The organism is Candidatus Babeliales bacterium (assembly GCA_035944115.1).
Lineage (GTDB): Bacteria > Babelota > Babeliae > Babelales > Vermiphilaceae > DASZBJ01.
On record DASZBJ010000045.1, the window covers coordinates 1 to 115,343 of the forward strand.

Here is a 115,343-nt window from a genome sequence, read left to right on the forward strand (position 1 = left end):
GGCAGTGAATTGGTGGAAAAAAACACCTGCTCACGATAAGATGCATCAAGTTGTTGAAGTTCCTGTTGGTTTTTTGACCAACGCGATTCTTTTTGGTTGCTGTGCATCGTTTGCAAGCAAATTAGCAACGGCTGCTTGTGCAGAGGCGCTTGCAATTACTAGAAAATCAAATCCTGCAATAACTTCTGCTGGAGCTGCAACATCCGAAGCTGTTGCTACAGCGGTGCAAAGAACGAAAGCAGAGGCTGTAAAATTACTTGAAAAGCTATCTGAAGCGGAACAAATTGCTCAGGCGCCGGCAAGTGTGTTGAAGGAGGAAGTTGAAAGAATACGACCAGTTCGTAAAACATGTCCAACAAATATACAAGAATTTTGGCATGCAACGACTGAGGCAATTGAAAAAGCGATTGAAAGAATAATGCCAAAGGAGCTTAAAAATGAGCATATTTTTAGAAAAGAACATAAGTTTGATGATTTAATAAAACTGTGCGGTGGCACTAAAGAGTCTACAGTTCGTGCAATGTTGGAAGCCGCATCGGGCCATATTCCTGCAGATGGTGTTTTTCAGTGGATTCCAATTAAAATTGGTAATATTAATCTTTATATTTGCGGCAGAATTATGGATGGAGTTCCTTTAATTGGTACATGCTTTAAAAGGATGGTTTAATGATGTATTGGAAAACAGATTTATTAGAGCTTGAGCATAGTAAGCAGTGGGATACGGCAATTGCATATATGCAAAATGTGATTGCGGAAAATCCAGATAATATGGATGCAGCTATTTGTATGAATTACTTGCTCATGAATCTTATTGTTGAAGAAATTTGTGATATGGAAAAGTTTGAATACTATCAGCTTTTAACAAAAAAATATTTTCAGGAATCATATGCAAAATTTTCTGAAAATGCAGAATATCTCTTTTTTACAGGAATAACAGCCTATATGTCTCCATGGTTTTTTGATTTAGAGTATGAAGAACCTGATAAATTATTGGAAAAGGCAAGAGTATTGGATGAGAGCAATCTGCTTTATCATTGGGGCTACCGTTCTGATATAGAAAGACAAAATGATCCTGAAAAGAAAATACTTGCAATATCTATTCTTAAAAATAATGAGGCAAGGACATTATTAGAATCAAAAAGTGCCGTAGGAAGATACCTATTAGATCATATAATTGATGCAGGTGAAAGCAATAAAGAAAAATTATGTTGGTTGTTGGATCTCTATTTTTCTAATCAAATTGATGTGAGCACATTGTGTTATTCTTGCGATGATGATTATGCAAAAGGATTGGAAGGAGATGTCTTTAATCCACAAGAAGAAAGATTATTTTTAAAATTAATGAGTCTTTCTAGAATCTTTGTAGAATCTTCAAAACGGAATGATTACCGTCAAAATTTTTATTTTCCAGAGAAAAATGAATTGCATCAAGTAGCCTCACAATTACGGGAAGAATTAAAAAATAATTTGGAAAAAATATGCAATTTTACGAGCGATATACATTTCTAGAATTTTTTGATCGAGAAGAAGTCATTGAGCTGGAAGCAAGCATCCTAAGATATATTATGTTTTTAGAGGATGGATCGATATTTTCTTTGTATTTTTCTCTTCATGAAGGGTATGCAGCAATCAAATTGGGCTTTAATAATACAGATAAGTCTATTTTTGAAATAAGTATAAATGGCTTAAATAGGATATCATGTACAGATGATTCGCTATGTTTTTTTAAGCGAAGTAAAGATATCCCTTTTCCATATCAAGATTTACAATTAAAAGAACCTTTTTTAATTGTGCGTGTAAAGCCAACGGTTTCTTTTCAATGTGATATATAAAACAATAAGAAGTTCAGGATGGCTTGGCAAAAAAATCTATTATCCAATGTTGATCCAAAGTGAAAAGCTCCGGCAATAGCACGGAATTTTTCACTTTACTTGTTTTAAATACACGCGCATCAAAACTATGCAAACTGATTCTGATATAGCTGCTTTATCTCTTGATCTGTTGTAATTTCATGCACGCTTTTATCCAGCCTATATCCCATAAAACGAGGGAACCGCAAAGCATAACCCAGATTTTCTGCTGTTTTACCAGCAGCATGCAATGGAGAAATAGTAATTTCATCTGCACGGATCATTACAACTATTACCGGATCAACCCAGACATCTGGATACAATTCTTTGGCACAAACAACGTTTTTTGGCTTCTCTGCGATCTCATTAGCATCACATTTTTGTTTTAGCTCCACCCAATCATGATCTTTAAGCCCGGTACCAATCTTTGCAACCGTTTCAAACCGATCTTCTTGCGCATTATATATACCCACTAAAAACGCGCCGATCCCAAACTGTGCGCGTTTACCTTCACCCGCATAATAACCAAGGATCACACAATCAATCGTATCTTCTAAATGCCCTTCTTCTTGACGTTTTAACTTAATCCAACTGAAATTACGTTTACCCGGCCTATACACGGAATCTATTTTTTTTACTACAAGCCCTTCCAAACCTGCTGCTATATTTGCAGTAAAATATTCCTCTAGCTCTTGCGCTGTTTCCACTTTTTTTTCTTCAATTACTTTAATCACATCGCTCTGAAAATCTTTAAACAGATTCAGTAACGCAGCTCGTCGCTCTTCATGCGTTTTAGTAAGCAATTCCTGTCCATTGATATACAGCAAATCGAACAAGAACAATTGCAAAGGGAAATCTGCCATAACCGCTTCAATATCATGTTTACGCTTGCGCTTTACGGTTTCCTGAAATGGTAAAAATTGGCCAGTATGCGGATCATATACAATTGCTTCCCCTTCTGCGATCATATCAGTCACCGGAAGCTTTTTTAAATCCGCAACAAGATCGGGAAACATAAAAGACATATCGGTTAAATTACGTGAATAAAAATGAATATCTGGCGCGTCTGCATTAGCATTATTAATATGAATCTGCAAACGAAATCCATCTAATTTCGGCTGCGCTATAGATACTCCAATTTTTTCTATAATTGCCCGTGCAGTTGGTAACCGTTCTGCTGCTGCAGGACGAATTGGTATACCAACATGCGCATGCATATCTTCAACTGCCGCCATGCCTTCTTGCTTGAGTATACGAGCAATATACCCAATATCTGCACATACATTGTACGCGTTTTCTATGGCGTCACGCGCAGACTTATCTCCAACCGTCATCCAAGAAAGTGCATCAATCAAAGTCATATCAGAAAAACCTAATCGCAATTTTCCAATAATAATCCGTACTATAAATTTGGCCGATATCGGATCTACTTTTTTTAATAATGAATATATAGCATTTATTTTTTGCTCTTGTGAACCATGACCGGAAAACGTTGCAATAACCCGTAGTGCTGCATCAACTTCCACAACAGTCAATCCAGCATCCCCGTGCCAACGCTCTTGCGCTACAACAAGTCCCAAATCTCCTTCTTGCTTTGCTCGTTCTTGTACAGCAGCTTCTGGCACCTCTAACAATAACGCAATAGCTTTCATCATCTGGGCAGTTGCAATATTAAACTGTAGTGTGCGATGAGCTGGATTTAATTGCCCTAATGCTAAATTACAAATAATTTCCGCTTCGCGCTCTGAACTTTTATTTAAAAGATCTGCTAAAATTTCTGTCATACGTAACCGTGACTGTATTTTTTCTATCTCATCAAAAAAACTAGTCACCATACTAAATTTCATAATTCTTAATCCTATTTCAAATCTTACATTGAAAACTTTTTTTACGAACCTTGACGCCACCGCAATAAACCTGTTATCTATACCTGCAATCCCCCGGATGACATTTTAAAGGAGTAGTCATGTCAAAAATAAAAATATCATTGATAATAATACTTATTTTTAATTCATACAAAATCCTTCACGCAACTGATAACACATCTTCGCATTCCAATCAGGATCCATACGATTATGATAGCATTTCTACGTTCACCGTTATCCCTTGTGTGCATGATTTCAGTCCAATACCAACGATTGACAACGCACTTGCCACACATCCGATTTATATGTGCCACAAAAAAGCAATTATTATTGGAGCATCTTCAGATATAACCCGCAACTTGATCTCTCTGCTGACTGCTGATGGATATCTTATTGGCGTGATTGATGGAGAAGAACGCACCTTACAACAGATACAGTATGACACGCCAAGCATGCTCTTTACCAAAAAAATAACCCATTCGAATGTCACCCAAATAACATCACTCTTTAATGAATTAGTATATGAAATGAATGGATTAGATTTAATGATAATTACCAATAATATCTGGCCCGAACTCAAAGCACACACACAAAATGGACTACTGCTACCAAATAATACCATAAACCTTGAATATGAACGAAATACGATTACAGTAAATATTACCAATTTTGTTACCATCGCCAACGCCGCTCTTAATTATTTTATAAAAAAAGGATCTGGGCACCTTGTGGGCATTACATCGCTTGACGTATTTTCGGGAAATGCCGCATGCCCTACCTATAGCGCAAGCAAAGCTTTCTCTTCGATTTATTTACAAGGAATGCGTAAACGGCTTAATCAACTTAATATCCCGATTACCATTACTGAAATTCGCAGAGAGTGGAGCACCATAAAAAATTACATAACAAATCAATACTGGACTATTCCTGCAGACCAAGCAGCAAAAACTATTCGCAACGCGATTGCTCACAAGCAAAACACTGCATACATCACACAACAATGGTGGCCTATTGCTGTATTACGCAAATTGATTCCCAACTGGTTTAGTTTTTAAAAAACGAAACCATCAAACAATTTTTACCAACATCAGGCAAAAGGATAATTTCATATAAAGCTTTTTTATTGTACAAATAAAAAAAGGTTGCGTTGAGATTGATAAATAAAGTTATTTCAACAATTATCTCATGCGTCATAGTGTATAGCTACTCTGGATTTCTTTATTCCTGTGATGTCAGTGATACTGTTTTTTTTGATAGCTCTGTTATAAAAAAAGTCATTAATGATATTCACAAAATAAAAAGAGGTGGATCAATTGAATTACACCAACTCGTTTTTAGCGATCGACACGTTACCGATGCATTAATTGCAGCTCATGCAAAAAAAGTTAACGTTACTATACAAATCTCACCACGCCTACTTTTTTATAGTGCCAAAGAATTACAGCGGCTAAAAGAGATTGGTATTAATTTGGTATATAAACATACACACGAAAAAACAATATTATTACAACAAAAAGGTGGGGTTAATCGCATTATGTATTCAGGGTCATGGAACCTTTCCAATAACGCATATCGTCAGCCAGAAATACTCCAACGATTTACCGATAAAAACGGCGATGAGCGGGTAATTGATGAAGTAATAAAGATTTGGCACAACCGAAAACAACGGAAAAAACCATTACAAATTCTTTCCCCGGTGAAACGAATCAAACAGGCACCTAAACGTGGTTTTAACACTCCCCCAACATCACGTGCCTTTGCGTCAGAAGTACGATCCCCCAGACAAGTCATGAAAGATTCCTTACGCGCTATACGCAATACACCCAGTAAAAAAGAGGTTATTATTGCAATTCCAAACAGCAATGACAAAGATCCTAAAGATCAAACACGTAAAAACCTTATTGCAGAATTAATTGAAGCGGCACAGGAACATCCAAATAGCTCTTTTGAATTAATCATTGATGAAGCAGCTACAAGGAAAGCAGATCTTAGACAGAATCTACAAGAACTCAACGGCCTACCAAATGGGAACGTTCAAGTCTTTAACCAATATGGAGAAGAAAACACATTCCAAACAAAACGAGGATTACGACATGCACATATCAAAGCGCTTGTCGTCAGTGCTACAAAAAAATCTTCAACCCCCTCTCTTTTTACTAATTCAACGGGCAATCCTACAGGACCAGGAGGAGAAGAGCCCAATCTGACAACAGTCACGCACGTCGCAAGACAATCTGCGCAATTCCTTATCAAACGGCTTCGTGAAATCCGAACAACACCATATTCTCCTAAGCACAACGCAAAAAGGCAAAAAAAGACAGAATCCCATAAAAAATAAACCCCATCCTTCAACCTTATTTGACGCCTATAAACCCTATTGTTTGACGATTTTGCCCAATATGGTATAATTATATTTGTAATAATGATATTATAGTCATATTATTAATATAGCTAAAAATAGGTGGGTTATGTTTCCCAAAAAGACAATTTTTGCCCCGTTTTTAGGAATAATGACTCTGTTTTTTGTACCACCTGTTTCAAAACGCAATCGAGAACAAACAACCGAAACGACAGAGAATCGTACTCCGAGTATATTGTTTGATCTTAATGATGTCCTCTTTCATATCAATAAAAAGAAGATGATTACTCATCTCGGTTTTTTTGATACCGCAAAATATCTTCTTTCTGGGCATAGTATACAAACCCTGCAAGACAAAGTTCTTACTATTCTCCATCATATAGACCCGTTAAGCATTGTTGAACCCGAGAACAACAACATCCCAATGCACAATAATAAACCAGTACCCAAAATCCTGTGCGATTGGATGCAAGGCAAAATCAGCACTTGCGAAGTAACTGATAAAGCGTTAGCCACTATCAATGCACGCGCACAAGAAGGATTTTTTACCAATGATCGCGAACAACGCCTGATTACCAATGTAATCAAAATCATGCTCGATCCTACCATTAGAACTGCGGCATATAAACCTCTCAAAAAGGGCATTAAGCTTGCGCGACTATGTAAAAAATTAGGGTACAACGTCTTTTTGCTTTCCAATATGGATAGCGAAATAATACCGTTGCTTGAAAAAAAATATCCCGACATTTTTGAAATCTTTGATGGAAAAATAATATCTGCTGACGTTAATATGCTTAAACCACATAAAAATATTTATCAGCACACGCTAACCACCTATAATCTTAATCCATTGCATTGTTATTTTATTGATGACCAACCGGAAAACATACAAGGTGCACGCTCTCTAGGAATCAAAAGCGTCTTGTGCGACTACAAAAGATATTATAAGGTATATGATCAATTCTATACCTGGAATCTGCTACCGAAAAAACGGTATAAAAAGCCAATTCTATTCAATAAAAAAAACGCTGAATAAGTCCGTGTTTCTCGGCATTCTCAGCAACCCCCTCCAAACCTATCTTCAGAATCATTAAAGCTGGGTATCAATAACGTGCAAACCGCACTCACTGCAACTAAAGATGCAATACAAGATGGAAACCCATCAGCACTCGCACAAGATGCAGCAGCATTAGAACAAGCTGGAGAGGCAATCAGTATGGCAGCAGTACAGGCTGCAATGGAATCTTATGGATGGGCTGGAGCATTAACACCATTCTTGGAACAATTGGCAACAACAATCGGGGAAGTAGCAGCAGAAGCCGCAGCACAAGCAGCTGAAGTAGGATTTGAATTCGTGCCATTGGGAGAAGTTGCATTTTAATCCAAGCACAGCCAATAGAACATTGAAAACAAAAAAAGCGCTGAATAAACCAGCGCTTTTTTATCTAAAAGTCTTTAATCTAAGTCTGGTAGCGACGCAGGGAATCGAACCCCGGACCTACGGATTATGATTCCGCCGCTCTAACCAGCTGAGCTACGTCGCCACTACCAATAACGCAAATAAGTATACTAAATTCTTAACTTTTGAATAGAAAAATTATCTAAAACAAAGTTAAATAACGATTTTAAGAAGAACAAGCCACTAATTAATGTTGAAACAATACCCAACATCAACGTTACTGCAAATCCCTGAATCGGCCCTGTTCCAAATTGGAATAGCACGGCACCAACAATAAACGTCGTGATATTTGAATCAAGAATCACGCTCATTGCATCAGAAAAACCATTATCAACAGCTTTTCTAATCGGTGTGCCCATTGCCAGTTCTTCTTTGATTCGCTCATAAATCAAAATTGATGCATCGATTGCCATACCTACCGTCAGAACCATACCACCAATACCTGGCAACGTAAGGACTGCACCAAATAGCGCAAGTCCAATCATAATCAAAACTAAGTTGTAGAGTAATGCGATGAAAGCGAACAATCCTGACATGCTATAATAATAAACGCTGAAAACAAACAATAATACAAGGCCTAATAAGCATGATAACAATCCTTGTCTAATTGATTCGGCTCCCAATGTCGGCCCGATTAAACGTTCCTCTTCAAACGTAACTGGGGCCACAAATGAACCGGATTTTAGTAATAATGCTAATTCCTTTGCATAGACTACATCGAATCCACCGCGACGAGAAATTGAACCTTTGTTGCTAATTGCGCTCTCAATTGTCGCAGCAGTAATCACAGAACCATCCAAAATTGCACCTAATGTACGTTTTAAATTCTTACTAGTAAGCTCATAAAACTTCTGGCCACCTTCACTGGTAAACTCAAATGATACTGCCCATTCAGATTTACGCTCATCTAACTCTGTTGATGCATTCTTTAAATATCTTCCGGTAATTGCTGCTCGTTTGGGAACAAGGTAATACATAGTACCTTCTTCTGTCCCCGCTCCTGGTATAATTTCCATACCCGATGGCATTTCACCATCATGTTCCAGCAAGATCTCTTCTGGCGATTTACCCGCTTTCTCAATTAATTTAAATTCTAACATTGCAGGCGTTCCAATCATCGCCTTCGCTTGTTGCGGATCTGCAACTCCTGGAAGTTCAATAACAATATTACGCTCGCCATGCGCTGCGATTAAGATTTCGCTCAACCCCAATCTGCTCAGCCGCCCACTCAATACTTCAATATTTTTTGTTACTGCTGCCGATTTAACACGTTCTGCTTCACGTTCTGTTAACGCCACACGCATCGTATCATTTTCGCTACTGTATTTAATAGTTCGATCGAAACCACCAAGCTGTGTTGCCGCTGCTTGCGCTGCCGCCGTAGAGCTAAAAGTAAAAACTAATTCATTATTAACAATATCAGATTTAACGGGACGCTCTTTACCCGCTACTTTTAATTTTTCTAAAATAGCGTCCATTTTATCGCCAAGCAAATCTTGTACTGCTTTATCTGTCTGTACACTTAAGGTTATATATGTACCACCAGCCAAATCGATACCACGCTTCAACGATTTACTCAATGGCATCATAGCAAATAATCCGATAGCTGCCACAGCAATCCAGATCATAAAGGGGGAAGATACTATGCGTTGGACTGATTGATTCATTACAACTCCTTATGAATAATTTTCATTCATTTTATTGCTACTACTATATGCATACTATATACATATATTTTTCTGGTGCCGAGGAGGGGACTCGAACCCCTACAGGATTTCTCCCACAGACACCTCAAGCCTGCGTGTATACCAGTTTCACCACCTCGGCAATTTTCACAAATACTCCGAAAAATGTATCACATTTAGAAAATCTTATCAAACATTACTACGAATAAAAAAAGAACCGGCTACTTGCATTGTTATACAAGTAACCGGATATATCTTAACAATCAAAAATCAACGCACTTATTCCGATACATGCTCAGATGATTCTGGAGCAGCAATCACCTCTTTATGTTCCACAGCGCTCATAGGCGGTTCTGTTTTTTCCGCTGACGGTGTAATAACATTCTGATCCGTTACTTCACGAACGCCTTCCAGCTTTACCTCTTGCGGTTGCACCTCTTCCACTATACGTACAACATCTTCTACCACCGGTACTTCTGGCACCGCCTCAACTGCTGCCGATTCTTGATGATGCTCTACTGACTCTGTTGCGACTTTAGTAAACAAACCAGTCACTGCATTATAAGCTGAACTAAACCAACCAGAAATTGTGCTGTATATGTCTATACCAAATTGCTTGATTCGTTCCCAAACGCCGACCGTTGCCTCTTCCTGTTTAACTTCTGGCTCTGACTCTGTTTTAATACGTTGCTCAGCCTGATCTTTAAGTACCTGCGCACGCTGTTTAAAGTCTAAACCTTTTTCTTTCAACTTATGCATTGCGTCTTTTATTTGATTTGTATGATCTTTAATTGAAGTCACCAGTTTTTGAAAATAATCAGAAAACGGTTGCTGTACATAATCGATCATGTCAGAAATGTTTTTATAATGCGTATTCATTGACCAATAGAGCTCACCCGCTTTTTTATCGCTTAAAACACGCTCTATTTCTGTCAAATTATCCCATGCATTTTTTTCATATGTACGACACAGATTATATTGATCTGATAACACCGATAATGCATCTTCAACTGCATTATCAACCTCATTAACTGCTTTTATATTTTTCTGCAACTGTTCAAGCGTGGCTTTTCCTTCAGTACCAATCATTTCTAAAAATTCTCGCTCCTGCTGATTCAAACTTCCTGCTCTATCACGCAACTGGCTAATCTCAGCGACAATATAATCCAAAATAACCATTAACTCGCCTTGCTCAATACCGATGTCAAGATAAAAGGGATCAGTCACTTCACGCTCGAGCTCAGACTTCTTTTTAAAAAAACTTGTTCGCAATCGCAATAAATCATCCATGCGTGCTCTAATTTTTGTATAACGTTCATTACCTTTTTCACGCCAAACACGCTTTAAAAACCAATTGCCTGCAGCACCGCTCAGATCGACATTATCAATATTTGGAATCCCAGCCTGATCATCTGCCTCAATCGATGCCGGCTTTTGCACAGCTCCTTCTGCCTGTTGTTGCGTAGGCGTAACTTGCATCGGTACTGGTGGAGTTGGAACAACTGAAATAACTGGTTGTGTCTGTACAGGAGCACTAATCGCTGTTGATTGTGGCGTTCCTGCAACTGGTTGCTGCACAACAGGCTGAGCAACAGGTACAACAGTTGCTACTGGTTGCTGCGATACAACAACCGGAGCTTGTACGTGTGGCACCACTGGTTGTACCGTAATTGGTGCTATTGGGATTACCGCTGGTTGCATTGTTACCGGTGGGGGGATTACTACATTTTGTTGTGGCACCGATGTGATTGGCTGTACGGATCCTACTGATGGCTGTGGTTGGGTAACCACAGATTGAGCTTGTTGAGGCGCCACGGCTTGCACATTATTTGATGGAGCTGGCGCTGTTTGAACGGCAGTAGGCACCGCAATACCATTTTGTGCTACATTACTTGCTGGTTGAGAAGCAGTGACGGCCTGAGGCAAATTTGCACCATGTATAACACCTGCTACAAAAAATGCACTTAAACCGTACCAACTTATAATACTCATTCGCATTACCATGCTCCTTTTTATAAAGCTATATAATCCATGTCTTATAATACTTGTGCTAACTCTTTTAACTCGTTATTTAAGGCGTTAAGCAATTCTTCTGCTTCCCATGAGGTATAACTCCAACGAATACCCTGGTCAACTTTTGTCAGTACAGATCTATCACTTTTAATGTCAATAATATCAATACGCACTACGTTCATCAATGGATGCACTAATGATGGCGCACGCACCACTCCTGCACGTCCTAAAACACTATATGCAACATTCCCTTCATCCATAAAACAAAGCATCACTTTTTTTTGCCATACCATATTATGATATCCAGCATGCTCTTTGTGTATTGAAATCAAGATACTTTCAAATCCTTTAGGATAGACACTTTGAATAGGAGTTGTATGCGGCAATCCTTTTTCTGAAAACGTTGCCAAAACTCCTACAGTTTGTCCTTTTTTTAATATTTCAATAAGATCTTCTGGAAGTTTAATGCCAACATGTTTTGCCATAAATATACCACCTATATTATGATACCATTAATATTATTTTACACTTTTTACAACAACAAAATTCTATTAAAATTGTCCCTTACAGGGATAACCTTTGAGCTATTGTATTTTCAATCGACATGCCACGCGGCGTCATAAAAATACGATCATCTCGCTCAACAATAAATCCATTTTCTTGCAAGAAAGCAATCTGCGAAGTGATTGATTCCTTTTGAGCCACAGACAGCCCATCAAACATATCTGCCAACAACAATCCTCTTGTTTGTCTTAAACCCAACATCACTTTTTCAAGATGCACTTGTTGGTCCGTTAATTGATCGCAAACTCGTATCACTTCATTGCCAGCTTCGGCTGCTTGCATATACAACATCAGATTCTTTTCATTTTGAAAGCGACTCTGCCCATCAAATGACCACGCACCAACGCCAACTCCTTTAAATGGTTTACGACTCCAATACATACGATTATGTCGAGATTCATGTCCTTTTTTTGCGAAACTAGACAACTCATACTGTTCAAATCCGTATGCATTTAACTGGTTGCAGGTCCATTGATATAAATCAACCACCATATCATCACAGGGCAACTCCACCCTTTTTTGTTGTACTCGAAAATACAATGGCGTATCTTCATGTACGGTTAAATAATAAACAGATATATGATTTATCGGCCACGTGACCACTGTTTCTATCATTTCACGCCACTCATCCTGCGATACACCGGGTAAACCCACAATAAGATCTATAGAGACCGATTTAAACAATCCTTTAGCCATCTGCAATACTGCCTGCACGTCTGCCGCTGATTGATGCCTATTCAGTTCCTGTAAAACTGAATCTTTTAAACTCTGTACCCCTATACTCAGCCGTGTAACCCCTATTTTACTCCATAAGGCCAACTTATCCTGAGTAACTGTGCCTGGGTTAACCTCAATAGTAATTTCTATATCGTCTGCAAATATGTTCTCTCTTTTAAGTATAGCAAACGTGTCAAGTAGCAGATGTTCTGGATACGTGCTTGGCGTGCCGCCTCCGAAGTAAATAGTATTAAGTAAAAGTTTCTGATCATACTTCTGCCTGAACATGAGTAATTCATTCATAAGGGCAGCGTGATAACGCTCCATAAGATGGTCTTGTTTTGCAAAAGCAACAAAGGGACAAAAATGACACTTATAAGGGCAGAAGGGCCAATGAATATATAACGAATGACTATCCATGGTATAATTATACACCGATGCCTCCGGGTGTTTTTAGGATCATATCTTACAATGTATAACTATTAATCGTTTCTACTGCTATATTTTATCATCACAGAATATCATTATACGCAGCAACCTGCAACAAGAAACAGCGCATTAGAAGCCTGTTTCAGCAATACAAGCGTCAACAAACTGCCTTCCCCTAAAAACCTCACTTTTGCGTTTGCACTGGAATCGTATCACGAACAATGGCCACCACACGCTGGAAGTCATCATCAAGCCTGCTACTCACTACTGTATCATGAGCAAATTTAATCGAAACAGACCCTTGCACCAACTCATCCATCGTACTCAACAACGCAGCGGGAATAATCTGATGCTGCTGTAAATAAGCAATAAATTCTTCATCCGTGGCTGCCAACACCTTAACATCATAACGACGCTGTACGTATAACTTGAGAATATCAGTCAATGCACAATAAAACTCTTTGCTATGATGCACTGAATAATGCGGGCCCTTCTTGAGCGCATTTAAATTTGCCAGCGCAACATCCCATGCAGATTGCGGCTTTTTTTTTGGTCGTAACAAACGAGAAATTAGAAAAATAGTTCCGATACATAATAGAAACCCTATAAATCCCACTGTTCCCGCAAACCATTCCTTCTGCCAAAACGGCACATGGAACATACTATAAATATCGTACAGTTCTGCTTCCATTGACAACCTCATACATTATAAAATAATTATTTCATCATACGTTTACGAAAAAACTTAATTACATCATTCACAAATGGACGATCTACCATAATATCCAACAACGCTACCCCATTTCTTTTAAATAGTTGCTCTTGTTGCTGCAATCTATTTTTTAAAAACAAAGATGCGGCACCTGATTGTTTTCGCAAATCAACCAAAACCGTTTGCCCCGTTTCACTATCAGTAACGGTAATAAATCCAGCTAAGGGCAATGCATGCTCATTAGTATCTAAACAACGCACCGCAACAAAATCATACTTGCGTGCAACAAGAGAAAGAATTTTTTTATTATTCTGTAATGTTGTATCAATAAAATCAGAAATAAGAAAGAGGATACCATCCGGTTTACCCAATCCCATCAGGCGATCCAATGCGCAAGCGATACGCGTTTTTTTACTTTTACTCTGATATGCAAATAACTTTTCCATAATCAATCGTGTATGCTGTCGACCAGATCCTGCTGGAATATACAGCTCAATTTCGTCAGAAAATAACAAAACACTCACCGCATCTTTTGCATATTCAGCTGCAAGCGTAAACACTGCTGCAACTTGAGCCATTACATCTGATTTTAGCTGATCGCCCGAACAAAATAGCGATGATGCTGATACATCTATCGCTATTATAATTGTTCTATTGCGCTCTTGTTGATACTGCTTTACCAATAAACTGTTAGCACGGGATGAACTATTCCAATCAATATAGCGAACATCATCCCCTATCTGATATTCTCTAATCTGATCAAATTCAAATCCAGGACCTCTTACTATCGATCGGCTATCGCCAATAGCTGAACCAGTAAGTATCCGCCGCGTAGCAATTTCAATCCGACGAATTTTTTTTATAACATCATTACTCAACATATATAGTCACTCACTATACAAACATCATCTCTTTTTTTAAAACATCAGGAAACTCAATCGTGCCATCAGCCTTTTGATAGGTTTCAATCAATGCCACCATCAAACGAGGCAGTGCTAATGAAGAAGCATTTAATGTATGCACAAATTGCGCCTTCTGGTCTCCAACATCTCTATATCGAATCATACCGCGTCGCGCCTGAAAATCAGTACAATTACTACATGAAGAAACTTCATAAAACGCTTTTTGTCCCGGCATCCAAACTTCTATATCATATGTTTTTGCTGACTGGAATGAACAATCCTGCGCAGCTAATAAGCTAATGCGATAATGCAAACCCAGCATTTGCAAAATAGATTCTGCACATGCAATCATACGATCTAATTCATCAAATGATTTTTCTGGTTCACAAATAGTATACAACTCAAGCTTTTCAAACTGATGAATACGAATTAAACCTCGTTCAGCTGCACCATATCCACCCGCTTCGCGTCGAAAACAACTCGTCCATGAAGTCATACGTAATGGTAATTCTTGAGCCATAAAAATATGATCACGATACATATTGGTAAGCGGTACTTCCGCTGTTGGCGTAAGATACAATCCATCTTCCGGAATTGCATACGCCTGATCTTTAAATTTTGGAAAATTTCCTGATATTTCTAACGATCGCTCATTAATTAAATACGGAGGCAAAATCGGTTCGTATCCATGTTTTAAATTATTCTTAAACATTAGCATCGTTAACGCGTACATCAATTTGACCGCCTCACCACGATACAATGCAAAATTTGCACCCGTCATTACTGCTGCGCGTTCAAAATCAATCCATCCTAATGCAGTCATCAAATCAAGATGATTTTTTACCTCAAAGTCATATTCTAATTTTTTACCAACTTCTTTGACCACACGATTGGCTTCCTTGCCGCCAAGCGGTAAATCTGCTGCAGGAACGTTGGGACATGATAATACTAACACCTTAAATTCTTGTTCTAATTCAATAAGCAACTGTTCTTTTTGTTTTAACTGCTTACCGATTTCAATGGAGCTTGCACGAATCGCATCAGTGACGCCGCCCTTTGCAGCTTCTGCTAGCTCATTTTTTTTACCACGCAACGACTCAACTTCTTGCTTAAGCAAACGCACTTTTTCATCAAGGTTAATTAATGTATGTATGTCAAATGATGGATCTTTTTTTTGTAGTAATGAAATAACGCGATCTGTGTCAGTACGTAATTCATGCAAATTTATCATTGATTTTTATCCCACGTATAATTTCGTAATGTATTGCAAACCTCAACACATTACACATCCTTTATTATAAAGTACGGAAATTATCATACGTGAAAAGAACGGAGTTGAAAAGACGTAAAAAAAAGGCCGCTACTAGCGACCTTCTAACAAGCAAAAGCTATTTATAAGTTAAGAGTCTTATCAACCAACCTTAACTAATCTTACAACTTCTCTTAAGTTTTTTCCCGCTTTGAAACGAGGAACATTCACTGAAGGAAGATTAATGCGCTCTTTTGTTGCTGGATTAATACCCTTGCGAGCTGGACGACGAGAAATCCAGAAAGCTCCAAATCCTGTAAGAGATACTTTCTCACCCTTTTTCAACGTACGTTCGATAATACGGGTAAGAGAATCTAGTACACGGGAAATGTCCTTCTTACTAAAGGTCGTTTCCTCACTCAGCGAATTTATTAATTCACTTTTATTCATGCGTTCTCCTCAACTTAATAAAGGTTAAAAACACTGCTACTTCATCAAAACTATTCCAATTTAATCTGTACCCTGTAAGATATAGTAATTCTATTTAATGGTTTGTCAAATTGAGATTTAATACTGAATTATCACACTATAAAAAATTTAACAATGTTACAATCCTTTATAGGAAATTATATGCTTATCGACACACACTGTCATATCAATATACTAATCAAAAAAAACTTTGATGTGCCATTACTTTGCGAAGAAATTAATGCAGCATCTGCTGTCATTGAGCAAGCACGCGCACATGACGTTTCTCACATCATCAACGTTGGAACAAATTTTGTAGAAAGTAAAAATTGCGTTGCACTTGCACAAAAATACAATAACTGTTTTGCTGCTGTTGGTATTCATCCTAATGATTGCACTGCAGAGTGGCGCACAGAACTAAAAGAGATTGAGCAACTTCTTAAAAATGCTGAAAAAAATAAAATTGTTGCGATCGGTGAATGCGGACTGGATCGTCATTATCCTGATTACAATATTGCACGACAAAAAGATGCTTTCAAAGCACAGATAGAACTTGCACTTACTCACGATCTTGCACTCATTGTACATACCCGTGATGCTCATGATGAGACACTCAGATCGCTTGAAGAATTTGCAGGACAAATCACTCGCGGCGTCATTCATTGCTTCTCAGAAGATCAATCATTTGCTGATCAAGTTATTGCATGGAATTTTTTTCTTGGCATTGGCGGCATTATCACCTATCCTAAAAACAATGATTTACGCGCTATCGTTAAACAGGTAACTGTTAAAAACATTGTATTGGAAACCGATGCTCCCTTTTTACCCCCTCAGCATATGCGGGGAAAAACTAACCATCCACTCCATATAAAAACAGTTGCAGAATATATAGCACAATTATCCGATATTTCGCTTGAATCAGTTGCACAAGAAACGAGCAATAATACGCAACGATTATTTAGAATTTTAATATAAAGATTACTATAAAGAGAAAAAATAATGGCAATACAGATTCTGTTCATATGTATATCCTATTTTTATCTCTTAATCACTATCTCTGTTTTGCCCCCCGCAACGCGGGAAATAATAAATCTTCTGTTCCGTAAAAAAGAATGGCAAAGCATATAGCGCAATCATCCGATACTTCACTTACAACAGTTATCTATGAAGCTACCTAACATTGGTAGCCATTGTTTAATTTTTTAATATAAAGAGAAAGAATCATGGAAATACAAATTCTGCTCGCATTTATACTCTACTTTTGCGTACTCACCTTAATTGGTTTATACGTATATTCAAAAAACCAATCCGCATCTGCATATCTCGTAGGAGATCGATCCGTTAACTATTGGGTTACCGCGATCGCCACACAAGCAACCGACATGGGCATTTGGCTCTTTTTAGGATTCCCTGCGCAAGTATATCTCAATGGCGTTCCAGAGCTATGGACTGCTATTGGGCTCGTAACCGGCATGCTCGTTAATTGGCATTTCATCGCCCCTAGATTACGCCGAGAAACTGAAAAACATAATGCGCACACTGTAGCTTCATACTTAGAAAAACATTATAACGATCGCTCGGGTATCATACGACTATTAACTGGCATTATTATGCTTGTTTTTTTTACCATCTATATTTCAGCTGCCCTTATGGGCATGGGAGAGCTATTTGCATCAGCATTTGGCATTACCTACCATGTCGGGATATTTCTTGGTCTTGCTGCTGCAATCATATACACACTGCTTGGTGGATTTGTTGCAATCGCTTGGTGTGATTTTTTCCAAGGAATATTCTTACTTATCATGATTGTGCTCGTACCAGCATATGCATTTTTCCACATTGGTGGCGCGCACGCAATTGTAACTGCGGCACAAGAAAAAAACATTTCATTATCACTTTTTTCTTCTTGGTATGATCTTGGAAAAGGATTACTGCTTGCCGCTGGTTGGGGACTGGCATATCCAGGCCTTCCACACATTTTGCTTAATTTTATGGGCATTGATAAACCTGAAAATCTTCGCCGCGCTACCTACATTGGTATCACCTGGCAAATCATTGTACTCCTTGCTGCTACCAGTGCAGGACTGATCGCAATTCCTTACTTTGGAGCAACGCTCGCAGCTCCTGAAACGTTATTTATCCTCATGGCAAAACAATTATTCTTTCCTTTCCTCGTTGGGCTTGTTTTATGTGGCGTCTTTGCGGCTACACTCTCTACTCTTGATAGCCATATTCTTATCTCCGGTTCCGTGATCGCGCAAGATATTTATAAATACAGTATCAATCCACAAGCGCATTCAAAGGCGATTCTAAAACTATCCCGTATTAGTTCAATTATTGTATCATTACTAGCAATCCTGCTTGTGTACCACAAAAATAGCTCAATTTATTCTTTGGTTAATTACGCTTGGTCTGGACTTGGCAGTGCGTTTGCTCCACTGATGATCATGACGTTGTACTACAAAAATACAACTCGTGCCGGGGCTATTGCAGGAATTATAACTGGCGCAACTGTTTCAGCAGTTTGGCCATCAATAAATAGTTATATATTGCCATCAATCACTATCTTACCGTTAGTCACTGGGTTTTTCTCAAGCTTGTTTATCATCTTTGCCGTTTCAGCAATCACAAAAAAACAATAACTCTCCTACTCAATAAAATCATAAGGATCCACATGAATACTTCTAAAAACATAATTACCTATGAAGAATTCGAACGTGTTGATTTGCGTTCAGGCATCATAACCAAAGTAGAAGACTTTCCTCGTGCAAAAAAACCTGCATTTAAAGTATGGGCAGATTTTGGCCCTGAAATTGGCGTTTTACAAACATCTGCTCAAGTCACCGCACATTACACACCTGAAACATTAATGGGTAGACCGATTGTTGGATGCGTAAATTTAGGTGAAAAAAATATCGCAGGATTTTTATCACAATTTCTTTTGGTTGGATTTCCAGATGAGCAGGGTAAGATATGCTTAGTTACCGTTGATCCAAAAGCTCCAAATGGACAAAAACTGTGCTAATACAACGCACTCAGTAATCAGATAATTTTAAAAACGGAGCATGCGTCGCAATCCTAAGTCTAACCATAGATGGGAGATTGCACCCACAATAAAAAATAGAGCATCAAAAAGCATGCTCCGTGTTAATGCCGGCGCCCACAGCGACCCCAGCCATACAATAAAAAGTGGTAATCCTATCACAAACCAAATACGATGAAACAATCCTCGATGATGCACCAGTAATGGTAAGATGCCAAGAATCGCAAGCCCAGAAATAATCTTGAACTTCCCTTCTATCGCAAGCCCTATACAGGTGATACCAAAAACAGAGTAAAATAGTTTTTGCCCTTTACTTTTTGTATCCACATCGGGAAATAATGAACCGATTAATGCAAATCCCAACCATTCAATTAATGTGATAGCCGAAGGATGCAATGATTGCAACAAATACACCGTGATACCATATGCAATTGCTCCTCCTGCTAAATGACCTCTATATCCAGGCATCTTTTTACCTCTTGAGTATATTAGTTTTCTAAATCATTTTCTAAAACTTTTCGCAGTTGTGATGCAACTTGCTTGAATTCGTTTTCAGGAAAGTAAAACTTTGGATAATCTCCAATTGCTTTTTCATTTTTTACAAAGCTTTTGACACAGTTCATAAATTTAACAAATAATCGTTCTTCCTCTTGACTGAGTACGTCATCTTGTAATCCATGAGCATAACGTCTATAACACGAATAACATAAATCTGACATAGTTTTTGTTATTGTTGTAGGATTTAAATACATATCAAGAATCCAACACAACTGTCGTTTATTACTCTGACCACATGACATTATCATCTGGTAGATATATTCTCCGAGCGCTCCTTTTGATCGTAGCTGTATCATTGCACGATAATCATTAAGAATCGATTGCGCAAGCTGTCTTCCCATAGGACTCTCAGTTTTCACCCCTGGATGATACCCCCAATGATATAAAATATTATCCTTATTTAATTCCACTGCCTCCTGTAATAATTTTTCTGGCTCCTCAGATTCCATATCAAAAAACCATGGAGACATACTGGCAGTTATTCCTGTGAAAAAAAGATATTCAGGATTATCAGAAAAATTTTCATATGATTTTTTAAAATATTTTTTTGTTAAAAACTGATAATACTCAAATTTTTCCATATCAAAAGCTTCTTCAACAATAAGATTCATTAATAAATAATTCATATAAATAGCTGCATCCATATCATAGGGATTTTCAGCAATAATATTTTGCATATATTCAATCGCATCATCCCATTGTTGATCCCGTTCAAATTTTAATAGATTTGTTTTCCAATTCATCATTAAATTAACCTCGAAAAGCATGTACTAATAAGAGGAATACCATCCATTACTCTACCACAAATAAAAAGAGGCCAATCTCCAATTTGAATTGGTATGTTTTGAAAAACACCATCTGCAGGTATCTTGCCTGATACAGCCTCCAGCATTGCACGAACTGTAGATTCTTTGGTTCCCCCACAATGTTCTATTAACTTGTCAAATTTATGTTTGCTAGCAAAAATATGTTCACGATCTAACTCTTTAGGCATAATCTTTGCGATTGCTTTTTCAATTGATTCTGCAGTTTTATGCCAAAATTCTTTTATATCTGTTGGACAAGTTTTACGAACCGATTGTACTTTTCCTATATCCTCTATCAATTTAGTAGCCGGAGTCTGAGTCACCTTCTCTGCTTCATTCAATACCGTTGTGGCACCTTGCATCCCCGTCATAGCTTCACCAGCCGCAGCTACCTGAGGCTTAGCTCTTTTACACAAAGCCAATGCTTCTACGCCTGCGATTTCAATAGCTTGACCAAGTAAACCAAAACAGACATTCCCCACGTAAACACTGGTGATAAACTGCGTTGATCCACGCGTCATTTGATGTAATTTGTCAGGACCTGGAGTTTTTTTCCACCATTTCTGCAACGCAACGTGCGCATTCTGAAAACTTTTATGTGCATTTGCCCAATTTTTTGCAACTCGTTCATATTCTTGTGAATCATCACACCGCCCAGTAAATGAATAGTCCAGCGCCAAAAAATCATCTGCTGGACCAAATGGTACAAAATCACCTATCAATTCTGCAACTGCGCATACGACGTGACCAAATGCAGCTGCCGTATCAAGCGGATGTCGCACGACGTGGTACGTACCCTGGATGCCGTCAACTATACCGCGAGCAAGCCCCGTTCCTAAACCTGAAGCGACCGCAACGCTATACTCTAAAAAAACACCACAAAGATCGATCAGTTTTGAGGCTCCGACGCAATCACCCATGCCATTTGCTTGTCGTGCGTGTTCAAACGCATCCAACGTTGTATTGCGGATTATAACATCAAAAGGAATTTCATCTTCTAATTCTGGTAATTGTGCAAAATCTTCTATGCCATTAATCAATTCTTGGAACAGTTCTTGTTGCAATGCATTGCCCGTACAATTTTTATAATCGCCAACGATCAATCCTTTATCAGCTAAACAGTCTGATACTTTTTGAGATATGGCATACTGCCGCCGTATAGCTGTATCAGGATCATGAATCGCTTGCTCATATGCTTGCGCTCGTTCTGGATTACTTTCCTGCCATTGTAAGACCAAAACATCAAGATTGAGTGCTTGACCATTAAAAACATCCTGCATACAACGATTACGCTGCAAATTATTATACGCGCGCACCGCTTGTGCCTTTTTCTCTGCTTCGCGTTTTGCCGCAGCATCCAATTTTTTCTGTATACGAACTGCTTCATGAGCTATTGTATGATATGCCTTAGGTGCACAATCATGTACACCTTTACAACATTTTGTACATTTTTTTAAATGTTTATTCAGTTCAAAAACATACTGATCATACAATGCAAACGATTGTATAAATGCCAGAAATCCCGAATAACAATACTGTGACCATTGATGCATTTGCGCATATTGCTGCTGTATCAATTGCTCACGAGTAACATTCTCACCACATGCATCCAACAGTGTTTTGTAAAAAGCATCTTGATAGGTCGACTTTGCAACATAATCCGTAAACGCCCATTCAAACAATCCACGCTTTTTAAATAATCGCGTAAAACCATCGGGCAGCTGAGATTTCATCTGACTAAAATCTATCTGAGCATTGTCTTTTTCAAGCCATTGTACTCGACTACCCACATACTCAAGACGCTCAAGATACCGCTGATACGCCCGGCACCTTTTCAACACCTCAGTTTTTGAATGTGCCCCCTCTCGTATGACTCTTTGACACGCAAGTTCAGCCATCATCTGGTCCTCCTGACACGGGTACAGGTGATGATCCTGTATCACTGAGGGCAGTGGATCACTATGAACTGATAATGGCGCCTGATACGCCAAAGACGGTAACGCTGGTGACACAGACTGATTATTTATTTTTTGAACATCGACAGGAAATCGTGAACGAGATGATTGAAACTGATGAGTCAAATCTGCAGCCATATGCACCTGCATCTCATTATGTATACGTTGATGCATCATATCTGCGCAATATTCTGATACTGCAGCTTTGTACTCTGGAGAATGTAACAACTCATAATTTCTGGCAAACTGCCATAACAAATGCAAATCATCAAAAGCTTGTTGCATACACTCAAGGTCTTGATCAGAAAGTGGTGCTACATTACTTCCATAACTATCTGCATACAAAAAAACATGTTTAAAAATAATAGAACAGAAACAATGAATTTCTTACTTACTACCCTCATGACAGACTTCCTTTTTTGTCTTGATATATTTTTTTACTGTATCAAGACAAAAAAAACAAGAGCAAGCAAAAAATCTACATTGATAGTATTAATACCACCTAGCGCAGCCTCATAAACGTGGTACCCGGATAATAAAACATTAAAATATCTTTATATCCCTTACCCCGACGCACCATTTCACGCGCCCCCCACTGGCACACTCCAATATGATGCCCATAACCACGTCCTGTTAATACAAAATAATCAGATTTTTTTGAAATAGAAAAGCTGTAACTCTTTATCTGTTTTAATAACGAATACAATTTTTTCCCCGTACAAAACGCAGAAGCTTTTGTACCACGAATACGAACTTGTAATACCAACCCTGCATCATCTCTTTTGGTTACTTTAATTTGTTTTATTTTTCCAAATGATTTATGCAACGGGCTTAAACATTCATTCATCTGTTGCGATGAATACTGCGCTTCCCATTGATACAGCGAACAACCACTACAATACAAACAAGCATATTTGCGTGCCAAATAAGGCGCTTTTAAAAAATTAAAATCATGTATTTGTGCTGGAATCACCCCACCACAACAACAATCATACATAGCAAGAATCGGTTTATTTTCATACGCAAGAAATACCCCTTTTGTTTGATCAACCGCTACCTGCAACACCGCATTAGTATGCACTCCTCTATATGTTTGATGCGCATTGGTATTTTTAACATGATAGGGCTGCTTACTCACTCGAGCTCGTTCGATCATTGCCATAACATAACTGCGCGACATAATTGCAAACGCTTTATTAACTTCCAAGGGCCATCCCGGCCAACTCTCTGTACTGAGCACAGAAAAGAGATATTGCTCCAAATCTAATGCATTCACAAACAACCATTTATTATTATGCTTTATCACTAAAAACGTACCATCATAGGCGCGTCCTGCATGTTCTATATAGCCTTTACGCGGAACAATAAGGAGTTGATCTCCATCATACTTTTTCCCCTCAACAAACAAATCAATCCCATTATTTTTAAAAGAAATGATCGTTCCACGCTGCAACAACTTTTTTTCACCATTACTAATGCAGTACAATAACAATCCATCCTTCGCTGACAAAACTGACTCTGTTGGCGTTAGATCATCCATTTGGTGCAGCAATACCCGTACCGTATATATTGGCAAGAAATCAGAAAGTTGTTCATTTTTATCTTCAATTTTTTTCGTAACGTGCTTATCTCGTGTAGCAACTTTTTTTTCACCTATAACCGCCAACTCTCCATCACGATATTGTACTCTTACCGCCCCTTTATATGGCCCCTCTTTATCCGTTATCATTCCTTTTAATGGCATAATATGTAAAGATTCAACACCGGTTTTTTTTCCATTCACTACCAATTTGCCATTATCTTGTTCGATCAAGAGAGCTGTAGATGGTACAGTGACCCGTTTTTGATGGACACCAATATCCTCTACACGAAAACCAGCTTTACTAAACAGTTCTATTTTTAATAATGAATGGACACTTTCTTGCGGTATCACCGAAATGATTTCAGCGGCAGCCAATCCGCTTGCAATGGATAATAAAAAATAAAACTTAATCAATCGAGACATTATGATCACGTAAGAAGGCAAGCTGATCTTCTGTGAGCAAGATTTTTTCATGTATTCCCTTGTTTGCTAGTGCATCAGCGTTACTATTTTCTTCTCGCATTATATGCGCAATATCATATTTCATTGATGACAATATTTTTTTTGCGACTGCATATAATGGTTTTAGCAACTCATTCTTAATTTTATATATTCCTTGAATCTGACGTACAAGCAGCTGTGAATCGGAAAAAATCATTACAAAGTCTGTAACTGCGACATTATTTTTTAAATAAAAAAGCCCAAGCACAAGAGCCAAATACTCCGCTTGGTTATTTGTTTTAATTCCTAAATAATAGCCAAATTTACCAACAACTTTATCATTTTTTACGATATAAACGCCTGCACCAGACTTTCCTGGATTATCACGCGAAGCACCATCAATAAACATTTTCCAATACGATCGCTCACCACTACTTACCGTATTATTTTCTGAATCAAATAACAATAGCTGTTTCATATCTTTTATGTACTTGAACCTTGCAATGCATCATTCTGTGCATCAGAATCTTTAAGGTATAAAAATCTATAACAATCTTTACATTGCAACAACTTATTTCGCCGCAACTGCTGTAAATCATGGTTTATAATATTATAAAAACAGGCGCTGCAACTACCATTCACCACAGGCACAACAGGATCTGGCACATTCGAACGCATCACCGCATATTTTTCCAACCATTCTGCAGGTACGTTTTGTATCTTTGAAGGACGTGCAACTAACTTTTCGTCTATCGCATCTGCTAATGAAGTAATTTGGCTCGATAGTTGATCAATCGACACATTAAGAGCGTTAATTTTTTGCTCCATCGTCTCTTTTGTTTCTTTATATATTGCTTTTACTGTATCAAGATGCCTCCATGCCGCAAGCAAATCTTGCTCAAGAGAATTCTCTCGCAATTGATATCGGTCTATTTCCAACTTCAACGATTGATATTCTTTAGTTGATGCTGCAGACTCTAATTGCTGCTTTTTTTTCTGCATTGCTTGATCAAGATCGAGCATATCAAGCTCTTTAAGGTCAACCGCCTTTTGAGCGTCATAAACCGCATTAGCCACAATATCTTGGCTCTTGCGTAACTCTTGCTCTTGGTCTTGTAATGAAAATAGTTCTCGTTGAGACTGCTTTAATCGATCTTCCAAACCAGAAATCGTTTGATCAAAGTCGATCAGCGCTATAAATGTTTGAAATGGTGTTCCGTCCATCATAAAATCCTCCTACAAAAGTTAAACGTTTGCGGCTTCTTTTCATGACATATATGATGGTGGGCCCACCAGGACTTGAACCTGGGACCTTTCGGTTATGAGCCGACTGCTCTAACCAACTGAGCTATGGGCCCGCGAACATCACAAAATACAGACACAAAATCTGTACTGCTCTAGATTAGAGGAATTTACGACCGTTGTGAAGTAGAAATATCATCTTTTTCTAATATACAAAGTTCCCGTAATAATTCGCGGGAAAAAGCTCCGGTTTTACAAAAAAGTATAGTATACTTTTTGTGATAGGGACATAGTTACAGGGATCATGTATATGGACAAATCTTTTAAAAAAGCACTCGACGGATACCAACTCTTTAGAACAAAATACGTTCTTGGAGATAAAACTGTTATGCAAGACCTTTCTCGCGAAGGTCAAAAACCTCAAATCATGTTTATTGCCTGTTGCGATTCTCGAGTGGATCCCGCGCTCATCTTACAATGCGACCCAGGAGATCTTTTTGTGGTACGTAACGTAGCCAATATCGTGCCTCCGTATGAAAAAGACGGCCAACATCATGGCACTAGCGCAGCATTAGAATTCGGCATTTGTTATCTCAATATCAAAGATCTTATTATACTTGGCCATAGTCAATGCGGCGGCATTCAAACCCTAATACATAATGATAACCTCAAGCAAAATGATTTTATAACCAGCTGGGTCTCACTCATTAAAACAGATATGCGTCATGCCCATACTCCCGATGATTGCGCAAAATTGGCCCTGCAAAGCTCATATGAAAACTGTATGGAGTTCCCTTGGATTGCAGAAAGAGTTACTCAAAAGCAGCTCGCTGTGCATGTTTGGTTCTTTGATATAGAGCAAGGACAAATTTTTACCTATTCTGATGAAACTGGTCAATACACACCGCTTGATTAAATCTTACACAACTATCATTGCAAAGAATCCATAACCTCCTTAGCGTTGTATACAATTGCAATGATCTTTTTTCACTAAACAATAATTCTTGAATTCTCATTTTTGAATCTGGTATTGTAATTGCGCACATAGATACAATTGTATAAAAAAAGGCTCTCCTATGAAAATTTCAATACCAGGGTTGCTACTAAGTCTTATACTAACCCCTTCCCTAATACAATCAGCAACCCCTTTACAAAAAACAAGGTACACCCAAATTAAAGATGCTACTTTTACACCTCTGCCGGCAAATCCTACTGCTATTGGAGACGAATATTTTCAAAAGGCTCTTAACGGGTATCAAACATTTAGAAAAAAATATGCTCTTGGCGACAAAACTGTTATGCAAGATCTGTCACGAGAAGGACAAAAACCTCACCTCATGATTATTGCTTGCAGCGATTCACGGGTCGATCCTGCAGTAATTTTACAATGTGATCCAGGAGAACTATTTGTTGTGCGAAATGTTGCAAATATTGTCCCTCCTTATGAAAAAGATGGCACCTATCACGGAACCAGCGCCGCGTTGGAATTCGGCATCAACTATTTACACATTCCCCATCTTATTATTCTTGGCCATAGCCAATGTGCTGGCATGCAAACACTATTTGAATCTGACAATAGAACAAAGAATGATGATTTTATAACCAACTGGGTATCAGTGGTCAAACTGGATACAAAGCATATACATAGCACTGATGAGTACACAAAAAAAGCACTACAACAATCATACAAAAATTGCATGACGTTTCCTTGGATTGCAGAAAGAGTAAAACAAAACTTACTCCATATTCATATCTGGTTCTTTGATATCAAAACGGGGCAAATTTTTACCTATTCCGATAAAACAAAGCAATATGAGCCGCTTGGTTAGGGTCTCATAGAATGAAACTCTTGATACAACAACTAATATTTACACTAATGATCTCATCATGCCCAACTCAATCGCAAATTTCTCAACATACAAAAGAAATATATACTCCTGAAAACAAAATTATCGACCAAAATACTTCAGAAGAAAATCAAAAACCAACAATAATATTCATTGTTTGCGACGACTTACAAAAATTACAAGAACAATTATTATTGTTAATGCAAAGAAACACAGAACTTGCAACACAGAATGATAAAACTACACACTCTGCATTACCCATAGAGCTCTACTTAACCATGCTGAACTCATAGACATCGTTCACTTCTCCAATACGAGACTCTAAATCAAGACTATTACTCTTCAAACCCAGCTGGAACAATAACTGGTTTAGCAAAAAAGAATATCTACGCTTTCACAAAAACATCTCCACAGCCACTGCAAGCCGAGATCTCATAACCGGAGTTCAAGCAGGTATTTTAATGAAAAAAGGAGAAAAGAATCAAACAATGTATCAGTTTATTGAATAGAGACCTCCCTACCCATTCTTTACTAAAAAATCCTTCATCCGACAGCTATATCCCCATTCATTATCATACCAACCAAACGCTTTGCCCATTGTATCTCCACAGGTGATTGTCAGCAAACTATCGATAATAACTGATCGAGCATCACCACTGAAATCACTAGAAACCAATGGCTCTTGCGTAACACCCATAATGCCTTTCATAGGACCTTCACTTGCTCGCTGAAATACATCATTAATTGCGTCAACTGTCATCGATTTTTTAGTAATAAAAACCAAGTCAATTAACGAAACTTTTGCCACTGGCACTCGCAATGAAACTGCTTCCGTAAGACCTGCTAGCTCTGGTAACACCTTGCTAATCATCTGTGAAGCGCCTGTTGATGTTGGAATAATGTTGCATGCTGCCGCACGCGAACGTCGCAAATCATCTGATTCAACATCAAGAAGTACTTGCGTATTAGTGTACGCATGCACTGTTGTCATAAAACTGCGTTCAATGGTGAATGCATCATGAATAACTTTTAACATCGGCAGCCACGCATTTGTGGTACAACTGCCCAAAGAAACAATTGCATGGGATGCAGCGTTGTACTGCGCATCATTCACACCGGGAATAATCGCAATATCTTCTCCATGCGCGGGTGCAGAAATAAGCACTTTTTTTGCACCTGCTTGTATATGCTTAATCGCACCTTCCCGTTTGGTAAAATGACCGGAACATTCAGCAACCCAATCAATATTCATTTTTCCCCAGGCAATCTGTTCAGGATCGCGCTCAGCCACCAAAGCAATACGATATCCATCAACTTCTAACAGATCTCCTTGCACGGCCACAGTGCCTGGATAGATCCCCATCAATGTGTCATATTTAAACATATGCGCAACGGCATCTTTTTGTGCAGAACCAATATTAATAGCAACTACAACCATCCGTTGCATTGCATCTGCATCTTGCAAGCAACTACGTAAAAAATTTCTTCCAATTCTTCCAAACCCATTAATCGCTACTCGTATCATTGCTCGTCCTTTTTTTATATCTACCAACTACGCACTATCTCCACCGTCGCTAACTCTTGCTCTGATGACACCACCGGCAATTCCAGCAAAATAGGAATCTGTGCTAACCGCTCATCCAATACAAACTCTTTCAATGCTTGCATGCCGAGAACTCCTTCACCTAATACCTCATGCCGATCAATTTTTGAACCCAATTTTTCTGCTGTATCATTCAAATGAATCAAGCCAATTGCATCTATACCAATGGTTTTTTCTAAAACATCTATAAATTGCTGCCGATTTTCTTGCCCTATCAAATTATATCCATATGAATGCGCATGCGCCGTATCGACACAAAATGACACCCGTTCTGGCTTATCTACCAATTCAAGCATTGCCTTAAAATCATTAAAATCGCCTCCTACCGCCATGCCACCATGTGCCGTATTTTCAAGCACCAATGAAAGCGATGATTCATAAGTAAGAAACTCATTCACCGCACGCGCAAGGGCGTCAATACCATCAGATTTGTGTGCTGCGCCTTTTGCCGATCCGGAATGTGCCACAATATGCGTAAATTCTAATGAGCGGGCTAAGCGTAGTTCACGATATAATGCACGATGGCCCGTGTATTGCACACCGGCCAAATTAATCCAATACGAAGCATGTAAATAAATATTACCTGCCCATGCCCGCCGCATAACTAAAAAATCTTTTTTTTCTTGTTCTGTTACATGAATCATATCGTTTGATTTATGTGACACAAGAAAGCATTGAAAAAATGGCATTCCGGCTATTACTATCCGTTCTAATGCAGATAATAAAGATCCATTAAGACGTACATGTATTCCAACATCCTTCACCAACATCCCTTTTTTTAACTCATCTTTACAAAATTACAACAGATCTTTTTCAAGCACAGTGCGATCAAAATAACCACTGAGTGCCTGTATAAAACGCTGTCTAATATCATGCAACTCTTGTTGCGAATTTGCTTCAAAACGTACTGATAATTTTGGCTCTGTATTGGAAGCCCGCACCAATCCCCAACCACCTTGCCATAAAACACGTATACCATCTAAACAATTGATTGTCACATCCGGATCTGCTTGAAAATACTGCTTTAATGCGGAGACAACAAACTCCTTGCTTTCATCAGGACAGGCAATACGAATATTGCCAGATCCATATTTAACGGGAAATTCTACAAGCTTTGCCGTTAATGAAGGAGACTCGATAACAATTTCAAATAACCGCATCATCGCGTAAATGCCATCGTCATAGCCAAAATACCGATCCGCAAAGAAAAAGTGACAACTCACCTCTCCGCCAAATAATGCGCCTGATTTTTTCATGTACTGTTTGATATATGATGAACCAGTTGGTGACATAATCGGACGCGCTCCCCATTGCGCAAGTAACTCTGCAAGTGCACCGGAACAGGTGCTATCAAAAACAATAGCAGTCCCTTTATGATGATCAACAATCGGCTTACTCAAAATACCTAATAGCTTATCCCCCGGAATAAGATATCCCTCTTTGGTCATAGCCGCCATACGATCTGCATCACCGTCAAGACCAACCCCTAGCTTAATGTCTGTCGTAGCCAATATCTGTTTTACATCGGCCATATTTTTTTCTTCTATCGGGTTTGCATCATGATGCGGATAGGTGCCATCAACCTCTGGATACAAAAGCTGCACATTTGGCCAATCCATACGTTGCACTAATTGTGGCAGCACAGTCCCTGCTGCACCATTACCGCAATCAACAACAACTGATAATTGCATGCTTCGTAACGATGCAAAATGATCTGCCAACCAATCAATATATGCCTCAACAACTGGCTCTCTTGTTATCGATCCTTTTTGTTGAGCAGCAACTTCTTTTTGTGCTTTAAATAACTGTTTAATTTCTTGAATCTGATCGCCACAAACCGATTCTGTACCTAATTTTATTTTAAACCCGTTGTATTCTTTACCATTATGTGAGGCGGTTATCATTACCCCCGCCTGCACATCATAATTATATACTGCAAAATACATAACCGGTGAAGGACACGTACCTATAAAAAGTACATTCAGACCACTATCAATCAATCCTGCTGTTAACTGCTCCTGCAACGCCGCCGAATGCACTCGACCATCCATCCCGACCACAACCGTTTTTATCTGCGGATTTTTCTGCAAAAAATAGTACGCCAGCGCCCGCCCAAAGGCGTATACCTGATCAATCAAGAGGTCTATCCCTACTTTTCCTCGAATATCATATTGACGAAATATCACATCATTCATCTTATTTCCTTTAATTTTCAGTCAAAAATGCTCATGTCATAAAATAAAGTAACCTGTAGCGTACCGTAAAAAAGGCGTATAGACAAAAGATATACCTCTATCTTTAGGGCAAGCTACTGAAAAACCCTCTCTATCGCATGCCTAGCACCCCTAAAATCATTCACATTGAAACAATCCATTGATTTACGCCTAGACAAAATGGTATTTTTAAACCAAAGAGAAATCCAATAACAAATGGAGATGTATTATGAAGAATATAATCAAATACCTAGTACTCGGTCTTACCCTGGCAACCAATCAGTTATACCCCGCTGCTGCAGCAGAAGATGTGGCTGCTCAGGAAGAAGAACAAAAAGATACCCGAGCGGCCATTGCACTGTCGCTGAAAACCCCAGAAGAAATCCGTGCGCAGGCAAAACGAGAACGGGAACTTGCTGAATTTCGCAAAAAAGAAGAAATCCGACTAAAAGCTGAGCGAGAAAAAAAACGTGGCAGACAGGCTCAAGAAGCTGCTGCTCAACCAATAGCAGGCCTTGGTCAACCAGATGAAGAACTAGATGCTGCTATTGCCGCATCATTACAAGAACAACCATCTGCGTCAGCGCAAGAAGAAACTAAAGAAGAAGAGGAAAAAGAACTAAAAATCTATAAGCCTTATAAAAGACGAAAAATAAGAGAAATTGTAGGACGCCTTCCCAATGTATTAGGAGAGCAAATAGAAGCAATGGCACAGCCAACAAGAGTTTTTGAAACAAATTCAGCGGGGCTCATCAATTCGGTAATTATTGAAGGCAATGATGAGGATTCCCCTAAAATCAGCCCTGATAGCACACTCATTGTTACAAAAGCTAATAAATATATATATGTACGAAATTCCACTACAGGCAAAATTCTATATAACCCTATACCCTATGACAACAGTGCTGAAATTTTTATTAGCAAAAATAACTTAATCGCAATAGTATCTGACAATACTGCAGAGATATGGGATGGCAACACGAGAACATTCAAATACCGTCTCGGCGGGCATACGGGCATGATAACAACACTCGCCTTCAGCAGCGATAATCAATTCATCGTAACTGGTTCAACAGACTATACTGCACGCATATGGAATGCCACCGATGGAGCATTACGGCATACACTTAGCGGCCACACAGAATACATAAATTCTGTAGTTATTAGTCAAAATAATATGTTCATTGTTACACAATCTAACGATGGAACGGCGCACATATGGGATCCTATTACAGGGACAATTTTAAGCAATGCAGATACCGGATTCTATCTCCCTACCTTAGAAAATGGTCCCGCAATAGGTGACGTAGCTATCAGCTCAGATAACAAATTCATTGCAACGGGAAGTGAAGACTCAGTACATATATGGAATGCTCATACTGGAGAATTATTACATAGAACTAACGGACTTGTAGGCCCAAACCTAATAACTTCTATCGCCATCAGCAAAAATAATCAATTCATTCTAGCAACATCCATTTTTGATGAAACTGCGTGCGTATTGAATGCCCATGATGGAAAATTAATATACCGACTTCGAGACATTGACTCCTCTGCCACTATCAGCTCTAATAACCAGCTCATTGCTGCAACATCTTCGAAAAATACTGCACATGTATGGGATGCGAATACTGGACAATTATTACATACCTTCACAGACCCTAATAGAAGAATAAGATCTATTGATATCAGTCCAAATATGCAATTCATTGTCACGTCATCATCTGCAATGACCACTCACGCAAATAGTATTATACGCATCTGGAGAGCAAAACCGGTACCCGCGATTGCTGCACATGCACGAACTATAGAATCGTTTATTCCGCAAGCTAATCAACTGCTCAACCAAGCAAAACAGATAAAACATTTTCCAGCAGAACGTTTAGAAGCAATACAAGGATATATACATCAACTAGAAACCGCACCGTCAATGCACTATGAACAAAACATTAATGCAGTTAGCCGCGTGATTAAAACTGAATTTGAACTAGGAAAAGAAGAAGCAGAACAGGAGGCAGCTCAACAAACTCGCAGGGATAAGCTTATTGCTGAAACACAAAGATTAATAACTCAAGCACAAAACATGCGCTACTTCCCTAAAGATTTAATCCAAAAGTTACAAGACCAAATTGAGTTGTTGAATAATATAAAGCAGAATGACCATAACATCAAAGCATCTATCTCTACAATCAACAATACTATTATTACAACATTTAATGCAGGCAAGGCAGAGCATATACGCGTTCCGATTATCAAAGAAACAATTACGCAAGCTGTCCATTTTTTAAATCAAGCCAAGCGGATCAAATTGTTCCCAGCAGGGCATTTACGAGCAATACAAGAGCATATTAATGCATTAGAAACAACACCATCTATGACCACAGCGCACGCTCAAGATATCCTGAGGCTTATCAAAAAAGAATTTGAACTGGGCAAACAGGATGCAAAAGAAAAAGAAGATCGGCAAGATCGATAAGATAAAAAAGATAAATCCAATAACAAATGGAGATGTAATTATGAAGAATATAATCACATACCTAGTACTCGGCCTTACCCTGGCAACCAATCAACTATACCCAGCCGCTGCAGCTGGAGATGAGGAAGAACAAAAACAAACCCAAGAAGCAATCCGCGCATCTTTACAAGATCCAGAAGAAATCCGTGCACAGGCAAAACGCGACCGAGAACTTGAAGAGTTTCAACGAAAAACAGAACAACAAATTAAAGCTGATCGAGATAAAAAATTAAGACAACAAGCGCAAGAAGAAAACGCTGCTGCTCAACCAACAATAGGTCTTGATCAACCGGATGAAGAACTAAATGCTGCTATTGCCGAATCATTACAAGAGCAATCATTAGCCGCAGCAGCGCAAGAAGAAACTAAAGAGGAAGAGGAAAAAGAGGCGATCCATTACCAACCAAAAAACAAAACATATCGCGATGAAGGCTTACGCGCAGCACTTACATTAGCTCCAGGGGTAGATGAACTCATAGGAACCATGGCGCAACCGGCAACAATTTTTGAAAAGAACGCCCAAATACAACCGCAAATTATTACCTTACAATATTCTGACCGCTTTACTGACACCTACCAAATGCTCACGATAAGTCCTAACAATAAACTAATCGCAATCAAATATGGCATCCTAGTACTTATCTACGATGCCTCCACTGGTACACTACTTCATACATTAAGAGATCCTGATCGTGCATATAATGTGACTGCTATAACGTTTACTTTAGACAGTCGATACATTATAACAAGCGCTACAACGGGGATTGCGCGCATCTGGGATGCAACTACCGGCGAATTAATCCATAGACTTGACGGCCATAGAAGATTCCTCCGATCTGTAGCCATCAATGCTCAATTTATCGTAACTGGATCAGCAAGCAACGCCATACAAATATGGGATATTAATAATCCTGGCCTACTACCTTTACATACCATTAATGCCCCAGCACCTGTGCAATCGGTAGCTATTAATAACAACAACATTGTTCTGGCTGGATGCGAAGATGGTACGGTACTCATAAGAAACGCAGTTACAGGAAGTCTTCCTATAAGTCCTACTACCGGAGAATATCTAGATACCCTTGAAGGCCCTCTGGAGGGAAGAGTTATTGACGCAGTAGCCATCACCGATACAATTGCGGTTGCTGGATCTCGAGACGAGAATACATATGTATGGGACATCAGCACAGGGAAATTATTGCATACATTAACACACACGCATGATCCCGCTGATGGCGATACGGAAGTTGATAGCGTCATAGTTAGTCCTAATGGCAAACTGCTTATAATAACTTCATTAGGCGATTATACAACAAACGTATGGGATATCGCCAACGGAACACTGAAATACACTATCCATAAGGCTGCTTCACTACGCCCTGCGATCAGTTTAAATAGCAAATTCATTATAATTGCGTTGTCTGATGGCACCGCACAAATATTAGATGCGGCCACAGGCGAACTGTTGCGTACACTAACGGGCAAGAAAATCAATTTGGTAGCGATTAGCCCCAACAACCAATTCATTGTTACAACATCTTGGGATGGCATCATGCGAATATGGAGAATAAAACCATATCCATCAATTGCATTACCCGCTCGCAGGGACAATCTTATTGGTGAAACACAAAAACTAATAACTCAAGCGCAAGGCATGCGCTACTTCCCTAAAGATTTAATCCAAAACTTACAAGACCTCATTGAATCGTTGAAAACACTACAACAGAATGACCCTAACATCAAAGCATCTATCTCTACAATCAACAATACTATTATTACAACATTTAATGCAGGCAAGGCAGAGCATATACGCGTTCCTATTATCAAAGAAACAATTACGCAAGCTGTCTATCTTTTAAATCAAGCTAAGCGGATCAAGTTTTTCCTAGCAGGGTATTTACGAGCAATACAAGAGCATATTAATGCATTAGAAACAACACCATCCATGACCACAGCGCACGCTCAAGATATCCTGAGGCTTATCAAAAAAGAATTTGAACTAGGAGAACGAGAAGCGAAAGAAAAAGAAGCACGGCAAGACCAATAAAAATGGAGAGGTAATTATGAAAAATACAATAAAATATCTATTACTCGGCCTTACCCTGGCCACCAATCAGTTATACCCCGCTGCTGCAGCTAGGGATGTGGCAGCTCAGGAAGAAGAGCAAAAAGATACCCGAGCGGCCATTGAACTATCCCTGCAGGATCCTGAAGAAGTCCGTGCACATCAAATACGAGAAGAGAGACTTGCAAAATTTCAGAAAAAGACCGAACAACAAATTAAAGCTAACAGAGCAAAAAAATTAGGCCGCAGACAACAAGAAGAAGGTGCTGCCGCTGCAGCCCAAGCAGAACCAGGAATAGTTGGCCTTGATGAGCCTTATGAGGAGGAGCTAGACGCTGCTATCGCTGCATCATTACAAGAAGCCGGAGCACCACAAGAAGAGACCAAAGAAATAGCAGAATCTCATACACCGCAAAGAGCAAAGGCGCGGAAAGCAAGAAGCCCACAAGAACAAGAAGAAGACAGACAGCTCTATCAAAGACATCTAGAGATGCTTGAAAAAGTACGTCAAGAAGATAAGGCAGCACGAGAACGACGCGGCGAGCGTCCCATAAAATATAAAGAGCAAGCAATTATAGGACACCTCCCCAATGTATTAGGAAACCGAATAGAAGCAATGGCACAGCCAATAAGAGTTTTTGAAACAAATTCAGCGGGGCTCATCAATTCGGTAATTATTGAAGGCGATGGTGAATCGATGGGCGCAATCAGTCCCGATAGCACCTTCATTGTTACAATAACTAGTTATGGCCTGGTATATATACGAGATTCCAGCACAGGCAAAATTCTCCATGAGCCTATCGAGCATAAAACAATCGGCAAAATAATTATTAGCAAAAATAACTTAATTGCAATAGTATCTGGCAATACTGCAGATGTATGGGATGGCAATACAGGAACATTCAAGTACAACCTTATTGGTCACACAAATACAATAAGGGACATTGCCTTCAGTAATGATAATCAATTCATTGTAACAGGCTCATCAGACAACACTGCACGTGTATGGAACACTGCTGATGGAACATTACGCCATATACTCACGGGCCATACAAGAGCAATAACTTCTGTCGCTATAAGCCCAGATAATATGTTCATTGTTACAGGATCTTATGATGGCATGGCACGCGTATGGGATCCTTCAACAGGAACAGTTATGATCGATGCAGATACCGGATTATATATTCCTACCCTAGAAGGTAATCACCGTATATATAGGGTAGCTATAAGCTCAAATAATAAATTCATTGCAACAGGATCGGATGAAGGACTTACACATATATGGGATGCTCATACTGGCGATCTAATACGTCAACTTAATGAACGATACTCAGGTCCAATAACTTCAATTGCCATCAGTCCAAACAATCAATTTATTGCAATAGGATCTAATGATGCTGGAATTGTACGCGTGTGGGACACTAACAATGGAGCATTAATGCACGAACTTATAGGTCATGATGACGACATATATTCCGTAGCCATCAGTTCTAATAACGAACTCATTATCACAAACGGTCGGGACTATAAAGCGCGTATATGGGATGCTAACACTGGACAACTATTACATACCTTGCGAGATCCAGATGGAGGTATATTATCTGCTTTCATCAGCCCTGATATGCAATTCATTGTCACAACAGCACGCTCGCACAAAACCACAGAAGATATCACGCGTATATGGAGAGCCAAACCTGTACCTGCAATCGCAGCGCATGCACGAATTATAGAAGCATTGATTACACAGGCCCACCGCCTCCTCGATCAAGCAAAGCGTATTAAAGAGTTTCCTATAGAACGTATACATGCAGTGCAAGGATATATCAACCAAATCGAAACGGCCGATACACTTTCTCAAGAACAAATAGATACCATCAGAAAACTTATAGAAACTGAATTTCAGCTGGGCAAACAGGAAGCAAATGGAAAGTGAGGGTCCTATCTTCCTCGTTGCAATGCCGCAGCATAGCTAAAATCCATAAAATAGTTATACAAAAAGGTGTCATCCAAAACTTGATATTGATTGCCGCAAAGAAAGTAATCTTTGAGAAATTCACGCAGACGAGTAAGTTCTCGCAATCGTCCTCCCTTATTTTTAGGATCGGCAATAGTCAGATCGAGCATTTCAAGCGCCCGTTCAAATACTCCTACGCTCACTTCACACTCACCCTTATTGCGCCAACGGATTGCACGATCTATGTCACACCCAATGTTGGCCATTTGTTCAAGCATTGAAAATTTAAACCATCGCTCTGGTATTATCATATTACCACCAATGTATTTACAATATTTTTTATTTTTTCCTGAATTTCAGAATTATACACACCCCGCCCTCTATTTCCCTGAACTGGACGTATATTAATCATTGAATCAAATTCAATAAATGCTTCATGCCCAATTTTGCTCGGGTGAATGTTGATACCCCAAAGATGTTCTTGCCGAGATCCATGTTCAAGCAAAAAACATTCTTCTTCAGAATGATAGTCTGCATCAACCACCATAATTCCACGTTCAATGTCAACGACTGCTTTCACCAACCTCTCAAACATTTTTCCTGACATTTTTGCCAGCTCTTGAACTGAAATCTTTTTATCCACTAAGACCATATTGCCGTTCCTTGTGAAATTGCATAGACACGAAATTTACACTATATTTAATGACATGTTTTCAACACTATGCGATCAATTATAACAAGCGATCTCTCATATCTCAAGACCGATTATAAGGCTCTACATGATCCCTCTGAAACTACAAATAAAAAACTTTCTTAGCTATGGTCCTGAAATCCAAACTGTTGATTTCTCTGCGTACCCACTCATCTGTTTATCGGGTAAAAATGGGCATGGGAAATCAGCGCTTTTAGATGCGATCACCTGGGCGCTTTGGGGACAAGCGCGCAAACCGTTTGGTGTAGCAAAAGCAGATGAAAGTCTGGTTCATCTGGGACAAGCACAGATGTTTGTTGTTCTCGATTTTATATTTAATGAGCAGACATACCGCGTGCGACGAGAATTTATTAAATCATATGGTAAGACAATTACCAATGTCGATTTTGGCATTATCGATGCTGACACCAACAGTTTTATTGCACTAACCGATAAAACCAGCAAACGAACGCAAGAAAAAATCGAACAAATGCTGAACCTTGATATGGAATCGTTTGTTAATTCAGCGTTTCTCCGGCAAGGACAAGCAAACGAGTTTTCAAAAAAATCAGCAAAAGATCGAAAAAAAATTCTTGCAACTATTTTAGGCCTCAACCGTTACGAATCATTACGCACACTCGCTCATGAAAAAATGAAGGTGCTCAATAATGAAAAAACAATAAAAATTACCTTACAAGAAAAACGAGAACAGGAACTTGCTAAAAAGACAGATCTGATGCACAAGCTGCATGAGCAAGAACTGGCATTACAGACTATCATGACGCAAGAACAACAACTGAGCGCCCAACAAAAAGAAATTGCTCAAAAACAAAAAAATATAGCCGAGCAAGAGCAACAGTTCATGCTTGTATCATATCAACATGACAGCCTTCTTAAAAAACAGTCAGAACTCATCGCTCACCTAGTGGAAACACGAAAACTATGGAAGACAGCGCATAAACAGCTCCTTTCTATTGCAGGCAAAGAACTGCTTGAACAGAAACAGAAAGCAGCCATTAATCAAATACAGCTCTATCAAGAACAGTTTCATAAGAGCCTGACCATACAATCACAAATACTTACCCTTACGCAACAGCACAATCAGCAAAAAAATGAGCTTACTGCACACCATGCAACCCATGTACAAACAAAAAAATTAGCCATTGAACAGCTCCTGTTTGAACAAAAGAATCATGCAACGTTGATTCACGAAACTGATATTAGCTACCAAGAACATGAGAAACAGAGAACTACCCTAGAACATGAACACACGATGCTTGATAGTGCTATTAAAGGCTACCGAGCACAAACTCCACATAGTGAACGCATAAAAAAACAGTTTGAAAAAAGGCGTGAGGCGTACCAATCATTTATTACTCAAGGCAACTATATACAACAAGAGCTCGCTCAACTAAAACAGAAACAAAAGATGGTACATGATAAAGACAACCCAAGTTGTCCATTGTGCGAACAAAATTTATCCGCATCGCGCAAACGATTTTTGAATGACACTTTTTGTACGACAGAAACATTTTTAACGCATCGCTTAACGCGCCTAACACACGTAATTGCACGACTTAAAAAGCTTCTTGTTGAGCAACATACGCATATTGAGCAAATAAAAAAGCAGACTGAAGAATATCATCGCTCTGTTACCAAACAAGAAGAACTTAATAAAACAATGATAGCTCTCGCCGGAACGATTACTGCCAAAAAAGAGCAGTTAACAACGCATGCTCAACACAAAATAGTCATAATGCATCGTATTACTACGGCACAAGCCGAATATGAAACAATCAAACAAATGGCGTTACACAACTTAGAACATGATGCCCTTATTAAAGTAACATCCCAGCGCATTACTGCTTTAGAAAAAGAGTATGCTACCATTGAATACAAAGATTCTGAGCATAAGCAAGTCCAAATGGCTCTCAAAGAGATTGAACATGCCTTGGCACAGTATGCACAAATAGCTGAGCAAAAACCGCTCCAGCAGCAAAGAGCAATAACAATTACCACAGTATGCGCATCCCTAAAATCAATTAAAAAAGAAATAACCTCATTGCATCATACGCTACAACAATTTCATAATCTTACTGCCCAAGTACATGCAATTGCACAAGCTGCAACAACCATCGCGAATCAACAAAAAAATCTTTTGCATCAAAAAGAAGTTATTTTGCAGGAAAAAGGAAGCCTACTCAATCAAAAAAACAAACTAGAACAGCTAGAATCAGAATCTCATCAAGAGCAGACTGATATACAAACGCTTACCGCCACCATAGATGATTATTACACAATTGCCACAGCAATTGGAAAAGATGGTATTCAGGCATTATTAATAGAAGAAGCCATCCCGGAAATAGAAGAGGAAGCAAATCAATTATTAGGACGCCTTACGAATAATCAATCTCATATTATTATTGAATCTGTCCGTGATTTAAAAAGTGGCGGCACCAGAGAAACACTTGATATCAAAATATCTGATGCAATCGGCATACGCCCTTATGAGCTATTCTCTGGCGGGGAAGCATTTCGTATCGATTTTTCTCTGCGCATTGCAATTTCAAAACTCCTTGCGCGAAGAGCCGGCACTTCGCTACAAACGCTCATTATCGATGAAGGGTTTGGTTCACAAGATGAAGAAGGACTCAATAACATCATGGAAGCGCTCTACAAAATACAAGACGATTTTTCAAAAATCATCATTGTATCTCACCTTGCCAGCATGAAAGATCAATTCCCCGTTCACTTTTTGGTAGAAAAAACTGCACAGGGTAGCCTTGTCTCTGTGATGGAACAGGGGTAAAGTACAATCGGAAATCAACAAAAAAATGACAGCATTTTTAAGTGCTGTCATTTTTATTATCTATGTAATGTTCACGCATCGATCAAAAGTAGTACTTCTTACCTGCCATCGCTGCTGCAGTCACTAATCCACCAAAGAACAGTCGTTTGAAACCTTGTTTGTGTTCCGCTACAAATCGACTCACCGGTTTAAGTGCTCGTAATAATCGCCATTCTGCTTTAACCGCCCATATTACCACTTCTGCATGGCCAGTCGAACGGAGAAGCCCTTCAATTGTCTCTCCAATAACATCATCAATATTTTCAGAATTTTCCGCTGCTATTTTTTGTAACTCTTCGCGCACGCGTTCCTGCACTTGTTTTGAAGCTTGAGTCTGAGCGGTTTCCTTGAAACCCTCTTTAATAGTTGTAAGAGCTTTTTTAACATTCTCTCTACCGAACCACTTGGTCGCTGCAGATCCTTCTTGACCAAACGTAATAGTAACCGTAGAAAATGCCAATAACACCGCCATAAGCTTTGATATAGTATAATTCATGATATAACCTCCTATACATTAATCTTCATTCTTATCTATACTCAGAATAGACCAAAAAATCGACTACCTCAAAAGCCCCCTCCAAAGGGCCTTAATTAGTCACGAATCCCCACCGCTACGTGGACAATGGCCAAAAAAAAATGACAGTATTTTAGTACTGTCATTTCCCTATACATTCTATTGTCAATAGCCGATCAGCCCTCTACGCCTCAACCTGTACTACCTGTTTAATTTCAGGCACTTGGCTCATTAGGGTATCTTGGACCCCTAATTTGAACGTATACATTGCTGCTGGACATCCAACACAAGCACCAGTTAATCTGATGGAAACTATGCCATCTTGAAACTGTACGAACTCAATATCGCCACCGTCTGTCATAATAGCCGGTCGTATGATATCAAGTATTGCCTGTATTTTCTCTATAACCTCTTGGTTACCGAAATCCATGCTCATCTACACCCATTCTAGGCGTGCAACTTGCGCGGTATCACTCATACGACGTCCCATTGGGATCACACGAGTATATCCACCTGGACGATCTACATATCGTGGTGCAATTTCAGTAAACAGTTTTAGCAATGCTGTTTCTGAGTATGGTAATAATGCCTTTGCACGACGACGCACATTAAAATGGTTACCTTGACGCGCAAGAGTAATCATTTTTTCCGCAAATCGTTGCGTTTCTTTTACATTTGCTTTCGTTGAAACAAGATGACCATATGTCACCAAATGTATCACCTGATTGCGCAGAAAAGATCGTTTATGAGAAGGCTTAAGATTTAATTTTTTTCTACCATTTTGATGTTTCATGGTACATGTTACCTTTGCATTAACAAACTATATCTCTTATTCATCTTGTTCAGAATCTTTAAGAGCCCGTTTTAAATCAGATTCTTTAATATCCATACCAAATGAAAGCCCAAACGCCTTCATATTGTCTTTAACTTCATTCAATGACTTGCGACCAAAATTCTTAATTTTAAGGCCATCGTCTTCAGCCAAGTTTACCAAATCGATAATGCGTTTAATACCTGCATTAATTAAGCAGTTATGTGCTCGTACTGATAATTCTAATTCATCAATAGGCTTTAATAACAACTCTACAGGAACACCTTTCAATCCAGGTCCATCAACCGCAACAGTTTTTTCCTCTTTAATTTTTTCAGGAGCTACAGAAATCTCATTAAATGGTATCTCTGCACTCGCAAGGAAATGCTCTAACTGTGTACGCAATACTGACACTGAATAATGTAACACATCAAGTGGGTTTTCAGATCCATCAGTATAGATCTTTAACGTTAACTTGTCGTAATCTATTTCTCCCCCCACACGCGTCTTTTCCACATCAAAAAGCACCTTTTTGATCGGAGAAAACATAGCATCCAAGTAAATGCGTTCATCATCTTGTAACGCTTTTCCTGCAGGCCACTGTGCCGGTCGATATCCTCTGCCAGTTTCTACAAAGAATTCAATATCAAGAGATCCTTGCGCAGAAACATGTGCAATTACGTGATCAAGATTTATCAGTTGTAGATGTTCATCCGCTTTAATATCTGATACGCGCACAACACCTTCTTTTTCAACCTTCAAAACCATTTTACCAGGAATACCCTGCGTATTACGCACAACGATTTCTTTAATATTAAGAAGAACTTGCATTGTGTCTTCAATAACCCCTGGCAAAGAAGAAAATTCGTTGTTAACTCCCTTAATAATTACGGAAGTAACTGCACAACCTTCAACACCGCCAAGCAATACACGACGCAATGCATTACCTAATGTATTACCAAAACCAGGCTCTAACGGCTGAGCAACCAACTCACCAAAAGTATCAGTTAACGCTTTCTTATTCCAGCTTAATCGCGGAATAGTTAAGGATCTGTACTCTTTTTTATCCATTTGAACTCCTGACTATAAATCGAAATATAACAATCAAAACACACCCAACACAAAATTACTTAGAATACAACTCTACAATCAAATGCTCTTCAATTGGCGTCTGTATATCAGTACGAACAGGGAAACGTAGCACACGACCCATTCGTTTTTGTTTATCAAGCTCAAGCCACTCAGGAACTTTAATACCGACATTAAGTCTCTTATCAATCACTTGCTCTAAAAAATTATTTTTATCTGCAACGTTTGACGCTAATGTAATCACCTCATTCACTGAAACCAGATACGATGGTGAATTTACTTTTTTGCCATTAACCAGGACGTGTCCATGTACAATAACTTGTCGAGCTTGTGAGCGTGTTGTTGCCAATTTTAATCGATATAATGTATTATCAAGACGGCGCTCAAGGAAATTTAATAAATTTTCTCCTGGAGAACCTGCACGCATTTGTGCTGCATTCTTGAAAAAACGTTTGAACTGTTTCTCACGAACACCATACATCTCTTTTACTTTTTGCTTTTCTTCTAGCTGTCTACCGTATTCAGAGAGTTTACGCGTACGTTTTTGAGATTTTTCTGTTTTTTCACTTACATCAGTGCGGTCAACCTTCGCAGCGCCTGGTCGAGCGAACTCACCACGAGGTGCTCCACCTCGTGGAGTATAACCTTTATTATCTTTTTTTGTCTTATCCATATACCAATTCTTTTGCTATGATCTTAAACTTTATACACGACGTTTTTTAGGAGGACGAGTTCCATTATGAGGAAGCGGAGTCACATCTCTCAACATTGAAATTCCAAAACCACTTGCTTTAAGCGCACGAATAACAGAATCTCTTCCTGCTCCAGGACCCTTCAGGTTAATCGACACTGTTCGAATGCCTAATACAACCATCTCTTTAGAAAGATGAGTCACAATTTGAGAAGCCGCAAACGGAGTCCCTTTACGTGCACCCTTAAATCCTAATGCTCCAGAACTACCACGTAATAACACATCGCCTTCAACAGTAGTTACTGAAACAACCGTGTTATTAAAAGAAGAAGATACACACACTGTAGCTACATCTACTCTTCTTTTTGCTTTTTTAATTTTCTTTTTATATGCCATTATGACCTTTGGTTCTGAAATAAGGTTATCTAATTAACTATTTCTTAGTGATCTTACGTTTTAATGAAACCGATGCTCCACGAGGTCCTTTACGAGTACGCGCATTTGTTTTTGTACGCTGTCCACGAACAGGAAGTCCTCTTTTATGTCGCAAGCCTCGGTAGCTACCAATATCCTGCAGACGTCTGATATGCAAAGTGATATCTCTACGCAGATTTCCTTCAGTAACATAGTTAGTCGCAACCTCTTTTTGAATTGCAGCAACCTGATCATCAGTTAGGTTCTTCACTCGAGTATCAAAACTAATATTTAACTTCGTTAAAATATCACGAGACGACTTAATACCTATCCCAAAAACATAGGTAAGTCCGTACTCTATACGCTTATTTTCCGGTAAATTTGCGCCCTCAATTCTAGCCATAACAATTATCCTTAACCTTGTCGCTGTTTATGTTTAGCATTACGTTTGCAAATCACACGAACAACGCGTTTCCTTTTAATCACGCGACAATCATCGCACATTGGTTTAACTGACGTTCTTACTTTCATCGCACATTCCTTACTATAAATTCAACCGCTTAGTTTTTATACCGTAACACAATTCTACCACGAGTCAGATCATAAGAAGACAGCTCTAACGCAACCTTATCTCCAGGCAAAATTTTTATGTAAAACATACGCATTTTACCCGAAACGTGTCCAAGTACCTTATGTCCACCTTCTATTTCAACAAGAAACATCGCATTCGGTAATGTTTCTTTTACAACACCATCTACTCTAATAATACCTTCTTTTTGCTTTTGCTGTTCTTTTTTCATATTTTAAATGCCCTCCCTTAATCGCGTTAACACGACTGGCTCATTATTAGTAATTAAAACAGTATCTTCTACGTGCACAGCCATACTTGTATCAACTGTTCTTACCGTCCATCCGTCCTTAGCTACATACACATCATAATGCCCCATAGTAACCATTGGCTCTAACGCAAATGTCATACCAGGTTTTAACAATGGCCCCTTACCAGGAACACCATAATTCAATATTTCTGGATCCTCATGCATCTGCTTACCAATACCATGTCCTGCAAAATCGCGTACAACACCAAAGCCGTTCGCTTCTACTTCTTTTTGAATAGCAGCAGATATGTCGGTTAAATAATTACCAGCTCGCGCTTGTGCTATACCTTTTTCTAGTGATGACTGTCCAACAGCAACCAATCGTCGCACTTCTTCTTTCACATCGCCCACAAAAAAAACTCGTGCCATATCAGCACTATATCCTTTCCATGAAGCGCATACGTCAACTTTTACTATGTCACCATTCTTCAATACAGAATCGCGATGGGGAACACCGTGCACTACTTCATCATTTATTGATACACAGCTTACATGCTTGTAACCCATATATCCTTTCATTTTTGAAAGTAATCCATTATCACGCAATCGCTTTTCGACAAAAGCATCAATTTCAAATGTTGAAATACCAGGAACTATCAATGGTATTAGTTCATTAAAAATACCCGCCAACAATTGCCCTGCGCGTCCCATTTTATAAATAGCATCTTTGTTTTTAATCGTAATCATATCGCTTTTACAAAACCTTACGCTTAAACTCTTGAAAGATATCTTCCAAGGAAGAATCTACATCAATCTCAATAACTGGCTGCCCTATCTTCTTATAAAAATCCATCAATGGCTGAGTATGTTTATGATACATATCCAAACGCACTAAAATAGCCTCTATGTCATCATCCTTACGACGCTCTAACGGTCCTGAACACACATCACATATAAAAGGCACTTGCGGCTCCAACCCTGATCCCTCAACAGTTGAATACACCGCCTGACATTCCTTTTTTTGACAAATTAATCGGCTCGTTAACCGTGCAATCAATTTCTCATCAGATAATGTAAATAGGACCACATGAAATGATACATTTTTAAACTGATTTTTAATCAAAGAGCAAAATGATTCTGCTTGGTGTACAGATCGAGGATAGCCATCCAAAATCACCGTACGTATATCATCACGAGTATCAAGCAACCATTCTTCAACCATTGCTATAATAATATCATCTGACACTAAGCCGCCACTTTTAATCGCAGCCTCAATGATCTTTCCAATTTCTGTTTGATTCGCAATATGCTGTCGACACAAATTACCTGTTGATAGCTGCAACCACTGTAATTCTTTAACACACAATGCAGACAGAGAGCCTTTACCTGAACCAGGTGGTCCAATAAAAACAAAGATATCTTTCTTACCATTCATTGCGCTTGTTTCCTCAAGATCCCCTAAAAACCGCCGACATTTCTATTAGAAATCATTTTAACAAAAAACAGAAAAATGTCCATATTCAATAACTCAATATATTCAAATCTTTTGCTTATTTCTACTGCTTTTTACCATATATTATCATAATTATCGACGCAACCGACTTTGCAATCTTCCTGATGACAAGAATCCTTCGTATCTATTTTCGATCAAATACGCCTCAATCTGTGCCGCTGCTTCAAGAGCAACTCCAACTACGATCAGCAGCGCTGTTCCACCCAAATAGAATGGCATTTTATCCATCAGCACACGTTCAACAAAAAGATTTAAAACGATTGGTAATGAAGCCAGAATACCGAGATATACAGCTCCTACTAATCCTATACGGTTCAAAATATAATCAAAAAATTCGGCAGTACTTTTACCTGGTCGAATTCCTGGAATAAAACCACCACTTTTCTTAATATTATCTGCAAGCTCTACTGGATTAAACTGTAATGCCGTCCATAAGTAAGAAAACGCAATGATCAAAACAAATTGGATTACATTAAACAACAACCCCATAGGATTCATTGCTTCTGAAATCCACTTGAACATGTCAAAACGTTCTGCAAGCATCGATAACAAAAATATTGGCATATTAAGCATAGTTCCCGCAAGAATTACTGGCATCACGCCTGAGGTATTAATCTTAAAAGGAATATAGGTACTCTGACCACCATATACTCTGTTACCAACAACACGACGCGTATACTGTACTGGTATTTTACGTTCACCTCGTTCTAAAAAGACAATGCATGCAGTTATAGCAATATACACCGCTATAATAAATACTGCTGTTGCCGGATGCGTAATACCTTCAAGTACCTGTCCTATCGTCTTGATACCATAGTCCATGAAATGCGCAACCGTACCCGCAAAAATAATCATGGAGCTCCCATTACCGAGTCCAAAGATTGAAATCTGCTCACCAAGCCACATGACAAACATTGCACCAACGGTTAACGACAAAACACACATAATTCTAAATGACCAACCTGGCTCTAATACCAATCCGCGATTTTCAAGCAGGAATGCTAATCCCACACTTTGCACAATCGCAACAAAGAATGTCAGATATCGTGTATATTGATTAACAATTTTTCGACCGTATTCCCCTTCTTTGACTAACGCCTCTAAAGAAGGCACAACCATACCTAATATTTGCATCATAATAGAAGCAGATATATATGGCTGAATACCAAGTGCAAAAATGGTGGCTTCACGTAAACCTCCTCCTGAAAACATATCAAGATAGGCAAACAAACCACCAAGACCTTTTGCTTGCGCCATAAGCGTTCGCAAAGCATCCACATTCACACCTACTACCGGAATGTGATTACCAAATCTATAAACAATAAAAACACCGAGCGTAAATAAAAATTTTTTACGCAACTCAGGAATAAAAAAAATATTAAGAAAATTTTTTATTAGAATCACGGTCCTACATCTCCTTGTTTAAGCGAACCTCTCCACCTAGCTCCTCAACCATTTTTCTTGCAGATTCACTACACGCATCCACAATAACTACCAAACGCTTGGACAACGTACCAGATCCTAATAATTTAAGCAAAACAGAATCACCTTTTTGACTTCTTTTCAACTTAACAATTCCATGCTCAATCAATAACTCTCTGGTTACTTGCGCTCCATCTTCAAACACATTCAATTGATCAAGGTTAAATACTTCAACCTTTGTTTCAAATGCCGCATTGTTGAAACCACTTTTTGGTAAACGGCGGAATAATGGCATTTGTCCACCTTCAAATCCCATACGAACTGCACCACCAGAACGGGCTTTTTGTCCTTTATGTCCCTTTCCAGCTGTACCACCTCTTTTGCCACCACGACCAACACGTTTTCTCTGTTTAACTAATTTAGTTAATTTATGCAGTTCTAACATCTTTTTTTCCAATAATATCAGATATAGTTACGTTTCTTAATTTTGCAAGATGCTCTGCTGAGCGCAATTTAGCAAAGGCATTCAAGGTAGCCTTAACAACATTCTGTCTATTCGCTGATCCCAATGATTTTGCCAACACATCTTTAATGCCCACAGCATCCATAACTGAGCGCATTGCTCCACCAGCAATAACTCCGGTACCCTTTGAAGCAGATCGCACAATTACGCGACTTGCACCATGACGTCCTTCTACCGCATATGGAATTGTATCACCACGTAACGGTACTGCGATCATATTTTTACGCGCTGCGTTTGTTGCTTTCGCAATAGCCTGTGAAACTTCTCGGCTTTTACCAAGGCCTATGCCAATATTTCCTTTTTGATCACCAATCACTACAAATGCTGAAAAAGAAAATCTTTTTCCACCTTTAGTAACCTTAGTAACCCGTCGTACGTTAATAACGTGATCAACCATTACAGCTTCTTTTGTCTTTGCCATGCATATAACCTATAATCTTAAAGTTTTAATCCGCCTTCTCGCAGACCTTCTGCCAACTCTTGAACTCGACCATGATATAAAAACTGTCCTCGATCAAAAACAACAGTAGTAATGCCTTCTTTTTTTGCAAGTGCCGCTAATTCACGGCCTACAGAACGAGAAATTGTTTTTTTGTCACCAGACGCATTACTCAATTGTTGTGATGAAAAAGAAACAACTGTTTTTCCAATCTGATCATTAATAAGCTGCGCATAAATATGCTTCAAACTTCTAAATACAGAGACACGTAGTATATCTGCGGTACCGCTCATTTTTTTACGATTTCGCAACGCTCTGCGCTTTGTACGTGCTTTTATTTTTTTCAACAACGACATTTTATTTCATCCAATACAATATCAATTACTTAGACTTTGTCTTACCTGCTTTTTGTACAACTACTTCTGTTACAAGCCGGATACCTGTACCTTTGTATGGTTCAGGAGCTCTCAATGCTCTCACTTCACTACACACAAGCCCTACAAGCTCTTTATCATGCGAAGAAAACGTTAGATTTTGCCCTGTTCGATCAATATCTAAGGTAACTCCTCCAGGTAAATCAAAATCAATTTTATGACTAAATCCTAAGCTAAAAACAATTTTGTCTCCGGACTTAACTGCTTTATAACCCAACCCAATTATTTGTAATTTTTTTTCAAAACCTACATCTGCGCCTTTAATCTTGTTCGCAAGTAACGCTCGATGCAACCCCCATATTCTATTAACATCACGAGGTAGTTTTTTCGATTCATCTAGTTTCAAAAACAATTGTCCATCTTCTACTTGTACAAGCAACTCAGATGGGACCGCATATGCTCCAGAACCCTTGCTACCCTTATACTGTACCTCAGATCCTTTTAGAACAACTGCAACATTACCTAATGCTATCGCCTTTCGGCCTATCTTTGACATACTAATACCTTCCTACCAAACAGTACAAATCACTTCGCCGCCAACACCAAATTCTCTTGCCTGCTTGTGAGTAAGAATGCCGCGATTCGTTGTCAAAATAGCAACACCCAAGTTACCAATAACTGGCTTGATCTCATGCGTTCCTGCATAAAAACGACGCGCCGGAGAACTCACTCGAGTGATTTCATGAATCACCGATTCACCACCAGCATATTTCAAAACAATTTTTATTACTTGCTTACCTTGCTCTTCAAGAACCTGACAGTCCCTAATGAACCCCTCTTTTTTGAGCACTAGCCCAATTTCAAATTTCATCTTAGAAGAAGGAATAACAACAAAAGATTTTGATGCCATAATTCCATTTCTAATAATAGTCAAAAAATTTCCAATAACATCTATTGACATGAAAGCCCTTTTAACAAATTATTTTACCAACTTGTCTTTTGAACACCAGGAAGCAATCCCTTCAAGGCATTTTTTCTAAAACACAAACGACACATCATAAACATTCTCATATAACCTCGTGGTCTTCCACAAAGCTGACAACGATTACGAGCCCTTACTTCAAATTTTGGAACCCTTTTTGACTTCTCTATTAATGCCTTTCTGGCCATAATAATACCTCTATTACCGCTAATCGTTATTTATTTTTTACAAACGGCATACCAAATTTTTTCAGCAAAGCTCGCCCGTGCTCATCATTAGTTGCGGTTGTATGGATCGTAATATTTAACCCGCCCAACTTGCTGCCTTCTTCATAATCAACTTCTGGAAAAATGATCCACTCTTTTATGCCAACATTATAGTTACCACGACCATCAAACTTATCGGATACACCCTGAAAGTCACGCACTTTTGGAAAGGCTAAAGTAATCAATCGATCCAAGAAATCATACATTTTTTTCCCACGCAACGTTACCATAACACCTATTGGCATTCCTTCACGCAGCTTGAACCCCGCTATCGATTTCTTTGCTAATCTACGAGCCGGCAACTGTCCAGTTACCTTCCCCATAATATCAGAGATCGACCCTATAATCTTACTATTAGTAAGCGCAGTACTAGCACCCACATTGATTACAACTTTTGCAACCTTTGGGACCTGCATAACATTACCAAGACCAAGGTCCTTCAACAATTGCGGACGAATCTCAGCATTGTACATATCTTCTAAACGACTTTTTATCCTTGACACTGTTTTTTACCCTTAATATGCACAAATTATCAAAACGCTTTTTGACATCGATGACATGCGCGTGTTGTTTTTGCATTGTCCAACACTTGAACAATAACACGACATGGCGCCTTACACCCTGAACAAACCGGCATAACGCGAGACATCGCCACCTTTGACTCTTCTTTCTTTATTCCTGACGCTTCGCCTTGCTTACGCGCCTTATAATGTCGAGTCACTAGAGCGACATTTTTAACTATAACTTTATCTTCTTTAGGAAAAATTTCAATAACCTCGCCTTGCTTGCCTTTATCTTTACCAGATAGTACAAACACCAGGTCATTTTTTTTAATACGAGCTACCATAAAAATCCTTTACAAAACCTCTGGAGCCAAAGAAACTATTTTCATGTATCCTCGCGTCCGTAGCTCTCGAGCAATAGGCCCAAAAATACGTGAAGCAATTGGCTCTTTTTCCTTAATAATCACTGCCGCATTATCCCCAAAACGAATATAGCTACCATCTGCACGGCGAAATTCTTTTCGAACTCTCACTATAACCGCTGTGACAACATCACCCTTTTTTACCATACCACCTGGCATAGCTTTTTTTACTGAGCAAACAATCGTGTCTCCTAAGTATGCATATCGCTTGCGTGTTCCGCCAACAATATGAATACATGCCAATTCTTTTGCTCCAGAATTGTCTGCGACCTCTAAACGTGATTCTTTTTGTAACATAGCATTATACCTTGTTCGTTTTATTTCGCCTGAATTGTAGCTGCATCAAGAACATGCGAAAGATACATATACTTCGTTTTAGAAACAGGCCGCCCCTCATAAAATGCAACCATGTCCCCCATTTTTGCTACTTCCGTTTCATCATGCACTTTATACTTTTTACTAACGCGAACTACTTTATGAAAAACCGGATGCATAAATGTTCGTTCAGTCAGTACGGTAACCGTTTTATCCATTTTATCGGAAATTACCTTTCCGATAAAAACTTTACGTTTTGTTTCTTTAGTCTGTGTCATAAAACTTCCTTAGCAGATTTTTTTTGCTGTAGAAATGTTAGAGCGCGCGCAATATTTTGTCGTAACTTTTTAAACAGTGAATAATCTTTAACGTGTGACGTCAAAGAATTCATACGCAACCCAAACAACTCTTTTCTCCACTGCTCCAAGAGCTCTTCTGTCTTTTTTATTTCAGCGCTTTTAAGTTCGCCTTTAACTGCATCAACTTTCATTATGCATTTTCCTCAGTAACTGTTACGGCAGCATCCCCACCATTTCGTTTAACAAATTGAGTTTTACGAGGAAGTTTATATGCAGCACTTCGCAAAACTTCTCGCGCAGTTTCTTCATTCAGACCAGCAACTTCACAGATAACACGGCCTCGTTTAACCACAGCAACCCACAACTCAGGATTTCCTTTTCCTTTACCCATACGAGTTTCTGCAGGCTTTTTGGTAACAGGCTTGCTTGGAAACACTCTGAGATACAATCTACCTACTTTTTTAAGACTTCTTGATATCGTAACGCGCATCGCTTCTATTTGCTGTGCGGTAAGCCAACAAGGCTCCACAGCACGTAATCCAAATTCTCCAAAAGCAACTTCACAAGCGCCCTTAGAAGCCCCCTTCATTGTACCACGGTGCACTTTTCGATATTTAACTTTTTTAGGCATCAACATAATTTATTCTTTCACCTTACTATCAAACGAGTTGGTATTCGCCCTTGCAGATCCAAACCTTAACTCCAATAATTCCATACGTTGTTTTCGCTTCAGCAAATCCGTAATCAATATCAGCGCGTAACGTATGAAGAGGCACCGATCCAACACGAACCCACTCTGTACGAGCAATTTCCGCACCATTAAGTCTACCAGAACAACAGATTTTTACACCTTTTGCTCCACTCTTCATCGCAGAATCTTTCGCTCGCTTCATAACTTTTTTAAAACTCGCTCTACGCTCTAACTGACTTGCGATACCTTTAGCAACTAACTCAGCATCCAATTCCGGTTTTTTTACTTCCTGAACTGAAATCTCAATAGTTCGTTTGCCTTCAAGCAATGCCCCAATTTGAGAACGAAGCTGTTCGATCTCTTGACCTTTTTTACCTATAATGACCCCTGGCTTACCAGAATGCACTATAATTCGTATATCATCACCAGATTTCTCAATCTCTACAGAAGAGATTTCTGCTTTTTCTAAAGCACTGTCTAAATACTTTCTAATCTTTAAATCTTCTAACACTTGTTTGCCATATGAATCCCGAGCAAACCAACGCGCAAACCAGTCGCGATAAATACCAACACGAAACCCTATTGGATGTACCTTTTGTCCCATACTAAACTTCCCTTGACTCTAGAGTTACACTCATATGACATAAACGCTTTCTATAAGGATTTGATCTTCCCATAGCTCCCGGCTTGAAGTAATTAATAATTGGGCCACGATCAACTTGAATAGTTTTTACAAAAAGCGCATCATCTGAAATGTTATGGAGGCTCTTTGCATTATCAACTGCAGACTTAATCATTTTTCTAATAGGCACTGATTTGAGAACGGCGTGAGTGGTCAGCAAATCAACTGCATATTTGGCACTCTTACCTCTAAGTGTATTTACTAATGGTCTCATCTTATTCGGTGAAAACCGTATAAACCGAGCTCGTGCAACAAATTTCATTGCATCAACCTTTGAATAATTTTTCAAACTTTTTTATTTATACTATATAATTTACATTCATTTTTATTGAGTGCAACTCATTATTTCGCGGCACCAGCTTTACGTTGCCCACTATGCATCTTAAATGTACGCGTAGGAGAAAACTCACCTAAATAATGTCCAACCATATTTTCAGTTATAAAAACTGAAACAAATTTTTTTCCATTATGTACCGCTATGGTGAATCCCACAAAATCAGGAACTATCATGCTCCTACGAGACCACGTTTTTATAACATCACGCTTGCCCTCTTTTTTCGCTCTAGCAACTTTTTCAAGCAGCGAATCCTGAACATACGGTCCTTTTTTTGCCGATCTAGCCATATATAGCACACCTATTTTAAAAAAATTGTTTTATTTTTTATATTTTACTTATTTATTTATTTTTACGACCCTTGCGTCTTCTGAGAATCAATGGGTTCTGACGCACTCTTGTTCTTGTTCCCTTACAACCTTTACCCCATGGAGTACTTGGATGCGATCCAGATTTAGAACGTCCTTCACCACCACCATGCGGGTGATCGACAGGGTTCATAGCCATACCACGAACAGATGGTCTGAAACCACGATGTCGCGTACGACCAGCTTTACCCCAAGAAATGTTCTTAAAATCTGCATTACCCAAAACACCTATTGTTGCCCAGCACTCAATAGGAACCATACGCATTTCCCCTGATGGCATTCTCAATGTCGCATGTTCTTCAGTTTTTGCCACAAACTGAATTGAAGTTCCTGCGCTTCGCGCAAACTTCCCCCCAGAGCCTGGAGTAATTTCAACGTTATGTACAGTAAAACCTAACGGAATCTTACTTAATGGCATTGCATTACCATTTTTTGCTTCCGCTTTTTCACTTGCAAAGATTTTACTGCCCACGGATAATCCCTCTGGCATTAAAATATATTTCTTTGCACCATTTTCATAAAACACTAACCCGATACGAACATTACGATTAGGATCATACTCAATGGCTGCAATAGTACCGGTTACATCACGTTCCATACGCTTAAAATCTATCTCGCGATACTTACGTGCAGCTCCCCCGCCTCTATGTCGAACTGTAATTCTACCATAAGCGTTTCTACCCGCTTTACTTTTTAAGGAACTAACCAGAGATTTTTCAGGAGATTTCTTTGTAATATCACTAGTATCTAAATACGTCTGAAATCTTAATGATGAATTACGCGGTCTTCGATTACGAATTGCCATTGCATACCTTTTAGATTGAATCTTCTTTAATTTCTTTTTGCTCATCAGCAACAGAAGATCTGCCGCCCGCCTGATCAAACAAATTAAGAGATTGTCCCTCTTTCAAAGTGACCAAAGCTTTTTTCTCGTCTGGACCCCATACTTCTTTTTTTCCTGCTCTACGCTTTTTACCTTTACGAGTCACAATCCTAACAGCTTCAGCTTCAACATTAAAAAGCTTTTTCAATGCTTCTTTAATCATAGGCTTATTTGCCTCTGGATGAACTCGCAATACCAGCTGATTCAAGGTGCGATTAAGCCGATATGCTTTATCAGAGATCACAGGACCTTGTATAACATGATAAATACTTTTTAAACCCATTGTGACACCATTTCTTTAAATTGATCACTATCTTTTTTTAGAAACACCCAATAATGAGTATTTACTAATTGGAATGCGTTCGGTTGATCAAAAAACAGTATTCTCACTCGCGGTATATTAATAAAAGAAGCACGAGTTGCAAAATCTGTTATTGATAAAAACAACGTAACATTACTGTTTTCGAAATTAACTGACTTCAATAATGAGTATGCCAACTTTGTTTTAGGCACATCACCCTCTAACGTCCAATCCAAACATACGATTTTTTCTTTGTTAGCAAAATCAGACAATAAAGCTCCAAACACTCGCTTCTTTGTTTGCTTTGTTATGCGAAGAGTTTTAACTCGTTCTTGCGGCCCAAAAATAACACCTCCACCGCGCCACAATGGAGACCGGGCTGATCCTGCACGCGCACGTCCAGTTCCCTTTTGTTTCCATGGCTTACGGTTAGTACGATTTACCTCAGCCCGTCCCTTACACGCAACTGTTCCTTGACGCCAATTTTGTAATAATGAACGAATTGCAAGAGAAAAACCTACTTTAGATCCACTCAAATTAAGTTCGTCAATTTCCAAGTTTTTCAAAGAAACAATGCTCATTATTTGGGACGATTTGCTATTTAGCATTTCTGCTTTATTTTGATTGCTCATAATAATACCTACGCTTTGCGAACAAATACTAAAGATCCCGCTTTACCAGGAACACAACCCTTAACCAACATAATCTGTGCCTCTGGTTCAATGCGTACAACTTTAAGATTTGCCATCACACGCTTATCAACCCCCATGTGACCAGTCATTCTTTTACCTTTAATAACCTTACCCTGCGATCTGAAAAAACTCAGTGAACCGGTTTTTTTCCCCATAGTACTACCGTGACTGGCTGGAGGACCTCCAAATCTATGTCTACGCACAACACCGGCATATCCACATCCTTTGGTAATCCCAAAAACATCAACCAAATCCCCAGAATTTAACTCGCGGTGAGCCTCTATAGCTTCGCCCACTTTAGATTCTGCAGCAATATCTAATCTCACTTCACGCAATACTGTAAAGTAATGCTTTGGCTTCTTTAACCATTCTTTTGAGAAAGCTGTGCCGACAAATTTATCTTTAACTTGTCCTACCTGCACAGCATCATACCCATCATTCGCTTGAGTCTTAACCTGTGTTATAAACCAATTACCAGTACCAATTACCGTAACGGGAACCACAGCGTTCTCAACAAAAACTTGGGTCATTCCAATTTTTCTACCCCAAAGACCTGTAATCATATCGAATGACCTTCTATTTAATTTCAACATCCACACCGGATGAAATATTTAACTTCATAAGCGCTTCCATCGTTTGATCTGAAGGAGAAACGATATCAAGGATGCGTCTATGCGTAGTCAATTCAAACTGTTCTCGTGATCGCTTATTCACATGAGGAGATCGTAAAACCGTAAAACAATGCCGCTTGTTGGGTAGAGGAACAGGACCTACCAAATTCGATCCTGTTCTTTTTACCGCAGAAACTATTAACTTTACTGCTTTGTCCAACAATTGATGGTCATATGATTTTAATGTTAAGCGTATTTTTTGCTTTTTCATCTAACACCTAATTATTCAACAATTTCAGTCACAACACCTGAACCAACCGTTCGGCCACCTTCACGAATCGCAAAACGTAAATCTTGGTTCATAGCAACCGGAGCAATCAAATCAACTATTAATTGAACGTTGTCTCCAGGCATAACCATTTCACGGCCTGCTTCCAAAGTCACCACACCTGTTACATCCGTTGTTCGGAAATAAAACTGTGGTCTATATCCAGTAAAGAATGGGCTATGACGTCCGCCTTCATCCTTGCTCAAGATATACACTTTACATTTGAATTTTTTATGTGGCTTAATTGAACCAGATTTAGCAATTACCATACCTCGTTCAACATCTTCTTTTTTAATACCACGCAATAATAGACCAACGTTATCACCAGCCTGACCTTCGTTTAAGATCTTCTTAAACATTTCAACACCAGTAACGGTAGTTTTCAAATCAGAACCGAATCCAACAAGCTCTACTTCTTCACCAACTTTTACTTGTCCTGTTTCAATACGACCTGTCGCAACAGTACCACGACCAGAAATAGTAAATACACCTTCAACCGGCATCAAGAATGGCTTATCGATATCACGTTTCGGCAAAGGAATATCAGAATCCAACGCTGCAACTAATTTCTCCATAGCGCCGTATCCCAATGGTCCTGTATCACCATTAAGAGCCTTAAGTGCTGATCCACGAATAACTGGAATAGTGTCGCCTGGGAAATCATATTTGCTCAAAAGCTCACGGATTTCTTCTTCAACCATATCAACCATCTCTGGGTCATCAACCATGTCAACTTTGTTCAAGAATACAACAAGCGCTGGTACGTTTACGTTTTTCGCCAAAACAATATGCTCACGAGTTTGAGGCATCGCACCATCCGCAGCCGATACAACCAAAATTGCACCATCCATTTGCGCTGCACCAGTGATCATATTTTTTACATAGTCAGCGTGACCAGGACAATCTACGTGTGCATAGTGACGATTAGCAGACTCATACTCAACGTGAGAAGCCTGAATGGTAATACCACGTGCTTTTTCTTCTGGCGCATTATCAATTTCAGAAAACGCTTTAAACTTCGTTCCGCCACTTTTTTCAGACAAATATTTCGTAATTGCCGCAGTTAACGTAGTTTTTCCATGATCAACGTGACCAATTGTTCCAACGTTTACGTGCGGTTTCGTACGCTCAAATACATCTCTTGCCATCGCAATAACTCCTAAAACAACATAAAATCTTATTTTTTCTTATCAGCTATCATATCCTGAACATTCTTCGGAACTTCACGGTAACATTCAAATTCCATAGAATAGCTCGCTCGTCCTTTTGTCATGGATCGCACATCAGTCGCGTACCCAAACATCTCTCCTAAAGGAACTTCCGCATTAATGATCTGCTTTGTCCCCTTAGTTTCCATCCCAAGAATTCGACCCCGACGAGAGTTAAGGTCACCCATGACATCACCCATGTATTCTTCAGGAGTATCAACCTCTACTTTCATAATAGGTTCCAACAATACCGGAGAAGCTTGAGCCATCCCTGTTTTAAACGCCATAGAACCAGCAACTTTAAACGCTAACTCAGAAGAATCGACATCATGATAGGAACCATCATACAAAGTAACTTTCACATCCACTACTGGATAACCACCAATTATACCACCAGTAAGGGCCTCTTCTATACCCTTTTGAACTGGGTTAATAAACTCCCGAGGAATTGCACCACCGATGACTTTATTCTCAAACAAAAACCCTTTACCACGCTCTAATGGCTCTACTTTAATCCAAACATGACCGTATTGACCACGTCCACCAGATTGCTTAATGTATTTACCTTCAACATCTGCAAGCTTCTGAATGGTTTCCTTATATGCAACTTGCAACTTACCTTGCGTCAAATCAACTTTATGTTCTCTGCGCAAACGATCTACTACAATTTCAAGATGCAATTCGCCCATTCCACGAATAACCGTCTGAGCAGTCTCTTCATCATAGGTGAATTGGAATGACGGATCCTCTTGCATCATTTTTTTCAATGCAATAGTCATTTTTTCATAATCCGCCTTACTTTTCGGCTCAACAGAAGAAGAAATAACTGGAGCTGGAATATCTATTGACTCAAGCAAAATAGGAGCCGACGCATCACACAAAGTGTCTCCAGTGATCGCATCTTTAACTCCAACAATAGCCGCAATATCCCCCGCTTTAACAACTTCAATCTCTTCACGTTTATTTGCGTGCATTTTAAGCAAGCGACTCACACGCTCCTTAGATTCAGTACGCGCATTATACACATAAGAGCCCGCCTTCAACTGCCCTGAATAAACACGGATATAGTTCAATACACCCACAAATGGATCTGTTACAATCTTAAATACCAACGCAGCAAACGGTTCATTCTCATCCGCTTTTCTTAATGCTTTTTCACCGTTAGGCATAATCCCTTCTACCGGTGGGACATCCATTGGAGATGGCAAATAATCAACAACCGCATCCAGAACTAACTGAACGCCTTTATTTTTAAAAGCAGTACCACAAAATGCTGGTGTAACCTTTTGCGCCAAAACACCTTTTCTAAGAGCAGTTTTAATTTCCGGAACAGAAATTTCTTTTTCTTCCAAAAACTTTTCCGCTAAAACATCATCGAACTCACATGCAGCTTCTACAATCTTCACGCGCAGCTCTTTAGCTCGCTGTAAGTACTCTGCAGGAATCTCAAGCCACTTAACCGTTTCGCCCATCTCCCCTTCAAACTGCGCCATCTTCATCGTAAGCAAATCAATAATGTTTGAAAAGTCTTCAGCTTCGCCAACCGGCAACTGCATTGCTACCGCATTCGCACCTAATTTTTCATTTACATCATCAATAACCATGAAATAATCGCCACCAACTCGATCCATCTTATTGGCAAAAATCACTCGAGGCACACCATATCGATCCGCCTGCTTCCACACGGTCTCAGACTGAGGCTGAACCCCATCAACCGCACTAAAAACCGCGATCGCCCCATCTAAGACACGCAGCGACCGACCTACTTCAATTGTAAAATCAACGTGACCCGGTGTATCAATAATATTAATTTGACAATCTTTCCATGTACATTTTGTCGCAGCAGACGTAATGGTAATACCACGCTCACGCTCCTGCTCCATCCAATCCATGATCGCTTCGCCTTGATGCACTTCACCGATACGATGCGATATCCCTGTATAAAACAGAATACGCTCCGTTACCGTTGTTTTTCCAGCATCAATATGCGCTGCAATCCCAATATTTCTATACCGATCTAGCTGATTACTCATTGATTATCTACCTTTACATTACCAAGAATAGTGAGAGAATGCTCTATTAGCTTCTGCCATTCTATGTACATCCGCTTTTTTCTTGACCGCAACACCACGACCCTCTACAGAATCAAGAATCTCAAACGCCAAACGCTCTCCCATAGTTTTATTCGAGCGAGACTTTGCCGCATCGATTAACCATCGAAATGCTAAAGCACGTCCACGCCCAAAAGAAACTTCTCTTGGAATTTGGTACACACTACCACCAACACGACGAGAGCGAACTTCGATGATAGGCACTATTTGCTGAAATGACTTATTAAACAGCTCAAGCGCTTTTTCTTTGCTGCCACTGGATTTTTTAACCAAAATATCCATCGCATCATAAACAATTTTACGAGCAGCATTTTTTTTGCCACAAACCATAACAATATTAACAAGCCGCTGTAACATTTCAGAACCATAAATCGGATCTGGTGTTACCTCTTTTCTAGCTATTTCTTTTTTACGTCTAGACATAATTCAACCTTTTACTTAGGACGCTTTGCACCATAATGAGAACGAGACTGTTTACGCCCTTCAACACCCGCAGAGTCAAGCGCACCACGCACTATATGATATTTTACACCAGGTAAATCTTTTACTCGTCCGCCTCGCACTAACACTACAGAGTGCTCTTGCAAGTTATGGCCTTCTCCTGGAATATACGCAGAAACCTCTATACCCGTAGAAAGCTTAACACGAGCTACTTTACGAAGAGCTGAGTTAGGTTTTTTAGGTGCACAGGTAAACACACGAGTACAAACACCGCGCGCTTGCGGAGCTCCCTTAAGAGCCGGACTCTTCGATTTAACCTTAGCGCTTCTTCTTCCAAAGCGACAAAGCTGGCTTATTGTAGGCATAACAACACGTTCCTATATTTATATTTATAGTAAATAGCTAAAAAACTTATTAAAAATCGCAATTTTCACTTCATAAAAAACCGCGTAACCCACGCGTATATTAAAAGAGAGTTATTAGCATTCTAACCTTTTTGAAAAAATTTTCAAGAGAAATCAGACGCTATGATGCAGGTATACGCCTTATTTGACCGATATATTCTTTTAGCTGAACTCATTATGTATCATGATAGCCTCATGGACTTATACTTCCATTGCTGTTATCATCGGTGTCGTTATATATAATATTATATCATCTAAGGAGCTTTTATGCTGTTTAACAAACATTTTTTACCATTAATTGGTGGAATAATAGCGATCGGCATCGTTCTTATGTTCCCCTATAAAATTCTACCATTACTCTTAGGCATCATAGGCATGGGTGCCGTAGTAGCATTTCACGAGCTTGGCCATTTTCTATTTTGTAAATTATTCAAAATCAGAACACCATCCTTTTCAATTGGCTTTGGTCCACGACTGTTCACTAAACAAATAGGGGACACCGAATTCGCAATATCAGCAATCCCACTCGGCGGATATGTAGAAATTGCTGGATCTGCAGAAGTAGGACAAGGAGAACAAAAAGAAGCCTACAGCACAGATACTCACTCTTTTGCCACGAAACCATGGATACAGAAGTTCTTAGTAATGATGGGCGGCATCTTTTTTAATATCATTTTATCTTATTTCATTTTCTCTCTGCTCTACATAGCTGGCATGCCCAAATCGCTCTTCTTATACCCTAAAAACGCGATTCCTACTGTAGCGAAAGTCATTCCTGCATCTCCTGCAGAAACAGCTGGCATTCAACCAGGAGATACTATTTTAAAAATCAATGAAATATCAACTGCTGACCTTTCTGGCACTGAACTGGACACACAAATCTCTTCGCGCCCTAACGAAACTATATCATTTTTAATAGAACGTGCAGGAGCACAACAAGAAATCCAGGTGGCCCTTACTCAACGTGATTTTTTTGGCACCATTAAAGCGTCATCCGGTATTATTTTCGCTATCGCCGATATGCCTGGATATCCAATACTAGAAGCAATACAGAAAGGTATAGCCCTTACACACGAATATATTGCTAACACAATCAGAGCATTCCACTACTCAATCACTAACACATGCACCACTACTATAAGCGGGCCTGTGCAACTCATCGCAACAACCACTCAAACGGCACAGGAAGGAATAAAAAACTTTTTCCTTCTATTGGGTATAATCAGCCTCAGCTTAGCGGTCTTTAACCTGATTCCTATACCAATTTTAGATGGTGGCCAATTACTCTTTTATACCATTGAAGCAATAATAAGACGTCCAATTCCAGAAAAAATTCGCGAATACATTCATATCTTTTGCTGGTTAACGTTTCTTGTATTCATCCTGTATATCAGCTACAGAGAAATACTATGCATCGCCAACCCATACCTGAAAACTTTGTGGGCATTCCTTGGATGGGAATAAAAAAAAGCAATAAATGCCAAACAAAAAGGGTCGATTCTTATCGACCCTTTTTATTACATAATCATTCAAAGACAGAAATTAAGCAACTTGAGCTATATGCGGATGCACTGTACCTGCATATATCTTTAATTTTTTAATAATCTTACGGTTTAGCTTATTTTTAGGTAACATTCCTCGAACGGCCTTTTCAATAAGATCCGTTGGACGCTTGGCATGCAATTCACGTGCAGTTTGAACCTTGTATCCACCAATCCAACCAGTATGACGATCGTAAATTTTACCATCCCATTTATCACCAGTCAGCTTAATCTTCTCTGCGTTAATCACCACAACGTAGTCGCCTGCGTCATCATGAGGTGTAAACTCAGGTCTATTTTTCCCTCTGAGAATGTCAGCTATTTTTGTTGCTAAACGACCTAAAATTTCATCTTTGGCATCAATTACATGCCATTGAGGGTTGCGATCTTCTTTTTTTAAGAAAAATGCCCTGTTCATATCCATTGTGAACAATCCTTGCTTAGACAAATACGTTATATATGCTCTTTTAAACCCCACACTGCGAACGAAACGGAATTCATTTCAATTTAAATGAAAAATACCCATAGGTCAAACTAACCTTATCGACTCACCCTATATTTACTCTCTTTTTAATACTCTATGCTGCCACGCTTAGGACAACCGCACTCATTAAAGGAGTATACCTAAGTTTCTTGACAAGCAAAAGCCGCTTACCAGATTCTTATGAATAATTCATTCATAAAAAAAGAGGCCCCAATGAAACAAACCCTCACAACCATGATTCTTACAAAAAATCGACTATGTAAGAGTCTCTCTTTCCTACTGTATATTACCTTAACATCTCATGCATATTCAGCAGCTGAATACAAAAAATATACGGTCATTTTTTATGTTGCTGCAGACAACAATCTCTATCGGTATGCTGAACAAAAAGTACAATCCCTTGCCGCTCTTGGATCAAATCAGGCTGTTAACTTTGTCATGCATCTTGACCTCCATATTGAAAACAATAAGAGGCAAACATTTCGTTACTACTTTGATACCAATCAACAAGTAAGACATATCAATCAATTTGACAAGTCGACGCAAGCAATGGACAGCGGAGCACCAGAAACATTAATATCATGCTGCCAATGGGCGGTTGAATCCTATCCTGCTGAAAACTATATTCTCATCATATGGAATCATGGCAGCGGTCCCGTTGACCCTATAATAGGAAGAATCACCACCACAACACCCAAGCCAAAAACAAAGAAACCACACACAAGAGGAATTTGCTGGAGCGATTCTACAAAAAACTACCTCAACAACCAAAAGTTAGAATTCGCTCTTTCAGAAATAAAAGACAAAATTTTATACGGAGAAAAATTTAAATTAATAGGATTCGATGCTTGCCTTATGGGCGCACTAGAAATCGCAAACATTACGAAAGAATATGCGGATGTCATGGTAGCCTCACAAGAAGTAGAATGGGTTCCAGGATGGCACTGGACTTTGTCCTTCCAACCATTGCACAATCAAAATATGAATGGAGAAGACCTCGCAAAACATATTGTGTCCGTTTATGAAAAACTCAATAATTATGCACGCCGTCGCTATACTTTATCAGCTCTAAACTTAAATACTATTGAAGCTATAGAAAACAACCTACATGAAGCCGCAGGCCTACTTATTATTGCACTCGCCTATCAAAAAAATAATAGTGTTAATAGCGCGATAACAACAAGTCGTCATAAAAAAAACTGTACATATTTTGACGAACCAGCCTACCTGGACTTACACCATTTATATCAAAACCTGCTGCAGCGAATCGAACAGTTTTCTCTTGCAACCCCTGATGAGGCTGCTATCAAAGAGGAACTCAAAAATGTATTACAATCCGGTTGCCAACTGATTGAAGATAGCGTTATTGCCAACGCCACAGGAACAATGTTTGAAAAAGCTAAAGGAATATCAATCTACTTCCCCGAATCAGGAATGCACCCTTCATATCCAAAAACAAAATTTGGAAACAGCAATTCCTGGCTTAAATTTCTAAAAATTTATGATATCATGGACCACTAACCATTATTTATAATTTTATGTAAGTTAGATACTATTTAAATACTTATTATCTTAAGGATGATCATGGTAATTTCATGGCTTTCATTATTACCCGCTCTCATTATGCTTCTCTGTATGCTTATCACCAACCATCTTAATTTTTCACTCTTCATTGGTAGTGTCTCTGCAGCACTTATAGTCAGTGAGGGAGGGATCAATGCAGCTGCTATAAAATTATATGAACGTTTTTTTGAGCAAATCACTGACATTAATAAACTTTATTTATATGCATTTCTTATTTGCATCAGCATACTCATCGCACTCCTCAATCAAAGTGGTAGCGCAATCGCTTTTGCCCGTAACATTATTCATCGCCTAAAAAGCAAAAAAAATGTCGAACTATCATCGATGGCGCTTTCATCCCTGTTATTTATTGACGATTATTTAAGCAATCTCACCGTGGGATATGTTATGCGTCCCATGACCGACCGCTTTGCAATCCCCCGTGCAAAATTAGCATTTTTGGTGCATTCACTTGCAAGTCCCATTGTGATTCTTGCCCCTATTTCCAGCTGGACCGCTATGATTACCCTACAACTAGATCAAGCGGGCATTTCTTCCAAGCTTGATTCTGCAAAAATTATCGGCGAACCGTTTCTTGTATATCTACAAGCTATCCCTTTTGTCTTTTATTCGTTTATGATTATTGGCTCCGCTCTATTTATTGTTTCTCGCCACATCTCATATGGCCCGATGCAAACGCATGAGCAGATCGCCCATACAACAGGCAATCTTTTGGGCGGAAAACAGGCTCCTCACGAACCCATTATGTCGAGCAACGCGCATGGATCTGCTATCGATCTCATACTACCAATTTTCACCCTCATCATGTCTGTGATTGTAGGCATTCTCTATTTTGGTGGCTATCATTTTTTTGGCGGAGAACAAACGTTCTTAGGCGCAATAAAAAACAATAACCAAACTGAATTTATACTATTTTTATCTGGCATCATAACTATTATTAGTGCTTTTGCATTAACACTCCTTCATCGAACGATACAGTTTAAACAATCATTTTCGGTCATATATGCAGGAATTCAAGCAATGATTCCTTCAATCATTATGATTATACTTGCATCTACTTTGGGGGTGTTTCTCAAGGATGACCTGAAAACTGGTACTTATTTAGCGCAAACCGTACTTTCCGCTGTGCCATTTTCACTCCTTCCTTGCATGTTCTTCTTTGCAGCAACAATCATCGCACTCATAACGGGCTCAGCTTGGGGCACAATTGCCATTCTCATCCCCATTGAAACACAAATGCTGTTATCATTTACTACCGCAACACTCCCTTGTACCATTGCTGAGATGCCTCTGCTCCTGCCAATTCTGGGAGCAATTTTTTCTGGTGCAATATGTGGGAACCAAATATCACCAATTTCTGATACTACAATCATGGCTGCAACCAGTTCCGGGTCATATCCGTTAGATCACGCACGTACACAATTCCCGTACGCACTCCCTGCAATTATTAGCACTGCAGTAGCATTTATAGTAGCAGGAGCTTTAATATCATGGGGTAATACAATTGCCATATTTGCCGCCATAAGCACTAATTTAATCGGTTGCGTTATCATGCTTACCTTCCTTAATAAGGCAAACACTCCTACCTCTAAATAACCCGAGCTCAAAAGGGGCTTTTGATGCCCCTTTTGACTTACTTTCCATCTAAAAGTATCCTTAAATATGAAGTAATACTTTATTATTTAAGGAGATATTATGAAACTAGCCTTAACCATTGATAAATCAAGCCTGCTTGCAAGTATTGCAGTAGCTGTAGCGATCTGCGCCAGCTTTTTACTCAAAATAGGAATTGAACGGTTGATTGGTGGCAATAGTGCCACAGTTACCAATAAGCACCCACGAAAAACTGGTGTTATGCTAACTATCACTTCATTACTACTCTTAGCAGGAAGCATCTTAACTATCCTTGAAAGCGACAACATTGTACAATTCCTTTTAAAGGAAATCAAACAATATAAAAAGAGCATAGGGAATATTAAAACAGCCTCTCAATACGAAACAAACAGTTAATAAAAAAAGGCGCTTTGTAAGCGCCTTTTTCATTTCATACCAAATTATCTATTTATCCATCATACTCAGACGAGTCATCTATATCTTCTTCATCGTCTGATTCTGCAAATGTATCCTGCACCAATGCTTCAATGTCTTCTATCTGTTTAGGTATAAATTCGCTCAAACAAACAACGCCATCTTTTACAATCCAATAATTATCTTCTATACGTATACCAATCTTCTCTTCCGGAATATAAATGCCTGGTTCAATGGTGATGACATCACCTTCTCGTAATGGCTCCATATAATCACCAACATCATGCACATCTAGACCTAAAAAATGTCCAATACCATGCGGAAAATACCGATCATATCCACCATGATCTTTCAAATATTTTTTCGCTAAATGATTTAATGACTCATCTGGTTTATCTTTATTTGAAAGCCACATACCAGGTCGCGCACATGATGCAATATATTCCTGCGTTTCTAACACCAACATATAAATCTCTTTTTGTCGCTTAGTAAACGCTCCTGAAACCGGATATGTTCTGGTTATATCTGCAGCATAGTAATGCAACTCTGCACCAATATCAACCACCACGAGATCCCCATTTTTAAGTACTCCATTATTGTCATGATAATGCAATACTGTGCTATTTTTACCGCCACCAACAATACTTGCAAATGCAGGCCGAGCCCCAGATCCAGTAAACATATACTCAAGACTCGCTTGCACTTCGGCCTCTGTAACACCATCTCCTAAAGTCTGCGCTGCCGCCTCTTGAGCAAGTGCTGTTACCTCTACTGCTTTATATATCAATTCAATTTCAGACTGATCCTTACGTCTGCGCAGATCAGCCACAATTGGCGAAATATCCTTTAGTCGTTCTGAAACGGATGGTATAAAATGTTTCAAACGATCCAAAAGCAATCGTTGATCTACATACCCAGTTGGCGCATCAGGCATTAACGTAAAAATAGAACCGCCCACTGCAATTGTTTTTTCTAAAAGCCCTATAATATTTCTATACTCATTTTGTGCAAAAAAGGGATGAAATTGATAGCCATAACATTGATCCCCTAAGGTGTCAATCGTTGCAACTCCAAATCGCACTGCATTTTTCTGAATCATCTGATATTCGTACGCCATCCACTTCTCACGCTCTTGCATACAATTAGGAACATATAAATCGGCTTTACCATCGCTGTTAATAACCAAAACTGATCCTGGCTCTACAAGCCCCGTATAATAATAGAATGAGCTTTCTTGTCTAAATGCTGTAGCTCCTCGTTCAAAACCTGCAAACAAAATAATAAGATCTTGAGATTGCATCGCCTGTTGCTGTTTAACTGCATTAACTAAATCGACTCTGCGCAAATTATGCACCGAGAAATCGTACTGATCTTTATTTTTTTTCTGTTGTTTTTGCATCATAAAATCCTTTAACGGTATGTATTTCTTTTATCAATACCTGAAAGACTATTCATACACTGTCTATTGTTTTCAATTAAAATGGCCGCCGCTCCGACAATGCCTTATACACCGTCAAACGATCAATATACTCCAATGAAGAACCAACAGGAATACCTCGAGCAAGACACGTGATCAATACAGAAGAAGCCTGCAACTTGCTCGCTATATATGCTGCCGTCGCTTCTCCTTCTGGAGTCTGATTCAAAGCAAAAATTATTTCCTTAACATCTGAATCAACACGACCTAATAACTGGTTAATTGTTAAATTATCAGGGCCTATCCCTTCAAGCGGGCAAATAACACCCCCCAAAATATGATAAACCCCATTATATCCGCCCGTCTTTTCGATCGCCATCAACTCTTGCCATGTCTCAACGACACAAACAATTGATTGATCCCGATTAGTTGAAGAACAAAAAAAGCAGTTTTTATCCTTATCTTGCCAAAAAAAACAAATAGAACAATGGACCACATTTTTCTGCGCTTGCAATAAAACACGACAAAACTGCTCCATCTTTTCCTGATCCATATCCAAAAAATATGTAGTAACGCGATACATATTTTTAGACGCAAGATACGGTACCTGCTGTAATGATTTAATCAAAGATTTTAACGGATCAGGCAATTCATTAAACATAGTTACGCCAGCTTAAATCGATTTTGTACGAATGACTGCATTACACCCAATATGGTACTCACTACAATATACAAGCATAACCCCGCTGAAAGATTACTACCAAATGCTCCCAATACTAACGCTCCAACGACCAACGTCATACGCTGGTTGTCTGGCACCGTAGTTGCTTGTATTAACATAGAAATCATAATCAGTCCCGGCAATATATAATACTGGTCAGGAGCCGCTAAATCCTTCCAAACAAAAAATGGTGCTTGATACAGCTCTATAGCGCTTGATAACAAACGGCTCAGCGCAATGAATATAGGAATTTGAATTAATAGTGGCAAGCAACCAGAGAGCCCCAAACCTTCCTTACGCATCAACTCCATGCGTTCTTCTGCCAAACGTTCAGGATTATCTTTATATTTTTGCTGCAAATGCCTTAATTTACGCTGCATTTCACTATTTTTTTTACTACTGCGTGCACCTTGCAATGAAAATGGTAACAATATTAATTTTATTAAAACGGTAATAGCTATAATTGCCCATCCATAACTACCAAAATAAGCAAACAGCATATTCAGTAAAACCAGCAACCACTTAGCAATAGGGAATAACAAAATTCCGAACCAACCTGAGAACCCTAATGTTTGTTCTAATCGTGGATCAACGCTTGCCATTATTTCGCGCTCTTTCGGTCCAAAATAGAACAGTAACGTCCAGGATTGTTCTCCTGTTTTTTCTGGGCCTTCGAGTATCGAAAACAAATCGTTTCTTCCAGACAATTTATAATATCCGCGTTGGACAAATTTATTGTGATCCGCAATCATTGCATGCACAAAGTAACGATTTTCAGCGCCAAAGAATGTCGGCGCAAACCATCCCTTCTCTGCAACTGCATCTCTACTATGCATGGTAATAAAATCTTTTTTATCATTCACTAAGCCAGAAATCTGATCTGTAGCTGCAATGTCTTTCATAATAGGAGCTGGATACAACAACCGTATTTGCACAGGTTGATCCATTACTGTTGGTATCACCTGTATTTTCACTGCTAGCTGACATGTGGCCTTAGACACAGTAAATGTTTTTAGAATGCGCCCCGCATAAAACTCTGCTTGATACTGCAACACTATCGATTCATCCGTATCCTCACGAGCGACTAACTGATATTGATAGGGAGTCTTTTCAGTAAGACCAACCAAAAAGCATCGCTCCTCTCGATCTGTATCCGCTACCGGAGTAATAGTTTCAATATCATCACGAACCCCTCTGCCATTTCGTTTAAATGTTAACTTCTGCAGCGATGCCCCATACGATGAAAAGACAAAATGAGCATGAGCTGTTTCAACCTCAGTCAAAATGGGCTCAGAGGTTACTGCCGTATCGACAAAATCAACTTCTGTATTCAATGGCTTTACAACCTGCTGCGCTTTGGGTGCTGTAAAACTATCCCCTGAATTTACTATCTCCTGAACTCCGTCAGCGGTTTTCGGGAAAAAAAGATATTCTATCCCTTTTGAGGTAATCAATGCCAAGCCAACAATAAGTAATAACTCTCTAATATTCATACAACCATATCCCGTAAAAACAATGTCCAAATAACCAACCGTGCAACAACTTAAAACTGCTTATCAGCATACTCAAAAAAGAGATTTTTAACCAGAACGAAATAATACTATTTACAGAGGATCTATCTTACGCTATATAACTACACTGTTACCAAAATAACTATTGTATTAAATCGACCAAACTAAATAAAAAAGGAGCTTTGGCATGAAGATGCAAAAACGACAATTTCGTATTGGAGAACTAGCAAAAAAACTTGAAGTAGAGAAATTTGTTATTCGGTTTTGGGAAAAAGAGTTTAATCTAGCCCCCTCACGATCTATAGGAGGACAACGGTTCTACAGTGAAGATGATTTTACCACTTTTTCAAAAATAAAATCTTTACTCTACAGCCAAAAATTTACTATATCAGGCGCTAAAAAACAGCTCGCTATACCTGCTGCTACCGTTATGACACCACGTACCACAATGCCACAAAAACCTACTCAAACAGAACAGCAACTTTTAGAACAACTTGCTTATTTAAAAAAACAACTTGATACGCTCAAAAATCTTCTCTAAATTTTTTATATAATTTTCATAAAAAATCGATATCAAAGATGCCACTTATGCGCTACCCTATACAGACTATTATTAGACAATTAGGATAACTATGTATAAAAATAAAATTCATCTCCACTTTGTTGGTATCGGCGGCATTGGCATGAGTGGCATTGCTACAATCTTACGCCATCAGGGATACATCATTTCGGGCTGTGATCTTAATCTTGATCAGCAAAGCGTCAAAAATCTCATCAATTTAGGGTGCACAGTCTTTCAAGGCAATAATACAGAGTCCTGTCACGATACCTCTATTGGGGTCATGGTATACTCATCTGCAATTCAATCTAGCAATCCTGAAATTATTGCTGCACAACAACGCGGCATTCCTACAATACCTCGCGCGCTCATGCTTGCAGAATTAATGCGCACAAAATACAGCATCGCAATTGGCGGATCTCATGGAAAAACAACAACTACGTCTCTGATTTCTCACATCCTTATTGCCGCGGAAATGGATCCTACCGTCATCATCGGAGGTCATCTTAAAAGTATTTCATCGAACGCTCGATTTGGCGAAGGAGATTTTCTTGTCGCTGAAGCTGATGAAAGCGACCGCTCTATTACACATCTTCATGCAACTATCGCGGTAGTAACTAACATTAATTCAGAGCATTTAGGAACATACAAAGATCTAGACGATATAAAACAAACATTTCTTCAGTTTTTAAATAATATTCCCTTTTACGGTAGAGCGATTGTATGCATAGATGATGCACAAATACGCTCACTTCTGCCCATTCCCCACCTAAAAACAGTCACCTATGGATCTGGACCAGACGCGGATTTTTATGCACAAAATATTACACTCAATCCATCAACGTCCACCTTTACTGTTTTTAAAAAAAATAGCGCAATCCCTCTGGGAACCATTGAATATGCAATACCCGGTAAGCATAACATCCTCAATGCTCTTGCTGCAATCGCTGTAGCAACTGATCTCGGCATATCATTTGACAGTATCGCGGCAGCATTACAGTCATTCAAAGGAGTAGAACGAAGGTTCTCATATCGCGGAGTGTATAAAGGAGCAGAGCTATTTGATGATTACGCAAATCATCCAGAAGAGATCTATAACACACTACTTGTTGCACAAAAACGCACGAAAAAAAATCTTACGATTGTATTTCAACCACATCGCTATACCCGTCTCAGTACATTATGGTATGAGTTTATCGATCTTTTTATGAAAAACCCAATCCATCATCTCGTGATTACTGACGTATACTCTGCCTTTGAATCTCCTATTGCCAACGCAACAGGAAAAAATCTTGCAGACGCAATTATACAATGCAATCCTTCGTTTCCCGTTTCTTATATTCCCTACGAACCAACACATGTACAATTACATAAAAAGCTGGATGAAGTCATCAACAAAGACGACCTTGTACTGTTTGTTGGTGCAGGATCGATCAATAAGCTCGCCCATGCCCTAGCAGCATTAGATCACACTCCCATAACCACTAAAATTCAGCAATTATAAAAACCATATCTAATAGCACTTTCAATGCTCATTTTTACAAAACATTGAATTGCGTTATTTTCATTCTGTAAATTTACTCTATAGGGGAATTACAAAATATTTATAAAAGGGGAAGAGTAATGATAAAAAAAATAAAATCATTATCAATGATACTTGTAACGGGTATGCTACTGACACAATCTGTTGTTATAGCTGATAGCCTTGGCCATGCACTTGGCGCAAATGGATACCTCAATAATATGCCGCTATATTATAAAAAACATGTTCGAAATAAGCGAAGACATTGTAACTATTGCAAACAACGCCCAATGCAATGTAAACCAGCAAAAGCAATCAAGCCGGTAAAAAAAACGCACACATTAGCTAAATTACATCATAACCATATGAAACTTGCGCAAGCTATTAATCAACTGCCCGCAAACAGTAAAACTGCATATAAAAAATAAGAACCTATCTTAGAAAAGGAAATGAGAAATTAACTCCTTTCCTTTTCTATATACAGAATAACCTCAACCATTTTTTTACGTTTTACCAAATATCCTGCTTGGCAACACCGCACTGAAAGCGCACATAAGCGTTCAGGCTTTCTGAAAATAAATAGTACCTCGTCAACGCTATCAAACATAACAATTTGTTGCCATCCTAATCGTTCCATTTCATGGCTATAAAATAATGCAGTAGCCGCAAAATCCAACTCCGACTTATACCATAGCTGAATAGTAGTTGTATCGTGCAAACATTTATCTGCAATCGGATTTATATTAAAATGAAATGGGATATCAGCATATTTCGCTTGCAGCTCATCCACATTCACGATCAGTTTATGTTTATAGGGCAACTCAGATCCACCATCTGAAAAGCCCTCTAATTGAGGAGGCTGACAATCACACATCATGCGAATTTCTTCTACCGCCGACTGAGAAAAAAGAAACGGTACCGAATCTTTTCGATCTGGTACCGTCTTTTTTTTGTACGAGCATGCCGACAATGTAGTCAAGAAAATCAACAATGCGCTGAATAATATGTGGCGCATCATAGAATCCTTTTAAAACTATACTGTGTCTGCGTTATTCATTGATACATTTTTTGCAGATTTTTTTTGCTCACGTTGCTCGCGAGTAATTAATTTTTCTTTAACACGCGCCGCTTTACCAACACGATTACGCATATAATACAACTTTGCGCGACGTACTTTTCCCTTACGAACAAACTGAACTGACTCGATTAATGGAGAATAATACGGAAAGACTCGCTCAATAGCAACCGCATTTGAACCAATTTTTCTTATGGTAAACGTACTTGATGCACCTTTTTTGCGCATTGCAATAACGTCCCCTTCGAACTGCTGTATACGCTCTTTATCACCTTCTTTGATACGCACAGAAACAATAATCATATCCCCAATTTCAAATTCAGGAAATGAACGATCATACATTCCTAACTCACGAATCGTTTCTCGCGTATACTGCTTAGCTTTCATATGTAAATCCTTAAGCTCTATTTTAAATTACTATATTAGGCAAATATACCGCAAAATCCAGCATATGCCAATTCTTTCTATCGATTCTTTTGATTATTTCCAAGCCATCTATCAAGAACGATAGCAACCGCTGATCGTACTGATAAATGATTAAAGTCTGAAAACCCTGCCACAGGAGGCAATAAATAGTCACACCGATCAATAAGTTCCTTGGTTAACCCTTGTCCCGTCCCAAATATAAATAACAACGGCCTTCTGGTCTCCCATGCCACAGCTTGATCATAATACGTTATCTGCCCCATATGCTCTGTTTGACGTGCTGAAGTTGCAACCAATAATGGATACAGGCCTTCACGCTTAACAATAGCCGCTATAGCGTCTTCAATTGTGTCTAAAACAGAAACCTGATTAATCGCTGTATGCCGAACTCGATTATATTCAATACCGGCACCCTTCTGCCAAAAATCAAGTAATGTCGTCACAATACGATGCTGATCTGCTAATGGTGTCACTATAAAAAACTGTTTGATGCCATATGTTGCGCTAGAACGAGCAATGTCATGTATATCAATAGAGGTGACCGATGTAGTGCCTTTTTCACGCTCAGGCCCCACCAAAACATCTCCATGCGCTAACACAACGTAATGATGCGGCATTATAGCCTGAACCTGTTTTTTCTCTTTTTCAGTAATTATAGATTCCCTCAACCAATCAAAATGCTGAAACAATGTACGTTCAACTGATTGCTCGCATCGCCACTCTTCAAGTAACGCATGGTTACCCGATCGCACTACCTCAGGCACCTGCTTGTCTCGCCAAACAACCGGAGCTGTGTATTCAGGGTAATCTACAAGTGCCCCTTGAAACGAATCTCGTGCAACTGATTGCGGCTTACTAATAACACCAGGAATCAACCGTAAAGCCCCCTCAAGCATTACCATAACTGGCAAATCTCCGCCCATTAATACATAATCGCCTATTGAAACGATCTCATCAGCATATTCTTGTTCAACTCGTGCATCCATGCCTTCATAACGACCAGCCACGCAAAGCACGTGCTCTGTTTGTTGCATACGCTCTACAAGGCGCTGTAATTCACGTTGTGTTAATTTTTTACCATGAGGAGAAAAGAAAATTTTCAATGCTTTGCCATGAAGGCGCTCTCGGTCCTCAATTGCTTTTTCAACAATATCTGGTCGCAACAGCATACCATCACCATGACCAAACGTTGGCGCATCAATGCGCTCTTTTGGCTCAGCATATGAAAAAAAACTTTCAACCGAAATCGATACAAGCCCACGCTCTTGCGCACGGTGCATTAAGCTAGTAGTCAAAAACGATGTGTACAATTCTGGAAATACAGAAAGAATAGAAATATTCATTTATTCAGCAATCTCAATCGTAACGTCACTATCTTTAGGAACTACAACAGATGCCAGCGCACGTATCGCACGTATCGTTTCCCCATTTCTTCCGATCACTCTGCCACGATCTTGATCAAGCACAGAAATAGTCACACAATAACCAGCATCTCGTTGCTCACACGCCACACGAACAGCATCAGGCCCATCAACAAGGCTTTTTACTATATACTCAACAAGTTCTTTTACCATACACTTGTTCCTGAAAGAATTTATTAGGCCTGTTCAACTTGCGCTGCTACATCCTGTGTTACAGTTTCTTTTACCTTTACCCCTTTTGAGGCCTTTTGTTCCATTTTTACTGGAATTTCTACCGCCTCAGGCTCCATACGTGCGCCACCGCCAGCAACCCCTGATTTTTTATACAGAAGTTGAATACGATGCACTGCATCACTTGGTATAGCACCTTGCGAAAGCCAATAATCCATACGCTCATTTTCAAAACGTATCAATATACTTTTAAGTCCATCATAGGTACCCAAATCTTCTAAAAAAGCGCCATCTCTTTTCTTGCGTCCATCTACTGCTACGATTCGATAGAATGGAGCATGTTTTTTACCAATACGAGATAGCCGTAATCTTACTGCCATTAATGCCTCTTATAAAAAATAATAGATTGTATACGTTATGCACTATGAAATTTTAAAACATCCCTGGCCCACGACGGCCAAACTTCTTAAACAGTTTAACATATTGCTGACTTTCTTCAAATCTCTGTAACAATACATTAATATCCGCTAATGTCACTCCCGCTCCACGAGCAATCCGCTGCTTGCGAGACCCATCTAATAAACGAGGTACGATCCGCTCTTTAGGGGTCATTGAGTTAATAATAGCTTTAAATTTTATCAACTCAGCTTCACCCTTTTCCAACTTCTCTTGAGGAATATTCATACTGTTCATACCGGGAATATATTTAGCAATCTGAGAAAGGGACCCTATTTTGCTCATCATATCCAACTGATTTGCAAAATCCTGAAGATTCAATTTTCCCTTCATAAAAGAGGCCTGAATTACTTCCTGCTCTGACTCGTTAATTCTGTCAGTCGCTCGCTCAATAAGCGTGAGCACATCCCCCATGCCCAATATTCTACCTGCCATACGATCAGGATAAAACTGCTCTAAATCGTCAATCTTTTCTCCAATCCCCACAAATAGAATTGGCTTTTTTTGTGCATATCGAAACACAAAAGCGGCACCACCACGAGTATCACTATCCATTTTACTTAAAATTGCATATTGATACCCAACCGCCTGCTCAAACGCTTGTGCTACATTAAGCGACTCCTGACCAGTCATTGCATCAAGAACCAATAGTTTGTATCGTGGTTTTAGCTGCAAATCAACCGTGCGTAACTCGCCAAGCATACCCTGATCTACATGCAACCGACCTGCTGTATCTAGAAATAGTAGTTCAAACCCCTGCTGCCTTGCATACTGCTGAATATCTAACGCCGCTGCAACTGGGTCCGTCTTTGATGATCTATAAAAAGAAACTCCCACTTGCTTTGCCAAGATTTCAAGCTGATCAATGGCTGCAGGACGATAAAAATCAATTGAAGCGCACAACACGTTACGCTTTTTATTTCGTTTTTTCGCCTGATTAAGAACATAATGCATCAACTTGGCTATTGTTGTTGTTTTACCCGAACCTTGCAACCCCATAACCATAATGGTAGCCGGTAGCTGGAAAGAAAAATCCTGTAATGTATCAGATCCCATAAACGCCTTCAGTCGCTCATGAACAATCTTAATCAGCTGATCCCCAGGCTTTAATGATTTTAATACTTTTTGACCAACAGCCTCTTTTTGAATATCAATAACAAAGGTTTCAACCAGCTCCTGAGGCACATCTGCAGCAAGCAACGCATCTTTTACTTTATCAAGCGCCTCCTGCATATTTTGCTCAGTAAGCGTACTTTTACCGGTAATTTGCGAAAAAATAGAAGAAAATTTTTGCGAAAGAAAATCAAACATACAATATTCCTATAACAACTTCATTGTTTACGTACAGATCAGTGTAGCAAAGTCACTACAAATCGCTACTGAAGTAAATAAAGAATCCCATCACGATTAACAGCGCTAAATTTCATGCTATACTAGGTCGAGACTATTGACTCTGTTAATAGAGAATTATAATTATTACATACCATCGATATATTGGGTTAATCATGGCTAAAAAAGCAGAATCCTTATTAATACATCTTCCACGAGTACTGATTATCGGTGTCCATGCCCCCTATAACAGGACTAAAAGTATTGAATCTTATTACGAAGAGTTTCGTAATTTAGTAAAAACAAACGGCACCATCTATAAAGATGAACTCTATATTAAATTGCGCAGCATCGACCCTGCCCGTTTTTTTACCAAAGGCAAACTCCAAGAAATGCGTGAATATTGCGAAAAAAACCAAATCAAAGAGCTTATTATCTCCGAACAACTATCTGGAATTCAAGAACGTAACCTTGAAGATGAATTAGATGTAACCGTTTTTGATCGCACACGACTAATTCTAGAAATATTCGAAAAATCTGCCCATACCGCCGAAGGAAAATTGCAAGTTAAAATTGCAATGCTTAACTACCAAAAAACACGGCTAACGGGAAAAGGAATCAATTTATCACAACAAGCGGGCATAATTGGTATTAGCGGGGGCCCCGGTGAAACATTAAAAGAAAAAGAGACCCGAGTTATTAACGACATTATTATAAAATACAAACGACAACTTGAACGTTTACAACAAGCGCGGCACACACAACGCAAACAACGCCTTATAAATAAAGTTCCTCATATCTGTATCATCGGATACACAAACGCAGGTAAATCTACGTTGTTGAATACATTAACTCGTAGCGATGTCCTGGCTGAAAATAAACTTTTTGCTACCTTGGATACCACTACCCGCGAACTGTATATCGATAAAAAGAAAAAGGGTGTCATCTCAGACACCGTTGGTTTTATCCAGCAACTACCTCACCATCTGATTAACGCTTTTAAATCAACGCTTTCTGAACTTGAATACGCAGATATTTTACTACAAGTAATTGATGCTTCTGATCCTAACTGGGAATCACATATTGCGGTCGTTCAAACAATTCTTAATGATTTAAAAGTAGAGAAGCAAATGGTGTATGTTTTTAATAAAATTGACGCTGGAACCGACCTTGATGAGGCTGCATGGCACAAATATCAACCCCATGTAGCAATATCTGCAAAGACAAAGGAAGGTGTGGCCCCTCTCATCGCATTTTTATCTGAATGGCAGCCTTCATAGACGAATAATGTATGCAATTATATAAATTTGGTCTTTTTCTCGTTTTTGTAATTTTGGTCTTTACGTATGACACGCGTGCTATTGCCACTGCCCCCTCTCTTTTCATGCAACTTATAAAAAAAATAGTGCGCCCATATTTGGCACATGTGGATCATTCTGAGGAGCCATCTGTTATGCTTGCCCCTCAGATGAACGCTGAATTACGCCTACGTTTGGCTCAAGTGCAACAGTCTGAAAGGAACATCGAGTCCCTGCAACATGAACTGGTACGAAGTCTGGACATCCACCAATCCATGCAAAGAAGAGTCCTGGCCTTCTCTCAACGACAGACTCGTCATGGCTCATAAAAGCCGTTAAGAATGATTGCAAATATTAAAAAGAATACTAGAATGTAACCGTTTTATTATTTAGCTACCCTGTTACAAGAGAAGCGTTATGGAAAAAACAGTACCTATCTTTGCTAGCTTATTCTTCCTACTCAGTCTCTTTATCTCCTCAACAATAATAACAGCTGCCGATGACGCGAATCATCTAGATCCACTCTCATCAATCAAGACACAAGAAGAGCAAAAAGAGCTTGTGCCTTCAATGGTTGCATTATACAGTGAACGTCAACAGGCTGCAGCGGTATTGAGAAAGCATATGACCAGCTTCACACTTCTAAAGAATCGTGCCAATGAAGCCCGCTTACAAACAGAAGAACTCTATAGAGCTGCTGCTAGAGCAGATAAAGAGTATAGAGACCTTACAGCAAAATGTCTGAACCAAAAGGCAATAATAGAACCATTGATTCAGGAGTATGAAACGTTAAGTAACTTCTCTAAAGCAAACGAAAAGGACCGCATAAGTCTTGTACTAACAGCACATAGACGTGAACTGGCAGAGCTACAAAATAAAAATAATGATAGACCAAAGCCCTTAGCATGGCAACGCGCGCAAAATGTTCTCATTCATATGCACAAACGTCATCTAGTAAATTCTGCGCGGGCAACATTAGAATCATTTGGGCAAACTCATATTGCAAAACAAAAAAAAATCGCGCTCGATCATGCTGCACAGCAAGCCGCTGCTGCACCTAAACCGGGGTTACTTTCGAAATTGCTCGGTTATCAATAACTATATAGCCAAGGAGCAACTCATATCGACAATCTGTTTTACCGCATTACATAAAGGTGTATTATGAAAACAACAGCACAATCAATTTCATTTTTTGTCCTTTGCCTAACACTCACGCACTGGGCATCGCCAAAAAATACTATAAACGGACGCCTTACAAGGCAGCTACAAGTGACAGAGCTGTCGATACGTGCACTGCAAGATGCAAAACGCGCTGCCCTAGATAGCAATACCCCTTTTACGCAAACAACTCAGTTGCAAAGCCTTCGTAATGAAAGGCATCGACTTTCAGGTGCCCTACGCAAGGCTGGTGAATCCCATGTTGCTATCTCTCGTCTCAAGAGATAAAGCAAAACTAGAAAAACCAACAACTTCCCCTTAAACTCTTGATACTTTGGTGACCACACCTACTCCAGAACCTACTACTTGGTAGGAGAGCGTATTTAAAAAAATTCGCTCATTTCATTATTTTTTAGACACGCTTTTCTTTTCACTATTAACTCTATCAATCAGTACCACCCGTATTATCATTGAGTTTATATCCCAAGCATCCCATAATACCCTCTCTTATACGTCATATTACCCTCAAAGCTTTAATACCCTGTCAAAATGCAAAAAAGCTATTTATTTTACGCAACATTCATGCTATAGTCCTTGGACCATTAAAACTAAAAAATAATAGACAAAATAAGCCTTTACTGTAATCATTTTATAAACAAGAAATAACCAAACGCTCTCAGAACCATAAAGAAATGAATAAACAAACAGATTCGCCTCTTCCTAATTCGTTTTTTAGCTGTATAAAATGGGCCTATGCCCCCTATAAAACATGGATAGCCTTTTTTATATTATGTGCAGGAATTGCCGGCCTTTACTACGTCGTTTACTCATACCTTCTTAAACTCATTGTTGATTCTTTAAATGGCGCTTATACCGGTTCATCACTCACCACTACATTACTACTACCTACAATCTTATTTGTTCTGAACTATACGATTTATGACTTATCTTGGAAATCTACTCTCTATATTCATCTGAAAATTTCCCCCTTAATCAAAAATAAATTAATCAGTGCGCTCGTCAGCTACGTACATCAGCAGCCATACAGCTTTTCACAAAAAAACCCATCTGGTTCCATCGCTCATAAAATCAATATTCTGGTTGATAACATAGAGAAAATATCATATGAACCAACACGATTATTAATTCGTGGCAGCGTACAACTTATTACTGCAGTTATCTCTACTGGTTTATTTAATATCGTATTCTCACTCGGTCTTCTTATCTGGCCGCTATTATTTATCTCAATCAGCCTTCACTTTTCTAATAAAATCAAAAAACTGTCCCGCGCATACGCTGATGCCTACACCACCACATCAGGTATCATTGTCGATAGTCTTGCCAACACAAACAGTGTGCGTATTTTTGCCAGACGTGAATTTGAACAAAATAACCTTACCCATTTTTTAAATAATCTTAAAGAGCGGTTCCGCACCAAAGAATATTACTTACTCAAATATACCGTCTGCCAAGGGCTGTCGGTCATAGCACTACTTACTTTCACACTCTTTTTCTTAGTACGATTAAAATCTCAAAATTTGTTAACTGTTGGTGATTTTATTTTCATACTTACCTTAATTCTTGATGTTGCAGATAATCTCTGGTCTCTCACTGAGCAAATAGATATTATTAACGATTCGATTGGTAAATGTAATCAAAGTTTACATGCATTACTCACACCGCTAGAGATTCAAGATGAACAGAATGCGCTACCATTACACATCACCAACGGCAAAATAGAATTTAATCATGTTTTTTTTGAATATGATGCAACGTTACCATTATTCAAAGATATCAATATTCTTATACCACCAGGGCATAAATTGGGACTCGTTGGATATTCAGGTAGTGGTAAATCAACATTTGCCCATTTATTACTACGCCTTTTTGATACCACTTCGGGGTCAATTGTAATTGATAATCAAAGCATCAAAACTGTCACCCAAGATTCTCTCCGGGCAAATATTGGTATGATTCTCCAAGATTTATCTTTGCTTAACAGAAGCATTATGGAAAACATACGATATGGTAACCCTAATGCTACTGACGATGAAGTGATAGATGTAGCAAAAAAAGTCGCTGCGCATGATTTTATTATAAAATTACCAAATGGATACGATACTATTGTCGGTGAACATGGCAACAAATTATCCGGTGGACAAAGGCAACGTATTCTTATTGCCCGTGTAATCCTTAAAAATGCTCCTATTTTAATTTTAGATGAAGCTACTTCTCAACTTGACTCACTCTCAGAAATTGAGATTAAAAAAATACTTTGGACATTCATGGAACAAAAAACCACTATTGTTATAGCGCACAGATTATTAACATTACTCCATATGGATCGTATCCTAGTTTTTCAAAAAGGGGCTATTGTTGGTGATGGCACCCATCAAGAATTGCTTGAAAATTGCCCATTGTATAAAACCATGTGGGAAACTCAAATTAATGGCTTTTTACCAGAAAAAATCATATCACCAACCACAAACACCTAACTTCACAATCTGCTATGCAAACTCTCTATAACGCTACGGCGCAATTTAACGACTTTCTTACAACCAATTTAAATGAGGCCCAAACAGCTGCAGTTACCCATACCGATGGATCTCTTTTGATTATCGCGGGAGCTGGATCTGGAAAAACGCGTATCATCACCGCTCGAATTGCACACTTAATATTGAATCATGATGTTCCTCCTCATGAAATCGTTGCGCTAACCTTTACCAATAAAGCTGCGCAAGAGATGAAGGAACGTATCATGCATTTTTTACAATCAGACCGCCAACTGCCATTCATCGGTACATTCCATTCATACTGCGTCTATCTTTTAAAAAGATATCCCGCATATGCAAGCACTCCTTTTTTTTCCATTCTCGATGAAGATGATCAAAAAAAAATAATTACCGGGATTATAGCACGCAGCAACCTGACTAAACAAACAAACGTAAAAACAGTTTTATATCAGATTTCACGCATCAAAAACAGATTAATTCGCCCCAGCGACTTACAGGATTTTTATGATCATGATCCACTTCTTGCACGGATGTATCATGCGTACGAGCAAGAACGCATAGCGAGTAAGTGCTTTGATTTTGATGACTTACTTCTTGAAGGACTAAAATTATTTAACAACAGCGAATTCAGAGAAATGTTTCAACAAAACATTCGCCATATTCTTGTTGATGAGTATCAAGATACCAACGTAGTACAACATGAGCTCCTACAACGCATGGCAAAAAACTGCGAAAAACAGTTTACTGTACAATCAATTTGCGTAGTCGGCGATGAGGATCAATCCATTTATTCCTGGCGAGGCGCGACGGTTACCAATATTGTCAATTTTAAGAATGATTTTCCTAATACAACTACTATAAAAATTGAACAAAACTATCGTTCGGTACAACCGATTCTTCATGTAGCAAACGCAGTGATTCAACATAATACAATACGTAATCCCAAAAAACTGTGGTCAGATCGTACCGCTCAAGATCGCATACGGACAATAACCTGTTTGTCTGAACTACATGAAGGTGATGCCCTTGCACAATTTTTACTCGTAACCACAAAAAAAGATCCTGAAACGCGAGCCGCAATTTTATACCGAACGCACTTTCAATCCCGTGCCATTGAAGAAGCGCTCATTAAAAATTCCATTCCCTATAAAATAATCGGCGGAACTCAATTTTATGAACGTAAAGAGATTAAAGATTTACTCGCATATCTCCGCTTACTCATAAATCCATTTGATCGTCCCTCTTTTTTCCGTGTTGTTAATTGCCCATTACGCGGACTGGGAACTAAATTTGAAGAGATTTTTTACGAACGTTGGCACCAACAGCCATTTCTTACATTCACCGATCTAGCATATGCCCTGATTCATGACAAAGAAGTCACCCAAATAAAACAATCTGCTCTCACTGATTTTATACAGATTTTTGCTACTGCTCCGTTACAACAATCTCCGAGCATTATCCTCAATCATATTATCAATAAAACACAGTATATTGCGTATCTCAAAAAAACGTACGAATTACAAGAAGCTCAAGAACGAATTGATAACATTACTGAGCTCATTAACGCAGTGAAACATTTTGAATCTATTGGTACCAATACCATTGAGTTATTTCTTAATGAAGTTGCTTTAATGAGTGATCTGCAAAAAAAACAGGATGCTCATGCAAATCCGGTATTAATGATGACCATTCATGCAGCCAAAGGGCTTGAATTTGATACAGTAATTATGCCTGGCCTTGAAGAAAATCTCTTTCCTAGCTCGCGATCCATTTTTGAAAATGAAACATTAGAAGAGGAACGACGCCTCTTTTATGTTGGTATTACCCGGGCTCGAGAACGATTATTAGTATCACATTGCCGTTATCGATATACCTATGGACAGATGACGGATCAGCTCCCATCACGATTTCTTGATGAACTACCAAAACAGTATGTTTTACAACAAAACTGTTCTCAGAGCCGTCCGCCAGAAATAAAGATATTCTTTTCACAATGGTTAAATGTACAAGACAGTAGCGCTCCGCAATCACCAATACTCACCTTTGGAACGGCATCTAAAAGCAACCAAAAAACAACATCCACTGCAACCTCAACAGGCATATGGCAAAAGCATCAGCCCATTAAACATGCAAAATTTGGTGTTGGAATCGTTCAAGAAGTAGAACATCGTGCCGATCGTTCATACATCATTACCGTAAAATTCAAAACGGAAACGAAAAAAATAAACGCACAATTTTTAGAGAAGATATGAAAATAGGAGATGACTCTTGGGCTATCTCCTTTTATTTTTTAAAAGCTGTAAACACAACCAAGGGTAAGACCTTGCAGATATATAGTTCCTCCAGAAAACAGATTCGCCTCTAATAATATTTTCTGTTCAAACCCAAGGTATGTATCTATAGAGCAACGACACCAATCTTTTGCATATCCAAAACCGCAAAAAAACCCTAATGTAGATACAGGCACAATGCGCCACTGATCAGACTTAACGGTTCCGCTTAATGCATCAAATCCTTCTAAACAAGCCTTTCCCCTAGATTGAGTGCAAATAATTGAGCTTGCAAGACCAGCGCGTAAAGAGAATCCATGCCCTAAATACCTATCACTTGACCAGCCAAATTTAACACCTCCTCCTTTTAAAGTGCCTTCCAGATTAGCAACAACGCGTGCATTATCAGTATCACCACTTATATACGCGTGCTGATCCACAATGAGCGCTTCCAATCCTATAGATGCTGTATTAGTGACCTTACCTGATATACATTGCTCCCACACGAAATCGAGATTTGCACACTCTATTTTCCCTCGCCACTGCATATGAGCTTGTCTAAATAACATCTGATTATTACTAATAAAAGACAATATAGGAAAGCCAATACCAAGAAAAACTATTGATGGCTGGGGACACCAGCGATTGAAATCTGCACATACTGGTATATGCGTAAAGCTCGCCTCTATTTGTAGATTTGCCCGAGGACATGTATATGCTGCAACAACTTTATATCCATTAGTAGCCCTAAATCGTGGCCGCAGAGTATCAACAAGCTCTGCCTTGTTACTCGCAGCATCTGTTACAAAAAGTTCTGCCCCCAAATCCATTCTATGTGATTCTAATCGCCAAAACTTCCAATCTGCTCCGACAGATAAAGTTCCCCACGAATGCTTGTTATCGTTATATATCGGCCTTACATCACAAAACAGATCATTCTGAGATGGCACAACAGTGTTTACAATCCCAAGAAATGCGTTGGCAACCAAAAATATTTTTTTCATCATATGCTCTTAGTTTTATATGTTAAAATTTTAGATGTACTATCTTTAGCAGGGATTTCATATTTTAACAATAAAAAAGTAGCCTATGAAGGCTACTTTTTAAAAACTATTTAAAAAAATATAATTATTCAGCTTCTACATTCTCAAATAAATTTGTCGCAAATGATGCTTGCTTAAATTCAAGCGGTGCCGCAAGCGTACGTCCTTTAAATAGAAAACCATTTTCATCTTTAAGCATTACAGCAACATCTGCATTTTCATCCAGTTTAAGATCTTTTCCTACTACTTTACCATTGGGTAATCGAACTCCGACTCCGGGTGTAATAAAATATCCTTTATGGGTATATACAATCATATATTCTTGTCGAGATATCTTAGGATTTTGCTGCAAATATGGTCCATCCCATTTATCTGGATAAGCCAAATTCATTGAACCCACCTCTGACCCAACAAACCCATTTTTCTTAATTTGCAAAAAATTAATTCTATTTTTTTGATAATCAAAACTAATAACATGACAAGATTCATCAATGCGCTTAAATATCCCAACCAGCGCCTCAACATCTTCTGCAATCAAATATCCAACATCTGATCGTGATCGATATAATCCATCTACAACAAATATAATGCAGACTAAAAAAATCACGCCAATAATTATTAGTGATGTCCCGTTATATGAAAAAAAACTGTTTTTCGATTTAAAAGACGAAGATCGATTGGACATATTATTCTCCTTTACAACTGTTGATTAATACATCTCTGCACCCTACTATAACCAACAAACATAAAAGAAGAGTTCTCTGTAATTAACAATAAAAACAGTATCATCTAAAAATAATCAACTTTGATCGCATGACGAACTTGATGCATCGTTTCTGATGCAACAGCCTGGACTTTTTCTGTTCCTGTTTTCAAAATCTCCATTACAAAGTCAATATTGTGCGAAAATTCGGTTCTGCGCTTACGGATTGGATCAAGAAAATTATTGAGTACATCAATTAAATATCGCTTGATTTTTACGTCACCAAGCCCACCGCGTTGGTAATGCTCTTTAAGCTCACGCACTCTCTCAACATCTGAATCAAACACATCTAAATAACAAAATACTGTATTACCTTCAACCTTACCTGGATCTTCTACACGAATATGATTTGGATCCGTATACATACTCATCACTTTTTTCGCGACTATATCAGAATCATCTGATAAAAAAATCGCATTGCCCAACGATTTACCCATTTTTGCAGCACCATCTGTGCCAACCAACCGATCTACTTTTGCAATTAAAGGTTCTGCCTCCACCAACACGTCGGTATTATAAATACGATTGAAGGTACGCACAATTTCATTAGTTTGTTCAATCATAGGCAGTTGATCTGCGCCAACAGGAACCACACTGCCTTTAACAATGGTAATATCCGCTGCTTGATGTACCGGATACATCAAAAATCCCGCTGGTAATGATTCACCAAATCCTTTTTGTTGTATCTCTGTTTTCACGGTAGGATTTCGCTTGAGACGGCTCACTGTAACCAAATTCAAATAAATAATAGTAAGTTCAGCAATTTGTGGAATCATCGATTGAATAAAAATCGTCGTTTTTTGTGGATCAATACCAACTGCTAAATAATCCAAAACAACTTCAACCACATTATTTCGCACCTTTTCCGGATTTGCAAAATTATCAGTCATTGCTTGTAAATCAGCAAGCATCACGTATTGCGTATACTGATCTTGCAACATCACACGATTACTCAACGAACCAACATAATGACCTAAATGCAATGGACCTGTCGGCCTATCACCAGTTAAAACAATCTTATTCTGTTGCATATTATTCCTTACCAATCATATTCATCTATTGCAGTAGTGTAACCGCTTGATACTGCTTATTCAAGCAATTTACACAGTTTTCTAGACCTAAAAGATAATTTTTTGAAATGCTCATATATGACATATATATTATTATAATCTTTACGGAGGGTGTAATGGCTATACAAGGAACAACGTTACAGCTTATACCTACATTTTTCATTTGGCGGGACCTAATCGAAATTATTTTTTTCACCAGCATTATTTACGCTATCTCTTTGTGGCTCAAAAATGATCTTCATAAAAATTTACTTGGCTATTTTTATCTTTATTGTGGATGCTTTTTTGTAACAAATATCGCATCGCTACCAACCATCAACTGTTTTCTTTTAATGTGTGCTCCGATAGCGCTATTACTTTTTATTATTTTCCACCAATTTACGTTGCAAAAAAACTTCGTCGCATTACGTAATATTATCCCAATAACAGAAAAAAAATCCCATTGGCTTGAAACCGTTATACAAGCTTGCTTAATCAACATAAACAGAAATAAAGAAATAACCTGTATAATCGAGCACACGGATAGCTTAGAAAACATGATCAATACGCCATTACAATTTCATGCTGATATTTCTAATGAACTTATGCAACTACTTATTAACAGCAACTCTTTTGATCAAACTCAAATGCTCTGGCTCACATCAACCGGTAAAATTGTTGGTATAAACGGACAATGGAAAGCAACACCACAGACAGAAACGCATGGCGCGAAAAAATCAACCAGCTGGATAGAAGATACAATCTTATATAGCGAAAAAACAGATGCAATAATTATTAAAATATCTCCTATGCAACATACATTCACTATCATCACTCATGGAACTGTATATCATCATGTAACCCCATCTAACACCATTACATTTATTACCAAACAAATCAGTACTCACTCATCCTCTTACAAAAAAGGAGAAACTGCACATGCTCACACACCTCAAACAGCTAAAAAACAACCTGCTGCACAACGCATTCATTAAACTATGTTCATGCATTATTGGGTATGGCATCTGGTCTACACTCAGCAACTGGTACCCGATTGATATATCATTATCAGTACCACTTTGCTTTTACGGCTCAGATAAAACAATTACTGCTCCTGAAACCATACAAGTGCTGCTGCGCGGCAAGCGAACCACCATTGCTACTATTGATCAAACAACTATCGCATTACACATAAACGGCGACTCGCTCCATGCTGGCCCAAATCAAATAACGGTAGAAAATAATAATTTATTTCTACCAAGCAATATACATGTGGTAAGCTATAAACCTGCAAACCTAACTATTTTTGTCGCTAATAATACACCTATTACAGAAGGTCTTACACAACAATTATGATAAAAGAATTAAGAAAACAACTTTCTCTTATAATCCATTATACTTGGTCAATATTTTTAAATGGTTTATTTACCTTGTTACCGATTACACTTACGATTGCCGTGTTTAATTTTTCATTACGCTTGCTTAAAAATTGGGTTGCGCCTATCAATCGTCTACAGCTACCTATATTAACCTGGACCCCCCATGCAGATGTTATACTTGTTATCATTTTGATATTTTTAACTGGTATCATACTACGATTATTTATTATTCGTTCTATTATACATGCCTTTGAAAAACTTCTCCTACGCATCCCCTTCATCCGACCATTATATTCCGGAATCAAACAACTCGTATTTGCGTTTGATCCTAAAAATAACATGAGCTTTAAAAAAATTGTGATCGTTCAATTCCCACGACCAGGAATTTATAGTATTGGATTTATGACTGGAGAATTCCCAACGCAGTTCATACCTAATACAGAAGTACCATTTGTTAACGTATTTATTCCTACTACCCCAAATCCTACAAGCGGTTTTTTAGTAGTTGTACCTATGTCAGATATTACGGTGCTTACTATCACTCATCAAGAAGCGATGGCGCTCATTATGTCCGGTGGCATTATACAACCAAAACACTTTGAACAAAAATAACCATACACAAAATGTCCCCAGTATTCTTAAGGATTTTACTGAGTATGAATTGCTAAACCAACAGCCTTCTCTTTCTCCATTAAGATGGCATTATGTATAGCTTCTTCTACTAGTACAATTTCAGGGGAGCCTGCAACTGATGGCATTGTTCCGCTTTTTTGAGCGATTTGTATGGCAGCAGTGAGTTTTTTATGTGCAGCTACATATGCTGCATATAAAAAAGCCAAACATTTTTTAATAAGTATTGCCTCTACTATGTGTGCAGCTGCACCCCGCGCTATTGTCTTGGAGGGCATTGCTTCTATTTTATGCGCAAGGTCAGATACAACCGCCTGTATATTAGTGGTCATTTGGGCAAGGCGCTCATGTCCTGCATCTCTATCAATAATACACATGATGTTAACACTACACAGTTCATATAACACCTTACCCAAATACCACGCAGCATTCGATATGCACTGGGTCAGTTTACCTATCGTTTCTATAGGGTGATCAAATGCATACACCGTGTTATATATACCATCACACATCCCTTGTGCTATACCAATAGTACATTCTAAAAAGCTCCAACAACAATCGGTTAATAGCAGCGCCTGTTTAACATGCCCTGCATGATTATATTCTGCCGAAACTGACGCTAAATCGCCGATTGCATTGGTAAAGAAAGTAAGAGATGGATTATGTACGTGCTCATATTCATACCTAATCACTACCGCCTGATCCAAAATCGTAATCATTTCTTGATGCAAGCATTGTTGGATTGTCGAGCCCTCACATTCCCTAAAAAGATCTATATTCAGACCACGATCTTGTAAAAAAGCATCCTGCTGTGATGATATATTGTACGTTTTTATATCGAACTGATAGTTGTTGCTTTCTGACTGTATAATCGCTGCATCACGCATAGCAAAGCGATCTGCTTGTGCATGGGTATCACACCTACCTAATCCAACTGCAAGAGCATACTCATCTGCACAGTCACGCATATATTCTGCATAGAAATGCAAATGTTGTTGAACCTGCGCACGCATTTCTTGCTCCGCTTTATTTCTACGCGCTATCTGCAATTGTTCGTATTTTGTACGTTCCGCTTCTTTGTGCTTAACCTGCGTACATAATGACTCTATAACTGCAGGAAACGCTTCATCTAAATAACCAGGAAACTTTTTCCACCATCTGTCATTGCGATGCTTATCATCACAATGAACACGATTATATAACTGCTTTATAAATGGTTCATATTCAGACAATGTTTTTATATATGAACGAAAGCCATCAAATTGATACAAATGATATTCCGATAAAATCGCTTCTTGATCGGAATATGACAATGACATGGTGGAATCATCTACCCGCTGACATCTTTTAATAATTTTCTGGGCTTCATTTTTAAAATCTTCTTGACCCCATTCTTGATATCGCTGAACAAACTGTTTTTCTACTCTTTTTTTTGCTATATATCCTTGTATGTTTGTAAGTATAAAAGATGCTAATTCAACAAGATTCACTCCAATAGAGAAATTACCAAATACCGCTGAAAGCACTCCATTATTTAGCTGTAACTTACTCTTTTTTTCTGGCGGAGGCTCTGATAAAAAAGCATGCACGCTATCTTTTAATCCAACATTATTGCTAACCGGAGACATATTTAACGCATTCCGTTTTGCAACAGAATCTATGGAAGGTACTCTTTCAGAAGGCTGTTCAGGAGATACTATTTGACGGGTCATTCTTTCTGTCACGACACAAGCCAAGACGCAGTAAGGAGGAGCTATTCTCCCCTCTACATATTGCCTTTCTATATACAAATAAAATAGATCTATCGTTACCTCATGAGACATAACCTCCTGCGGTGCCATACCAAAACTATCGGCATATAGAAAAAAGAACATAAAAAAATAAAGACAAAACCTCATCGGAGCCCCCTTGTTCATAGTACCCTAACTTTTTTCCGGAACATGCTTCATCATTGGGCATACTACCAAAAATGGCTTTAGAAATTCAAAGGTCTATAAAATAGGTTAATGAAACAAAAAATCTCCGTTTGTCGTGACGAACAATGGGTGGTTATTCGGGAAATTATGCGCCGTAAGACACGACACAATAGATTATTTTTTATATTGGATTCATTTTATATAGTTTTATTGTCTGGATAGCCACGCCGCTAACGGCGGCTTCCGTCTTCGTTAAAACTTCGCCGGACAGGCTGCTACAACGATCGGAGGTTTCTTGTTCTTGATGATTTTTTTAATCTGACAAGAATTTTCGGTCAAGCTCTCAAACAAAAAACTTTGAATAAAAGAGATCAAGAGATCCTTCGTCTGCCCCATTTTTCACATTACAATCGATGCTGTATATCGCTGCATGTGCATCACGCAACTGACCATAGGTATGCAAACTCCAATCTCGTTGGATGAAAGAAAAAGGTAAGCGAAACGATATTTTTTTAGCATCAGCATGCTTCCGCTGTTTCATACATTGTACATAACAAGAGGCGCGAAACAACTGTTCAGACCAAAACAGTATCCAAAACACCGTTGAGTACTCCTTACGTATGACGCTCCACAACGCAAAAAATTTCTTGTCATCCTTTGCAAAAAAATACTGACTTAGCGTAAATAATGATTTTTCAGAATAAACTAAAAGACCTAACCACTCATTAATAAATACCTGCTTATTGCGACCCGCAAGACGTGCATAACGCATGCAAACATACACTTGATCAAGCGTTACAACGGTAAGCCGCGCATACAATGCTTCTAAAACAGGAATACACAATCGCGCTTCCTCATAATTATCTATATTTAATAATGCAACAGCAGTTTTTTTATCAATCCCTTCTGCAACGGAGATGGTAATACCATTAATCATCGACTCTAAAGCAACAGTACTATAGAAAATCAACGTATGCGGACCTGTATAGTGCATTAAAAATGTTACCCATTTTTTCTTGCGCGCACCATCAAGAGTATCAATATCACCCAGCCAATACACGCCACGCATACCCAAAAATGTCGTTTGGAATGCCATAGCAATCTCTACATCAGATTGCGCATCAAAATCAAAAAAGCGTACCAAAACATCAGTACGCTTTTTAACACGTTCAAATAATGCTGAAAAAAATAGTAATGGATATTGAGGAGAACAAAACTGTACTACTGAAAAGCGCTCAAGAAAAGAGCGCTCCTGGATATTAGTAAAGAAAGTAGCAATATCCATATATGCTACTACGTATTCATAAATCGGTTTTTTAAACTAAATAACGGAACCGATTCTTTTTTTTCTAATGCACCATCGCTATTTAAATAGGCAAATAGATCATTGATACCTTTTTCAGAAACTGCACGTATCTTTGAAAAGTCTTCCCAAGAAATAGGTGCTTGTTCTGCCGTACCCTGCACTTCAATAATGCCGCCTGAACCATTAATGACAAAATTAAAGTCCGCATCAACGGTACTATCTTCCTGATAATTCAAATCAAGCAACACAGAGCCTTTTATAATACCTGCAGAAACTGCTGCTACTCTATCACGAATAATATTACCAGGTACTAACTTAGATTTAAGCCAGCGGCTTGCCGCAATTGAAAGCGCCATAGAAGCTCCAGTAATACACGCAGTACGAGTACCACCATCGGCTTGTAGCACATCACAATCAATTGTAATTGTCTGTTCACCCAACATCTCAAGATCAACAATAGAACGCAATGCGCGTCCAATTAATCGGGAAATTTCAACAGCTCGACCATTACGAGTTACTGCAGAAAAATCACGCATTGTACGGTTTCCAGTTGCTGTTGGCAACATCGCATACTCAGCAGTTAACCAACCAGTTTTTTTACCCTTAAGAAACGGGGGAACACCATATGATCTACTTACCGCACAATGAACTTTTGTATTACCTGCTTCAAACAAAACCGATGCATCACTATATCCATACACATCATAATATGCACGCATTGGGCGCAACTGATCTGAACGGCGCCCATCTATTCTTTGAATCATTGTATTAAGCCTACGCGCTTTATAAATATTCGAAAATTTTATTTATTACTTTACCATGCGAAGACGAATTTTACCGGTTGCCGCATCATAATCGACAACTTCAACTTTGACTACGTCATCGTTTTTAAAATCGCGATCAAACGTTTTTTGTTGTTCGCGTGGGATGTTAGAAACATGGACCAATCCATCAAGACCGGGTACTAATTCTACAAACATACCAAACTCAACAATACGTCTTACCTTACCGTTCCACACACTACCGATTTCTACCTGACCTGCAAGCGTTTTAACCCAATTAACAGCAGCATCTTGATCTGCATCCGGTCCACCAAAAATCTTAACCAATCCGTCTGCTTCAATATCAATTTTAGTACCTGTTTTTTCGGTGATTTCACGAATCGTTTTACCGCCAGTACCAATAATTGCACCAATTTTATCTGGATTAATTTTGAAACTAATCAATTTTGGTACCAAATCAGATAATGTTGCATTTGGTTTGGTCATCACTTTTTGCATTTCGCCAAGGATATGCAATCTGCCTGTACGTGCTTGTTCAAGCGCAACAACAAATACCTCACGAGATAAACCACCTTTATATTTGATATCCATCTGAATAGCAGTTATACCGTCTTGAGTACCAGTCACTTTAAAATCCATGAGCCCATATTCATCTTCAAAGCCGGTCATATCAGATAAAACACGGAAGTCCCCTGCTTTATTCATCAATAACCCCATAGCAATACCGCTTACCATTTTTTTAATCGGTACACCTGCCTGCATCAACGCCATCGTTGAGCCGCACGTGGTTGCCATAGATGTAGAGCCATCAGATTCTAACATGTCAGCAACGATACGAATTGTGTACGGAAAATCTTCTTTTGAAGGAAGCATTTTGCTAATTGCTGATGCCGCCAAATAACCATGTCCAACTTCTCTACGACCTGGACCACGAACCGGACGAACTTCACCAACCGAAAATGGTGGAAAATTATAATGCAACATAAACCGACCATCTACAGTCGCAGCATTATCCATTAAACCTTCAAATTTTTGCTCATCTTGGCCACCACCAAGCGTAGTGCTTACCAACGCCTGCGTGCTACCACGAGTAAACAATGCAGATCCATGAGTAAATGGTAACAAACCAACAGCTACGGTAATTGGCCGCACTAAATCAAACTGTCGATCATCTACCCGTTTACCCAAAATAAACATAAGCTCTGTAACTTTATCTTTAAGCATTTGCCCAAAAACATATTCCAAAGCTTTTGATGAGATCTTAACCTCTGCAGCCTCTGTTTCATACTGCGTTAAGAAATCTTTTTTCAAATCAGCGATATGCTGATTACGTTCTGTTTTATCTGTTTTATATACTCCACGAACTTTGTCATCCGTTAAGTATGTGTCTGCACGTTGTGTCCAGTCATTCCAATCAAAGAATTTAGTTGCAGGAGTAATCGTTTTACCGATTTCTTTCTGAATCTCTTTTTGCCATACAACCAATCTTTTAATCTGTTCATGTGCTAAAAACAGTGCATCAATAAATTCTTGTTCAGAAATTTCGTTTGCATTACCTTCAACCATGTTGATACCTTCTTCGGTACCAGCGATGGACAATGTAACATCCGCTCGTTGCGAATCCGTATAGGGCGGATTTACTACCCATTTACCATCAACACGGCATACCTCAACCGCACCAATCGGTCCCATGAAAGGGATATCGGAAATGGTCAAAGCCAAAGAAGCTGCAACTAACGACATAACATTAGGCGCATGTTCTTTATCTACAGAATATACCGTAGCGAGAACCTGCACTTGATCAAAGAAATCATACGAAAATAGGGGACGAATTGCCCGATCAATCAAACGACTTGTAAGTACTTCTTTATCAGAAGGCCTTCCTTCACGCTTATAATATCCTCCAGGTATCTTTCCTGCTGCTGAATAATTTTCACGATAATCTACAGAAAGTGGTAAAAATCCAGGAAAATCCTTGGATTCAGCTGAACAAGCTGTTACCAGGACAATGGTTCCGCCGCGTTTTAACCACACTGCGCCATTTGCCTGTTTGGCCACTCTGCCAATCTCTACCTCATACCCAAAATCTTCTAAACGAAAGTTCTTTATCATTAAATCAACCTATTTCCGCGTGTGTCCAAGTGACACATTATTATTTTTTTAATCCTAATCGTCCAATTACATCTTTATAGCTAGGCTCATTAGTTCTTTGCAAGTATTTTCCTAATGAACGTCGTTGAGCAATAAGCATCAAAAGAGTTCTCTTGCATGAAAAATCTTTTTTATTACGCTGCAAATGACCTGTTAACAGCGTAATGCGACCGGTAAGGGTAGCTATTTGTACTGCTGTAGATCCGGTATCATTACTATGCATACCAAAATCTTTTCTGATCTGTTCCATCTGTTCTTTATTTAAAACCATTAAAATAACCCTTATCAAATCTATACTATACTATAGTTATACACTAATATCCAAATCTATACAACGCATATATTTGGTAGGCGCGAGCGGGATTGAACCGCTGACCCCTGCCACGTCAAGGCAGTGCTCTACCACTAAGCTACGCGCCTATAAATCATCATCCTCATCATCTTCATCTCTATCATTGACTTCTAACATCTCTTCTTTTCGAGCTTGTCGTTCAATCTTTGATATGTCATTACCTAAATATTTCTTTCTGAATGACTCAATACCAGTACCTGCAGGAATTAATTTACCTACTATAACGTTTTCTTTAAGTCCATACAGATGATCTACGTTACCAACCATTGCCGCTTCAGCTAAAATTCTTGTTGTTTCTTGGAATGATGCTGCTGAAATATAGCTTTCTGTTCCCAATGAAGCCTGAGTAATACCCATCAACACCGGTTTTGCAGTTGCAACTTTTTTGCCTTCAGCTTTTAATAACGCATTCACCATCTTGAAATGCACGCGATCAACTCGATCACCAATCAAGAAATCAGTATCTCCAGAATCAATGATACGTACTTTTCTAAACATTTGACGCGCAATCAACTCAATGTGTTTATCGTTAATATCAATACCTTGTAAACGATAAATCTTTTGAATCTGATCAACAATATATCGTTGCGCTAAATTCGGCCCCTGAATACGTAACATGTCATGAAGCACCGGTGATCCAACAGTTAATTGATCTCCTGCAACAACCTGATCTCCATTAAGTACATTCAGCTGCTGTCCTCGCGCTACAAAATAGTCAAAGGTGTTTGCACCAGCAACAACCGATATTTTACGTAATCCACGATGTAAACCACCAAATACAACTTCTCCTGAAATATCTGCAAGAATTGCCGGATTTTTTGGCATACGCGCTTCAAATAACTCTGCGATACGTGGTAAACCACCCGTAATATCTTTTGATTTTGAAACTTCGCGAGGAGTCTTAATAAGCACATCACCTGGTTCAACCATCTGTCCGTTTTCAACGTTCAAATATGATCCAATTGATAAATAATAATGCGCCTCTTCATCACCCGCTTTATTTAAAACTGATAATGCTGGTTGATACTTCTCGTTCTTATGCTCTAACAAAATACGATTCGATTTTCCGGTTGTATCATCAAAACGATCCTGTACAGTAATGTTTTCAACAAGGTCAACATACTCTATTTTTCCCGCTTTTTCAGTTAAAACAACCTTACTACTTGGATCCCACTCAACAAGTTTTGTACCAACTTGAACAGCTTGTCCTTCTTCTACATGTAATACAGATCCGTATTCAACATAATGATTTTGCAGTTCACGTCCGTCAGGAGAAATGATAATAACGAATGCTTTTCTGCTCAATACGATAATTTCACCATGACGATTCTTAATCGTACGAACACCCCTAAATTGAATGACTCCATCTTTTTTAGCAACAAAGTACGGCTTTTCTGTCAAACCACTCGCAATACCCCCAACGTGGAAGGTTTTCATAGTAAGCTGGGTACCTGGTTCACCAATTGATTGAGCTGCAATAACTCCGACGGTTGTGCCAATGTCTACAATTTTACCAGTCGACAAATCACATCCAAAACATATTGCACAAACACCGCGTTTTGCCTGACACGTTAACACAGAACGCACGACTACTTTTGCTACTGCAGAATCAGCTAAACGATCGACTTCCTTACGAGTAATGAACTCTCCGGCTTTGAACAGCAACTCTCCAGAAACTGGATCATTAACATCCGCAGCAAACACTCGTCCAAAAACACGATTAGAAAATGGCACAATGATATCACCAGCCTCTTTCAGATCTTCTACTTCGATATATCCCAATGTTTTGCAGTCAGACATAGTAACAACTACATCTTGCGCAACGTCAACTAATCGACGTGTCAAATATCCAGAGTTTGCAGTTTTAAGTGCAGTATCCGCCTGTCCTTTACGAGCACCGTGCGTAGAAATAAAGTATTCAAACACACTAAGGCCATCTTTAAAGTTAGACTTAACCGGGGTTTCCATAATCTCGCCATTCGGCTTAGACATCATACCCCGCATACCCACAAGCTGTTTAATCTGATCTTTAGAACCTCGCGCTCCAGAATCTAACATCATGAAAACAGGATTATATGGAGCAAAACTCTTATCTTTATTTTCAAATGCTTGTTCGTTTTGTTCTTCTAATTCACGGGTCATTTCAGCTGCAACGTCAGCTGTTGCATGTCCCCAAATACTTAAAATTTTATTATAGCGCTCACCATTGGTAATCGCACCATCCATATACAATGATTCTGTTTTTTCAACATCTTTTTCTGCGGTTCGAACAATTTCATCTTTCTTATGCGGTACCAACAAATCTCTCAAGGAAATCGATATACCCGCAATAGTAGAATGATAAAAACCAAGACGTTTTATACCATCTAAAAATGTTACTGTTTTTCTAGAACCGAATGTATAATACACTTTATTAACTAACCACCCAAGATCACTTACTTTCATAACCTTGTTAGTCCAGTCAAACTCAGCCCCCTCAGGAAGTACCGTATATAGCAATACACGACCAGCCGTGGTTTTTACAATGCTTCTGTCTGACAGGCGTAAGTTAATACGTGCATGAATATGTATCATTTTACACTGATATGCAGATACTACTTCATTAATACTTGAGAAGGTAATACCTTCACCCAATGCACCAATGCGTGATTTCGTCATATAATGCAGTCCGAGAACCATATCCTGTGATGGAACCGTAACTGGACGACCATTCGATGCAGAAAGAATATTATTTGTAGAAAGCACCAACCGTCGACACTCTTCTTGTGCACGCCCACTCAATGGAAGATGCACTGACATTGTATCACCATCAAAATCCGCGTTAAATGCAGAACAAACTAATGGATGCACTTTAATCGCTTTACCGTCAACCAAGATTGGATAAAACGCCTGAATACCAAGTCTGTGCAACGTCGGAGCACGGTTGAGAAGCACCGGTCTATCTTTTACCACATCTTCTAAAACGTCCCAAATCTCTGGCGCCAACTCTTCAACCATACGCTTTGCAACACGTAAATTACTTGCAAGCTCTCGCTCAAGCAACCCAGCATACACATACGACTTAAAAATTTCTAAGGCCATTACTTTTGGAATACCACAATAATCCATATTCAATTCGGGATCAACAACAATTACCGAACGCCCAGAATAATCAACACGGCGACCAAGTAAGTTTTGTCTAAACCGTCCTTGCTTACCACGTAGCATCTCACTCAGTGACTTCAGTGGACGACGATTCGATCCGCGTACTGGCTGCCCACGACGACCATTATCAATCAACGCATCTACAGATTCCTGTAACATACGTTTTTCATTTTTAACAATAACTGAAGGCGCTTCAATCTCATAAAGACGCTGTAATCGAATATTACGATTGAGCACACGGCGATACAACTCATTCAAATCAGAACTTGCAAAGCGTCCACCTTCTAAAGGCACTAATGGACGTAAATCTGGTGGTAATACCGGCAATACATCCAAAATCATCCATGATGGTTTTAGATTCGCCTGCAGTAACCCTGCAAAGACTTTAAGACGACGCATAATTTTATGACGCACGCCAACGGACTGAGTTTTACTATATTCTTTTTCAAGATTAAAAATTTCTAACTTAATATCTATTTGATCAAGAAGAATCTTAATTACTTCTGCACCAATGCCTGCAGAAAAAGAACTATCGTCCAAATGCGTATCTACATAATTGCTATACTCAGTATTGCTCAACAATGTTTTACGTGGATATGGAGAACTGCCTTGATCAACAACAATATATGCATCAAAGTAAATAACTCGCTCTAAATCTTTTGCAGACATATCTAAAATTAAACCAAGATAACTTGGAATTCCTTTTAAATACCAAATATGGCAAACAGGAGCAACTAATTCAATATGGCCCATACGTTCACGACGCACACGGGATTGAATCACCTCAACGCCACACTTTTCACACGTAACGCCACGATGCTTCATACGCTTATATTTACCGCAGTTACATTCCCAATCCTTTACAGGACCAAATATACGCGCGCAAAACAGGCCATCTTTTTCAGGCTTAAGCGTTCGATAGTTTATCGTTTCAATCTTCTTTACTTCGCCATATGACAAAGATCGAATTTTTTTAGAAGATGCTAAGCTAATTCGTATCGAATTAAATTGTGTAATATGAAGATACTCACGAAAACGGTCTAACATTCTATTATTCATCGATCTTCTCCTTATCCGCCTTGAACAAGTCCACCTGTAACCCCAAACTTTGAAGCTCTTTGATTAATACATTAAACGACTCTGGAACACCTGGTTCTGGAATTTCATCACCTCGTACAATCGCTTCATATACTTTATGTCGACCAGTCACATCATCTGATTTATAGGTCAACATTTCTTGCAATGTATATGCCGCACCATACGCTTCTAATGCCCAAACTTCCATTTCTCCCAAACGCTGACCACCTTCTTGAGCTTTACCACCCAATGGCTGCTGCGTCACTAGTGAGTATGGTCCAACAGACCGAGCATGCAACTTATCATCAACCATATGATCTAATTTCATAATATAAATAACACCAACTGATACTGGCTGATCAAAATAATCTCCAGTTCGACCATCTCGCACTCTAAATGTACCAGACTCCGGCAAGTCAAGCGTATTTAATAACGGTTTAATATCAGTATCATAGCCTGCACCATCAAACACCGGAGTTGAGAATAAAACACCTTCTCGCGCTGTCTTACGTGCAAGGTCCATTAAACCTTCTTTACCATACTGTTTTTCATAGGCATCAATAAGCTCTGCCCCAAAACATTGTTCTAATGCCTGCTGCACAATCGCAAACCCTTGGGTTTCTAATTGTTGCTGTAAGCGCTCACCCAATGCTCTACCGGCAAATCCGAGTACTGTTTCCAAAATCTGTCCAACGTTCATACGAGAAGGAACACCTAATGGGTTAAGTACTATATCTACTGGAGTACCATCTTCTAGATATGGCATATCTTCACGAGGAACGATGGTAGATACCACACCTTTATTTCCGTGACGACCAGCGATTTTATCACCAATTGAAACTGCACGTTTCATAGCAATGTACACCTTAACCATCTTAATAACACCAGATGGCAGCGGATCACCCTTTTTCAAGTTATTGATTCGCTCTTCTTTGAGTCCGGATAATACACGCACCTGATTATCATAAAAATCTTTAATCTGTTGAATTGCTTCTATAGAAGCTTTATCGTGCGCTTTAAGAGCAAAAATAACATCTATTGGCTGATTTAATAATTTAGAGCGATCGTATACACCATCTTCAACAACATCATGACTTACTTTAGCAGGACACTTTTTACCATCTAACACATCGATGATTTTCCCACACACCATTTTTACTAATAAATCAGAATGCCCTTGAAAATCTCTGTCTATTTTTTCTATCTGCTTTGTAACTTCTTGCTTATATCGCTTGTCACGTCTTACACCACTACGAGAGAAAATCTTAACATCTACAACTGTTCCTTCAACCCCAGGCGGTACACACAATGATGTATCGCGAACTTCACGAGATTTTTCTCCAAAGATCGCACGCAATAATTTCTCTTCAGGAGAATATTGAATATCTCCTTTTAAGGTCACTTTACCGACAAGAACATCCCCCGTTTTTACTCGAGTACCAACGCGCACAATACCATCTTCATCAAGCCCTGCTAACAATGCGTCGCTCACATTTGGGATATCACGAGTAATTTCTTCAGGACCAAGTTTAGTATCACGAGCATCAGCAACAAACTCTTCGATATGCACAGAAGTCAACACGTCATCAGAAACTAAACGTTTATTAACAACGATAGCATCCTCAAAGTTATAACCATGCCATGGCATAAATGCTACTAATAAATTCGAACCTAATGCCAATTCACCATTATTAATTGCAGGTCCGTTTGAAAGCACATCACCTACATTTACTACATCGCCAGGCTTTACAATTGGCGTATGATGAATCCAAGTACTATAACTTGAACGTTCAAACTTTCTTAAATGATAGGTATCAATTCCTAATGCAAACCAATCTTCCATACGCGAAAATTCTTGTTCATGCGCACGGATAATAATTTTCTCAGATGAAACGTATTCAACAACACCTGCACGTCGCGCCATAATTACACCGCCGGATGCTTTAGCAATCTCTTGCTCCATACCCGTTCCTACAATAGGTGCCTGCATTTTAATTAATGGAACAGCCTGACGTTGCATGTTTGCACCCATAAGAGCTCGAGTCGCGTCATCATGCTCTAAAAATGGAATTAATGCTGACGATACAGATACCAACTGTTTCGGTGACAAATCTATATATTTAATAGTTTCTGCATCTGCATATAAAAAGTTACCTTGATGTCGTGCAAAAATTTTACCAGGATTAATTATTTTATTATCTTCACTCGCTTCGACTTGAGCGATAGCGTACTCTTCTTCTTGGAACGCATCCAAAAAGACCACTTCATCTTCAATAACTTTATTCGTAACTTTTCTATACGCTGTTTCAATAAATCCAAGATGATTTACCGTAGCATAGGTTGCCAAAGAAGAAATCAAACCAACTGTCTGACCTTCAGGTGTTTCAATCGGACAGATACGTCCATAATGCGATGTATGCACGTCACGAATTTCATACGTTGCACGATCTTTCAGTACACCTCCGGGCCCGAGAGCAGACAACCGTCTCTTATGCGCGATTTCAGCAAGCGGATTCGTTTGGTCCATAAATTGTGATAACTGACCTAATCCAAAAAACTCACGTAAAACAGCGCTCAATGGTTTCACATTAAGGAAATCTTGTGGCATCAATGCACTATGCACTTCTTGCATTCTAAATCGCTCACGAATAATTCGCTCAACACGCAAAAAGCCAAGATACATCTGGTTGCTCAACAATTCTCCAACCAATCGCACACGTCTATTACCCAAATGATCAATATCATCCAATTCTCCCTCGCCAAGCTCTTTGAGATTAACAAGGTACCGAATCGTTGCAACAATATCTTCCTGAGTAAGCACTAATTGATCTTCAGGAGTATTAAGCCCCAATTTACTGTTCATACGAACACGACCAACTTGGGTTAAATCGTAAAACCTACTATTGAAAAATAAATTATCAAATCGTTCTTTAACTTCTTTTAATGTCGAACTATCCCCTGGCCATACCTTTGCATGTAAATCTTTTAACGCATCATCCTGCGTCATGCAACGATCCTGTCCAAGCGTCATCGCCATTGTCGGTTGATACACATATCCAGCAGACTGAATTAATTGAAATTCAATTAATTTAAAATACTTAATATGATCATAATGATCTTGTGTAAACACCTGACCCTGCTCAACAAGAATCTCTCCCGTCTCAGGATCAATTAAATCTTTCCCCATCACCCTATTAATGACGTTCGCAACACGCAACGACAGTTCCGTAATATCTGCTTTAATAAAACGACTCACCATATCTTTGGTAACTCGTTTTCCTAAATACTTTAATTCTAAATCAGCAGGTAACATTCCCTTTTCAATACGCTGACCAATTAAAGCATCAGTAACCGGAATAAAAAACTCTCCCTTTTTACATACAACCGTATCAAAATTGTAAAAGAGAGGAACAATTGCGTCGCGCTCAATACCAAGCGCCTGTAAGAATGTAGTAACTAATATCTTTTTCTTTTTATCTATACGAACATATAAATAATCATTACTATCAAATTCAAAATCAAGCCAAGAACCACGCATTGGAATAATACGTGCTAAATAATACGGCTTACCACCAAAATCTTTTACTTTTTTACTTTGCGAGAAAACAACACCCGGAGAACGATGCAACTGTGTTACAATAACACGATCAACACCATTAATTAAGAATGTGCCTAAATTTCCCAACCGGTACTGATCTTGATTTTCATACAAATCAGCCATAACAGGAAGATCTACAAAGAAAATCTCCTGCTCTTTAATATCATGTATTACTCTATTTTGTGCTTCATCAAGGTCCCAATTGATCAACTGAATGCGGATCTTAAGTGGCAAAGAGAAGGTCTGACCACTCGCTCTACATTCGCCAAGGGACATCGGCATTTTAATAATAACGCGCGATAAGCAGTTAGAACACCCTTTATAACGAGCTGCAGCTTTTGCACAAAATTTGCATGTTCCGTCTTTATCAAGACGGGAACATGCAGATTTTTTACAAGAAGAACAATTCCATTGGTAACGGTTAGCAATCCCCGTTAGTTTTCCACAAGAACAGGCCCAGTTCCCCAATTCATAACTTACATACTCAAGCGATAATTTATCGTTATAATCGATAGGAAAAATATCACGTAAAACTTTTTCTAACCCAATCAGCTGACGCTCTTCAGGTAGAAAATCTAATTGAACAAAATCATTAAATGATTTTGATTGGATCTCAATGAGATTAGGAACAGGAACAATCCCTCTAATCTTTTCAAAAGATTTACGCAAAACACCCTTGCTAATATGCAAGTTAGACATTAAGTTGCTCCCCGCTATATGAAAACAAACAGATTACTTCCATTCAATCTACGTATGTAGACCCCAACAATCAACTGAAAATCAATACAACTTCTTTTATGAAAGTTGTACTTTCGCTCCAGCTGCATCCAATGCTTCTTTAATTTTTTGAGCGTCATCTTTTGCAGCAGACTCAGCAATAACTGACGGAGCTTCTTCAACAACTTTTTTAGCATCTGTTAAGCTCAATTGAGTAACTTGCTTAAGCGCTTTAATCACTTTGATTTTATCAGCACCAACATCTTGCAATGTTACTTTATAAGAAGATTTTTCTTCTGCTGCCACTGGAGCTGCCGCTGCTGCAGGAGCTGCTGCTGCCGCTACTGGCATAGCCGCTGAAACACCAAATTTAGTTTCTAACGCTTTTACCAGGTCAGACAACTCTAAAACTGACATATTGCTTATTTCTTCAATCATTTTTTCATATGATTTTGATGCCATAGCATTCTCCAAACCAATTAAATTAAAAAATTACACTTAAACTATGATGACATTACACACAACCATCCACTAACGTACCTTAAGACTGTTTTTGATCACCAATCTGTTTCAATACAAATAAAAGCCTTAAAGTAAGCATGTTCAAAACTTGAACTAGGTTCACAATTGGCATGTTTAATGTACCACACAATTGAGCTCGTAACACATCCTTTGATGGAAGCGACGCCATACGAACAACAGATCCCGCATCAAGGACATCTGCATCCAAACAGCACGCAACAATATTTAATGCTGCATTTTTCTTTGAAAATTCATGCAACACTTTTGCAATTACAGGTGGTTCTTCACTTGTAAAAACTATACCGATTTGCTCTTTACAAAATGGCAACAAATCATGTCCTTTTTGGACATTACCAATCGCCAGCCTTAAAAGCCTCGCTTTTGCTATTTTTAACTTACCACCATTTTGACGTAATTCTCTACGCAAGTCTTCCATTTGCTTAACGTTCAACTTCTGAACGTTAACAAGAAACGATGCCGCGCTTTTAGAAAAATTACCCTGTAGATAGTCTACAACTTCAACTTTTTGTTGACGATTCATTGTATATACCTTTCACCAACCTAAGATCGTAGAATCTCATCTGGATTTATCTGAATACCGACACCCATTGTGGAAGAAACAACCATCTTTTTCAAAAATTTTCCTTTAGCCGATGCAGGTTTTGCACCCAATAAAGCCTTGGTAAAAGCCGCTAAATTATCGCGTAACTTTTCTGGAGTAAAGGATACTTTACCAAAAGAAAAATGGACTAATCCATTCTTATCATTCTTGAAAAAAACTCGTCCACTTTTTAAATCGGCTACAACACCCGCTACGTCAGTGGTAACTGTACCCAATTTTTTATTTGGAAGTAATCCACGAGGGCCAAGGAATTTTGCTAATTTACCCACAAGCCCCATCATATCAGGCGTTGCTATAGCAAAAGTAAAATCCAACCAACCACCGCTAATCTTTTCCACTAAATCTTCCGCCCCTACATAATCAGCGCCCGCTTTATTCGCCTCATCAGCCGCATCGCCCTTAGCAAAAACTAAAACTTTAATAGTTTTGCCGCGACCGTGCGGTAATGTAACCGATCCGCGCACTACCTGATCACCCTTTGACGCATCTATGCTCAACACAACATCTACGTCAACCGATTCATCAAATTTAGCATACGCAAGCTCTTTCACACGCGTTAATGCTTGATCCGTGGCCAAAACTTGCCCACGTACCACTTTTTCTTCTACTTGCCTGTATTTTTTACCATGCATAGACATATACATTCATCCTAATCAATTACGTCAACACCCATACTTCTTGCGCTGCCAGCTACAATCTTTTTAGCCTGCTCAATATCAGCAACATTCAAATCAGGAAGCTTTATCTTCGCTATTTGCTCGATATCGCTCCACGTTATCACACCAACCTTATTTGTGTTTGGCTTTGCAGACCCTTTAGCAAGATTGATTTTCTTTTTAATCAATATCGTAGTCGGTGGAGTTTTAATAACAAATGTAAATGTCTTATCCGTGAAAATAGTTACAACGACCGGAACAACATCACCCTTCTTATCAGCAGTCTTTGCATTAAATTGCTTACAAAATTCCATAAGATTAACTTGATGTTGACCAAGGTTGTTACCAACTGGAGGAGCTGGTGTGGCTGTACCACCAGGAATTTGTAGCTTCACTTGAGCTTTTATAACTTTAGCCATTGAGTAATCTACCTTTGATTATTGCTTAACTTGATTAAAACCTAATTCGACAGGAGTCATTCTACCAAAAATACTCACCATTACTGTTAGGCGCTCACTGCCTTCGTCAACTTTGTCTACAATGCCAACGAAGCCCGCAAACGGACCCTCTTTTATATCAATCTCACTACCAACAGTAAATGCACTCTTTTCAGCAGACAACACAACCTCACCACTTGCTTGAGACAATACCCGACTCACTTCTTTTTGAGAAAGCGGAATGGGCTCTTTATCTCCTAAAAAACGCAATACACGCAGACTAGCTGTGACCAACCGGATAATACCCGGCACAATCTCCATCTCAATCAACATATAACCTGGAAAAAGCTGCTCATCCTTTTCTTCAGCAGCATTGAAAAAACTTTTTAGCTTTGCCGAAGGTATCAAAATCTGACCTACGTACTCTTCAAACCCAGCCTCACGAATACTTTTCATCAGATTAGCCTTAATCGCATCTTCATATCCAGCATAAACCTGAATCACATACCAACGTTTCATCTTTGCGCTTTATCCCAACTTTCTACACATAGTGCTTGAAAATATATTCTATTGCCCGCACAATCCCTTTATCGACCAACCCTAAATAAATCGTAAATGCAAAAACAAACACGAGAACTACAACCGTAGATTCCATAAACGAATCAAACTTAGGCCAAACTACCTTTGACAGTTCTATTCTAACCTCATGTAAAAAATGCATAACGCTCTTCATCTAGCCACCCAAGGAATTGCTTGTTTATAATCTTACTTCTTACCCATCTATATGGCAGGCCAGGAGGGACTTGAACCCCCAACCATCAGATTTGGAGTCTGCTGCTCTACCATTCGAGCTACTGGCCTACAAAAGTTTACTTCGATTCCTTATGCTCACCATGCTTACGGCATCGCGAACAGTATTTTTTCAACTTTAATGACCCAGCAGTTCGCTGTTTACCTACTACCTGCGTATAATTACGCTCTTTACATTCGCCACATACTAAGTGTGTGGTAACTCTATTTTTAGCCATATTCTCTACAGTCTACACTATTGGATTTAATCATGCAATTTACAACTTCTCAAACTTATGGAGCCCGCGACCGGATTTGAACCGGTGACCTCTCCCTTACCAAGGAAGTGCTCTACCGACTGAGCTACGTGGGCACAACCCCGATAATTATGTATAGGTTAAATAAAAAACAGAAAAAGACAACTTAATCTTATTCTGTTTTTTATTAATTGGAGCTGGCGGCTGGATTTGAACCTGCGACCTGCTGATTACAAATCAGCTGCTCTACCAACTGAGCTACGCCAGCATTATTTTTAAACCTAGTAAATTCAATTTTGGAGCGGGAAACGGGGCTCGAACCCGCAACCTACAGCTTGGAAGGCTGTCGCTCTACCAGTTGAGCTATTCCCGCGGTCTTTCTCTGTGCAATCTAAATGGTGGCGAGAGCAGGATTCGAACCTGCGAAGGCTGTGCCAACGGATTTACAGTCCATCCCCTTTGACCACTCGGGTATCTCGCCAATTTCAAACCGTCGAACAACAACTTAACCTTCGACTGAATATAATAATGATTTTTCTATAGATTTCAACTTTAATTTATGATTTCTTGCAATCTGCGGCTTCTTTTTCGTACTCTTGCAAAATTTCACGCACTTCTTCCACACAACTATTGCATCCAGTGCCAACACCTAAAGCATCTTGTAATGCCGTATATGTATCTTTTCCACTCTCTATGGCTTGTGTAATATCACTAAACATAACTCCCATGCACGTACACACCAAATAATCAGATGTTTCGCATGACTTTTTACACGAAGAAGAACAACTCATGTCACGTCCCTATAATTAACATTATTATTATCTACTAATACGATAGCACAATTTTCGCTGGATATCATCTACATAATCTATCGTAACATGACAAACCAACTCTTGATGCAACAATGGCATCACCACATCTGGCCACTCAATAATACTAACACTACCCTGCTGATAGATATATTCATCAAACCCTGCCTGCAAAAACTCATCGGTTGTTTTTAAACGATAACAGTCAAAATGATAGATAGTTTCTCCATCATACCCTGTATACAAATTTACATAGGTAAATGTTGGACTCGTTATTACGTCACGCACGCCCACCTGCTTAAGCATTGCGCGAACCAATGTTGTTTTACCCGCCCCTAGCGATCCCGTAAAAGTAAAAATATGCACTCGATCACGCAAAGAAAGCAACGTCAAGGCAATACGCTCTACCTCGTCAATTCCATACACAATACATACTTGTTCAAACAAATCTTTCTTCATAATTTTTTTATCTTTTGATGTAACTTTTTTTCTTTTTTTGATAACTGATGTTTATTTCTTACTCTTGCCACGGAATCTAACTCTTGCTTAGAATCAATGCGACCGGCATTTGCACTCATCAATGCATCCAATTCCGGGTTATCTGTATCAGTTGTTTTAATAATCGCTTTATTGCGATTGCCCCCACTTCCCTCTTGTTTCGACTTAAGCACACTATTCACCTGCATATAAAATTCTAATGCAGGAAAAGACTGTACATTATACCGCTCTGCCCAAGTACACAACTCTCGATCTGATGAAACCAACAGCAAGTCATACTGTTGATGCTCCTCGATATATCGCTTCATATACGTATCTGCAGTTTCCTGTAATCCCGAATAGACAACATATATCCCATACACACGCTCTTTAACCGCTCGGTCATCTAAGCCGCCATCAAATACAGCAACAACCGTATGGTTTCGCTTTTTGGCGTATAAGCCCAACCGACGGATAAAAATATTCCGCTCATGATCTGAAATAAATTTACCGCCTAAAATCTGCTTTAGTATATTATAAGCATCAATTACAATGACCACAATTTCTCTTTTTATTATTGCATTTCTTATTGCATTATTCCATATTACACATTACGATTAAATATAATACACTCATAATGCAATTTAAATCATATAAACAACCTTTTAAGGATATGGCAGCATATTATGGCGCAGCTCATTCAAATGCGGCAACGCATTCACGCTATAGAAACAATCAAAAAAATCACCTATGCGATGCGTCTGATTTCCATGTCCACACACTCACAACTAAAAAACAAAGAAAAGCCTCTCACATTTTATACAAACGCACTTAACCAACTATTTGTCGCAATAAAAGATCAAGCTTCTACATGGCATAACCCACTCATGCATACAACAGAAGCAATAAAACAAAAAACGCTCGTTATTATAGTCGGATCACAAAAAGGACTTTGTGGCAACTTTAACACTGCATTACTCAAATTTTTTCATACTGCGCATCCATCACCACAGACAGAACATAATGCCTATATAGCAATTGGAAAAAAGATGATAGAGCTACTCGCCAGTCACGACTCCACACCGCTGCTTCTTTCGTTTCCAGAATTTTCCACAGTCAACATAACTGCATTGGCAACACGGCTCATTAATCATATAATTACAGAGCAGTACACACAAGTTACAATCATAAGCAATCGACCACGATCATTTTTTTTACAAAAACCTGAACAGTTTCAATTAGTTCCATTTACTATTCCCCCATCAACTACTAACACGCCATCGTTTACTCAATACTCATGGGAACAAAAGCCTGAAGTTCTATTAGATATCGTGCTACATCAATACATCGAAGCAACAATATACGAAGTTCTTTTCCAGTCCCTGGTTGCGGAACAAGCCGCCCGATTTTTATCGATGGATGGATCAACCCGTAACGCAAATGGATTACTTGAAACCGCAAAACTGCAATATAATAAATTCCGTCAAGCAAAAATCACTCGTGAGTTGACTGAACTTACCAGCAGCATGTAAACGACAAATACATTGTACATCTACCATTGCTCATATATTTTTCCCATTTTTATTGAACCCTTTATTGCATTTTTCATATCTTCTTATGAAATAATTTTATTGTTAGCGAAAAGTAATGATGAAAGGAATGTATCATGCAGTGGCGACATTGTTTCGAATATATCATGTACTGTATTCTTTTAAGTATGCATCTAAACATTGTCGCATATGAATATCAATGCATAGACAGTGCTTTTGGAACCAATGGTATAGTGATTACCCGCTTAAATAAAATATCCGGAACTCTTAATCGTGTTATTCCCTCCTTATCAGTTAAGTTGCAAACCGATGGTAAAATTCTTTTGATTGGAGATAGCTTTACGCATAATAATATGGATAAACATGACACTATAGATTGCAGCATCACTCTCGTTCGGTATAACAGTGATGGCACTCCCGACGCATCGTTTGGTGCAGATGGCATTGTTGTGGTGCCTCGTGTAGGGAACTCACAATGTGCTATCGATTGCGCAGTGCAAAGTGATGGTAAGATTCTTGTTGCTGGTAGAACATACCAACGACCGGAAATTGCACCCGATGCAACTCTGATCCGTTTGTGTAGCAACGGAAGTTTAGATCAATCGTTTGGAATTAATGGTATGGTCATCGAAACTAACGGAGTCAATCAGTGGTCGAATTTTTTTAAAGTTATGATTCAACAGGATCATAAAATAGTTACTGCAGGTTGTTATGGTACAGATGATCCAGCTAGCGATGATATATTGAATTATTGTATTTATCTTGTGCGATACCTATCTGATGGAACGATAGATACATCGTTTGGAGTTGATGGTACCGTAAAAACATTTGTGAATGTATCAGATAGACCAAAATCGAGGGCCGCGTCACGTGCAGGCGATGCTGCATATGGAGCAACTCTGCAACAAGATGATACAATAATTGTCGTTGGTCCATCTCTTGATTGTAGCGTGCCATATAATTTAGGACCAATGCATTTTGATGGATTACATTGTGATGGCATGATAGTGCGGTACACCCGTGATGGGATCTTAGATAGTTCGTTTGGTGGGGACAGTAATGGCATGGTGATTACATCTGCAAACGCGGCCTGTAATTTTTTTGTTGATACTACAATAACTCCTGACAACCTTATTATTGCGCTTGGCACTGTTCAAAATGAATCTACACGGCTTACAGAATTTCTTCTTGCACGATATACAGTGGATGGTCGTCTTGATGTTTCATTTGGGCAAAACGGGACCGGCATTGTTCATACGCCAATCGGACTTGGTAATGCATTTGCAAAAAATATTCTTATTGCAGATGATGGCAAACTGCTGGTGACCGGGATTGCGCAATGGGAGACCGGTACACAATTTATGGTAATACGATATCTGCCAGATGGAAGCATTGATACAAGTTTTGGATATAATGACAGTGGTATTTTAACTGTTTCAATACAAAACAATGCTAAGAGTTTCTCGCTTGCTTTGCAGGATGATGAGAAGCTTATTATAGCAGGTGATTCTAGTGATGGTGGTCAAGCCAATTTTACCCTAACACGGTTTTTAAAATAGTCAGTAATTGGTCGTGCCCAATATAGACACGACCAATTCATTTGCACCTAGCTCTGCTCTATCACTCAAATCTGATTGGGTGTAGCAACGCTATTTTTATATTGCAACAACGCATCATAATCAAATGCTTCACCCGGTTTGACCGTGCAAAATTCTAGTTGCGCACCAACTGATTCCAACTTTTTGTCTAATTTATCATGACCGCGTTTTAAATGATGTATCCCCGCCATACAAGTAACACCTTGTGCCACAAGTCCTGCAAGCACCAAACTACTTGCCGCCCGCACATCACTTGCTATCACATATGCACCATACAATTGCTCTACACCCACAATAATCGCTTTATCATTGTGCTCAATTTTAATCTGAGCTCCCATCTTTTGCAGCTCTCGAACGTGGATCAATCTATTTTCATAGACCGTTTCCTCTATCACTGCAGTTCCCTGGGCCACGCATTGCACCGCCATCATTGGTGCTTGTAAATCTGTCGGAAACCCCGGAAATGGCCCTGTTTTAAATGAAACTGCTCGTGGATGAGCTGTTGCATGCAGCGTAATACCTATACCTTCTAGGCCAATAATAATGTGATGCCCCATTTCTTGTAACTTATCCAAGAAGATATCCAAATGATCCACGCGTGCATTAGAAATTGTAACTGACCCACCAGTAATTGCCGCTGCTAACAATAATGTTCCCGCTTCAATACGATCATACATGATTGCATGCTCTACTGGACTTAATGACGCAACGCCAATGATTTCAAGAGTCGCTGGCGGCAAAATAGAAATCTGCGCCCCCATTTTTCTTAAAATTGCAATCAAGTCTAATACTTCCGGTTCAAGTGCAGCATTAATAATACGCGTAACACCCGGCGTCAACACAGCGGCCATCAAACTGTTTTCAGTTGCACCAACACTCGGATATTCTAGAACTAATTTAGCAGCAACCAATTGATCAGCTTTTGCACATAAAAAATCACCATCTATCTGTACATCAACTCCCATTTTAACAAAGTTTTTCACGTGATAATCAATAGGACGCGCACCAATGGCATCACCTCCGGGCAATGCAACTTCAGCTCTACCAAATCGTGCGAGCAATGGCCCCATCACCAAAATTGATGCACGCATCTTCTGCATAATTTCATGACTTACTTTGAAATTTTTTAATGTTGATGTATCCACATCGAGTATCTGTAAATCAGCATCAAACAAAACAGATGCACCCAACTCTTTTAACAATGCGATCATATAAAACACATCTTGTGATGCTGGCACATTAGTAAGTCGTGATTTACCGTCCGTTAAAATTAATGATGTCATAATAACTAACACTGCATTTTTGGCTCCTGATAATGAAACCGTACCATGCAGAGGTCCAGATTGTTTAACAACTAAATGCGTTTCAGACATAGCTTCTTCAACTCCTACAAATAATACCATGTAAAAAAATAATACACGTTTAGTACGCAAAATATTCAACACGAACACCCCCTATGTATAAAAACAAAAATATTTTTACACTAAACAGAACAAATAATTATAAAAAAGTTTTGTAGTTGTTACAATCAAAAAAAATAAATAAAAACTCAACCATACTACGCCTCCGAAGAATGACATGAAGTTTAGCTTGGTATGAAAAAATCCTCGTAAATCTTTCGACCTACGAGGAACGTATAATGCAAATTTTATCTTCTACAACTTACTTTTTATTTTCTTTAATACCTTTTTATATCCCGGCTGTCGTTCTCTATATTTTTGTTGTAAGTATGCGGCAATCTCGATATGCCCTTTGTCTTTTGCGATATCCCACGCCGTCTTTCCATTTTTATTTTTAGCAGCAAAATCTACACCAGCTTCTACTAAGAATCGCACTGCATCCAACTTACCTTTTTCAACGGCGTACATTAATGGTGTTTTATCATCTTTGTCTCGAACAGGAACAATGATCAAATCTTTAGGAAACCGAGAAAGCCATACTATAGCCTTAGGATGATCAATTACTGTGAATATGTTGCTCGATAGTTGCTTTCTCTGCCTTTTTAAATACTCAGCTATTCCCTGTCGATTATCTTTTTGGGCAATCTCTAAAGCCGTTCGATTATCATTATCTTGCACAGCAAGATCTGCCCCTTGCTGTACCAAAAATTCGACCTCTTCTAACCTACGCGATTCTACTGCGTACATTAAC

121 protein-coding genes, 9 tRNA genes and 1 pseudogene (1 of these 131 running past the window's edge) are annotated in these 115,343 nt (G+C 38.9%); 35 read left to right on the top strand and 96 right to left on the bottom strand.

Translation table 11 applies throughout. The features are described from left to right. The 3 genes from VGT41_04910 to VGT41_04920 form a co-directional block, all read left to right on the top strand. Positions 1 to 667, top strand: a 667-nt coding sequence (locus VGT41_04910) for a hypothetical protein (protein HEV2601615.1), incomplete at its 5' end; no start/stop codon positions are given. Next, positions 667 to 1,509 carry a hypothetical protein gene (locus tag VGT41_04915; protein ID HEV2601616.1) on the top strand — a complete coding sequence of 281 codons (843 nt, stop codon included), beginning with the start codon at positions 667 to 669 and terminating at the stop codon, positions 1,507 to 1,509. The genes VGT41_04910 and VGT41_04915, both read left to right, overlap by 1 nt. Then, positions 1,479 to 1,832 carry a hypothetical protein gene (locus VGT41_04920; GenBank protein HEV2601617.1) on the top strand — a complete coding sequence of 118 codons (354 nt, stop codon included), beginning with the start codon at positions 1,479 to 1,481 and terminating at the stop codon, positions 1,830 to 1,832. Before VGT41_04915 ends, VGT41_04920 begins: the two co-directional genes overlap by 31 nt. 125 nt (positions 1,833 to 1,957) lie before the next feature. Here VGT41_04920 and VGT41_04925 read toward each other — a convergent pair whose 3' ends face one another. After that, positions 1,958 to 3,697: an ATP-dependent DNA ligase gene (locus VGT41_04925; GenBank protein HEV2601618.1), complete on the bottom strand. Its 1,740-nt coding sequence runs from the start codon at positions 3,695 to 3,697 to the stop codon at positions 1,958 to 1,960. Positions 3,698 to 3,816: 119 nt separating this feature from the next. Here VGT41_04925 and VGT41_04930 point away from each other — a divergent pair, with 119 nt between their 5' ends. The 4 genes from VGT41_04930 to VGT41_04945 all read left to right on the top strand — a co-directional run bounded on the left by VGT41_04930 (position 3,817) and on the right by VGT41_04945 (position 7,455). Continuing rightward, entirely contained in the window at positions 3,817 to 4,770 is a 954-nt protein-coding gene (locus tag VGT41_04930) for an SDR family NAD(P)-dependent oxidoreductase (GenBank protein HEV2601619.1), read from the top strand. A gap of 98 nt (positions 4,771 to 4,868) precedes the next feature. Further along, positions 4,869 to 6,053 (top strand): phospholipase D-like domain-containing protein, encoded by a 1,185-nt coding sequence (locus VGT41_04935; protein HEV2601620.1) that lies wholly within the window; start codon positions 4,869 to 4,871, stop codon positions 6,051 to 6,053. A 130-nt stretch (positions 6,054 to 6,183) separates the two neighbouring features. After that, positions 6,184 to 7,110 carry an HAD family hydrolase gene (locus tag VGT41_04940; protein ID HEV2601621.1) on the top strand — a complete coding sequence of 309 codons (927 nt, stop codon included), beginning with the start codon at positions 6,184 to 6,186 and terminating at the stop codon, positions 7,108 to 7,110. Between the two features lie 75 nt (positions 7,111 to 7,185). Beyond that, positions 7,186 to 7,455, top strand: coding sequence for a hypothetical protein (locus tag VGT41_04945; protein ID HEV2601622.1), 270 nt, complete (start codon positions 7,186 to 7,188; stop codon positions 7,453 to 7,455). Positions 7,456 to 7,541: 86 nt separating this feature from the next. Here the strand turns inward: VGT41_04945 and VGT41_04950 are convergent. From VGT41_04950 to VGT41_04995, 10 genes are all read right to left on the bottom strand, one after another. Next, a tRNA-Met gene (locus tag VGT41_04950) sits at positions 7,542 to 7,618 on the bottom strand. A 25-nt stretch (positions 7,619 to 7,643) separates the two neighbouring features. Continuing rightward, positions 7,644 to 9,200 carry a protein translocase subunit SecD gene (secD, locus tag VGT41_04955; protein ID HEV2601623.1) on the bottom strand — a complete coding sequence of 519 codons (1,557 nt, stop codon included), beginning with the start codon at positions 9,198 to 9,200 and terminating at the stop codon, positions 7,644 to 7,646. A 73-nt stretch (positions 9,201 to 9,273) separates the two neighbouring features. Then, a tRNA-Leu gene (locus VGT41_04960) sits at positions 9,274 to 9,360 on the bottom strand. A 137-nt stretch (positions 9,361 to 9,497) separates the two neighbouring features. Continuing rightward, positions 9,498 to 11,216, bottom strand: coding sequence for a hypothetical protein (locus VGT41_04965; GenBank protein ID HEV2601624.1), 1,719 nt, complete (start codon positions 11,214 to 11,216; stop codon positions 9,498 to 9,500). Positions 11,217 to 11,254: 38 nt separating this feature from the next. Further along, the gene (locus VGT41_04970) at positions 11,255 to 11,716 is read right to left on the bottom strand and encodes a pyridoxamine 5'-phosphate oxidase family protein (GenBank protein ID HEV2601625.1); all 462 of its coding nucleotides are present in this window, start codon (positions 11,714 to 11,716) and stop codon (positions 11,255 to 11,257) included. A gap of 79 nt (positions 11,717 to 11,795) precedes the next feature. After that, positions 11,796 to 12,932: a radical SAM family heme chaperone HemW gene (gene hemW, locus VGT41_04975; protein ID HEV2601626.1), complete on the bottom strand. Its 1,137-nt coding sequence runs from the start codon at positions 12,930 to 12,932 to the stop codon at positions 11,796 to 11,798. Between the two features lie 193 nt (positions 12,933 to 13,125). Then, a complete protein-coding gene (locus tag VGT41_04980) occupies positions 13,126 to 13,632 on the bottom strand; it encodes a hypothetical protein (GenBank protein ID HEV2601627.1) in 507 nt (168 codons plus the stop codon). 26 nt (positions 13,633 to 13,658) lie between these two features. After that, positions 13,659 to 14,534 (bottom strand): DUF58 domain-containing protein, encoded by an 876-nt coding sequence (locus VGT41_04985; protein ID HEV2601628.1) that lies wholly within the window; start codon positions 14,532 to 14,534, stop codon positions 13,659 to 13,661. 13 nt (positions 14,535 to 14,547) lie between these two features. Beyond that, positions 14,548 to 15,786, bottom strand: a complete 1,239-nt coding sequence (gene serS / locus VGT41_04990; GenBank protein ID HEV2601629.1) for a serine--tRNA ligase — start codon at positions 15,784 to 15,786, stop codon at positions 14,548 to 14,550. A gap of 180 nt (positions 15,787 to 15,966) precedes the next feature. Then, positions 15,967 to 16,254 carry an HU family DNA-binding protein gene (locus VGT41_04995; protein ID HEV2601630.1) on the bottom strand — a complete coding sequence of 96 codons (288 nt, stop codon included), beginning with the start codon at positions 16,252 to 16,254 and terminating at the stop codon, positions 15,967 to 15,969. A 180-nt stretch (positions 16,255 to 16,434) separates the two neighbouring features. Here VGT41_04995 and VGT41_05000 point away from each other — a divergent pair, with 180 nt between their 5' ends. The 3 genes from VGT41_05000 (at position 16,435) to VGT41_05010 (ending at position 19,297) form a co-directional block, all read left to right on the top strand. Then, positions 16,435 to 17,247 (top strand): TatD family hydrolase, encoded by an 813-nt coding sequence (locus VGT41_05000; protein ID HEV2601631.1) that lies wholly within the window; start codon positions 16,435 to 16,437, stop codon positions 17,245 to 17,247. Between the two features lie 248 nt (positions 17,248 to 17,495). After that, entirely contained in the window at positions 17,496 to 18,914 is a 1,419-nt protein-coding gene (locus VGT41_05005; protein ID HEV2601632.1) for a sodium/proline symporter, read from the top strand. Positions 18,915 to 18,946: 32 nt separating this feature from the next. Beyond that, positions 18,947 to 19,297 carry a tRNA-binding protein gene (locus tag VGT41_05010; protein ID HEV2601633.1) on the top strand — a complete coding sequence of 117 codons (351 nt, stop codon included), beginning with the start codon at positions 18,947 to 18,949 and terminating at the stop codon, positions 19,295 to 19,297. Between the two features lie 27 nt (positions 19,298 to 19,324). On the opposite strand, the gene VGT41_05015 is transcribed toward VGT41_05010, so the two are convergent. The 7 genes from VGT41_05015 to VGT41_05045 all read right to left on the bottom strand — a co-directional run bounded on the left by VGT41_05015 (position 19,325) and on the right by VGT41_05045 (position 26,015). Further along, the gene (locus tag VGT41_05015; GenBank protein ID HEV2601634.1) at positions 19,325 to 19,783 is read right to left on the bottom strand and encodes a metal-dependent hydrolase; all 459 of its coding nucleotides are present in this window, start codon (positions 19,781 to 19,783) and stop codon (positions 19,325 to 19,327) included. Positions 19,784 to 19,803: 20 nt separating this feature from the next. Further along, positions 19,804 to 20,619 carry a hypothetical protein gene (locus tag VGT41_05020; GenBank protein ID HEV2601635.1) on the bottom strand — a complete coding sequence of 272 codons (816 nt, stop codon included), beginning with the start codon at positions 20,617 to 20,619 and terminating at the stop codon, positions 19,804 to 19,806. Continuing rightward, positions 20,619 to 22,919 (bottom strand): hypothetical protein, encoded by a 2,301-nt coding sequence (locus tag VGT41_05025; protein ID HEV2601636.1) that lies wholly within the window; start codon positions 22,917 to 22,919, stop codon positions 20,619 to 20,621. The genes VGT41_05020 and VGT41_05025 overlap by 1 nt, the downstream gene beginning before the upstream one ends. 217 nt (positions 22,920 to 23,136) lie before the next feature. Beyond that, positions 23,137 to 24,690 (bottom strand): SpoIID/LytB domain-containing protein, encoded by a 1,554-nt coding sequence (locus VGT41_05030; protein HEV2601637.1) that lies wholly within the window; start codon positions 24,688 to 24,690, stop codon positions 23,137 to 23,139. Beyond that, entirely contained in the window at positions 24,623 to 25,135 is a 513-nt protein-coding gene (locus VGT41_05035; protein HEV2601638.1) for a ribonuclease HI family protein, read from the bottom strand. Before VGT41_05035 ends, VGT41_05030 begins: the two co-directional genes overlap by 68 nt. A 5-nt stretch (positions 25,136 to 25,140) precedes the next feature. Then, the gene (locus VGT41_05040) at positions 25,141 to 25,884 is read right to left on the bottom strand and encodes a hypothetical protein (GenBank protein ID HEV2601639.1); all 744 of its coding nucleotides are present in this window, start codon (positions 25,882 to 25,884) and stop codon (positions 25,141 to 25,143) included. Positions 25,885 to 25,938: 54 nt separating this feature from the next. Further along, a tRNA-Ile gene (locus tag VGT41_05045) sits at positions 25,939 to 26,015 on the bottom strand. A gap of 194 nt (positions 26,016 to 26,209) precedes the next feature. On the opposite strand from VGT41_05045, the gene VGT41_05050 reads away from it, so the two are divergent. The 3 genes from VGT41_05050 to VGT41_05060 all read left to right on the top strand — a co-directional run bounded on the left by VGT41_05050 (position 26,210) and on the right by VGT41_05060 (position 28,039). Further along, positions 26,210 to 26,815, top strand: a complete 606-nt coding sequence (locus tag VGT41_05050; GenBank protein ID HEV2601640.1) for a carbonic anhydrase — start codon at positions 26,210 to 26,212, stop codon at positions 26,813 to 26,815. 160 nt (positions 26,816 to 26,975) lie between these two features. Further along, a complete protein-coding gene (locus VGT41_05055) occupies positions 26,976 to 27,728 on the top strand; it encodes a carbonic anhydrase (protein HEV2601641.1) in 753 nt (250 codons plus the stop codon). Positions 27,729 to 27,739: 11 nt separating this feature from the next. Then, a complete protein-coding gene (locus VGT41_05060; protein ID HEV2601642.1) occupies positions 27,740 to 28,039 on the top strand; it encodes a hypothetical protein in 300 nt (99 codons plus the stop codon). 224 nt (positions 28,040 to 28,263) lie between these two features. Here the strand turns inward: VGT41_05060 and VGT41_05065 are convergent, their stop codons facing one another. From VGT41_05065 to VGT41_05075, 3 genes are read right to left on the bottom strand one after another with little or no spacing between them, the layout of a single operon-like run. Beyond that, the gene (locus VGT41_05065) at positions 28,264 to 29,271 is read right to left on the bottom strand and encodes a type I glyceraldehyde-3-phosphate dehydrogenase (protein ID HEV2601643.1); all 1,008 of its coding nucleotides are present in this window, start codon (positions 29,269 to 29,271) and stop codon (positions 28,264 to 28,266) included. 20 nt (positions 29,272 to 29,291) lie between these two features. Further along, complete coding sequence (locus VGT41_05070; protein HEV2601644.1) at positions 29,292 to 30,113, bottom strand: deoxyribonuclease IV; 822 nt, start codon at positions 30,111 to 30,113, stop codon at positions 29,292 to 29,294. Between the two features lie 33 nt (positions 30,114 to 30,146). Next, complete coding sequence (locus tag VGT41_05075; GenBank protein HEV2601645.1) at positions 30,147 to 31,544, bottom strand: phosphomannomutase/phosphoglucomutase; 1,398 nt, start codon at positions 31,542 to 31,544, stop codon at positions 30,147 to 30,149. A gap of 247 nt (positions 31,545 to 31,791) precedes the next feature. Between VGT41_05075 and VGT41_05080 the strand changes: the two genes are divergently transcribed. The 3 genes from VGT41_05080 to VGT41_05090 are packed head-to-tail and all read left to right on the top strand — an operon-like array spanning position 31,792 to position 38,075. Further along, positions 31,792 to 34,038, top strand: coding sequence for a hypothetical protein (locus VGT41_05080; GenBank protein ID HEV2601646.1), 2,247 nt, complete (start codon positions 31,792 to 31,794; stop codon positions 34,036 to 34,038). Between the two features lie 40 nt (positions 34,039 to 34,078). After that, complete coding sequence (locus tag VGT41_05085) at positions 34,079 to 36,124, top strand: hypothetical protein (protein HEV2601647.1); 2,046 nt, start codon at positions 34,079 to 34,081, stop codon at positions 36,122 to 36,124. 16 nt (positions 36,125 to 36,140) lie between these two features. Continuing rightward, complete coding sequence (locus VGT41_05090; protein HEV2601648.1) at positions 36,141 to 38,075, top strand: hypothetical protein; 1,935 nt, start codon at positions 36,141 to 36,143, stop codon at positions 38,073 to 38,075. A gap of 5 nt (positions 38,076 to 38,080) precedes the next feature. Here the strand turns inward: VGT41_05090 and VGT41_05095 are convergent, their stop codons facing one another. Next, positions 38,081 to 38,407 carry a hypothetical protein gene (locus VGT41_05095; GenBank protein HEV2601649.1) on the bottom strand — a complete coding sequence of 109 codons (327 nt, stop codon included), beginning with the start codon at positions 38,405 to 38,407 and terminating at the stop codon, positions 38,081 to 38,083. Then, on the bottom strand, positions 38,404 to 38,748 hold the full coding sequence (locus VGT41_05100; protein HEV2601650.1) for a DUF5674 family protein: 345 nt from the start codon (positions 38,746 to 38,748) through the stop codon (positions 38,404 to 38,406). Before VGT41_05100 ends, VGT41_05095 begins: the two co-directional genes overlap by 4 nt. Positions 38,749 to 38,875: 127 nt before the next feature. Between VGT41_05100 and VGT41_05105 the strand changes: the two genes are divergently transcribed. Next, complete coding sequence (locus VGT41_05105) at positions 38,876 to 41,596, top strand: SMC family ATPase (GenBank protein HEV2601651.1); 2,721 nt, start codon at positions 38,876 to 38,878, stop codon at positions 41,594 to 41,596. 82 nt (positions 41,597 to 41,678) lie between these two features. Here the strand turns inward: VGT41_05105 and VGT41_05110 are convergent, their stop codons facing one another. The 36 genes and pseudogenes from VGT41_05110 to rpsL form a co-directional block, all read right to left on the bottom strand. Continuing rightward, complete coding sequence (locus tag VGT41_05110) at positions 41,679 to 42,131, bottom strand: hypothetical protein (GenBank protein HEV2601652.1); 453 nt, start codon at positions 42,129 to 42,131, stop codon at positions 41,679 to 41,681. Between the two features lie 202 nt (positions 42,132 to 42,333). Beyond that, entirely contained in the window at positions 42,334 to 42,585 is a 252-nt protein-coding gene (locus VGT41_05115) for a NifU family protein (protein HEV2601653.1), read from the bottom strand. Further along, positions 42,586 to 42,942 carry a 50S ribosomal protein L17 gene (gene rplQ / locus VGT41_05120; protein HEV2601654.1) on the bottom strand — a complete coding sequence of 119 codons (357 nt, stop codon included), beginning with the start codon at positions 42,940 to 42,942 and terminating at the stop codon, positions 42,586 to 42,588. It abuts the gene before it with no gap. Between the two features lie 36 nt (positions 42,943 to 42,978). Then, a complete protein-coding gene (locus VGT41_05125; GenBank protein ID HEV2601655.1) occupies positions 42,979 to 44,031 on the bottom strand; it encodes a DNA-directed RNA polymerase subunit alpha in 1,053 nt (350 codons plus the stop codon). 55 nt (positions 44,032 to 44,086) lie between these two features. After that, entirely contained in the window at positions 44,087 to 44,722 is a 636-nt protein-coding gene (rpsD, locus tag VGT41_05130) for a 30S ribosomal protein S4 (protein HEV2601656.1), read from the bottom strand. Positions 44,723 to 44,752: 30 nt separating this feature from the next. Then, the gene (gene rpsK / locus VGT41_05135) at positions 44,753 to 45,136 is read right to left on the bottom strand and encodes a 30S ribosomal protein S11 (GenBank protein ID HEV2601657.1); all 384 of its coding nucleotides are present in this window, start codon (positions 45,134 to 45,136) and stop codon (positions 44,753 to 44,755) included. Between the two features lie 37 nt (positions 45,137 to 45,173). Continuing rightward, the gene (gene rpsM, locus VGT41_05140) at positions 45,174 to 45,557 is read right to left on the bottom strand and encodes a 30S ribosomal protein S13 (GenBank protein ID HEV2601658.1); all 384 of its coding nucleotides are present in this window, start codon (positions 45,555 to 45,557) and stop codon (positions 45,174 to 45,176) included. 11 nt (positions 45,558 to 45,568) lie between these two features. Continuing rightward, positions 45,569 to 45,685 carry a 50S ribosomal protein L36 gene (gene rpmJ / locus VGT41_05145; protein HEV2601659.1) on the bottom strand — a complete coding sequence of 39 codons (117 nt, stop codon included), beginning with the start codon at positions 45,683 to 45,685 and terminating at the stop codon, positions 45,569 to 45,571. A gap of 29 nt (positions 45,686 to 45,714) precedes the next feature. After that, positions 45,715 to 45,954 (bottom strand): translation initiation factor IF-1, encoded by a 240-nt coding sequence (infA, locus tag VGT41_05150; GenBank protein ID HEV2601660.1) that lies wholly within the window; start codon positions 45,952 to 45,954, stop codon positions 45,715 to 45,717. Between the two features lie 3 nt (positions 45,955 to 45,957). After that, a complete protein-coding gene (map, locus tag VGT41_05155) occupies positions 45,958 to 46,719 on the bottom strand; it encodes a type I methionyl aminopeptidase (GenBank protein HEV2601661.1) in 762 nt (253 codons plus the stop codon). Between the two features lie 7 nt (positions 46,720 to 46,726). Next, positions 46,727 to 47,407, bottom strand: coding sequence for a nucleoside monophosphate kinase (locus VGT41_05160; GenBank protein HEV2601662.1), 681 nt, complete (start codon positions 47,405 to 47,407; stop codon positions 46,727 to 46,729). Between the two features lie 150 nt (positions 47,408 to 47,557). Further along, the gene (gene secY, locus VGT41_05165; GenBank protein ID HEV2601663.1) at positions 47,558 to 48,889 is read right to left on the bottom strand and encodes a preprotein translocase subunit SecY; all 1,332 of its coding nucleotides are present in this window, start codon (positions 48,887 to 48,889) and stop codon (positions 47,558 to 47,560) included. Between the two features lie 37 nt (positions 48,890 to 48,926). Continuing rightward, positions 48,927 to 49,352 (bottom strand): annotated as a pseudogene (rplO, locus tag VGT41_05170) (50S ribosomal protein L15). Then, positions 49,336 to 49,851, bottom strand: coding sequence for a 30S ribosomal protein S5 (gene rpsE / locus VGT41_05175; protein ID HEV2601664.1), 516 nt, complete (start codon positions 49,849 to 49,851; stop codon positions 49,336 to 49,338). Before rpsE ends, rplO begins: the two are co-directional and overlap by 17 nt. A 17-nt stretch (positions 49,852 to 49,868) precedes the next feature. Continuing rightward, positions 49,869 to 50,225, bottom strand: a complete 357-nt coding sequence (gene rplR, locus VGT41_05180; protein HEV2601665.1) for a 50S ribosomal protein L18 — start codon at positions 50,223 to 50,225, stop codon at positions 49,869 to 49,871. A gap of 25 nt (positions 50,226 to 50,250) precedes the next feature. After that, on the bottom strand, positions 50,251 to 50,799 hold the full coding sequence (gene rplF, locus VGT41_05185) for a 50S ribosomal protein L6 (protein ID HEV2601666.1): 549 nt from the start codon (positions 50,797 to 50,799) through the stop codon (positions 50,251 to 50,253). 12 nt (positions 50,800 to 50,811) lie between these two features. Then, positions 50,812 to 51,204: a 30S ribosomal protein S8 gene (gene rpsH, locus VGT41_05190; protein ID HEV2601667.1), complete on the bottom strand. Its 393-nt coding sequence runs from the start codon at positions 51,202 to 51,204 to the stop codon at positions 50,812 to 50,814. A 23-nt stretch (positions 51,205 to 51,227) separates the two neighbouring features. Further along, entirely contained in the window at positions 51,228 to 51,413 is a 186-nt protein-coding gene (locus VGT41_05195) for a type Z 30S ribosomal protein S14 (protein ID HEV2601668.1), read from the bottom strand. Positions 51,414 to 51,439: 26 nt separating this feature from the next. After that, positions 51,440 to 51,985, bottom strand: coding sequence for a 50S ribosomal protein L5 (rplE, locus tag VGT41_05200; GenBank protein ID HEV2601669.1), 546 nt, complete (start codon positions 51,983 to 51,985; stop codon positions 51,440 to 51,442). Between the two features lie 38 nt (positions 51,986 to 52,023). Then, on the bottom strand, positions 52,024 to 52,338 hold the full coding sequence (gene rplX, locus VGT41_05205) for a 50S ribosomal protein L24 (GenBank protein HEV2601670.1): 315 nt from the start codon (positions 52,336 to 52,338) through the stop codon (positions 52,024 to 52,026). Between the two features lie 9 nt (positions 52,339 to 52,347). Further along, positions 52,348 to 52,713: a 50S ribosomal protein L14 gene (rplN, locus tag VGT41_05210; protein ID HEV2601671.1), complete on the bottom strand. Its 366-nt coding sequence runs from the start codon at positions 52,711 to 52,713 to the stop codon at positions 52,348 to 52,350. A 20-nt stretch (positions 52,714 to 52,733) separates the two neighbouring features. Continuing rightward, entirely contained in the window at positions 52,734 to 53,009 is a 276-nt protein-coding gene (gene rpsQ / locus VGT41_05215) for a 30S ribosomal protein S17 (protein HEV2601672.1), read from the bottom strand. Continuing rightward, complete coding sequence (rpmC, locus tag VGT41_05220; protein HEV2601673.1) at positions 53,006 to 53,221, bottom strand: 50S ribosomal protein L29; 216 nt, start codon at positions 53,219 to 53,221, stop codon at positions 53,006 to 53,008. Before rpmC ends, rpsQ begins: the two co-directional genes overlap by 4 nt. Further along, entirely contained in the window at positions 53,221 to 53,667 is a 447-nt protein-coding gene (gene rplP / locus VGT41_05225) for a 50S ribosomal protein L16 (GenBank protein HEV2601674.1), read from the bottom strand. The genes rpmC and rplP overlap by 1 nt, the downstream gene beginning before the upstream one ends. Positions 53,668 to 53,689: 22 nt before the next feature. Then, positions 53,690 to 54,325 carry a 30S ribosomal protein S3 gene (gene rpsC, locus VGT41_05230; protein HEV2601675.1) on the bottom strand — a complete coding sequence of 212 codons (636 nt, stop codon included), beginning with the start codon at positions 54,323 to 54,325 and terminating at the stop codon, positions 53,690 to 53,692. A gap of 1 nt (position 54,326) precedes the next feature. Beyond that, positions 54,327 to 54,665, bottom strand: a complete 339-nt coding sequence (rplV, locus tag VGT41_05235; GenBank protein HEV2601676.1) for a 50S ribosomal protein L22 — start codon at positions 54,663 to 54,665, stop codon at positions 54,327 to 54,329. An 80-nt stretch (positions 54,666 to 54,745) separates the two neighbouring features. Beyond that, positions 54,746 to 55,027: a 30S ribosomal protein S19 gene (gene rpsS / locus VGT41_05240; GenBank protein ID HEV2601677.1), complete on the bottom strand. Its 282-nt coding sequence runs from the start codon at positions 55,025 to 55,027 to the stop codon at positions 54,746 to 54,748. Positions 55,028 to 55,079: 52 nt separating this feature from the next. Then, on the bottom strand, positions 55,080 to 55,910 hold the full coding sequence (rplB, locus tag VGT41_05245; protein HEV2601678.1) for a 50S ribosomal protein L2: 831 nt from the start codon (positions 55,908 to 55,910) through the stop codon (positions 55,080 to 55,082). A 10-nt stretch (positions 55,911 to 55,920) separates the two neighbouring features. Next, positions 55,921 to 56,271, bottom strand: a complete 351-nt coding sequence (gene rplW, locus VGT41_05250; protein HEV2601679.1) for a 50S ribosomal protein L23 — start codon at positions 56,269 to 56,271, stop codon at positions 55,921 to 55,923. Continuing rightward, the gene (gene rplD / locus VGT41_05255) at positions 56,262 to 56,921 is read right to left on the bottom strand and encodes a 50S ribosomal protein L4 (protein HEV2601680.1); all 660 of its coding nucleotides are present in this window, start codon (positions 56,919 to 56,921) and stop codon (positions 56,262 to 56,264) included. Before rplD ends, rplW begins: the two co-directional genes overlap by 10 nt. Before the next feature lie 8 nt (positions 56,922 to 56,929). Beyond that, positions 56,930 to 57,544, bottom strand: a complete 615-nt coding sequence (gene rplC / locus VGT41_05260; GenBank protein ID HEV2601681.1) for a 50S ribosomal protein L3 — start codon at positions 57,542 to 57,544, stop codon at positions 56,930 to 56,932. A 13-nt stretch (positions 57,545 to 57,557) separates the two neighbouring features. Then, entirely contained in the window at positions 57,558 to 57,863 is a 306-nt protein-coding gene (gene rpsJ / locus VGT41_05265; GenBank protein ID HEV2601682.1) for a 30S ribosomal protein S10, read from the bottom strand. 11 nt (positions 57,864 to 57,874) lie between these two features. Then, complete coding sequence (gene tuf, locus VGT41_05270; protein ID HEV2601683.1) at positions 57,875 to 59,068, bottom strand: elongation factor Tu; 1,194 nt, start codon at positions 59,066 to 59,068, stop codon at positions 57,875 to 57,877. A gap of 29 nt (positions 59,069 to 59,097) precedes the next feature. Beyond that, positions 59,098 to 61,161: an elongation factor G gene (gene fusA, locus VGT41_05275; GenBank protein ID HEV2601684.1), complete on the bottom strand. Its 2,064-nt coding sequence runs from the start codon at positions 61,159 to 61,161 to the stop codon at positions 59,098 to 59,100. Between the two features lie 18 nt (positions 61,162 to 61,179). Next, positions 61,180 to 61,662 carry a 30S ribosomal protein S7 gene (gene rpsG / locus VGT41_05280; GenBank protein HEV2601685.1) on the bottom strand — a complete coding sequence of 161 codons (483 nt, stop codon included), beginning with the start codon at positions 61,660 to 61,662 and terminating at the stop codon, positions 61,180 to 61,182. Positions 61,663 to 61,673: 11 nt separating this feature from the next. Then, complete coding sequence (rpsL, locus tag VGT41_05285; protein HEV2601686.1) at positions 61,674 to 62,045, bottom strand: 30S ribosomal protein S12; 372 nt, start codon at positions 62,043 to 62,045, stop codon at positions 61,674 to 61,676. A gap of 306 nt (positions 62,046 to 62,351) precedes the next feature. Here rpsL and VGT41_05290 point away from each other — a divergent pair, with 306 nt between their 5' ends. Next, positions 62,352 to 63,548 (top strand): M50 family metallopeptidase, encoded by a 1,197-nt coding sequence (locus VGT41_05290; GenBank protein ID HEV2601687.1) that lies wholly within the window; start codon positions 62,352 to 62,354, stop codon positions 63,546 to 63,548. 78 nt (positions 63,549 to 63,626) lie between these two features. On the opposite strand, the gene rplM is transcribed toward VGT41_05290, so the two are convergent. Then, a complete protein-coding gene (gene rplM / locus VGT41_05295; protein HEV2601688.1) occupies positions 63,627 to 64,049 on the bottom strand; it encodes a 50S ribosomal protein L13 in 423 nt (140 codons plus the stop codon). Positions 64,050 to 64,322: 273 nt separating this feature from the next. Here rplM and VGT41_05300 point away from each other — a divergent pair, with 273 nt between their 5' ends. From VGT41_05300 to VGT41_05310, 3 genes are all read left to right on the top strand, one after another. Beyond that, a complete protein-coding gene (locus tag VGT41_05300) occupies positions 64,323 to 65,630 on the top strand; it encodes a clostripain-related cysteine peptidase (GenBank protein ID HEV2601689.1) in 1,308 nt (435 codons plus the stop codon). 63 nt (positions 65,631 to 65,693) lie between these two features. After that, positions 65,694 to 67,289 carry a Na+/H+ antiporter NhaC family protein gene (locus tag VGT41_05305; GenBank protein ID HEV2601690.1) on the top strand — a complete coding sequence of 532 codons (1,596 nt, stop codon included), beginning with the start codon at positions 65,694 to 65,696 and terminating at the stop codon, positions 67,287 to 67,289. Positions 67,290 to 67,388: 99 nt separating this feature from the next. Then, positions 67,389 to 67,703, top strand: a complete 315-nt coding sequence (locus VGT41_05310; GenBank protein HEV2601691.1) for a hypothetical protein — start codon at positions 67,389 to 67,391, stop codon at positions 67,701 to 67,703. Positions 67,704 to 67,755: 52 nt separating this feature from the next. Here the strand turns inward: VGT41_05310 and VGT41_05315 are convergent, their stop codons facing one another. From VGT41_05315 to VGT41_05325, 3 genes are all read right to left on the bottom strand, one after another. Beyond that, a complete protein-coding gene (locus tag VGT41_05315) occupies positions 67,756 to 69,123 on the bottom strand; it encodes an aminopeptidase P N-terminal domain-containing protein (GenBank protein ID HEV2601692.1) in 1,368 nt (455 codons plus the stop codon). A 73-nt stretch (positions 69,124 to 69,196) separates the two neighbouring features. Continuing rightward, positions 69,197 to 69,799: a recombination mediator RecR gene (recR, locus tag VGT41_05320; GenBank protein ID HEV2601693.1), complete on the bottom strand. Its 603-nt coding sequence runs from the start codon at positions 69,797 to 69,799 to the stop codon at positions 69,197 to 69,199. Between the two features lie 2 nt (positions 69,800 to 69,801). After that, a complete protein-coding gene (locus VGT41_05325) occupies positions 69,802 to 71,352 on the bottom strand; it encodes a YidC/Oxa1 family insertase periplasmic-domain containing protein (protein ID HEV2601694.1) in 1,551 nt (516 codons plus the stop codon). 205 nt (positions 71,353 to 71,557) lie between these two features. Between VGT41_05325 and VGT41_05330 the strand changes: the two genes are divergently transcribed. The 3 genes from VGT41_05330 to VGT41_05340 all read left to right on the top strand — a co-directional run bounded on the left by VGT41_05330 (position 71,558) and on the right by VGT41_05340 (position 73,879). Further along, entirely contained in the window at positions 71,558 to 71,911 is a 354-nt protein-coding gene (locus VGT41_05330) for a MerR family transcriptional regulator (GenBank protein HEV2601695.1), read from the top strand. Between the two features lie 91 nt (positions 71,912 to 72,002). Further along, positions 72,003 to 73,433, top strand: coding sequence for a UDP-N-acetylmuramate--L-alanine ligase (gene murC, locus VGT41_05335; protein HEV2601696.1), 1,431 nt, complete (start codon positions 72,003 to 72,005; stop codon positions 73,431 to 73,433). Between the two features lie 119 nt (positions 73,434 to 73,552). Then, the gene (locus VGT41_05340; GenBank protein HEV2601697.1) at positions 73,553 to 73,879 is read left to right on the top strand and encodes a hypothetical protein; all 327 of its coding nucleotides are present in this window, start codon (positions 73,553 to 73,555) and stop codon (positions 73,877 to 73,879) included. 29 nt (positions 73,880 to 73,908) lie between these two features. Here the strand turns inward: VGT41_05340 and VGT41_05345 are convergent, their stop codons facing one another. The 6 genes from VGT41_05345 to ffh all read right to left on the bottom strand — a co-directional run bounded on the left by VGT41_05345 (position 73,909) and on the right by ffh (position 78,311). Further along, positions 73,909 to 74,469, bottom strand: coding sequence for a hypothetical protein (locus tag VGT41_05345; GenBank protein HEV2601698.1), 561 nt, complete (start codon positions 74,467 to 74,469; stop codon positions 73,909 to 73,911). Between the two features lie 15 nt (positions 74,470 to 74,484). After that, complete coding sequence (rplS, locus tag VGT41_05350) at positions 74,485 to 74,913, bottom strand: 50S ribosomal protein L19 (GenBank protein HEV2601699.1); 429 nt, start codon at positions 74,911 to 74,913, stop codon at positions 74,485 to 74,487. A 77-nt stretch (positions 74,914 to 74,990) separates the two neighbouring features. Beyond that, positions 74,991 to 76,295, bottom strand: a complete 1,305-nt coding sequence (trmD, locus tag VGT41_05355) for a tRNA (guanosine(37)-N1)-methyltransferase TrmD (protein ID HEV2601700.1) — start codon at positions 76,293 to 76,295, stop codon at positions 74,991 to 74,993. After that, positions 76,296 to 76,526: a KH domain-containing protein gene (locus tag VGT41_05360; GenBank protein ID HEV2601701.1), complete on the bottom strand. Its 231-nt coding sequence runs from the start codon at positions 76,524 to 76,526 to the stop codon at positions 76,296 to 76,298. A 23-nt stretch (positions 76,527 to 76,549) separates the two neighbouring features. Further along, positions 76,550 to 76,924, bottom strand: coding sequence for a 30S ribosomal protein S16 (gene rpsP, locus VGT41_05365; GenBank protein HEV2601702.1), 375 nt, complete (start codon positions 76,922 to 76,924; stop codon positions 76,550 to 76,552). 52 nt (positions 76,925 to 76,976) lie between these two features. Continuing rightward, entirely contained in the window at positions 76,977 to 78,311 is a 1,335-nt protein-coding gene (ffh, locus tag VGT41_05370) for a signal recognition particle protein (protein ID HEV2601703.1), read from the bottom strand. Positions 78,312 to 78,505: 194 nt separating this feature from the next. On the opposite strand from ffh, the gene hflX reads away from it, so the two are divergent. The 6 genes from hflX to VGT41_05400 all read left to right on the top strand — a co-directional run bounded on the left by hflX (position 78,506) and on the right by VGT41_05400 (position 85,550). Further along, complete coding sequence (hflX, locus tag VGT41_05375; protein ID HEV2601704.1) at positions 78,506 to 79,609, top strand: GTPase HflX; 1,104 nt, start codon at positions 78,506 to 78,508, stop codon at positions 79,607 to 79,609. A gap of 11 nt (positions 79,610 to 79,620) precedes the next feature. Further along, positions 79,621 to 79,956 carry a hypothetical protein gene (locus VGT41_05380; GenBank protein HEV2601705.1) on the top strand — a complete coding sequence of 112 codons (336 nt, stop codon included), beginning with the start codon at positions 79,621 to 79,623 and terminating at the stop codon, positions 79,954 to 79,956. Between the two features lie 88 nt (positions 79,957 to 80,044). Further along, on the top strand, positions 80,045 to 80,725 hold the full coding sequence (locus VGT41_05385) for a hypothetical protein (protein HEV2601706.1): 681 nt from the start codon (positions 80,045 to 80,047) through the stop codon (positions 80,723 to 80,725). Positions 80,726 to 80,788: 63 nt separating this feature from the next. Continuing rightward, positions 80,789 to 81,073: a hypothetical protein gene (locus VGT41_05390; GenBank protein ID HEV2601707.1), complete on the top strand. Its 285-nt coding sequence runs from the start codon at positions 80,789 to 80,791 to the stop codon at positions 81,071 to 81,073. Between the two features lie 404 nt (positions 81,074 to 81,477). Beyond that, positions 81,478 to 83,280, top strand: a complete 1,803-nt coding sequence (locus VGT41_05395) for an ABC transporter ATP-binding protein (GenBank protein HEV2601708.1) — start codon at positions 81,478 to 81,480, stop codon at positions 83,278 to 83,280. A gap of 14 nt (positions 83,281 to 83,294) precedes the next feature. After that, positions 83,295 to 85,550 carry a UvrD-helicase domain-containing protein gene (locus VGT41_05400; protein ID HEV2601709.1) on the top strand — a complete coding sequence of 752 codons (2,256 nt, stop codon included), beginning with the start codon at positions 83,295 to 83,297 and terminating at the stop codon, positions 85,548 to 85,550. Between the two features lie 38 nt (positions 85,551 to 85,588). On the opposite strand, the gene VGT41_05405 is transcribed toward VGT41_05400, so the two are convergent. The 3 genes from VGT41_05405 to trpS all read right to left on the bottom strand — a co-directional run bounded on the left by VGT41_05405 (position 85,589) and on the right by trpS (position 88,405). Beyond that, entirely contained in the window at positions 85,589 to 86,572 is a 984-nt protein-coding gene (locus tag VGT41_05405; GenBank protein ID HEV2601710.1) for a hypothetical protein, read from the bottom strand. A gap of 124 nt (positions 86,573 to 86,696) precedes the next feature. Beyond that, complete coding sequence (locus VGT41_05410; protein HEV2601711.1) at positions 86,697 to 87,296, bottom strand: hypothetical protein; 600 nt, start codon at positions 87,294 to 87,296, stop codon at positions 86,697 to 86,699. A gap of 104 nt (positions 87,297 to 87,400) precedes the next feature. Continuing rightward, on the bottom strand, positions 87,401 to 88,405 hold the full coding sequence (gene trpS / locus VGT41_05415) for a tryptophan--tRNA ligase (protein HEV2601712.1): 1,005 nt from the start codon (positions 88,403 to 88,405) through the stop codon (positions 87,401 to 87,403). 155 nt (positions 88,406 to 88,560) lie between these two features. On the opposite strand from trpS, the gene VGT41_05420 reads away from it, so the two are divergent. From VGT41_05420 to VGT41_05430, 3 genes are read left to right on the top strand one after another with little or no spacing between them, the layout of a single operon-like run. After that, positions 88,561 to 89,418, top strand: coding sequence for a hypothetical protein (locus VGT41_05420; protein ID HEV2601713.1), 858 nt, complete (start codon positions 88,561 to 88,563; stop codon positions 89,416 to 89,418). Next, positions 89,363 to 89,779: a hypothetical protein gene (locus VGT41_05425; GenBank protein HEV2601714.1), complete on the top strand. Its 417-nt coding sequence runs from the start codon at positions 89,363 to 89,365 to the stop codon at positions 89,777 to 89,779. Before VGT41_05420 ends, VGT41_05425 begins: the two co-directional genes overlap by 56 nt. Continuing rightward, the gene (locus VGT41_05430; GenBank protein HEV2601715.1) at positions 89,776 to 90,414 is read left to right on the top strand and encodes a DUF502 domain-containing protein; all 639 of its coding nucleotides are present in this window, start codon (positions 89,776 to 89,778) and stop codon (positions 90,412 to 90,414) included. The genes VGT41_05425 and VGT41_05430 overlap by 4 nt, the downstream gene beginning before the upstream one ends. 35 nt (positions 90,415 to 90,449) lie before the next feature. Here the strand turns inward: VGT41_05430 and VGT41_05435 are convergent, their stop codons facing one another. The 22 genes from VGT41_05435 to VGT41_05540 form a co-directional block, all read right to left on the bottom strand. Next, entirely contained in the window at positions 90,450 to 92,330 is a 1,881-nt protein-coding gene (locus VGT41_05435; GenBank protein ID HEV2601716.1) for a hypothetical protein, read from the bottom strand. Positions 92,331 to 92,691: 361 nt separating this feature from the next. After that, positions 92,692 to 93,633, bottom strand: a complete 942-nt coding sequence (locus VGT41_05440; protein ID HEV2601717.1) for a hypothetical protein — start codon at positions 93,631 to 93,633, stop codon at positions 92,692 to 92,694. 8 nt (positions 93,634 to 93,641) lie between these two features. Beyond that, on the bottom strand, positions 93,642 to 94,418 hold the full coding sequence (gene rph, locus VGT41_05445; protein ID HEV2601718.1) for a ribonuclease PH: 777 nt from the start codon (positions 94,416 to 94,418) through the stop codon (positions 93,642 to 93,644). 45 nt (positions 94,419 to 94,463) lie between these two features. Then, complete coding sequence (gene pnp, locus VGT41_05450; GenBank protein ID HEV2601719.1) at positions 94,464 to 96,548, bottom strand: polyribonucleotide nucleotidyltransferase; 2,085 nt, start codon at positions 96,546 to 96,548, stop codon at positions 94,464 to 94,466. A 40-nt stretch (positions 96,549 to 96,588) separates the two neighbouring features. Beyond that, on the bottom strand, positions 96,589 to 96,858 hold the full coding sequence (gene rpsO / locus VGT41_05455; protein ID HEV2601720.1) for a 30S ribosomal protein S15: 270 nt from the start codon (positions 96,856 to 96,858) through the stop codon (positions 96,589 to 96,591). 74 nt (positions 96,859 to 96,932) lie between these two features. Beyond that, positions 96,933 to 97,007: transfer RNA gene (locus VGT41_05460), tRNA-Val, on the bottom strand. After that, entirely contained in the window at positions 97,006 to 101,142 is a 4,137-nt protein-coding gene (rpoC, locus tag VGT41_05465) for a DNA-directed RNA polymerase subunit beta' (protein ID HEV2601721.1), read from the bottom strand. Before rpoC ends, VGT41_05460 begins: the two co-directional genes overlap by 2 nt. After that, positions 101,135 to 105,457 (bottom strand): DNA-directed RNA polymerase subunit beta, encoded by a 4,323-nt coding sequence (gene rpoB, locus VGT41_05470; protein HEV2601722.1) that lies wholly within the window; start codon positions 105,455 to 105,457, stop codon positions 101,135 to 101,137. The genes rpoC and rpoB overlap by 8 nt, the downstream gene beginning before the upstream one ends. A 96-nt stretch (positions 105,458 to 105,553) precedes the next feature. Next, positions 105,554 to 105,937 carry a 50S ribosomal protein L7/L12 gene (rplL, locus tag VGT41_05475; GenBank protein ID HEV2601723.1) on the bottom strand — a complete coding sequence of 128 codons (384 nt, stop codon included), beginning with the start codon at positions 105,935 to 105,937 and terminating at the stop codon, positions 105,554 to 105,556. A gap of 79 nt (positions 105,938 to 106,016) precedes the next feature. Next, positions 106,017 to 106,538, bottom strand: coding sequence for a 50S ribosomal protein L10 (gene rplJ / locus VGT41_05480; protein ID HEV2601724.1), 522 nt, complete (start codon positions 106,536 to 106,538; stop codon positions 106,017 to 106,019). A 20-nt stretch (positions 106,539 to 106,558) separates the two neighbouring features. Beyond that, the gene (rplA, locus tag VGT41_05485) at positions 106,559 to 107,257 is read right to left on the bottom strand and encodes a 50S ribosomal protein L1 (protein ID HEV2601725.1); all 699 of its coding nucleotides are present in this window, start codon (positions 107,255 to 107,257) and stop codon (positions 106,559 to 106,561) included. An 11-nt stretch (positions 107,258 to 107,268) separates the two neighbouring features. Further along, on the bottom strand, positions 107,269 to 107,694 hold the full coding sequence (gene rplK, locus VGT41_05490; protein ID HEV2601726.1) for a 50S ribosomal protein L11: 426 nt from the start codon (positions 107,692 to 107,694) through the stop codon (positions 107,269 to 107,271). A gap of 18 nt (positions 107,695 to 107,712) precedes the next feature. After that, entirely contained in the window at positions 107,713 to 108,231 is a 519-nt protein-coding gene (nusG, locus tag VGT41_05495; protein HEV2601727.1) for a transcription termination/antitermination protein NusG, read from the bottom strand. A 266-nt stretch (positions 108,232 to 108,497) separates the two neighbouring features. After that, a tRNA-Trp gene (locus VGT41_05500) sits at positions 108,498 to 108,573 on the bottom strand. 8 nt (positions 108,574 to 108,581) lie between these two features. Next, positions 108,582 to 108,740, bottom strand: coding sequence for a 50S ribosomal protein L33 (rpmG, locus tag VGT41_05505; GenBank protein ID HEV2601728.1), 159 nt, complete (start codon positions 108,738 to 108,740; stop codon positions 108,582 to 108,584). Between the two features lie 58 nt (positions 108,741 to 108,798). Then, positions 108,799 to 108,874 (bottom strand) — tRNA-Thr (locus VGT41_05510). 76 nt (positions 108,875 to 108,950) lie between these two features. Further along, positions 108,951 to 109,026, bottom strand: a tRNA-Thr gene (locus VGT41_05515). A 29-nt stretch (positions 109,027 to 109,055) separates the two neighbouring features. Next, positions 109,056 to 109,131, bottom strand: a tRNA-Gly gene (locus VGT41_05520). A 23-nt stretch (positions 109,132 to 109,154) separates the two neighbouring features. After that, a tRNA-Tyr gene (locus VGT41_05525) sits at positions 109,155 to 109,239 on the bottom strand. Positions 109,240 to 109,315: 76 nt separating this feature from the next. Beyond that, on the bottom strand, positions 109,316 to 109,549 hold the full coding sequence (locus VGT41_05530) for a (2Fe-2S)-binding protein (protein HEV2601729.1): 234 nt from the start codon (positions 109,547 to 109,549) through the stop codon (positions 109,316 to 109,318). Between the two features lie 27 nt (positions 109,550 to 109,576). Next, positions 109,577 to 110,026 carry a tRNA (adenosine(37)-N6)-threonylcarbamoyltransferase complex ATPase subunit type 1 TsaE gene (gene tsaE / locus VGT41_05535; protein HEV2601730.1) on the bottom strand — a complete coding sequence of 150 codons (450 nt, stop codon included), beginning with the start codon at positions 110,024 to 110,026 and terminating at the stop codon, positions 109,577 to 109,579. Continuing rightward, complete coding sequence (locus VGT41_05540; GenBank protein ID HEV2601731.1) at positions 110,023 to 110,604, bottom strand: NYN domain-containing protein; 582 nt, start codon at positions 110,602 to 110,604, stop codon at positions 110,023 to 110,025. The genes tsaE and VGT41_05540 overlap by 4 nt, the downstream gene beginning before the upstream one ends. Before the next feature lie 126 nt (positions 110,605 to 110,730). Here VGT41_05540 and VGT41_05545 point away from each other — a divergent pair, with 126 nt between their 5' ends. Beyond that, the gene (locus tag VGT41_05545) at positions 110,731 to 111,576 is read left to right on the top strand and encodes a FoF1 ATP synthase subunit gamma (protein ID HEV2601732.1); all 846 of its coding nucleotides are present in this window, start codon (positions 110,731 to 110,733) and stop codon (positions 111,574 to 111,576) included. A 134-nt stretch (positions 111,577 to 111,710) separates the two neighbouring features. Continuing rightward, positions 111,711 to 113,153: a hypothetical protein gene (locus tag VGT41_05550; GenBank protein HEV2601733.1), complete on the top strand. Its 1,443-nt coding sequence runs from the start codon at positions 111,711 to 111,713 to the stop codon at positions 113,151 to 113,153. A gap of 65 nt (positions 113,154 to 113,218) precedes the next feature. Here VGT41_05550 and murA read toward each other — a convergent pair whose 3' ends face one another. Beyond that, a complete protein-coding gene (murA, locus tag VGT41_05555) occupies positions 113,219 to 114,637 on the bottom strand; it encodes a UDP-N-acetylglucosamine 1-carboxyvinyltransferase (GenBank protein ID HEV2601734.1) in 1,419 nt (472 codons plus the stop codon). A 210-nt stretch (positions 114,638 to 114,847) separates the two neighbouring features. Next, positions 114,848 to 115,343, bottom strand: the final stretch of a protein-coding gene (locus VGT41_05560) for an ankyrin repeat domain-containing protein (protein ID HEV2601735.1). 1,829 nt of this gene lie beyond the right edge of the window; only the last 496 of its 2,325 coding nucleotides appear in the window; its start codon lies beyond the right edge, outside the window — the gene reads right to left on this strand; its stop codon occupies positions 114,848 to 114,850.

Coding starts and splice junctions, on each gene's coding strand:
- VGT41_04915 (HEV2601616.1), top strand. CDS start 667: ATGATGTATTGGAAAACAGATTTATTAGAGCTTGAGCATAGTAAGCAG.
- VGT41_04920 (HEV2601617.1), top strand. CDS start 1,479: ATGCAATTTTACGAGCGATATACATTTCTAGAATTTTTTGATCGAGAA.
- VGT41_04925 (HEV2601618.1), bottom strand. CDS start 3,697: ATGAAATTTAGTATGGTGACTAGTTTTTTTGATGAGATAGAAAAAATA.
- VGT41_04930 (HEV2601619.1), top strand. CDS start 3,817: ATGTCAAAAATAAAAATATCATTGATAATAATACTTATTTTTAATTCA.
- VGT41_04940 (HEV2601621.1), top strand. CDS start 6,184: ATGTTTCCCAAAAAGACAATTTTTGCCCCGTTTTTAGGAATAATGACT.
- secD (HEV2601623.1), bottom strand. CDS start 9,200: ATGAATCAATCAGTCCAACGCATAGTATCTTCCCCCTTTATGATCTGG.
- VGT41_04965 (HEV2601624.1), bottom strand. CDS start 11,216: ATGCGAATGAGTATTATAAGTTGGTACGGTTTAAGTGCATTTTTTGTA.
- VGT41_04970 (HEV2601625.1), bottom strand. CDS start 11,716: ATGGCAAAACATGTTGGCATTAAACTTCCAGAAGATCTTATTGAAATA.
- hemW (HEV2601626.1), bottom strand. CDS start 12,932: ATGGATAGTCATTCGTTATATATTCATTGGCCCTTCTGCCCTTATAAG.
- VGT41_04980 (HEV2601627.1), bottom strand. CDS start 13,632: ATGGAAGCAGAACTGTACGATATTTATAGTATGTTCCATGTGCCGTTT.
- VGT41_04985 (HEV2601628.1), bottom strand. CDS start 14,534: ATGTTGAGTAATGATGTTATAAAAAAAATTCGTCGGATTGAAATTGCT.
- serS (HEV2601629.1), bottom strand. CDS start 15,786: ATGATAAATTTGCATGAATTACGTACTGACACAGATCGCGTTATTTCA.
- VGT41_04995 (HEV2601630.1), bottom strand. CDS start 16,254: ATGAATAAAAGTGAATTAATAAATTCGCTGAGTGAGGAAACGACCTTT.
- VGT41_05000 (HEV2601631.1), top strand. CDS start 16,435: ATGCTTATCGACACACACTGTCATATCAATATACTAATCAAAAAAAAC.
- VGT41_05005 (HEV2601632.1), top strand. CDS start 17,496: ATGGAAATACAAATTCTGCTCGCATTTATACTCTACTTTTGCGTACTC.
- VGT41_05010 (HEV2601633.1), top strand. CDS start 18,947: ATGAATACTTCTAAAAACATAATTACCTATGAAGAATTCGAACGTGTT.
- VGT41_05015 (HEV2601634.1), bottom strand. CDS start 19,783: ATGCCTGGATATAGAGGTCATTTAGCAGGAGGAGCAATTGCATATGGT.
- VGT41_05020 (HEV2601635.1), bottom strand. CDS start 20,619: ATGATGAATTGGAAAACAAATCTATTAAAATTTGAACGGGATCAACAA.
- VGT41_05025 (HEV2601636.1), bottom strand. CDS start 22,919: ATGCAACAAGCTTTTGATGATTTGCATTTGTTATGGCAGTTTGCCAGA.
- VGT41_05030 (HEV2601637.1), bottom strand. CDS start 24,690: ATGAAAAAATCTTGCTCACAGAAGATCAGCTTGCCTTCTTACGTGATC.
- VGT41_05035 (HEV2601638.1), bottom strand. CDS start 25,135: ATGAAACAGCTATTGTTATTTGATTCAGAAAATAATACGGTAAGTAGT.
- VGT41_05040 (HEV2601639.1), bottom strand. CDS start 25,884: ATGATGGACGGAACACCATTTCAAACATTTATAGCGCTGATCGACTTT.
- VGT41_05050 (HEV2601640.1), top strand. CDS start 26,210: ATGGACAAATCTTTTAAAAAAGCACTCGACGGATACCAACTCTTTAGA.
- VGT41_05055 (HEV2601641.1), top strand. CDS start 26,976: ATGAAAATTTCAATACCAGGGTTGCTACTAAGTCTTATACTAACCCCT.
- VGT41_05060 (HEV2601642.1), top strand. CDS start 27,740: ATGAAACTCTTGATACAACAACTAATATTTACACTAATGATCTCATCA.
- VGT41_05065 (HEV2601643.1), bottom strand. CDS start 29,271: ATGATACGAGTAGCGATTAATGGGTTTGGAAGAATTGGAAGAAATTTT.
- VGT41_05075 (HEV2601645.1), bottom strand. CDS start 31,544: ATGAATGATGTGATATTTCGTCAATATGATATTCGAGGAAAAGTAGGG.
- VGT41_05080 (HEV2601646.1), top strand. CDS start 31,792: ATGAAGAATATAATCAAATACCTAGTACTCGGTCTTACCCTGGCAACC.
- VGT41_05085 (HEV2601647.1), top strand. CDS start 34,079: ATGAAGAATATAATCACATACCTAGTACTCGGCCTTACCCTGGCAACC.
- VGT41_05090 (HEV2601648.1), top strand. CDS start 36,141: ATGAAAAATACAATAAAATATCTATTACTCGGCCTTACCCTGGCCACC.
- VGT41_05095 (HEV2601649.1), bottom strand. CDS start 38,407: ATGATAATACCAGAGCGATGGTTTAAATTTTCAATGCTTGAACAAATG.
- VGT41_05100 (HEV2601650.1), bottom strand. CDS start 38,748: ATGGTCTTAGTGGATAAAAAGATTTCAGTTCAAGAGCTGGCAAAAATG.
- VGT41_05105 (HEV2601651.1), top strand. CDS start 38,876: ATGATCCCTCTGAAACTACAAATAAAAAACTTTCTTAGCTATGGTCCT.
- VGT41_05110 (HEV2601652.1), bottom strand. CDS start 42,131: ATGAATTATACTATATCAAAGCTTATGGCGGTGTTATTGGCATTTTCT.
- VGT41_05115 (HEV2601653.1), bottom strand. CDS start 42,585: ATGAGCATGGATTTCGGTAACCAAGAGGTTATAGAGAAAATACAGGCA.
- rplQ (HEV2601654.1), bottom strand. CDS start 42,942: ATGAAACATCAAAATGGTAGAAAAAAATTAAATCTTAAGCCTTCTCAT.
- VGT41_05125 (HEV2601655.1), bottom strand. CDS start 44,031: ATGGATAAAAAAGAGTACAGATCCTTAACTATTCCGCGATTAAGCTGG.
- rpsD (HEV2601656.1), bottom strand. CDS start 44,722: ATGGATAAGACAAAAAAAGATAATAAAGGTTATACTCCACGAGGTGGA.
- rpsK (HEV2601657.1), bottom strand. CDS start 45,136: ATGGCATATAAAAAGAAAATTAAAAAAGCAAAAAGAAGAGTAGATGTA.
- rpsM (HEV2601658.1), bottom strand. CDS start 45,557: ATGGCTAGAATTGAGGGCGCAAATTTACCGGAAAATAAGCGTATAGAG.
- rpmJ (HEV2601659.1), bottom strand. CDS start 45,685: ATGAAAGTAAGAACGTCAGTTAAACCAATGTGCGATGATTGTCGCGTG.
- infA (HEV2601660.1), bottom strand. CDS start 45,954: ATGAAAAAAGAACAGCAAAAGCAAAAAGAAGGTATTATTAGAGTAGAT.
- map (HEV2601661.1), bottom strand. CDS start 46,719: ATGATTACGATTAAAAACAAAGATGCTATTTATAAAATGGGACGCGCA.
- VGT41_05160 (HEV2601662.1), bottom strand. CDS start 47,407: ATGAATGGTAAGAAAGATATCTTTGTTTTTATTGGACCACCTGGTTCA.
- rpsE (HEV2601664.1), bottom strand. CDS start 49,851: ATGGCAAAGACAAAAGAAGCTGTAATGGTTGATCACGTTATTAACGTA.
- rplR (HEV2601665.1), bottom strand. CDS start 50,225: ATGTCGTTGTTGAAAAAAATAAAAGCACGTACAAAGCGCAGAGCGTTG.
- rplF (HEV2601666.1), bottom strand. CDS start 50,799: ATGTCAAAGATAGGCCGAAAGGCGATAGCATTAGGTAATGTTGCAGTT.
- rpsH (HEV2601667.1), bottom strand. CDS start 51,204: ATGTCAATAGATGTTATTGGAAATTTTTTGACTATTATTAGAAATGGA.
- VGT41_05195 (HEV2601668.1), bottom strand. CDS start 51,413: ATGGCCAGAAAGGCATTAATAGAGAAGTCAAAAAGGGTTCCAAAATTT.
- rplX (HEV2601670.1), bottom strand. CDS start 52,338: ATGGTAGCTCGTATTAAAAAAAATGACCTGGTGTTTGTACTATCTGGT.
- rplN (HEV2601671.1), bottom strand. CDS start 52,713: ATGTTACAAAAAGAATCACGTTTAGAGGTCGCAGACAATTCTGGAGCA.
- rpsQ (HEV2601672.1), bottom strand. CDS start 53,009: ATGACACAGACTAAAGAAACAAAACGTAAAGTTTTTATCGGAAAGGTA.
- rpmC (HEV2601673.1), bottom strand. CDS start 53,221: ATGAAAGTTGATGCAGTTAAAGGCGAACTTAAAAGCGCTGAAATAAAA.
- rplP (HEV2601674.1), bottom strand. CDS start 53,667: ATGTTGATGCCTAAAAAAGTTAAATATCGAAAAGTGCACCGTGGTACA.
- rpsC (HEV2601675.1), bottom strand. CDS start 54,325: ATGGGACAAAAGGTACATCCAATAGGGTTTCGTGTTGGTATTTATCGC.
- rplV (HEV2601676.1), bottom strand. CDS start 54,665: ATGAAATTTGTTGCACGAGCTCGGTTTATACGGTTTTCACCGAATAAG.
- rpsS (HEV2601677.1), bottom strand. CDS start 55,027: ATGGCTAGATCGGCAAAAAAAGGACCGTATGTTCAGGATTCGCTGCTT.
- rplB (HEV2601678.1), bottom strand. CDS start 55,910: ATGGCAATTCGTAATCGAAGACCGCGTAATTCATCATTAAGATTTCAG.
- rplW (HEV2601679.1), bottom strand. CDS start 56,271: ATGGGTTTAAAAAGTATTTATCATGTTATACAAGGTCCTGTGATCTCT.
- rplD (HEV2601680.1), bottom strand. CDS start 56,921: ATGAGCAATCAAAATAAAGCAGAAATGCTAAATAGCAAATCGTCCCAA.
- rplC (HEV2601681.1), bottom strand. CDS start 57,544: ATGATTACAGGTCTTTGGGGTAGAAAAATTGGAATGACCCAAGTTTTT.
- rpsJ (HEV2601682.1), bottom strand. CDS start 57,863: ATGAAAAAGCAAAAAATACGCTTAACATTAAAATCATATGACCATCAA.
- tuf (HEV2601683.1), bottom strand. CDS start 59,068: ATGGCAAGAGATGTATTTGAGCGTACGAAACCGCACGTAAACGTTGGA.
- fusA (HEV2601684.1), bottom strand. CDS start 61,161: ATGAGTAATCAGCTAGATCGGTATAGAAATATTGGGATTGCAGCGCAT.
- rpsG (HEV2601685.1), bottom strand. CDS start 61,662: ATGTCTAGACGTAAAAAAGAAATAGCTAGAAAAGAGGTAACACCAGAT.
- rpsL (HEV2601686.1), bottom strand. CDS start 62,045: ATGCCTACAATAAGCCAGCTTTGTCGCTTTGGAAGAAGAAGCGCTAAG.
- VGT41_05290 (HEV2601687.1), top strand. CDS start 62,352: ATGCTGTTTAACAAACATTTTTTACCATTAATTGGTGGAATAATAGCG.
- rplM (HEV2601688.1), bottom strand. CDS start 64,049: ATGGATATGAACAGGGCATTTTTCTTAAAAAAAGAAGATCGCAACCCT.
- VGT41_05300 (HEV2601689.1), top strand. CDS start 64,323: ATGAAACAAACCCTCACAACCATGATTCTTACAAAAAATCGACTATGT.
- VGT41_05305 (HEV2601690.1), top strand. CDS start 65,694: ATGGTAATTTCATGGCTTTCATTATTACCCGCTCTCATTATGCTTCTC.
- VGT41_05310 (HEV2601691.1), top strand. CDS start 67,389: ATGAAACTAGCCTTAACCATTGATAAATCAAGCCTGCTTGCAAGTATT.
- VGT41_05315 (HEV2601692.1), bottom strand. CDS start 69,123: ATGATGCAAAAACAACAGAAAAAAAATAAAGATCAGTACGATTTCTCG.
- recR (HEV2601693.1), bottom strand. CDS start 69,799: ATGTTTAATGAATTGCCTGATCCGTTAAAATCTTTGATTAAATCATTA.
- VGT41_05325 (HEV2601694.1), bottom strand. CDS start 71,352: ATGAATATTAGAGAGTTATTACTTATTGTTGGCTTGGCATTGATTACC.
- VGT41_05330 (HEV2601695.1), top strand. CDS start 71,558: ATGAAGATGCAAAAACGACAATTTCGTATTGGAGAACTAGCAAAAAAA.
- murC (HEV2601696.1), top strand. CDS start 72,003: ATGTATAAAAATAAAATTCATCTCCACTTTGTTGGTATCGGCGGCATT.
- VGT41_05340 (HEV2601697.1), top strand. CDS start 73,553: ATGATAAAAAAAATAAAATCATTATCAATGATACTTGTAACGGGTATG.
- VGT41_05345 (HEV2601698.1), bottom strand. CDS start 74,469: ATGATGCGCCACATATTATTCAGCGCATTGTTGATTTTCTTGACTACA.
- rplS (HEV2601699.1), bottom strand. CDS start 74,913: ATGAAAGCTAAGCAGTATACGCGAGAAACGATTCGTGAGTTAGGAATG.
- trmD (HEV2601700.1), bottom strand. CDS start 76,295: ATGAATATTTCTATTCTTTCTGTATTTCCAGAATTGTACACATCGTTT.
- VGT41_05360 (HEV2601701.1), bottom strand. CDS start 76,526: ATGGTAAAAGAACTTGTTGAGTATATAGTAAAAAGCCTTGTTGATGGG.
- rpsP (HEV2601702.1), bottom strand. CDS start 76,924: ATGGCAGTAAGATTACGGCTATCTCGTATTGGTAAAAAACATGCTCCA.
- ffh (HEV2601703.1), bottom strand. CDS start 78,311: ATGTTTGATTTTCTTTCGCAAAAATTTTCTTCTATTTTTTCGCAAATT.
- hflX (HEV2601704.1), top strand. CDS start 78,506: ATGGCTAAAAAAGCAGAATCCTTATTAATACATCTTCCACGAGTACTG.
- VGT41_05380 (HEV2601705.1), top strand. CDS start 79,621: ATGCAATTATATAAATTTGGTCTTTTTCTCGTTTTTGTAATTTTGGTC.
- VGT41_05385 (HEV2601706.1), top strand. CDS start 80,045: ATGGAAAAAACAGTACCTATCTTTGCTAGCTTATTCTTCCTACTCAGT.
- VGT41_05390 (HEV2601707.1), top strand. CDS start 80,789: ATGAAAACAACAGCACAATCAATTTCATTTTTTGTCCTTTGCCTAACA.
- VGT41_05395 (HEV2601708.1), top strand. CDS start 81,478: ATGAATAAACAAACAGATTCGCCTCTTCCTAATTCGTTTTTTAGCTGT.
- VGT41_05400 (HEV2601709.1), top strand. CDS start 83,295: ATGCAAACTCTCTATAACGCTACGGCGCAATTTAACGACTTTCTTACA.
- VGT41_05405 (HEV2601710.1), bottom strand. CDS start 86,572: ATGAAAAAAATATTTTTGGTTGCCAACGCATTTCTTGGGATTGTAAAC.
- VGT41_05410 (HEV2601711.1), bottom strand. CDS start 87,296: ATGTCCAATCGATCTTCGTCTTTTAAATCGAAAAACAGTTTTTTTTCA.
- trpS (HEV2601712.1), bottom strand. CDS start 88,405: ATGCAACAGAATAAGATTGTTTTAACTGGTGATAGGCCGACAGGTCCA.
- VGT41_05420 (HEV2601713.1), top strand. CDS start 88,561: ATGGCTATACAAGGAACAACGTTACAGCTTATACCTACATTTTTCATT.
- VGT41_05425 (HEV2601714.1), top strand. CDS start 89,363: ATGCTCACACACCTCAAACAGCTAAAAAACAACCTGCTGCACAACGCA.
- VGT41_05430 (HEV2601715.1), top strand. CDS start 89,776: ATGATAAAAGAATTAAGAAAACAACTTTCTCTTATAATCCATTATACT.
- VGT41_05435 (HEV2601716.1), bottom strand. CDS start 92,330: ATGAGGTTTTGTCTTTATTTTTTTATGTTCTTTTTTCTATATGCCGAT.
- VGT41_05440 (HEV2601717.1), bottom strand. CDS start 93,633: ATGGATATTGCTACTTTCTTTACTAATATCCAGGAGCGCTCTTTTCTT.
- rph (HEV2601718.1), bottom strand. CDS start 94,418: ATGATTCAAAGAATAGATGGGCGCCGTTCAGATCAGTTGCGCCCAATG.
- pnp (HEV2601719.1), bottom strand. CDS start 96,548: ATGATAAAGAACTTTCGTTTAGAAGATTTTGGGTATGAGGTAGAGATT.
- rpsO (HEV2601720.1), bottom strand. CDS start 96,858: ATGGTTTTAAATAAAGAACAGATGGAACAGATCAGAAAAGATTTTGGT.
- rpoC (HEV2601721.1), bottom strand. CDS start 101,142: ATGAATAATAGAATGTTAGACCGTTTTCGTGAGTATCTTCATATTACA.
- rpoB (HEV2601722.1), bottom strand. CDS start 105,457: ATGTCTAACTTGCATATTAGCAAGGGTGTTTTGCGTAAATCTTTTGAA.
- rplL (HEV2601723.1), bottom strand. CDS start 105,937: ATGGCATCAAAATCATATGAAAAAATGATTGAAGAAATAAGCAATATG.
- rplJ (HEV2601724.1), bottom strand. CDS start 106,538: ATGAATCGTCAACAAAAAGTTGAAGTTGTAGACTATCTACAGGGTAAT.
- rplA (HEV2601725.1), bottom strand. CDS start 107,257: ATGTCTATGCATGGTAAAAAATACAGGCAAGTAGAAGAAAAAGTGGTA.
- rplK (HEV2601726.1), bottom strand. CDS start 107,694: ATGGCTAAAGTTATAAAAGCTCAAGTGAAGCTACAAATTCCTGGTGGT.
- nusG (HEV2601727.1), bottom strand. CDS start 108,231: ATGAAACGTTGGTATGTGATTCAGGTTTATGCTGGATATGAAGATGCG.
- rpmG (HEV2601728.1), bottom strand. CDS start 108,740: ATGGCTAAAAATAGAGTTACCACACACTTAGTATGTGGCGAATGTAAA.
- VGT41_05530 (HEV2601729.1), bottom strand. CDS start 109,549: ATGAGTTGTTCTTCTTCGTGTAAAAAGTCATGCGAAACATCTGATTAT.
- tsaE (HEV2601730.1), bottom strand. CDS start 110,026: ATGAAGAAAGATTTGTTTGAACAAGTATGTATTGTGTATGGAATTGAC.
- VGT41_05545 (HEV2601732.1), top strand. CDS start 110,731: ATGGCGCAGCTCATTCAAATGCGGCAACGCATTCACGCTATAGAAACA.
- VGT41_05550 (HEV2601733.1), top strand. CDS start 111,711: ATGCAGTGGCGACATTGTTTCGAATATATCATGTACTGTATTCTTTTA.